The sequence below is a fragment of the Enterococcus sp. AMC1086 genome, from assembly GCF_058216575.1.
This window is the reverse complement of record NZ_CM177100.1, coordinates 1,959,730-2,075,072: the sequence shown is the minus strand read 5'-3', so window position 1 is coordinate 2,075,072 and position 115,343 is coordinate 1,959,730. Positions and strand designations below refer to the sequence as shown.

General features: G+C 35.6%; 111 protein-coding genes, 1 tRNA gene and 2 riboswitches (2 of these 114 only partly in view). Of the genes, 87 read left to right on the top strand and 25 right to left on the bottom strand.

Annotated elements, in window-relative coordinates; all coding sequences use genetic code 11:
• The 7 genes from AC4BC4_RS09815 to AC4BC4_RS09785 all read left to right on the top strand — a co-directional run.
• A protein-coding gene (locus AC4BC4_RS09815; RefSeq protein WP_490475565.1) for an aspartate-semialdehyde dehydrogenase crosses the window boundary here: on the top strand, positions 1-933 show its 3' portion. Its footprint begins 123 nt before the window's first position; the window shows 933 of its 1,056 coding nt (coding positions 124-1,056); its start codon lies beyond the left edge, outside the window; it ends in the stop codon at positions 931-933.
• A gap of 233 nt (positions 934-1,166) precedes the next feature.
• Entirely contained in the window at positions 1,167-2,039 is an 873-nt protein-coding gene (gene dapA, locus AC4BC4_RS09810; protein WP_490475564.1) for a 4-hydroxy-tetrahydrodipicolinate synthase, read from the top strand.
• A 31-nt stretch (positions 2,040-2,070) separates the two neighbouring features.
• Positions 2,071-3,759: a ribonuclease J gene (locus AC4BC4_RS09805; protein ID WP_490475563.1), complete on the top strand. Its 1,689-nt coding sequence runs from the start codon at positions 2,071-2,073 to the stop codon at positions 3,757-3,759.
• A gap of 246 nt (positions 3,760-4,005) precedes the next feature.
• Positions 4,006-5,187 carry an AI-2E family transporter gene (locus tag AC4BC4_RS09800; protein ID WP_438756610.1) on the top strand — a complete coding sequence of 394 codons (1,182 nt, stop codon included), beginning with the start codon at positions 4,006-4,008 and terminating at the stop codon, positions 5,185-5,187.
• Between the two features lie 195 nt (positions 5,188-5,382).
• Entirely contained in the window at positions 5,383-5,946 is a 564-nt protein-coding gene (gene amaP / locus AC4BC4_RS09795; protein ID WP_490475562.1) for an alkaline shock response membrane anchor protein AmaP, read from the top strand.
• Between the two features lie 12 nt (positions 5,947-5,958).
• The gene (locus tag AC4BC4_RS09790; RefSeq protein ID WP_438756608.1) at positions 5,959-6,192 is read left to right on the top strand and encodes a DUF2273 domain-containing protein; all 234 of its coding nucleotides are present in this window, start codon (positions 5,959-5,961) and stop codon (positions 6,190-6,192) included.
• A gap of 25 nt (positions 6,193-6,217) precedes the next feature.
• Positions 6,218-6,637: an Asp23/Gls24 family envelope stress response protein gene (locus tag AC4BC4_RS09785; RefSeq protein ID WP_438756607.1), complete on the top strand. Its 420-nt coding sequence runs from the start codon at positions 6,218-6,220 to the stop codon at positions 6,635-6,637.
• 111 nt (positions 6,638-6,748) lie between these two features.
• Here AC4BC4_RS09785 and AC4BC4_RS09780 read toward each other — a convergent pair whose 3' ends face one another.
• Positions 6,749-7,216 (bottom strand): methylated-DNA--[protein]-cysteine S-methyltransferase, encoded by a 468-nt coding sequence (locus AC4BC4_RS09780; protein WP_438756606.1) that lies wholly within the window; start codon positions 7,214-7,216, stop codon positions 6,749-6,751.
• Positions 7,217-7,602: 386 nt separating this feature from the next.
• Here AC4BC4_RS09780 and AC4BC4_RS09775 point away from each other — a divergent pair, with 386 nt between their 5' ends.
• The 7 genes from AC4BC4_RS09775 to AC4BC4_RS09745 all read left to right on the top strand — a co-directional run bounded on the left by AC4BC4_RS09775 (position 7,603) and on the right by AC4BC4_RS09745 (position 13,474).
• Entirely contained in the window at positions 7,603-8,982 is a 1,380-nt protein-coding gene (locus tag AC4BC4_RS09775; protein ID WP_490475561.1) for a bifunctional metallophosphatase/5'-nucleotidase, read from the top strand.
• Positions 8,983-9,016: 34 nt separating this feature from the next.
• A complete protein-coding gene (locus tag AC4BC4_RS09770) occupies positions 9,017-9,682 on the top strand; it encodes a YutD family protein (protein WP_490475560.1) in 666 nt (221 codons plus the stop codon).
• 6 nt (positions 9,683-9,688) lie between these two features.
• Positions 9,689-10,459 carry a TIGR01457 family HAD-type hydrolase gene (locus AC4BC4_RS09765; RefSeq protein ID WP_490475559.1) on the top strand — a complete coding sequence of 257 codons (771 nt, stop codon included), beginning with the start codon at positions 9,689-9,691 and terminating at the stop codon, positions 10,457-10,459.
• Position 10,460: 1 nt separating this feature from the next.
• On the top strand, positions 10,461-11,105 hold the full coding sequence (locus AC4BC4_RS09760) for a TIGR01906 family membrane protein (RefSeq protein ID WP_490477368.1): 645 nt from the start codon (positions 10,461-10,463) through the stop codon (positions 11,103-11,105).
• Positions 11,106-11,275: 170 nt separating this feature from the next.
• Positions 11,276-11,908 (top strand): MarR family winged helix-turn-helix transcriptional regulator, encoded by a 633-nt coding sequence (locus AC4BC4_RS09755; RefSeq protein WP_490475558.1) that lies wholly within the window; start codon positions 11,276-11,278, stop codon positions 11,906-11,908.
• Between the two features lie 146 nt (positions 11,909-12,054).
• Complete coding sequence (locus tag AC4BC4_RS09750; RefSeq protein WP_490475557.1) at positions 12,055-12,624, top strand: DUF1836 domain-containing protein; 570 nt, start codon at positions 12,055-12,057, stop codon at positions 12,622-12,624.
• Positions 12,617-13,474 (top strand): DegV family protein, encoded by an 858-nt coding sequence (locus AC4BC4_RS09745; RefSeq protein WP_490475556.1) that lies wholly within the window; start codon positions 12,617-12,619, stop codon positions 13,472-13,474. The genes AC4BC4_RS09750 and AC4BC4_RS09745 overlap by 8 nt, the downstream gene beginning before the upstream one ends.
• Before the next feature lie 190 nt (positions 13,475-13,664).
• On the opposite strand, the gene AC4BC4_RS09740 is transcribed toward AC4BC4_RS09745, so the two are convergent.
• Positions 13,665-14,624, bottom strand: coding sequence for a S66 family peptidase (locus AC4BC4_RS09740; protein ID WP_490475555.1), 960 nt, complete (start codon positions 14,622-14,624; stop codon positions 13,665-13,667).
• 183 nt (positions 14,625-14,807) lie between these two features.
• Here AC4BC4_RS09740 and yycF point away from each other — a divergent pair, with 183 nt between their 5' ends.
• The 7 genes from yycF to AC4BC4_RS09705 all read left to right on the top strand — a co-directional run bounded on the left by yycF (position 14,808) and on the right by AC4BC4_RS09705 (position 22,393).
• On the top strand, positions 14,808-15,512 hold the full coding sequence (yycF, locus tag AC4BC4_RS09735) for a response regulator YycF (RefSeq protein WP_438756597.1): 705 nt from the start codon (positions 14,808-14,810) through the stop codon (positions 15,510-15,512).
• Between the two features lie 6 nt (positions 15,513-15,518).
• The gene (gene walK, locus AC4BC4_RS09730; protein ID WP_438756596.1) at positions 15,519-17,348 is read left to right on the top strand and encodes a cell wall metabolism sensor histidine kinase WalK; all 1,830 of its coding nucleotides are present in this window, start codon (positions 15,519-15,521) and stop codon (positions 17,346-17,348) included.
• A complete protein-coding gene (locus AC4BC4_RS09725; protein WP_490475554.1) occupies positions 17,345-18,652 on the top strand; it encodes a YycH family regulatory protein in 1,308 nt (435 codons plus the stop codon). Before walK ends, AC4BC4_RS09725 begins: the two co-directional genes overlap by 4 nt.
• Complete coding sequence (locus AC4BC4_RS09720) at positions 18,652-19,533, top strand: two-component system regulatory protein YycI (protein WP_438756594.1); 882 nt, start codon at positions 18,652-18,654, stop codon at positions 19,531-19,533. The genes AC4BC4_RS09725 and AC4BC4_RS09720 overlap by 1 nt, the downstream gene beginning before the upstream one ends.
• Before the next feature lie 53 nt (positions 19,534-19,586).
• Positions 19,587-20,393: an MBL fold metallo-hydrolase gene (locus tag AC4BC4_RS09715; RefSeq protein WP_490475553.1), complete on the top strand. Its 807-nt coding sequence runs from the start codon at positions 19,587-19,589 to the stop codon at positions 20,391-20,393.
• Positions 20,394-20,633: 240 nt separating this feature from the next.
• Entirely contained in the window at positions 20,634-21,539 is a 906-nt protein-coding gene (locus tag AC4BC4_RS09710; RefSeq protein ID WP_490475552.1) for a permease, read from the top strand.
• Between the two features lie 14 nt (positions 21,540-21,553).
• Entirely contained in the window at positions 21,554-22,393 is an 840-nt protein-coding gene (locus AC4BC4_RS09705; RefSeq protein ID WP_490475551.1) for a TIGR03943 family putative permease subunit, read from the top strand.
• Between the two features lie 77 nt (positions 22,394-22,470).
• Here the strand turns inward: AC4BC4_RS09705 and AC4BC4_RS09700 are convergent, their stop codons facing one another.
• The 3 genes from AC4BC4_RS09700 to AC4BC4_RS09690 all read right to left on the bottom strand — a co-directional run bounded on the left by AC4BC4_RS09700 (position 22,471) and on the right by AC4BC4_RS09690 (position 24,276).
• Positions 22,471-22,899, bottom strand: a complete 429-nt coding sequence (locus tag AC4BC4_RS09700) for a GNAT family N-acetyltransferase (RefSeq protein WP_490475550.1) — start codon at positions 22,897-22,899, stop codon at positions 22,471-22,473.
• Positions 22,900-22,979: 80 nt separating this feature from the next.
• A complete protein-coding gene (locus AC4BC4_RS09695; protein WP_490475549.1) occupies positions 22,980-23,462 on the bottom strand; it encodes a threonine/serine exporter family protein in 483 nt (160 codons plus the stop codon).
• Positions 23,463-23,523: 61 nt separating this feature from the next.
• Positions 23,524-24,276, bottom strand: a complete 753-nt coding sequence (locus AC4BC4_RS09690) for a threonine/serine exporter family protein (protein WP_490475548.1) — start codon at positions 24,274-24,276, stop codon at positions 23,524-23,526.
• A gap of 231 nt (positions 24,277-24,507) precedes the next feature.
• Here AC4BC4_RS09690 and AC4BC4_RS09685 point away from each other — a divergent pair, with 231 nt between their 5' ends.
• The 6 genes from AC4BC4_RS09685 to argF all read left to right on the top strand — a co-directional run bounded on the left by AC4BC4_RS09685 (position 24,508) and on the right by argF (position 29,962).
• Positions 24,508-25,206: a DUF554 domain-containing protein gene (locus AC4BC4_RS09685; RefSeq protein ID WP_438756586.1), complete on the top strand. Its 699-nt coding sequence runs from the start codon at positions 24,508-24,510 to the stop codon at positions 25,204-25,206.
• A gap of 88 nt (positions 25,207-25,294) precedes the next feature.
• Complete coding sequence (locus AC4BC4_RS09680) at positions 25,295-25,684, top strand: GyrI-like domain-containing protein (RefSeq protein ID WP_490475547.1); 390 nt, start codon at positions 25,295-25,297, stop codon at positions 25,682-25,684.
• A gap of 310 nt (positions 25,685-25,994) precedes the next feature.
• Positions 25,995-27,026 carry an N-acetyl-gamma-glutamyl-phosphate reductase gene (gene argC, locus AC4BC4_RS09675; protein ID WP_490475546.1) on the top strand — a complete coding sequence of 344 codons (1,032 nt, stop codon included), beginning with the start codon at positions 25,995-25,997 and terminating at the stop codon, positions 27,024-27,026.
• Positions 27,027-27,078: 52 nt separating this feature from the next.
• Entirely contained in the window at positions 27,079-27,831 is a 753-nt protein-coding gene (argB, locus tag AC4BC4_RS09670; RefSeq protein ID WP_490475545.1) for an acetylglutamate kinase, read from the top strand.
• The gene (argD, locus tag AC4BC4_RS09665) at positions 27,828-28,979 is read left to right on the top strand and encodes an acetylornithine transaminase (RefSeq protein WP_490475544.1); all 1,152 of its coding nucleotides are present in this window, start codon (positions 27,828-27,830) and stop codon (positions 28,977-28,979) included. Before argB ends, argD begins: the two co-directional genes overlap by 4 nt.
• Positions 28,980-29,029: 50 nt before the next feature.
• Entirely contained in the window at positions 29,030-29,962 is a 933-nt protein-coding gene (gene argF / locus AC4BC4_RS09660) for an ornithine carbamoyltransferase (protein ID WP_490475543.1), read from the top strand.
• A 37-nt stretch (positions 29,963-29,999) separates the two neighbouring features.
• On the opposite strand, the gene AC4BC4_RS09655 is transcribed toward argF, so the two are convergent.
• The gene (locus AC4BC4_RS09655) at positions 30,000-30,518 is read right to left on the bottom strand and encodes a class I SAM-dependent methyltransferase (protein WP_490475542.1); all 519 of its coding nucleotides are present in this window, start codon (positions 30,516-30,518) and stop codon (positions 30,000-30,002) included.
• 360 nt (positions 30,519-30,878) lie between these two features.
• Here AC4BC4_RS09655 and AC4BC4_RS09650 point away from each other — a divergent pair, with 360 nt between their 5' ends.
• The 7 genes from AC4BC4_RS09650 (at position 30,879) to AC4BC4_RS09620 (ending at position 36,262) form a co-directional block, all read left to right on the top strand.
• Positions 30,879-31,148: an IreB family regulatory phosphoprotein gene (locus AC4BC4_RS09650; RefSeq protein ID WP_010760982.1), complete on the top strand. Its 270-nt coding sequence runs from the start codon at positions 30,879-30,881 to the stop codon at positions 31,146-31,148.
• A complete protein-coding gene (ruvX, locus tag AC4BC4_RS09645; protein WP_490475541.1) occupies positions 31,145-31,573 on the top strand; it encodes a Holliday junction resolvase RuvX in 429 nt (142 codons plus the stop codon). Before AC4BC4_RS09650 ends, ruvX begins: the two co-directional genes overlap by 4 nt.
• Before the next feature lie 43 nt (positions 31,574-31,616).
• Positions 31,617-31,925, top strand: coding sequence for a DUF1292 domain-containing protein (locus tag AC4BC4_RS09640; RefSeq protein WP_438756578.1), 309 nt, complete (start codon positions 31,617-31,619; stop codon positions 31,923-31,925).
• A 160-nt stretch (positions 31,926-32,085) separates the two neighbouring features.
• Positions 32,086-33,333 (top strand): IS256 family transposase, encoded by a 1,248-nt coding sequence (locus AC4BC4_RS09635; RefSeq protein ID WP_438755885.1) that lies wholly within the window; start codon positions 32,086-32,088, stop codon positions 33,331-33,333.
• A 1,008-nt stretch (positions 33,334-34,341) separates the two neighbouring features.
• A complete protein-coding gene (locus tag AC4BC4_RS09630; RefSeq protein ID WP_490475540.1) occupies positions 34,342-34,674 on the top strand; it encodes a hypothetical protein in 333 nt (110 codons plus the stop codon).
• A gap of 554 nt (positions 34,675-35,228) precedes the next feature.
• Positions 35,229-35,882 (top strand): hypothetical protein, encoded by a 654-nt coding sequence (locus AC4BC4_RS09625; protein ID WP_490475539.1) that lies wholly within the window; start codon positions 35,229-35,231, stop codon positions 35,880-35,882.
• 2 nt (positions 35,883-35,884) lie between these two features.
• Positions 35,885-36,262, top strand: coding sequence for a hypothetical protein (locus tag AC4BC4_RS09620; protein ID WP_490475538.1), 378 nt, complete (start codon positions 35,885-35,887; stop codon positions 36,260-36,262).
• A gap of 119 nt (positions 36,263-36,381) precedes the next feature.
• Here AC4BC4_RS09620 and AC4BC4_RS09615 read toward each other — a convergent pair whose 3' ends face one another.
• From AC4BC4_RS09615 to AC4BC4_RS09605, 3 genes are read right to left on the bottom strand one after another with little or no spacing between them, the layout of a single operon-like run.
• Positions 36,382-37,626, bottom strand: a complete 1,245-nt coding sequence (locus AC4BC4_RS09615) for a PTS sugar transporter subunit IIC (protein WP_490475537.1) — start codon at positions 37,624-37,626, stop codon at positions 36,382-36,384.
• Positions 37,627-37,640: 14 nt separating this feature from the next.
• Positions 37,641-38,369 carry a glucosamine-6-phosphate deaminase gene (locus AC4BC4_RS09610; protein WP_490475536.1) on the bottom strand — a complete coding sequence of 243 codons (729 nt, stop codon included), beginning with the start codon at positions 38,367-38,369 and terminating at the stop codon, positions 37,641-37,643.
• Positions 38,366-39,697 carry a 6-phospho-beta-glucosidase gene (locus tag AC4BC4_RS09605; RefSeq protein ID WP_490475535.1) on the bottom strand — a complete coding sequence of 444 codons (1,332 nt, stop codon included), beginning with the start codon at positions 39,695-39,697 and terminating at the stop codon, positions 38,366-38,368. Before AC4BC4_RS09605 ends, AC4BC4_RS09610 begins: the two co-directional genes overlap by 4 nt.
• 184 nt (positions 39,698-39,881) lie before the next feature.
• On the opposite strand from AC4BC4_RS09605, the gene AC4BC4_RS09600 reads away from it, so the two are divergent.
• Positions 39,882-40,652 (top strand): MurR/RpiR family transcriptional regulator, encoded by a 771-nt coding sequence (locus AC4BC4_RS09600; protein ID WP_490475534.1) that lies wholly within the window; start codon positions 39,882-39,884, stop codon positions 40,650-40,652.
• A 292-nt stretch (positions 40,653-40,944) separates the two neighbouring features.
• Complete coding sequence (locus AC4BC4_RS09595; RefSeq protein ID WP_490475533.1) at positions 40,945-41,205, top strand: hypothetical protein; 261 nt, start codon at positions 40,945-40,947, stop codon at positions 41,203-41,205.
• A gap of 175 nt (positions 41,206-41,380) precedes the next feature.
• On the opposite strand, the gene AC4BC4_RS09590 is transcribed toward AC4BC4_RS09595, so the two are convergent.
• From AC4BC4_RS09590 to AC4BC4_RS09580, 3 genes are read right to left on the bottom strand one after another with little or no spacing between them, the layout of a single operon-like run.
• Entirely contained in the window at positions 41,381-42,550 is a 1,170-nt protein-coding gene (locus AC4BC4_RS09590; RefSeq protein ID WP_490475532.1) for an FtsW/RodA/SpoVE family cell cycle protein, read from the bottom strand.
• On the bottom strand, positions 42,547-43,728 hold the full coding sequence (locus tag AC4BC4_RS09585; protein WP_490475531.1) for an FtsW/RodA/SpoVE family cell cycle protein: 1,182 nt from the start codon (positions 43,726-43,728) through the stop codon (positions 42,547-42,549). Before AC4BC4_RS09585 ends, AC4BC4_RS09590 begins: the two co-directional genes overlap by 4 nt.
• Positions 43,725-44,651 (bottom strand): LCP family protein, encoded by a 927-nt coding sequence (locus AC4BC4_RS09580; RefSeq protein WP_490475530.1) that lies wholly within the window; start codon positions 44,649-44,651, stop codon positions 43,725-43,727. Before AC4BC4_RS09580 ends, AC4BC4_RS09585 begins: the two co-directional genes overlap by 4 nt.
• A gap of 295 nt (positions 44,652-44,946) precedes the next feature.
• Positions 44,947-45,116, bottom strand: a riboswitch (M-box (ykoK) riboswitch).
• A gap of 690 nt (positions 45,117-45,806) precedes the next feature.
• Here AC4BC4_RS09580 and budA point away from each other — a divergent pair.
• Entirely contained in the window at positions 45,807-46,520 is a 714-nt protein-coding gene (budA, locus tag AC4BC4_RS09575; protein WP_490475529.1) for an acetolactate decarboxylase, read from the top strand.
• Positions 46,521-46,650: 130 nt separating this feature from the next.
• Here budA and rnhC read toward each other — a convergent pair whose 3' ends face one another.
• Positions 46,651-47,580: a ribonuclease HIII gene (gene rnhC / locus AC4BC4_RS09570; RefSeq protein WP_490475528.1), complete on the bottom strand. Its 930-nt coding sequence runs from the start codon at positions 47,578-47,580 to the stop codon at positions 46,651-46,653.
• Between the two features lie 330 nt (positions 47,581-47,910).
• Here rnhC and rimP point away from each other — a divergent pair, with 330 nt between their 5' ends.
• The 10 genes from rimP (at position 47,911) to AC4BC4_RS09520 (ending at position 58,901) form a co-directional block, all read left to right on the top strand.
• A complete protein-coding gene (gene rimP / locus AC4BC4_RS09565; protein ID WP_438756564.1) occupies positions 47,911-48,384 on the top strand; it encodes a ribosome maturation factor RimP in 474 nt (157 codons plus the stop codon).
• Between the two features lie 113 nt (positions 48,385-48,497).
• Positions 48,498-49,676: a transcription termination factor NusA gene (nusA, locus tag AC4BC4_RS09560; protein ID WP_438756563.1), complete on the top strand. Its 1,179-nt coding sequence runs from the start codon at positions 48,498-48,500 to the stop codon at positions 49,674-49,676.
• 18 nt (positions 49,677-49,694) lie between these two features.
• Entirely contained in the window at positions 49,695-49,991 is a 297-nt protein-coding gene (gene rnpM / locus AC4BC4_RS09555; RefSeq protein ID WP_490475527.1) for an RNase P modulator RnpM, read from the top strand.
• Positions 49,984-50,286, top strand: coding sequence for a YlxQ-related RNA-binding protein (locus AC4BC4_RS09550; protein ID WP_438758806.1), 303 nt, complete (start codon positions 49,984-49,986; stop codon positions 50,284-50,286). The genes rnpM and AC4BC4_RS09550 overlap by 8 nt, the downstream gene beginning before the upstream one ends.
• A gap of 12 nt (positions 50,287-50,298) precedes the next feature.
• Positions 50,299-52,860, top strand: a complete 2,562-nt coding sequence (gene infB / locus AC4BC4_RS09545; RefSeq protein ID WP_490475526.1) for a translation initiation factor IF-2 — start codon at positions 50,299-50,301, stop codon at positions 52,858-52,860.
• A 33-nt stretch (positions 52,861-52,893) separates the two neighbouring features.
• The gene (rbfA, locus tag AC4BC4_RS09540; protein ID WP_438756560.1) at positions 52,894-53,244 is read left to right on the top strand and encodes a 30S ribosome-binding factor RbfA; all 351 of its coding nucleotides are present in this window, start codon (positions 52,894-52,896) and stop codon (positions 53,242-53,244) included.
• 294 nt (positions 53,245-53,538) lie between these two features.
• Complete coding sequence (locus AC4BC4_RS09535) at positions 53,539-54,792, top strand: coiled-coil domain-containing protein (protein ID WP_490475525.1); 1,254 nt, start codon at positions 53,539-53,541, stop codon at positions 54,790-54,792.
• A 227-nt stretch (positions 54,793-55,019) separates the two neighbouring features.
• Positions 55,020-55,940, top strand: coding sequence for a tRNA pseudouridine(55) synthase TruB (gene truB / locus AC4BC4_RS09530; protein WP_490475524.1), 921 nt, complete (start codon positions 55,020-55,022; stop codon positions 55,938-55,940).
• A gap of 17 nt (positions 55,941-55,957) precedes the next feature.
• Positions 55,958-56,905, top strand: coding sequence for a riboflavin biosynthesis protein RibF (ribF, locus tag AC4BC4_RS09525; protein WP_490477367.1), 948 nt, complete (start codon positions 55,958-55,960; stop codon positions 56,903-56,905).
• A gap of 202 nt (positions 56,906-57,107) precedes the next feature.
• Positions 57,108-58,901: a glycerophosphodiester phosphodiesterase family protein gene (locus AC4BC4_RS09520; RefSeq protein ID WP_490475523.1), complete on the top strand. Its 1,794-nt coding sequence runs from the start codon at positions 57,108-57,110 to the stop codon at positions 58,899-58,901.
• Between the two features lie 168 nt (positions 58,902-59,069).
• Here AC4BC4_RS09520 and AC4BC4_RS09515 read toward each other — a convergent pair whose 3' ends face one another.
• Both AC4BC4_RS09515 and AC4BC4_RS09510 read right to left on the bottom strand, forming a co-directional pair.
• On the bottom strand, positions 59,070-59,960 hold the full coding sequence (locus AC4BC4_RS09515) for a LysR family transcriptional regulator (RefSeq protein WP_490475522.1): 891 nt from the start codon (positions 59,958-59,960) through the stop codon (positions 59,070-59,072).
• Between the two features lie 27 nt (positions 59,961-59,987).
• Positions 59,988-60,869: a LysR family transcriptional regulator gene (locus tag AC4BC4_RS09510; protein ID WP_490475521.1), complete on the bottom strand. Its 882-nt coding sequence runs from the start codon at positions 60,867-60,869 to the stop codon at positions 59,988-59,990.
• A gap of 575 nt (positions 60,870-61,444) precedes the next feature.
• Positions 61,445-61,615: riboswitch (M-box (ykoK) riboswitch) on the top strand.
• Positions 61,616-61,732: 117 nt separating this feature from the next.
• Here AC4BC4_RS09510 and mgtA point away from each other — a divergent pair.
• The 6 genes from mgtA to dnaJ all read left to right on the top strand — a co-directional run bounded on the left by mgtA (position 61,733) and on the right by dnaJ (position 70,789).
• Positions 61,733-64,393 (top strand): magnesium-translocating P-type ATPase, encoded by a 2,661-nt coding sequence (mgtA, locus tag AC4BC4_RS09505; RefSeq protein WP_490475520.1) that lies wholly within the window; start codon positions 61,733-61,735, stop codon positions 64,391-64,393.
• Between the two features lie 183 nt (positions 64,394-64,576).
• Positions 64,577-65,734 (top strand): radical SAM family heme chaperone HemW, encoded by a 1,158-nt coding sequence (gene hemW / locus AC4BC4_RS09500; protein ID WP_490475519.1) that lies wholly within the window; start codon positions 64,577-64,579, stop codon positions 65,732-65,734.
• A gap of 186 nt (positions 65,735-65,920) precedes the next feature.
• Positions 65,921-66,964 carry a heat-inducible transcriptional repressor HrcA gene (gene hrcA / locus AC4BC4_RS09495; RefSeq protein ID WP_438756551.1) on the top strand — a complete coding sequence of 348 codons (1,044 nt, stop codon included), beginning with the start codon at positions 65,921-65,923 and terminating at the stop codon, positions 66,962-66,964.
• 41 nt (positions 66,965-67,005) lie between these two features.
• A complete protein-coding gene (gene grpE, locus AC4BC4_RS09490) occupies positions 67,006-67,569 on the top strand; it encodes a nucleotide exchange factor GrpE (RefSeq protein WP_490475518.1) in 564 nt (187 codons plus the stop codon).
• Positions 67,570-67,636: 67 nt separating this feature from the next.
• Positions 67,637-69,466: a molecular chaperone DnaK gene (gene dnaK / locus AC4BC4_RS09485; protein ID WP_490475517.1), complete on the top strand. Its 1,830-nt coding sequence runs from the start codon at positions 67,637-67,639 to the stop codon at positions 69,464-69,466.
• Between the two features lie 156 nt (positions 69,467-69,622).
• Positions 69,623-70,789, top strand: a complete 1,167-nt coding sequence (gene dnaJ, locus AC4BC4_RS09480; protein ID WP_490475516.1) for a molecular chaperone DnaJ — start codon at positions 69,623-69,625, stop codon at positions 70,787-70,789.
• A gap of 58 nt (positions 70,790-70,847) precedes the next feature.
• Here the strand turns inward: dnaJ and AC4BC4_RS09475 are convergent, their stop codons facing one another.
• Positions 70,848-71,783, bottom strand: a complete 936-nt coding sequence (locus AC4BC4_RS09475) for a helix-turn-helix transcriptional regulator (protein ID WP_490475515.1) — start codon at positions 71,781-71,783, stop codon at positions 70,848-70,850.
• Between the two features lie 254 nt (positions 71,784-72,037).
• Between AC4BC4_RS09475 and AC4BC4_RS09470 the strand changes: the two genes are divergently transcribed.
• The 6 genes from AC4BC4_RS09470 to AC4BC4_RS09445 all read left to right on the top strand — a co-directional run bounded on the left by AC4BC4_RS09470 (position 72,038) and on the right by AC4BC4_RS09445 (position 76,613).
• Positions 72,038-72,925, top strand: coding sequence for an energy-coupling factor transporter transmembrane component T (locus AC4BC4_RS09470; RefSeq protein WP_490475514.1), 888 nt, complete (start codon positions 72,038-72,040; stop codon positions 72,923-72,925).
• Complete coding sequence (locus AC4BC4_RS09465; protein WP_490475513.1) at positions 72,898-74,574, top strand: ABC transporter ATP-binding protein; 1,677 nt, start codon at positions 72,898-72,900, stop codon at positions 74,572-74,574. Before AC4BC4_RS09470 ends, AC4BC4_RS09465 begins: the two co-directional genes overlap by 28 nt.
• Positions 74,567-75,256 carry an ECF transporter S component gene (locus AC4BC4_RS09460; RefSeq protein ID WP_490475512.1) on the top strand — a complete coding sequence of 230 codons (690 nt, stop codon included), beginning with the start codon at positions 74,567-74,569 and terminating at the stop codon, positions 75,254-75,256. The genes AC4BC4_RS09465 and AC4BC4_RS09460 overlap by 8 nt, the downstream gene beginning before the upstream one ends.
• A gap of 23 nt (positions 75,257-75,279) precedes the next feature.
• A complete protein-coding gene (locus tag AC4BC4_RS09455) occupies positions 75,280-75,663 on the top strand; it encodes a DUF4430 domain-containing protein (protein ID WP_490475511.1) in 384 nt (127 codons plus the stop codon).
• A gap of 98 nt (positions 75,664-75,761) precedes the next feature.
• Positions 75,762-76,181 carry a pyridoxamine 5'-phosphate oxidase family protein gene (locus tag AC4BC4_RS09450; RefSeq protein ID WP_490475510.1) on the top strand — a complete coding sequence of 140 codons (420 nt, stop codon included), beginning with the start codon at positions 75,762-75,764 and terminating at the stop codon, positions 76,179-76,181.
• 21 nt (positions 76,182-76,202) lie between these two features.
• The gene (locus AC4BC4_RS09445) at positions 76,203-76,613 is read left to right on the top strand and encodes an EVE domain-containing protein (RefSeq protein WP_490475509.1); all 411 of its coding nucleotides are present in this window, start codon (positions 76,203-76,205) and stop codon (positions 76,611-76,613) included.
• 58 nt (positions 76,614-76,671) lie between these two features.
• Here AC4BC4_RS09445 and AC4BC4_RS09440 read toward each other — a convergent pair whose 3' ends face one another.
• From AC4BC4_RS09440 to AC4BC4_RS09430, 3 genes are read right to left on the bottom strand one after another with little or no spacing between them, the layout of a single operon-like run.
• The gene (locus tag AC4BC4_RS09440; protein ID WP_490475508.1) at positions 76,672-77,895 is read right to left on the bottom strand and encodes an ABC transporter permease; all 1,224 of its coding nucleotides are present in this window, start codon (positions 77,893-77,895) and stop codon (positions 76,672-76,674) included.
• Between the two features lie 15 nt (positions 77,896-77,910).
• On the bottom strand, positions 77,911-78,603 hold the full coding sequence (locus AC4BC4_RS09435) for an ABC transporter ATP-binding protein (RefSeq protein ID WP_438756539.1): 693 nt from the start codon (positions 78,601-78,603) through the stop codon (positions 77,911-77,913).
• Positions 78,604-78,615: 12 nt separating this feature from the next.
• A complete protein-coding gene (locus AC4BC4_RS09430; protein ID WP_490475507.1) occupies positions 78,616-79,476 on the bottom strand; it encodes an efflux RND transporter periplasmic adaptor subunit in 861 nt (286 codons plus the stop codon).
• Positions 79,477-79,686: 210 nt separating this feature from the next.
• Here AC4BC4_RS09430 and AC4BC4_RS09425 point away from each other — a divergent pair, with 210 nt between their 5' ends.
• From AC4BC4_RS09425 to AC4BC4_RS09380, 10 genes are all read left to right on the top strand, one after another.
• Positions 79,687-80,421 (top strand): metallophosphoesterase, encoded by a 735-nt coding sequence (locus tag AC4BC4_RS09425; protein ID WP_490475506.1) that lies wholly within the window; start codon positions 79,687-79,689, stop codon positions 80,419-80,421.
• A 243-nt stretch (positions 80,422-80,664) separates the two neighbouring features.
• On the top strand, positions 80,665-82,857 hold the full coding sequence (locus AC4BC4_RS09420; protein WP_490475505.1) for a Tex family protein: 2,193 nt from the start codon (positions 80,665-80,667) through the stop codon (positions 82,855-82,857).
• A 2-nt stretch (positions 82,858-82,859) separates the two neighbouring features.
• The gene (locus AC4BC4_RS09415; protein ID WP_438756535.1) at positions 82,860-83,345 is read left to right on the top strand and encodes a SprT family protein; all 486 of its coding nucleotides are present in this window, start codon (positions 82,860-82,862) and stop codon (positions 83,343-83,345) included.
• Between the two features lie 80 nt (positions 83,346-83,425).
• Positions 83,426-84,151, top strand: coding sequence for a YdcF family protein (locus AC4BC4_RS09410; RefSeq protein ID WP_490475504.1), 726 nt, complete (start codon positions 83,426-83,428; stop codon positions 84,149-84,151).
• Between the two features lie 106 nt (positions 84,152-84,257).
• Positions 84,258-84,340, top strand: a tRNA-Leu gene (locus tag AC4BC4_RS09405).
• 148 nt (positions 84,341-84,488) lie between these two features.
• Positions 84,489-86,147, top strand: coding sequence for an IS1182 family transposase (locus AC4BC4_RS09400; protein WP_490475503.1), 1,659 nt, complete (start codon positions 84,489-84,491; stop codon positions 86,145-86,147).
• Positions 86,148-86,359: 212 nt separating this feature from the next.
• Complete coding sequence (locus AC4BC4_RS09395) at positions 86,360-86,656, top strand: TIGR04197 family type VII secretion effector (protein ID WP_490475502.1); 297 nt, start codon at positions 86,360-86,362, stop codon at positions 86,654-86,656.
• Positions 86,656-86,994 carry a DUF3958 family protein gene (locus AC4BC4_RS09390; protein ID WP_438755749.1) on the top strand — a complete coding sequence of 113 codons (339 nt, stop codon included), beginning with the start codon at positions 86,656-86,658 and terminating at the stop codon, positions 86,992-86,994. Before AC4BC4_RS09395 ends, AC4BC4_RS09390 begins: the two co-directional genes overlap by 1 nt.
• Before the next feature lies 1 nt (position 86,995).
• A complete protein-coding gene (locus AC4BC4_RS09385) occupies positions 86,996-88,387 on the top strand; it encodes a T7SS effector LXG polymorphic toxin (protein WP_490475501.1) in 1,392 nt (463 codons plus the stop codon).
• Positions 88,374-88,913: a hypothetical protein gene (locus AC4BC4_RS09380; RefSeq protein WP_490475500.1), complete on the top strand. Its 540-nt coding sequence runs from the start codon at positions 88,374-88,376 to the stop codon at positions 88,911-88,913. The genes AC4BC4_RS09385 and AC4BC4_RS09380 overlap by 14 nt, the downstream gene beginning before the upstream one ends.
• A 669-nt stretch (positions 88,914-89,582) precedes the next feature.
• Here the strand turns inward: AC4BC4_RS09380 and AC4BC4_RS09375 are convergent.
• Positions 89,583-89,984, bottom strand: a complete 402-nt coding sequence (locus AC4BC4_RS09375; RefSeq protein WP_438755753.1) for a DUF2871 domain-containing protein — start codon at positions 89,982-89,984, stop codon at positions 89,583-89,585.
• A 170-nt stretch (positions 89,985-90,154) separates the two neighbouring features.
• Between AC4BC4_RS09375 and AC4BC4_RS09370 the strand changes: the two genes are divergently transcribed.
• Both AC4BC4_RS09370 and AC4BC4_RS09365 read left to right on the top strand, forming a co-directional pair.
• The gene (locus tag AC4BC4_RS09370) at positions 90,155-91,804 is read left to right on the top strand and encodes a glycoside hydrolase family 13 protein (RefSeq protein ID WP_490475499.1); all 1,650 of its coding nucleotides are present in this window, start codon (positions 90,155-90,157) and stop codon (positions 91,802-91,804) included.
• Between the two features lie 285 nt (positions 91,805-92,089).
• Positions 92,090-93,307 carry a pyridoxal phosphate-dependent aminotransferase gene (locus AC4BC4_RS09365; protein ID WP_438755755.1) on the top strand — a complete coding sequence of 406 codons (1,218 nt, stop codon included), beginning with the start codon at positions 92,090-92,092 and terminating at the stop codon, positions 93,305-93,307.
• Positions 93,308-93,425: 118 nt separating this feature from the next.
• Here the strand turns inward: AC4BC4_RS09365 and AC4BC4_RS09360 are convergent, their stop codons facing one another.
• Positions 93,426-93,602, bottom strand: a complete 177-nt coding sequence (locus tag AC4BC4_RS09360; protein ID WP_438755756.1) for a hypothetical protein — start codon at positions 93,600-93,602, stop codon at positions 93,426-93,428.
• A gap of 194 nt (positions 93,603-93,796) precedes the next feature.
• Here AC4BC4_RS09360 and AC4BC4_RS09355 point away from each other — a divergent pair, with 194 nt between their 5' ends.
• From AC4BC4_RS09355 to AC4BC4_RS09345, 3 genes are all read left to right on the top strand, one after another.
• A complete protein-coding gene (locus tag AC4BC4_RS09355; protein ID WP_490475498.1) occupies positions 93,797-94,624 on the top strand; it encodes a helix-turn-helix domain-containing protein in 828 nt (275 codons plus the stop codon).
• A 103-nt stretch (positions 94,625-94,727) separates the two neighbouring features.
• Positions 94,728-95,876 (top strand): N-acetylglucosamine-6-phosphate deacetylase, encoded by a 1,149-nt coding sequence (gene nagA, locus AC4BC4_RS09350; RefSeq protein WP_438755758.1) that lies wholly within the window; start codon positions 94,728-94,730, stop codon positions 95,874-95,876.
• A gap of 137 nt (positions 95,877-96,013) precedes the next feature.
• Entirely contained in the window at positions 96,014-96,508 is a 495-nt protein-coding gene (locus tag AC4BC4_RS09345) for a type II toxin-antitoxin system Phd/YefM family antitoxin (protein ID WP_490475497.1), read from the top strand.
• Positions 96,509-96,572: 64 nt separating this feature from the next.
• Here the strand turns inward: AC4BC4_RS09345 and AC4BC4_RS09340 are convergent, their stop codons facing one another.
• The 3 genes from AC4BC4_RS09340 to AC4BC4_RS09330 form a co-directional block, all read right to left on the bottom strand.
• Positions 96,573-97,322 (bottom strand): TIGR03915 family putative DNA repair protein, encoded by a 750-nt coding sequence (locus AC4BC4_RS09340; protein WP_490475496.1) that lies wholly within the window; start codon positions 97,320-97,322, stop codon positions 96,573-96,575.
• A complete protein-coding gene (locus AC4BC4_RS09335) occupies positions 97,312-98,625 on the bottom strand; it encodes a putative DNA modification/repair radical SAM protein (RefSeq protein ID WP_490475495.1) in 1,314 nt (437 codons plus the stop codon). Before AC4BC4_RS09335 ends, AC4BC4_RS09340 begins: the two co-directional genes overlap by 11 nt.
• Positions 98,626-98,743: 118 nt before the next feature.
• Positions 98,744-99,556 carry a Cof-type HAD-IIB family hydrolase gene (locus AC4BC4_RS09330; RefSeq protein WP_490475494.1) on the bottom strand — a complete coding sequence of 271 codons (813 nt, stop codon included), beginning with the start codon at positions 99,554-99,556 and terminating at the stop codon, positions 98,744-98,746.
• 184 nt (positions 99,557-99,740) lie between these two features.
• Here AC4BC4_RS09330 and AC4BC4_RS09325 point away from each other — a divergent pair, with 184 nt between their 5' ends.
• From AC4BC4_RS09325 to AC4BC4_RS09295, 7 genes are all read left to right on the top strand, one after another.
• Positions 99,741-100,346, top strand: a complete 606-nt coding sequence (locus tag AC4BC4_RS09325; protein ID WP_438758786.1) for a DUF1361 domain-containing protein — start codon at positions 99,741-99,743, stop codon at positions 100,344-100,346.
• A 68-nt stretch (positions 100,347-100,414) separates the two neighbouring features.
• On the top strand, positions 100,415-102,709 hold the full coding sequence (locus tag AC4BC4_RS09320) for a 5'-nucleotidase C-terminal domain-containing protein (protein WP_490475493.1): 2,295 nt from the start codon (positions 100,415-100,417) through the stop codon (positions 102,707-102,709).
• A gap of 262 nt (positions 102,710-102,971) precedes the next feature.
• Positions 102,972-103,097 (top strand): hypothetical protein, encoded by a 126-nt coding sequence (locus tag AC4BC4_RS09315; RefSeq protein ID WP_490475492.1) that lies wholly within the window; start codon positions 102,972-102,974, stop codon positions 103,095-103,097.
• Between the two features lie 54 nt (positions 103,098-103,151).
• Entirely contained in the window at positions 103,152-103,352 is a 201-nt protein-coding gene (locus AC4BC4_RS09310) for a hypothetical protein (RefSeq protein ID WP_490475491.1), read from the top strand.
• A 40-nt stretch (positions 103,353-103,392) separates the two neighbouring features.
• Positions 103,393-103,668, top strand: coding sequence for a hypothetical protein (locus tag AC4BC4_RS09305; RefSeq protein WP_490475490.1), 276 nt, complete (start codon positions 103,393-103,395; stop codon positions 103,666-103,668).
• Between the two features lie 215 nt (positions 103,669-103,883).
• On the top strand, positions 103,884-105,290 hold the full coding sequence (locus AC4BC4_RS09300) for an NCS2 family permease (protein ID WP_490475489.1): 1,407 nt from the start codon (positions 103,884-103,886) through the stop codon (positions 105,288-105,290).
• Between the two features lie 213 nt (positions 105,291-105,503).
• Positions 105,504-106,700 (top strand): multidrug efflux MFS transporter, encoded by a 1,197-nt coding sequence (locus tag AC4BC4_RS09295; RefSeq protein WP_490475488.1) that lies wholly within the window; start codon positions 105,504-105,506, stop codon positions 106,698-106,700.
• 132 nt (positions 106,701-106,832) lie between these two features.
• On the opposite strand, the gene AC4BC4_RS09290 is transcribed toward AC4BC4_RS09295, so the two are convergent.
• Positions 106,833-107,024 carry a YjzD family protein gene (locus AC4BC4_RS09290; RefSeq protein ID WP_206841920.1) on the bottom strand — a complete coding sequence of 64 codons (192 nt, stop codon included), beginning with the start codon at positions 107,022-107,024 and terminating at the stop codon, positions 106,833-106,835.
• A gap of 109 nt (positions 107,025-107,133) precedes the next feature.
• Here AC4BC4_RS09290 and dnaE point away from each other — a divergent pair, with 109 nt between their 5' ends.
• The 6 genes from dnaE to AC4BC4_RS09260 all read left to right on the top strand — a co-directional run.
• Complete coding sequence (dnaE, locus tag AC4BC4_RS09285) at positions 107,134-110,466, top strand: DNA polymerase III subunit alpha (protein ID WP_490475487.1); 3,333 nt, start codon at positions 107,134-107,136, stop codon at positions 110,464-110,466.
• Between the two features lie 171 nt (positions 110,467-110,637).
• The gene (pfkA, locus tag AC4BC4_RS09280; RefSeq protein WP_438755769.1) at positions 110,638-111,600 is read left to right on the top strand and encodes a 6-phosphofructokinase; all 963 of its coding nucleotides are present in this window, start codon (positions 110,638-110,640) and stop codon (positions 111,598-111,600) included.
• Between the two features lie 83 nt (positions 111,601-111,683).
• Positions 111,684-113,441, top strand: a complete 1,758-nt coding sequence (pyk, locus tag AC4BC4_RS09275) for a pyruvate kinase (RefSeq protein WP_490475486.1) — start codon at positions 111,684-111,686, stop codon at positions 113,439-113,441.
• A gap of 358 nt (positions 113,442-113,799) precedes the next feature.
• Positions 113,800-113,955 (top strand): hypothetical protein, encoded by a 156-nt coding sequence (locus AC4BC4_RS09270; protein WP_490475485.1) that lies wholly within the window; start codon positions 113,800-113,802, stop codon positions 113,953-113,955.
• 227 nt (positions 113,956-114,182) lie between these two features.
• Positions 114,183-114,485: an Fpa/YlaN family protein gene (locus tag AC4BC4_RS09265; protein ID WP_438755772.1), complete on the top strand. Its 303-nt coding sequence runs from the start codon at positions 114,183-114,185 to the stop codon at positions 114,483-114,485.
• A 3-nt stretch (positions 114,486-114,488) separates the two neighbouring features.
• On the top strand, positions 114,489-115,343 hold the 5' portion of the coding sequence (locus AC4BC4_RS09260; RefSeq protein WP_438755773.1) for an FtsW/RodA/SpoVE family cell cycle protein. Its footprint extends 339 nt past the window's final position; only the first 855 of its 1,194 coding nucleotides appear in the window; the start codon lies at positions 114,489-114,491; the stop codon falls past the right edge of the window.

The window sequence follows — 115,343 nt, the reverse complement described above, 5'->3', positions numbered from 1 at the left end:
TCTGCGGGGAAAAAATTAGCTTTTAAGGGGCAAACGCTTGTTGTTGAAGAGTTAGTACCCGAATCATTCACAGATATCGATATCGCTTTATTCAGTGCTGGCGGAGGTATTTCAAAACAATATGCACCGGAGGCGGTCAAGCGAGGCGCTGTAGTTGTAGATAATACAAGTCATTACAGAATGGACCCGGACGTCCCTTTAGTCGTACCGGAAGTTAATCCACAAGCGTTGAAACGTCACAAAGGAATCATTGCCAATCCAAACTGTTCGACTATTCAAATGATGGTGGCACTTGAACCAATTCGCCAAGCGTATGGTTTGGACCGTTTGATCGTTTCCACCTATCAAGCAGTTAGTGGAGCTGGGATCAATGCGATGAATGAGCTGAAATCGCAAGCGCTGGCGTATATCGATGGGACGCCTGCTGAAAAATTGGAAGCAGCTATTCTACCAGCTGGTGGTGATAAAAAACACTACCCAATAGCATTCAACGCGTTACCGCAAATTGATGTCTTTTCAGATGCTGATTATACGTATGAAGAATGGAAAATGATCAATGAGACAAAGAAAATCATGGAAGATGACACCATCAAAGTCGTTGCGACATGTGTCCGAATTCCTGTATTGTCCGGTCATTCTGAATCAATTTATATTGAGGTCAAAGAAGAGGGTTCTGACGTGAATAAAATCAAACAATTAATTGCTGAGGCTCCTGGTGCGGTCTTGCAAGATGATCCAAGCCAGCAAATTTATCCGCAAGCCTTAACTAGTATTGATCGCAAAGAAACCTTTGTAGGAAGGATTCGTCAAGATATCGATATTGATAATGGCTATCATATGTGGGTGGTTTCTGATAACTTATTAAAAGGGGCTGCTTGGAATTCAGTTCAAATTGCAGAGACATTGCATGAGATGGATTTAGTGAGAGTCTAAATATCTAGCTTTTTTTGAAAGATAAAATGTGAATGCAGGAGAAATCCTTAGTTCCATTTCCCTATCAATTCTGGATGAGCTGTTGTGCTTTAATGTTATCCAGCTTCGCAGGCTAGCTCTTCGGGAAAAAGATAAAATAGGAATGAGGCAAAAAGCTCCTCAATCCTATTTTCCTATTTACCATTCAGAGCTGAATGAGCCTGCTACGCTTTTAAATTTAGGAGGTAGTAAGTATGAATTTAGAAAATGCAACGATAATTACAGCAATGGTCACACCTTTTGATGAAAGTGGCGCAATCGATTTTGCACAACTACCACAATTAGTTGAGCATTTGCTGAATCATCATACAGAAGCACTTATTTTAGCCGGAACGACAGGGGAATCACCAACATTGACTCATGACGAAGAAATTGAGTTATTCAATGAAGTGATTCGATTAGTTGACGGAAGAGTACCGATTATTTGTGGTGTGGGAACCAATGATACTCGTGATTCTGTTGAATTTGTAAAAGAACTTTCTGCAATCAGAGGAATCGATGCAGGTTTGGCGGTCGTACCTTATTATAATAAACCAAATCAAGAGGGATTGTATCAACATTTTAAAGCAATTGCTGAAGCGAGTGATTTACCGATCATTTTATATAATGTTCCAGGAAGAACGGTAGCAAGCCTTGATGTAGCAACAACTTTACGCCTTGCTGAATTGGAAAATATCATTGCGATCAAAGAGTGTTTTGGTTTAGATGCAATGACAGAGTTGGTAGAAAAGGCGCCAAAAGACTTTTTAGTGTATACTGGAGAAGACTCCTTAGCTTTTTCAATAAAAGCTATAGGTGGACAAGGGGTGATTTCAGTTGCTAGCCATGTGTTTGGCTCTGAAATGTACGAGATGTTCCAAGCACTAGACAACGGAGAAATAAAAAAAGCTGCAAGCATTCAGCGTCAATTATTACCGAAAATGAATGCATTATTCTCAGTTCCTTCTCCGGCTCCAGTAAAAGCGGTGTTGAATCAACTCGGCATTTCTGTTGGTGAGTTACGTTTGCCTCTTGTATCATGTACTTCAGAAGAAAAAGCGAAAATTTTAAGCATACTGGATCTTTGATTTGGTATGAGAACATAGAGAGGTGAAATGAGTGAGTACAATAAAAATCGTTCCCTTAGGTGGCGTTCGTGAAAATGGTAAAAATATGTACATCGCAGAAGTGGAAGATGAGATTTTTGTACTGGATTGTGGATTAAAATATCCAGAAAATGAGCTATTAGGAATTGATGTGGTCATTCCCGATTTTACGTATTTGGTGGAAAATATTGACCGTGTTGCAGGAATTTTCTTGACACATGGTCATGCCGATGCGATTGGAGCGTTACCTTATCTTTTATCTAAAGTTCATGTACCAGTATTCGGTACGGAATTAACGATCGAATTAGCAAAATTAAACGTCGAAGATCATGCAGATTCAAAAGATTTTAATGATTTCCATGTAGTCGATGCGCATACAGAAATCGATTTTGCACATGCTACAATCAGTTTTTTCCGCACAACACATACGATTCCGGATTCTATCGGAATCAATTTAAAAACTAAAGAAGGCAATATTGTTTACACAGGAGATTTCAAGTTTGATCAAAGTGCGATTCCAATGTATCAAACAGATTTTGGCCGTTTAGCTGAAATCGGTAACGAAGGAGTATTAGCATTATTGAGCGATTCTTCTAATGCTGAAAATCCAACTCAGGTGGTTTCCGAGCTTCAGATCGCGGATGAAGTCTTTGATACGATCCGTTATTGGGAAGGGCGAATCATCGTCGCTTGTGTTGCGAGTAACTTGCAACGCGTGCAGCAAGTATTGGACGCCGCACATCGTTCTGACCGCAAAATTGTTTTAACAGGTCAAGATTTCCAAAGAATCATTAATACAGCTATCAAACTGGATAAATTAAAATTACCAAGTGAAGAGTTGATCGTTAGTGTAAAAGATATGAAAAAATATCAAGCCGATCAACTAGTTATTTTAGAAACAGGAACAATGGGTGAACCAATCAAGTCATTACAAAAAATGGCTAACGGCACACATCGTGTCATCAAAATCAAAGAAGGCGATTTGGTCTATATTACAACAACGCCGACAACTGCGATGGAGACGGCTGTGGCAAAAACAGAGGATATCGTGTACCGCGCAGGTGGTGTGGTAAAACAAATCTCTGATAATATGCGTGTTTCTGGACATGCAACGCCTAACGATTTGCAGTTGATGTTGAACTTGATGAAACCAAAACATTTTATTCCAATTCAAGGTGAATATCGTCAATTAGCAGCACATGCTGACTTAGCGCATGAATTAGGTATTCCTTACAAAAATATTTTTATTACTGGTCGAGGAGATATTCTCGAGTATAGCAAACAAAAAATGAACGTTGCCGGCAGTACGACAGCTGACAATATCATGATTGATGGAATTGGTGTAGGCGATATTGGCAATATCGTACTTCGTGATCGTCGCATTCTTTCAGAAGATGGCATTTTTGTCGCTGTGGTGACAATCAATCGTCGTGAAAAACGTATTGTTTCACCTGCTAAAATTACATCAAGAGGATTTGTTTATGTCAAAACTAGCAAAGACTTAATGAAAGAAAGCAGCAATATTGTGACAGAGATTGTTGAAAAACATCTTGAAAGCAGCGATTTTGAGTGGAGTAAATTAAAGCAAGATATTCGTGAGCAATTGAGTCGTTACTTGTTTGAACAGACAAAACGACGTCCAGTGATCCTTCCTGTTATTATGGAAGCAACACAAAGAAAAGGACGTAAAGCCGCGAATTAACAAATAAAATCACTCAGTCTGTTATCTAACGGCTGAGTGATTTTCTATTTGATTGAAGAAGGATAATTTTTTTACAGAAAACGATTTTTTAGCTACAATAAAGAAGTGATGTTATCTAGTTCCTTGGGCTAGCTTCTCGAAAAAAGATAAAATCAGAATAGGGCAAAAAGCACCATTTTCTGATTTTCCTATTTTTATTCGACGCTAAACGAGCCTATTACATTATAAAATTAAGGAGGGAAGAAAATGGAGAAGAAACAAGAAACACGTTGGATCAAATTTCTTGGTGGAAAAAATTTACTATTCACTCTAGTTGCCTTATTGTTAATTGGAGCAGTGATTTTTATTTTTAACCAAGTTGGTTTTATTTTTGGACCAATCGGTGTTGTTTTCAAAACGATTATTGGTCCAACAATTTTAGCATTAATCTTATATTATTTGTTTAACCCATTAGTCAATTGGTTGGAGAAGCACAAAGTGAAACGAGTATATGGAGTCTCAGCGATTTTTATCGTTTTGATCTCGTTGATTATTTTAGGGATTGTTTTGGTTGTTCCAATACTACAAAAGCAGGTTGATGGATTGATCAAGAGTTTTCCACAATATATGGATGATTTGAACAAAATGGTCACTGATTTTTTCCATAATTCCGCTTTGGAAAAACCGTTAGCAGATGCGTTAGATGGCATTCAGCGATGGTTTGATGGTGTATCCGATAGAATCGGTAGTTATTTTAGTAAAGCTGTTGAAGGCGCTTCTACGGTCTTTTCTACGTTGACAGGGTTCGCGTTGGTGATGGTAACAGCTCCAATCATTACTTTTTTCCTATTAAAAGATGATCAGAAATTTTTCTCTTTTGTTTTAAAGATCATCCCACCACGCTTTAGAAATGATGCCAAAGAAATCGGTGCAACAATGAGTAGTCAAGTTGGTGCCTATCTAAAAGGTCAAATTTTAGTATCGATTGCGATTGGTATATTGACATTTATTGGTTTTTGGCTGATTAAACTACCTTATTCAGGTACGTTGTCGATCATTGTAGGGATCACAGCCGTTATTCCATATATCGGTCCTGTAATTGCCTTTATACCCGCTTTGATTGTAGCATTGATGGTTTCATTCGGTATGTTTCTCAAGATGAGCATAGTTTGGATGCTGGTTCAAATGTTAAATGGTCATTTGATTGCACCTCAAGTGATGGGAAAACGACTCGTTGTCCATCCATTGACAATCGTCATTGTATTGTTGGTAATGGGCGATTTGCTCGGCATGTTTGGGTTGATTTTTGGAATCCCTATCTATGCAATCACCAAAGTCCTAGTTACCTACATTTTCCGCAAATTTAAACAACGCTACAATTATTTCTATGGAGACAGTGGTAAGTATGAGGATACAGAATTTTCTAAGGAAGAGTATTTGGATGAATAAAATCACAGAACGATGGACACAATAACCCCATTGAATGATAAACTCAGACAGAACTATTTACTCGTTTTTTATACTATAAATAAACTTAAATTTTTTATCTTGTAAAAAAGAGAATTCGTATCTTTTGTAATAGTTTTTTATAGAGGGTACAATTTAATTAATAACAAAACAACTAATTCAAAAGGAGGGAAGTATATGAAACGATTGTTGAAAATTATTTTTGCATTACTCATACTCCTATTGTTTGTCGGAACAGCAGGCTTACTTAGTCAGTTGATCGACATACCTTGGTTGTCTTATGAAGTAGACGAACTTCTATACAATTATCCATGGTTATTTACCTTTTTTGAATGGATTTTACTCATTTTAGGAGGACTTTTATTCCTTAGTTTAATTGTCGTTCTTTCTGTTTCAGGGCGAAGAAAACGTCTGATCGTTAAAAATGGCAAGAATCGGATCGAAATACCTAAAAGTACTGTAGAACAACTTGTTGAAGATGCTTACAGCACGATTATTCATCCAGATAAAACCAAAATGATCGTCAAAATCAAGGGCAAAGAGAAAGTAGCAGTTAAGTTAAAAGTGGATGTTCGAAGCAAAGAACGTTTTCAACCTTTAGCAGAAGAGATCAAACAAACAATACAAAGTGCGTTAGATACAGCCTTAGAATCGATTGATAGTCATGTAACGGTTCAATTAAGAGAAAAAGAACCAACAGAATCTACAGTTTTAGGTAAAAAACAATCGCGGGTGATTTAGGAGGGGGACGTCATGGAACAAGAAAAGAAAGAACGCTTTATCAAACAGCTTGCACCTTATCGTTTTCGAATTATTTGGACAACGTTGTTTTTCCTACTAGCGCTCCTGTTATTACTGATCGGTTTTGGAAAAACATTGGTTTTATTGATTTTTGCAACGATAGGATATGTGATAGGAAAAATGCGAGATGAAGATTTGGATATTTATTCCTTAATAGATTCAATAAGATCTATGATAGGAATTTAAAATTATATTAAAGGAGTGAAGGCAAATGGCAGAAGTAGAAAATAATACAGGTGGATTAAAAACAAAATTAACATTTGATGATGTCGTGATCAAAAAAATCGTAGGTGTGGTTATTTCAGATGTTGAGGGAATCTTAGGCTTGAGCGGTAATCTTTTTACAGATTTTGCAGACCGTTTTAGAGACAATGAAGATGTCACAAAAGGTGTTGGCGTTGAAGTCGGTACCAAGCAAGTGGCTGTTGATGTATCAGTGATCTGCAAATACGATGTTGATATTTCAGCTGTTTTTGATCAAACTGTTGAAAAAGTAAAAGAATCAATTGCTTATATGACCGGGTTAGAGCTTGTTGAATTTAATATGAGCGTCGGTGATGTGATGACAAAAGAACAATATTTAGAAAAATACCGTGGTAAAGATAGTGATGATAAAAACAATAACGAGTAGTTAGTCGTTTTATTTTTCTTTCTTTTATATGACAACAATAAATAACGGGAAACAAGACGAATGCTGTTTTGTTTTCCGTTATTTTTTATTATTTTTGACAGTTAGGCGAAATCAATTTTTATCAATTGACACATTTTCTATGTTTAACAAGTGTTCTTTGATCGTAAGCCCATCAAGTTCTGAGCTACCTAAGTAACCTGTTAATTTCCCATTTTTACCGATCACTCGATGACATGGAACAATAATTGGAATTGGATTTTTGCTATTCGCCTGACCAATTGCACGAACGGCTTTTGGCGAATCCACTGCTTTGGCAATGTCTAAATAACTACAGGTTTCACCGTAAGGAATTTGAGATAAAGCGCTCCAGACTCTTCTTTGAAAGTCAGTTCCACTATTGATAGATAAAGGGACTGTAAAATGTGTCCGTTCACCAGAAAAATATTCTGTGAGTTCCTTAGCCGCAAGTTCAGTAAAATGATTGGTTTTATGATTAGTGATCTCAAAAAAAGAAACGGCGGTCAGACCTTTGTTATCTGCGTCCAACCAAATGGAGCCGAAAGGTGCATTGATTTTCATATTTTTCTCCTTTATTCGTAAAATTAGTTGTCACTCGTCATTTATAATAACGGTGTATAAAACCCAGCGAACGTTGATGGAACAAGAATTTATTTGATAGAAATACATCGTTCATTGCAAAAAAAGTTTTTAAAACATCTTTTCTTTATAAACCCATATCAAATACTTTTTAATAATTGTATCATTATTAGGAGATAAATAATAGATAGACTAAGACTACTAAGGATCGGCTAGATGATAGTATTGATTAGAAACAAAAAACGTATGATATTCAACGATAAGTTGCTCTCCTTACTGATAAAGAGCAGACAAGACGTTAATTTATACTAAACATTCTAAAGAAGTATGGTACTATATTTTTATATACTGAAATCGGGGGCGATGTAATGGAAGAGATCGTCATCTTTCATACGAATGATATACATTCACACTTAGAAAATTGGCCCAAGATCAGAAGATACTTGCTAGGTCAAAAGGAAAAATATAAGCAGTTAGGTAAAACGGTTCTAACAGTTGATTTAGGCGATTTTATCGATCGCTGGCATCCTTTGACAGAAGCCACTGATGGACATGCTAATATCGAATTGTTGAACGAAATCAACTATGATGCAGTAACGATCGGTAATAATGAAGGTGTAGGAAATTCTAAAGAGCAGTTGAATCATTTGTATGATCATCGGAATTTTGATGTTATATTAGGAAATTTATTTGATATAGAGACTGGACAAGCACCTGATTGGGCGAGTTCTTATAAAATTATAGAAACAAAAGAAAAAACGAAAATCGGTTTGGTGGCATTAACTGCACCGTTCCCTTTGACTTATAACCCAAACGGCTGGGATAGTCGGTCAACAAATGAGATACTCCCGCAATTGATTAGAGAAGTTCAGCCGAAATGTGATATTTTAGTTTTAATGAGCCATTTAGGGATCGATGAAGATATCAAAATTGCCAATGAATTTCCCGAAATTAATGTCTTGTTGGGTTCTCATACGCATCATTTATTCAAATATGGTGAAAAAATCAATGCGACACAACTCTCTGCTGCTGGCAAATTTGGTTATTATATTGGAGAAGTTCATTTAACGATCGACAAAGGTGAAATCATCCATAGCGAAGCTAAAGCAGTCTCAACAACTGAGCTACCAGCATTACCCGCGGATCAAAACGAAATCAATAACTATATTTCTTTAGGGCACCAGTTGTTGCAAGCAAAAAAAATTGCTAAAATTCCTCAACCTTTATTTGTTGATTTAAACGATAGAGAACCGTTGATCGTGACTACTTTAAAAGCTTTAAGGGAAAAAGGTCAGACTGAAGCTGCAATTTTAAACAATGGCTTATTTTTGTCAGATATACCAAATGGCCTTGTTGATGCTGATCAACTGCATCAAACTTTACCTCATCCAATGCATTTGATCCGCGTTACTTTGCCTGGTTCTGAGCTGATTCGCATGCTTAAAGAGATGGAAAAGAATCGTCACTATTTGCGCAAGTTTCCGATAACAGGAATGGGCTTTCGTGGTAAAGTATTTGGAGAACTTTATTATGATGGTATAGCGTATGATAAAAAGAAAAAACACGTTTTATGGCAAGATCAGCCAATCAATCTAACACGTAACTATACATTTACTACAGTAGATCATTTTATGTTTATTCCCTTTTTTCCGACAATTGAACTTGCAGGAAAGGTTGAATTTATCTTTCCAGAATTTATCCGAACAGTTTTAGGGAACTACTTAAGCGAGCACTACCCAATCCTATAAAAACAAGGTATAATAAAATCTAGGCGGTGAAAAAATGACAGATAAAGTAAAAAAACCATATAAATCAACTAAACCAGCTAAACAAACGAAACAAAAGGTAGAACCGACAGCGACCCTAACTGAAGAGATGACGGCTGTTCTTGAAGAGATAAAAGAAGAACCGGTCAAAGAAAAGAAAAAAGGTGAAATCGTAACACTCGTGGATGATATCCACGTTTCGATCGGTTCACGGGAATACCTTTTAGTGAAAAATCACCGAGAAGCCTTCGATGCAGAAAGATTAGGAGAACGTTTTAGTGATGTTCTTTCAAGGTATGATTATATTGTGGGTGACTGGGGCTATGACCAACTCCGTTTGAAAGGCTTTTTCAACGATTCCAATCGTAAAGCGGCTCCTGAACAGAGGATCGATACACTGGAAGATTATTTATATGAGTACTGCAATTTTGGTTGTGCTTATTTTGTGATTGAACAAGTTGGTGGGAAACGTGAAAAACAACAAACACGTCGCAAAAAGCCAAACAAAAAGCCAGTAAATCAAAATCAAGCGCACACACAAGAAAAGCGTGTACCTGTGACTAATAAAGCAAAACCAGTGATCAAAAATCGCAAAGAAAGTGAACCGGAAAAAGCAGTCATTGGGAAGAAAGAGAATGATGCCAAAGGCCGCTCATTTACTATTCGTCAACGTGAGGAGTAATTATTTGTGAAAAAACAATATCGAGGATATTTAATTGATTTAGATGGCACGATTTATTTAGGCAAAGAAGTCATTCCAGCAGGAAAACGATTTATTGAACGCTTGCAAGAATTGAAGCTACCCTTTCTTTTTGTGACCAATAATACAACAAAAACACCAGAAGCCGTAGCCCTGCGACTGGCACAAGAATTTGATATCCATGTTTCTGCTGAAACTGTTTATACAGCAAGCCTAGCTACGATTGATTACATGAAAGAACAAGGGAAAGGCAATCGTGTCTACGTGATTGGAGAAGCAGGATTGGTTGATTTGATTTTGTCATCTGGTTTTGAGTGGGATGAGGAACAACCAGATTATGTTGTTGTCGGTCTGGATACCAATATTAACTATGAAAAATTGGCGACAGCTGCTCTTTGTATCAGAAATGGTGCGACGTTTATTGGCACGAATCCAGACAAAAGTATTCCAACCGAACGTGGATTGTTACCAGGAGCAGGTTCATTCATTTCTCTAGTGCAAACGGCAACGCAGACAAAACCAGTTATGATCGGAAAACCAAATGCAATCATCATGAATGAAGCACTAAAAGTCATGAAAATGACGAAAGAAGATGTCATAATGGTTGGCGACAATTATGAAACCGATATTCAGTCAGGTCTTCAAAATAATATTGATAGTTTACTGGTTTTATCAGGCTTTACACCAAAATCTGCTATTTCTAGCTTACCTGAACAGCCCACATATGTTGTTGATAGTCTAGATGAGTGGACGTTTTGATATGAAAGACAGAAACTGGGTTTGGCGTGAGCGAGCTGGGATCGTGTGTTTGATTTTGACCATTATTTCTTTAAGTATTACGATCACTATTAATTTCCGTTTGTTATATGTTTTTGATATTGATTCGTTGAAAATTTTAAATTATGTAGATATGGATAAACCAACAGTGTTGAAAAATTTTGATGAATTAATGGCCTATTTAAACAATCCGTTTAATCATACCTTGAAATTATCTGATTTTCCTGTATCCAAAAGTGGTGCCTTTCATTTTTACGAAGTAAAACGACTGTTTTTACTCTGCTATGGCGTATTACTCGTGACAGTGATTCCAAGTGCGTTCTTTGTTTTCCGCTTGATCAAGACAAAGCGAGTCTGGCGATTGATTCGTCCGTTTCAGTGGGGAATGATCATTCCAGTATTTTTGGGTGTATTGATGGCTATTGGATTTGATCAATTTTTTGTGGCTTTTCATGGCGTGTTTTTTAATAATGATGATTGGTTGTTTGATCCAATGACTGATCCGATCATCAATGTCTTGCCAGAAGAATATTTTATGCATAGTTTTATTTTATTTTTTGTTCTATTGGAACTATTCTTCTTTATTGGGATTTTATTCGGAAAAAGACAATTGAAAAAAGTATTTTAAGTTACTGGAAGCATACTCGAGGAGTTGCTTCTGGTGCTTTTTTTATGGGATCAACTTTATCAAGCGATTGAAAATAAAGTATAAAATTGTATGTTGACATTTTAAACAGGTACCTTTATAATAAAAGACAGGTACCTGATTTATAGTGATATTTTATGGAGGAATCGATTATGGAAGAACAAACATTGATGGAACAGTTTCTAAGTCTACAAGTAATGATGCAAAGATATTTTATGAAGCGCCGCAGAGAAAATGGACCTTTTGGTAATCCACATAGAGGACAAGGAAGAGTGTTGAATTTATTAAAACTTCAACCTGAAACAACCCAAAAAGAACTATCTTATTTGTTAGATATGCGTCCGCAATCCCTAGGTGAGTTATTAGGAAAACTGGAAAAAAATGGTTATATCAGCCGAGAACCATTGGAAAGTGATCGTCGTGTGATGGTGATTCGGTTAACCGAATCAGGAATGGCAGCAGCTGATGATAGTAAGCAAGAAGAAGAGACGATTTTTGATGTTTTATCAGAATCAGAACAAGAATCTTTCAAAATCATCATGAGTAAATTACTCGAAGCACTAGAGGCAGAAATCCCAGAAGGAGAACGTGATTTTAGAGGCCATAATATGCATTGTAGACGTGGTGGTCATGGTCGCGGTTTTGGCAGAACTGCTGGTAAAATGAATTCAGGGTTTGATCCTCGTGATCTGTTTGATTCACATGATATGCCAAAAAGAAGCAAATTTTGGTTTGATTCATACAAACGTCATACTGAAGCTGATGATGGGTTTAGTGATTTTTAAGAAATATGGATCAAATACGATAGAGCAAGCTTTCTAAAAATAGAAAGCTTGTTTTTTATTATAATTTTCAATCTAGTTTCAGATACTAGATTGAATGTTTTTAAAAATAATGTTAAACTGTTTTAGTAAGCAGAAGGAGGGAGCATATGAGTGAGATAAAATCCTCTTTAGAAGTTTGGGGAAAAGAATTAGTAGATGTCCACTTACCAAGATGGCATGAACTACCCGAAATAGAGTTATACATGGATCAAGTGATCACGCTTGTTGAACGATATTTATCACCAGTTATTTTAAAGGAAAAACACACATTATTAACGTCATCGATGGTCAATAATTATGTTAAGTTGGGTTTGATCCCAGCTCCTAATAAAAAACGATACAATCAAAAACATTTAGCTTTTTTAATCGCCATTACGCTATTAAAACAAGTTTTGACTATACCAGAAATCAAGCAAGGTATTCTGTATCAAGGTTCGGCCGTTGGTATTCGTGAAGCGTATAATTTATTTTGCGACGAGCAAGAGGCAGCTATAGCAGTAGTGGTTGCTCAGGCATTAGACATTGAACCAGTTGCAGCGTTTGATCGACCAATACCAGTAGAATATTTAATTGTAAAAGGCGCGACTTTATCGTTTGCTACCAAATTATTTACTGAAAAGGTTATTGAGTTAGCACAAAAAAACTTAAAAGAAGATGGAGAACAAGTGAATGAATAAAGAAAAAATTGCTCTATTAGTAGATTCTGGGACAGATGTGCCACAAGAATTAGTTGAACAATATGGAATGTACATGATTCCATTACAAATTATTTATAAAGATCGTACATATACAGACAAAGTAGATATCTCACCTGAAGAAGTTTATGAGCGTTTACCTATAGAAATCCCAAGTACATCCTTACCTGATGGTCAAACAATTACAAACATATTCGAAAAAATGAAGGCAGATGGCTATGAAAAAGTACTAGCTGTTACAATTTCGAGCGGATTGAGTGGGACATTTAATGTGGTTCGTTTGATTGCAGAAGAATTTGAAGGATTGGACACATTTGTTTTGGATACAAAAATTATCGGAATCGGGAGTGGTTTACAAGCGATTGAGGCTGCTAAGTTGATTGAATCTGATTTTCAATGGAATGAAATCAAAACACGATTAACGAATGATGTCACGAAAGCAAAAGTATTTTTTAATGTTGCAACATTGGAGTATTTACAAAAGGGTGGACGAATTGGTTTGGTTGCTTCGATTTTAGGAAATGCACTAAAATTAAACCCGATTATCTCTTGTAATGCTGAAGGTGTCTATCATACTGTAGCTAAAGCGCGTGGTAGAAAGAAAAGTTTGGACAAAACATTTGAATTAGTAAAAACGTTTATTGGGGATCATAAGAAATTTGTGCTAGCCGTTGCCCAAGGACAAGCGGTAGAAGAAGCAGAAAGTTTTTACAAAAGGCTGAATGAAGAGTTTCCTCAAGCAGAAAAAATTTATTTTGGAACAATCAGTCCGGCATTAGTTGTTCACACTGGACCAGGTCTTTTAGGAATTGGAATCCAGCTTTTAGACTAATTTTAAGTGATCACCGAAGAAGTCTTTAGTAAACAATCTTTAGAGTAGATTCTAATGCAAAAAAATAGATAAAACCAGTGGATTTACAAAAAATGCTATCTGTAACTATAAGAAGAAATAGAAAATGAATATAAAAAATAAACACATGAATCGTTGCTTTTCTGAAGAGAAACGATTCATGTGTTTATTTTTAAAAAAAGGTGATTTTTTTCTGAAAAGTATCGACCGTTGCTTGATCGCCGATCGGGATCGTAAAAATTGGTTGGGTGTGACCAAAATTCATATCGTAAATCACAGGAATTTCTCTTAATAAAGGATATTTTGATAAAATAGCTAAAAGCCGTTCTTCCGTCATCAATGTCTCCTTTGGAAATCGCCCGATCAATAAGGCTTGAGGATGTTTGACGACTTGAAGTAAAGCGGCCAAACCACGAGCAAAATCATGGTAATCATTCTCTTCGGCATTTTCAACAAACAGAATAGCTCTGTCAAGATTTGGTAAAAAACGAGTACCGAAAAGCAATTGAAATGTCCCTAGATTTCCGCCGTAGCAAGTTCCAGTAACAGTGTCACAGCGGCTGTAAACTTTCCAGTCATTAGCAAATAAGGTCCGTTTCGGGTTAGGTAAATACCATTCATCTTGGCTCCATGATTCAGAGGCAGATACGTCAAATGCTTTCTCATCTGTCGTGGCCTGTAAAAAGGTTTTGGTTTGATAGTCTTGCAGTTCATCCATTTGAAAACTGGAAAAATGAGGACCTACGTACGTAAGTAATTTTGTTTTAGCGGTAATGGCATTGCATAAAGCTGTGATATCACTGTACCCGCAAAAAACTTTTGGATGACGCTTAATCAACTCAAAATCAAGATAAGGCAGTAGTTCATTACTATTGAAACCACCAATAGCCGTTAAAATCCCTTTAACATTGTCATCTGAAAATGCTGCGTGCAAATCTTTGACTCGGCTCATGATGGAAGAAGATCCAATTACATCTTCTTCATTTATATGTTCAGAAAATGTAACCTTAAATCCTAGATCAGTTATTTTTTTCTGAGCGGTTTCAATACCTAAATCTGTTAAAAGTGAAAAATTGCTAGATGGTGCAATGACTCGAATTTCATCACCTGCTTGCAGTCGTGGTGCTTTCATTTAATCGCTTCCTTCTAATAAAACTTATCCCTAATTATAGCCAGAAAGACTTTGTTTTTGCAAGATATAGATAAGAAAGGGTAAGGATTTTTTCTCAAAGATGAAACAGTGGACAAAATAAGGTATAATAAGAGAGAATATGGATAAACCATGAAAAGACAAAATAAAAAAGAGGTGCCTCTTATGAAGAAAATATTAGTTGTAGATGATGAAAAGCCGATTTCGGAAATTGTGAAATACAACCTTACTAAAGAAGGATACGAGGTTTTCACAGCTTATGATGGCGAAGAAGCTGTTGAAAAAGTCAAAGAAGTAGAACCAGATTTAATTATTCTTGATTTAATGTTACCAAAAATGGATGGGCTTGAAGTAGCCAGAGAAGTCCGCAAAACATATGATATGCCAATCATTATGGTTACAGCCAAAGATTCTGAAATTGACAAAGTTTTAGGGTTAGAATTAGGAGCCGATGATTATGTAACGAAACCATTCTCTAATCGCGAACTCGTAGCCCGTGTCAAAGCGAACTTGCGCCGTGGCGCAAGTAGTGCCAAAGAAACAGAATCAGCAACACCATCAGAACTGACTATTGGAGATTTGACAATCCATCCAGAAGCTTACATGGTCTCAAAAAGAGGAGGCAAAATCGAACTGACACATCGTGAATTTGAATTGCTTTATTATTTAGCAAAACATATCGGACAAGTGATGACGCGGGAACATTTATTGCAAACTGTTTGGGGATACGATTATTTTGGTGATGTTCGGACGGTTGACGTGACTGTGCGTCGTTTAAGAGAGAAAATCGAAGATAGTCCAAGTCATCCAACCTATTTAGTTACTCGACGTGGTGTTGGTTATTATCTTCGAAACCCTGAACAGGAGTAGTGATTTATGAAGAAAAAAGTTCACTTTTTTCAATCGGTAAATTTTAAGATTGCCTTATCATTTATTTTGTTATTATTGATTGCCATTCAAATTATTGGCGGATACTTCATCCGTGAGTTGGAATCGACAACAATCAATGACTACAAACAAAATGTTGATCGACAAGTCAACCAATTATCAAGTACTCTTAGCGCAAAGCTGGGCGAAAAAGAGCGTGATCGAACAGAGATCGATGCTAATTTAAAAAAGGCATTAAACGATTTTTCAGGAGCTGAAACAATCGAAGCCCGTGTGGTTGATGATAAAGGCATCGTAAGAGCGACGAGTGACTTAAATCAGCAAGGGATCGTTGGTAAAAAGAATGATTATCGTGATTTGAATGATTTCAGTGCTAAGAAATATTCAGCGATTGATAATGATAAACGTGTATACATCAATGTTCAGCCTATCCAATCCCCGACTGGCGATACAGTCATCGGGGTTCTTTATGTTAAGAGTAATACGGAAGGCAAATACCAGGAAATCACAGATACCGCTCGAATCTTTTTCACAGCGTCACTCATTTCTGGGGCGATTTCGATCATTGTGACTATTTTGATTGCACGATCAATCACTCAGCCGATTGGGGAAATGCGAGAACAAGCGCTAAGAATTGCCAAAGGTGATTACACTGGAAAAGTCAAAGTCTATGGGAAAGATGAATTAGGTCAGTTAGCAGAAACGTTCAATCAACTTTCTGAACGAATCGAAGAAGCACAAGAAACCATGGAAGCCGAACGAAATCGTTTAGACAGTGTACTGGCTCATATGACAGATGGCGTTATTGCCACAGACAGGCGAGGTAAGGTCATTACAATCAATGAAATGGCGCTCTCTTTATTGAATGTCAAAGACGAAGATGTAATCGGATCTTCCTTATTGGAGCTTTTAGATATAGAAACAGATTATACATTGCGAAAATTATTAGAAGAGCCAGAAGAAATTTTGATTGATCGTTCGCTATCTTCAATGGAAGAAGATCAAATGATCATTCGTGTTGATTTTGCAATGATCCGTCGGGAGTCTGGCTTTATTACGGGTCTCGTATGTGTACTTCATGATGTAACAGAACAAGAGAAGAATGAACGGGAACGTCGAGAGTTTGTTTCTAATGTTTCTCATGAGTTGCGAACACCTTTAACCAGTATGCGAAGTTATATCGAAGCATTGAGTGAAGGAGCTTGGGAAAATCCTGAGGTTGCCCCTAATTTCCTGAAAGTTACACTAGAAGAAACAGATCGTATGATTCGCATGATCAATGATCTATTGAACCTTTCAAGAATGGATTCTGGCAACGGTGAATTACAACTAGAATATGTTAATTTTAATGAATTGATCAATTTTGTTTTAGACCGTTTCGATATGATGATCGAAACAAATGATAAAAATTATACGATCCACAGAGAATTCACTAAACGTGATTTATGGGTGGAATTAGATACAGACAAAGTAATTCAAGTCTTGGACAATATTTTAAATAATGCAATTAAATATTCTCCAGATGGCGGAGAAATCACATGTCGTCTACTTGAAACACATAACAATGTTGTTTTTAGTGTGACAGATCAAGGATTAGGCATTCCTAAAAAAGATGTCAACAAGGTTTTTGAGCGCTTCTACCGTGTAGATAAAGCCCGCGCCAGAGAACAAGGCGGAACGGGTCTAGGTCTTGCTATTTCAAGAGAAGTAGTAAAGGCCCACAATGGTGCAATATGGGTAGAAAGTCAGGAAGGTCAAGGTTCTACCTTTTATATATCCTTGCCTTATGAACCGTATGAGGAGGATTGGTGGGAATGAAAACAACTGAAAAAATCGTACGGATCGGTTTGATCTTTTTAGTGATGCTCAGCTTGTATTTTTCAGTCAGCATTTGGCTCAGTTCCTCAAAAAAAGAACAGCCACTCAAAAATGATCCCCAACTTGCGACAACTGTTGTGAACGAAAGAATTGATACAGATGTCTTTTTACCATTACAATTGATTCGTATGCAAGATGGAAAAGCAGAAATGAATACGAGTGAGAATTTAATCACAAATATTCAAAATGAAATCAAACGTAGCTCATTTGGAAAATTGACTCAAACTGTCGCAGGTGATTCAGAACAGTTTGAAAAATATTTATCGATGGGCCAAGGCTTTGAACTGCTCTATGAAGGGCCATTCTTGCTAAAAGAATATGTTTCTGTCTATCAATTAGATCTCAAGTTGACGGATATTGATGTAGATCCAATTTACTTTACCTGTATTCAAGTTGACTTAACTCAAAATAAGATTCGCTTCTTGGATTTTGATCGTAAAGATATCTATGAAGCATCCATTACTATGGATAACGAAAAAGTCTTGAATTTAATGAACAAAGTCGGAGTACAATATAACCCAATTTCAGAACAACAAACAGTTACTAGCAAACATTATTATTTGTCAGAGAATCAAAAAATGAAAAAATATAGTTATATTTTAGCTTCTCAACCTGTAACGAAGTTTCGCAATGCTTTTTTCTCTAACACAGAAAACATTCAAACCAATGAGGATAGTAAGGATTTATCCTATACGAGTGGAAGTGAACGCTTGACGGCAGATGAAAAACTCGGAACGATTCATTTTGATGGTGAATTAGATTCCAGAAAAGCTGAGGATAATATCTATTCTGACAGTTTTAACTATATAAAAAAATTAGGAACAAATATGGGGAATATTCGTTACTTTGATCGTACTGAAAATGAGATTAATTATCGTACGTTTGTGGAAGGATTTCCAGTCTTTAGTGAAAATGATAAAGGACAAGTTAGAATCACGATCGGTAATGATAAGGCTGAAAAGTCGAGTGTGGTAATTGAAACGAGTGTTGATACGATTCAAGTCCCAATTCCTTCAGAGGATGAAGTTGTTTTGAAAAGTACTGAAAACTTATTAGACCAACTGATTGCTGCTGGTGCGGATTCAGAAAAAATCAATTCGGTCATGATTGGTTATACTTGGCACAAAATCGAAGAAATTACGCAAGTTGTCGATCTCACTCCAGAATGGTACATTCGCTATGAAAACAAATGGTATCCAGAACGTGAATTGCTGGAACAACTGGCGAATTTGGAGGTGGAATAATGGACTTCAAACGAATCGAATGGATTTTTTTCGTCGCTTTTTTGGGCTTGAATATGTTTTTATTTGGTATTTACCAAGCAGGAGTAAAAGAAGAAAATAATGTTTCTTTTTCTGATCAGACAGACAGCATTGAAAAACGTTTAAACAAAGATGGCATCTCGTATAAAGGAACCCTTTCTGGAGAAAAAAAAGAAGGATACTATTTAAGTGGTGAGCAGACGAATTTTTATGATGCTATTCAATCTGAACAGGACACACGAGACCGAAACTTCTTTAAAAACGGGATTGAAATTGTCGATAATTTGTTGACAGTCTATCCCCAAATGAATTATGCTCAAACGAGCTACTTTATTGATGAAAAAAATGTTGAAAAATCACTTGAAGCTTTTTTAAATGATAAAAATAGCGTTCTCTTTGGAGGTCAATACCATTACCTAGCTGATTTTTCTAATTTGGACGGAGAGTTTCCAGAACTTATTGTTTCTCAAAACTATAAAAGTATCCCATTTAAAGATGATACAGCACAAATCTCATTAAAATTGGAAAATTCTGATGAGTCGGATGGTTTATATAAAATCTATAAATATACTCAAATGCATATTCAAGGGATTGAAGAGCTGCGTGATAAGACGGATTTATCATCTGAACGAGATGCGATTGAAACGTTATACATCAATAATAAAATTCCAAGTAATGCTAAAATCTCTTTCAGGAAGCTAGCATATACAAGAATTTATAAAATTCGCGAGAAGAATGTATATGTCCCTGTATGGTTTGTTGGCGTCAAATCCAGCGGGAGTAATCTACAGATAGAACAGGTCAACGCTATGAGCAATACAATCATTACAAATAATAGTGTACCAAAGGTGGAAAATCAGTAGTGATAGTTGTATAATAAGTAGCTGTAGAACAAAGAAGGGAAGCGAAAAACAAAATGAGTCAAGAGAAAGCTTTCAACATCAGCATTCTTGCTAGTGGCAGTACAGGTAATTCCCTTTTTATCGAAACAGAGAACAAAAAGCTGCTTATTGATGCAGGACTAAGTGGAAAGAAAATCACATCATTGCTAGCGGAAGTCGACCGCAAACCAGAAGATTTGGATGCTATTTTAGTCACACACGAGCATCGGGATCACATTCATGGCGTGGGTGTTCTTGCTAGAAAATATAAATTAGATGTCTATGCGAATGAAAAGACTTGGGCAGCGATGGATCCTTTGATTGGAAATGTTGCTGTGGAACAAAAACATATCTTTGATATGGGAAAAGTTTTAACATTTGGTGACATGGATATTGAGAGTTTTGGTGTTTCTCATGATGCAGCGGATCCACAGTTTTACCGTTTCTTTAAAAACAATCGTTCGTTTGTGATGCTGACGGATACAGGATATTGCAATGATCATTTACGTGGAACGATCAAAGATGCAGATGCATACTTGATCGAAAGTAATCATGAGCTTGAGATTTTACGTATGGGACCCTATCCTTGGAGTTTAAAACAACGAATTTTGGGCGATAAAGGACATTTGTCGAATGATGATGGTGCCTTGACGATGGCTGATGTGATCGGGAATCACACGAAACGAATTTATCTAGGTCATTTGAGTAAAGAGAATAATACTAAAGAGCATGCTAGAATGGCGATGGAGTCAATTTTAGCTGAAAAAGGTTTAGGTGTTAATTTTGATTTTAATGTTTATGACACAGATCCTGAATCAGCATCAGAGTTATTTGCCATCTGATAGATAAAGTTGAGCGTTTGAAAAAGTTGATTAGGGCAAGAGACAAAACAGATAGGTTTTGTCTCTTGCCCTATATTTTTTTGTTATCCAATGAATAGATTATAGATTTTTTAATAAGTTCTAGTGTGTCTTGTTTTTTTTAGATAGGTGCAGTATAGTTAGTTATATTTTGGAGTGTTAAAAAAAGCATCCGTAAAATGATTGATTACTGGTGTTGTTTTTAGCAGTGGGAGGAATTTTATGTTTCAATTTTTACCTCATTCAGTTTTGCAAATGGGTACTATTTTTCTATCGATCGTAATCGAGGCCTTACCGTTCGTCATGCTTGGTTGTGTGATTTCAGGTGCTTTACATGTCTTTTTAACGCCAGAACGGGTCAAAAAAATATTGCCTAAAAATAAATTTTTGTCGATTGTCGTGGGAAGTTTCTTAGGATTCTTTTTCCCTTCATGTGAATGTGGGATCGTACCGATCGTGCATCAGTTTGTTAAAAAAGATGTGCCGACATATACGGCTTTCGCTTTTATGATAACGGCACCGATCATTAATCCCATTGTGCTTTTTTCAACCTATATTGCCTTTGGAAATTCTGCTAAATTTGTTATCTGGCGTGTTCTAGGCAGCATGTTGGTTGCCCTAGTTGTGGGCGTTTGGTTGGCGTATGTCAACAAAGAGCCTATTTTACAGGAATCTGCGATTGAGAATACTTGTGTTATAGAGACAAAAGAACATCATCATGAAAAAGAAACATTCTGGCGTAAGAGCTGGTCAGTACTGACACATGGGATTGATGAATTTTTTGATACAGGACGTTACTTAATTTTTGGTTCATTATTAGCTGCTGCTATGCAGACATATTTACCGACAGGTGCAATGTTACAGTTAGGGCATACTAAATTGTTAGCGATACTTGTGATGCTTGTTTTAGCAGCTACTTTATCTTTATGTTCTGAAGCAGATGCGTTTATCGGCTCATCGTTATTGAGTTTATTCGGTAATGGACCGGTTGTGGGATTTCTAGTCTTTGGCCCAATGGTGGATATCAAAAATTTACTGATGATGAAGCGTTATTTTAAAACATCTTTTATGTTAAAATTCGTCGGCATTGTAACAGTGGTCGTCAGTTTGTACGCATTGGCAATTTAAGGAGGGAATAGTAGATGATTCGATTTTTGATTTTAATTGGCTATACGACATTGATGATGTTTTTACAAGTATCGGGTAGATTGAATCAGTATATAAATGTACATTATCGCTACTTAGCTACTTTATCGATGGTTCTTTCGTTTGTCTTAGCGATGGTACAGCTGATCCTTTGGAATAAAGAAGAGAAACCTGAAGCTCACCATCATCATGACGATGAGCACGATCATGGCTTAAATAAGCCTTACCAAAGAGGAATTGCTTATATTTTACTGGCATTACCTTTAGTTGTTGGGTTTATGTTTCCTACAGTTAGTTTAGATACATCGATTGTGGAAGCAAAGGGATTTAATTTCCCTTTAAGTAAAGAATCTGTTGGTGATCCAGATGTAGAGACGCAATATTTAAAGCCGGATACCAGCATTTATTTTGACAAAACAGATTATGATAAGCAAATGGAGCAAGCACTGACGAGGTATATTAAAGATAACAGCGTAATAGTCACCGAAGAAAATTATTTAGAGGTCATGGAATTGATCTATAATTATCCAAGTGAGTTTATTGGAAAGACGATCACGTACAAAGGATTCATATTTAATTCTTCTCAAAATGAGGAAGCGAATTTGTTTGTTTTCCGTTTTGGAATTATTCATTGTGTAGCGGATTCTGGGGTATTTGGCCTATTAACGCATATGCCAGAAGGACAGACGTTTAAAAATAACGATTGGGTAGAGTTGACCGGGACGATCCATTCTGGTTATTATGCCCCATTTAAACGAGACATTCCGATGGTGGATGTTACAAAAGTGAAGAAAGTAGAAGAGCCGAAAAATCAGTATGTCTACCGTTCGTTTTAAAAGCTGCTGTGGCTGTTTATTTTAATTTTAGGTTGTGAAACAAAAGTAGCAGTTACTTTTGTTTCACAACCTTTTGTCTATTTTTCCCAAACAAGATGGTATTCTAGTTCACCGGTGTTATCTAGTTGTTCATTAAGTTTTTTAAAACCTTGATTCATATAAAATTTGACTGCTTTTTGATTTTTCGCATAAACTGAAAGTGTCAACCTTTCATGATTGTTCTTCACTGTATTGAGCAACTTTTGACCGATGCCTTGACTTCGGTAAGGACGCTTTACGAAAATTCCCGAAATATGTTGTTCATTCATTCCTAAAAATGCAATGATTTTGTTCTTTTCATGATAAACATAAAGAGTAGCTTGAGGTAATTGTTCTCTTACAAAATCAAGATTATCTCGCCAATAAGATGCTGGAATAAAAGGGTGTGCTTCACCATTAGCTGTCAGCCAAATCTGTATTATTTCTTCTAATTCATTAGGGGATAAGTTATTGATTTTTTTGATCATAGATTTTTATCCTTTCTACTTATTTTTCATGAAAGTAGTTATATAACACTCATCGATTCACCCCATTTTAGTAATTAATGCTAGTGTTTTTTATCTTCTTTTTTTCTAATTAAACTCACGATATCTCGTTTTTCTCTAAAGTTGCGAATATTATGATTCAACACTTCAGATAAAACTAAACCTAATGCTATTGCGCCTGCGATCATGATTGCTTGTACGGCTGAATAAATCGCTGTTTCATAGTTTCCTATAACGACATTTCGTACCGCCTGATAAGCAAGACCACCAGGGACTAAAGGGACCATTCCCGGGATGTTGAAAATCGTTACAGGTAATTTCAATTTTCGTGAACAGACAAAACTGACAGCTGCAACACTCAAGGCACCCAAGAGAGAGCCTAGTGCAGCATTAGCACCTAATTGAGTTGAAAGCCAATACAACATCCAGCCAATTGCACCAGATAAGCCACAAGCAACTAGAGAGCGTCTAGGCACATTTGTAAGGATGGCATATGCTGCTGAAGCGAAAAAGCTAAAGGAGAATTGAATCAGTAAATTGAGCATTTGAAAACCTCCAAATTCTTATATCTAATAAATAAGTTTGCTAAAACAACAAAGGTTTTTTCTAATAAAATAATTGAAAAACGAATGCAATAGCAAAACCGATCATGCAAGATGTCATCATGGCCTCTGTTCCTCTAGACACACCGGATAGATAATGTCCAGCTAGTAAATCGCGCAATGCATTTGTGATCTGGACGCCTGGGACAAGAGGCATTACACAGCCGATAATAATCATATCTTGATTAACTCCTAACCCGATTTTGCTGCTTAAAAGAGCCGCGCACCCAATAAAGAAGGCAGCTAAAAATTCTGATAGGAATTTAATACGTAACACTCTTAAACTGGAGTAATAAAGAATATAACCCAAACCGCCAATTAAGCAAGTTAAAAGCAAATCAGCCCAGACGCCACCAAACAAAATCATGATCGTTCCACTGACGATAGCGGCACTGGCAAATCTCAACCATAACGGGAAAAACTTACGTTCTTGTTCCAGTGTTTTGAGCTGTTCTAAAAGCTCATCTAATGTAAGACGTCCAACAACATATTCTCTAGAAAGCTGATTGATTGTGGAAACTTTTTCCAAATTGATCGAACGATTTAAAATTTGAACCATCCGAATTGTTGATGTTCCATCCAGCCCCACGAAAAGACCTGTTTGTGTGACGTAGCTTACAAGGCGATAATTTCCAGATGCTAAAGCAATTCGACTCATAGTATCTTCGACTCGATACATTTCTGCATCACTTTCTAACATGATCTTACCTGCCAGTAAACAGGTCTCCAAGACTTTTTCTATATCAATGGTAGTCATTTATTTTCCTCACTTTTAAGTTGTATCATTTTATCTAAGATTAGTATAGTTGATTATTGAGAGAAAAAATAGCACGGAACAATAAAAATAAAAATATCTCTCAATCATTGTGCACAAATAGCAAAACGATTTCCTGATTTTAAAAATAGTTAAACATTGGAATATCCCTTCAACACTTCTTATCGTATAATAAGAAAAAGTGTGAAAATATAGAAAGAGTGGGATGGAAAAATGATTTTATTGGGTTCTTTGGTTAATGGAGTGGCAATTGCTCTTGGAAGTCTACTTGGAGCGGTTTTACGAAATATTTCAGAACAAATGAAAGACACTGTGACGAAAGCTATTGGGCTTGGGGTTTTAGTATTAGGTATTCAGATGGCGTTTAAAACATCATCTTTTATTGTGATCCTGATTAGTTTGTGTTTAGGTGCAATGCTTGGTGAAGTACTGGGAATCGAAGATAAGATGAATGCACTTGGATTGAAGCTAGAAAAACGATATGCAAAACCGGGTAGCAACTTTGCTGAAGGGTTTGTGACAGCGTCACTGATTTTTCTGATTGGATCTATGGGAATCATTGGTGCAATTGAAAGTGGTGTTGCGCACAATCATCAAACGCTATTGACCAAAGCTGTGATGGATGGCTTTATGTCGATTATGTTGACTGCGACTTTAGGTGTGGGGGTACTTTTTTCTGCGGTTCCTGTTTTTCTTTATCAAGGTATTATCGCTGTTTTTGCTAGTGTTTTGATGCGTTATATTCCTAAAGAATTATTGGATTTACTGATGGGTGAAATAAGTGCAATCGGTGGATTGATGATTTTAGGAATTGGTTTGAATATTATGGGGATTACTAAAATCAGAGTGTCAAATTATCTACCAGGTATTTTTATTTTAGTCGGAATTGTGATGGTGCAATTTTATCTATAAAAATTTAAAAATTGACTGAAATACTGACAGATAGTTGTCAGTATTTTTGTGTTATGCTCAACTCATAAATGTAAAAGGAGTGAATAAAATGGCCATTCAATTAACAGAAAAAAGGATTAAAGGAAAAAAAATCCGAACGAATAATCATCGTTTAGACGAAATTATTGCTTTATGGAATAAAGTTCCTGAGATGCGACTAGAGGGAGGATTTTTCGCTGTCTATTCAAACTATGAAAGCAATTTTAAAGGGGACTATGATTTGTTGATAGGGAATGAGCAAGCTGATTTTTCTGACAGCTCAATCATTCATGCCGGTGAGTATGTAGAAATTGTAGTGACAGAGGCGACTCCTAAAGGCGTAGGAGAAGCGTGGCAAAAAATATGGGGAGACGAAGTGCTAGAAAAAAGACGTAGTTATTTAAGTGATGTTGAACAATACAATGCAGATGGAACAATCACGATTTATCTTTCTGTATAAAGGATTAAAATGAAACTAGAACTAAAAAATAAGTAGAAGAGGTTGAGACAGAAGCGCTTATTTCCGAAGGATCTGCTTTTGCTGCCACCGTTTATTCGGATTCCTTAAGGCCAGGATAGAACTCGTAGAGTTCTACCCTAGCCTATTTATTTTTATTCAAATAAAAATGAATGTTTTCGTTATTTTTGCATATTTATTTAATTAATTTAGGAAAAATAAATAAATAACCATTGACTTGTCTAATCAAAAAACTTATAATATGAAAAACAACACGTGTTTTAAAAAAATAAAATGAAAAGAAGTGAAAAAGATGAAGGTCTCAATTGTTGGTGTGACAGGATATAGTGGGTTGGAACTTTTACGCTACCTAAAGCAACATCCATTTGTTGAAGTGGCTTCGATTCACAGTCATTCAATGAATAAAAAATCATTAGAAGATGTTAATCCACATTTGAAACAACTAGTTTCTTTGCCTCTAGAAACAATTAATCCAGAAAAAATCATGGAAACAAGTGACTTAGTCCTATTAGCAACGCCATCCGGTATTTCAAAAGAATTAGCTCTCCCGTTTATTGCAGCCAATTTCCCTGTAATCGATTTATCAGGAGACTTTCGCTTAAAAGAAGTGGGTGAATATGAAATATGGTACGGATCGAGTCCAGCATCTTTGAATGTAATTCAAAATTTTGATTACGGCTTAGCAGAATATCGAGAAAATAGACAATCAAAATGGATCGCCAATCCAGGCTGCTATGCGACCGCTACAGAATTATCCTTAGCACCCTTACTAATAGACAACAAAATTGATTTAGATTCTATCGTTATCGATGCCAAATCAGGAATTTCGGGTGCGGGAAAAGGACTATCCCAAACGACTCATTTTTCTGAAACTCACGATAATATGACACTATACAAAATGAATAGTCACCAGCATATTCCAGAAATCGTCCAGCAGTTAAAAAAATGGGCGCCAGAGCTTTCAGCAATTCAATTTTCAACTTCGTTGATTCCTGTGACCAGAGGGATTTTTTTAACCGCTTATGCAAAATTAAAACAACCAATTTCTGACGAGGAATTAGTTCAGCTTTACCAAGCCCATTTTGAAAAAAGTCCGTTTATTCGGATTCAAGACGTCGGACAATATCCAGTACTTAAACAAGTAATAGGTTCGAATTATTGCGATATTGGACTTGCCTACAATCCAAAAACGAATATGATCACAATTGTAACAGTCATCGATAATCTAGGTAAAGGAGCGGCTGGACAAGCAATCCAAAATTTGAATATTTTTGCAGGATTTGATGAAAGATGTGGCTTGGATCACTTACCGATTTATCCATAAAAATTAAACAGTAAATAAAATGAGGAAGTCAAACTTAGAAGGAGTGGCAAGTATGAAGAAGGTCATCGTTATAAAAATGGGCGGAGTAGCTAGTGATAACTTAACAAAATCATTTTTCAAGCAAGTCGATCAATGGCAAAAAGAAGGGAAAAAAGTCGTGATCGTTCACGGCGGAGGGCATTATATATCTGAAATGATGCAACGTTTGAATATACCTGTAGCGATTCAAGATGGACTCCGTGTAACGACAGAAGAGACCTTGAAAATAACGCAAATGGTTTTGATTGGTCAAGTCCAACCGATGATCACCACTCATTTTCAACAAGAAGGATTTTCAGTTGTTGGTTTAAATGCTTCTTGCGGTCAAATCATTACTGGCGTATATCTTGATAAGAATACATTAGGTGCAGTTGGACAAGTCAAACAAGTAGACACAGAATTGTTGGAGCATTTGCTTGAAACCAAACATATTCCGATCATTGCACCATTAGGTTTAACAAAAAATGGCGAATGGCTTAATATCAATGCTGATCATGTGGCTTGTAAAGTAGCAGAAGAATTACAAGCTGAAAAATTATATTTATTGACAGATGTTCCAGGAGTGAAAAGGGACGATCAATGGTTGAAAGAACTTTCTACAAGCGAAGTACCCAAATTGAAAACAGCTAAAATAATCAAAGGCGGTATGCTACCAAAATTAGAAAGTGCTGTAACGGCGATTAAAGGTGGCGTAAAAGAAGTTCACATCACAAATAAAATCCAACATGCTGGTACGATCATCAAATCAAAGGAGGTCTTTGCATGAGTTATTTATTTCCGAATTATAAAAGAAAAGAACTAGAATTGATCAAAGGAGCTAAACAGACTCTGACCGATCAAAAGGGGCAAGACTATCTGGATTTTACTAGTGGTATCGGAGTGATGAACTTAGGTTATAATGATCCGGAATTGAATCAAGAATTGCTGAAACAATCGAATCTTTTATGGCATACGCCTAATTTATATGAAAATCATTTACAGGAACAAACAGCTGAGAAATTGGCGAATGGAAAAGACTATATCAGCTATTTTTGCAATAGTGGTGCGGAAGCAAATGAGGCGGCGATAAAATTAGCACGCAAAGCAACGGGGAAAAGCAAAATCATCACGTTTGTGAATTCTTTTCACGGTAGAACATATGGCGCAATGAGTGCGACAGGTCAAGATAGTATCCATGGAGGGTTCGCACCTTTAGTTCCTGATTTTGTCTATTTGCCTTTTAATGAGATCGAACCATTAAAAGCCACTATCGATCACCATACAGCGGCTGTTATGCTGGAAGTGATCCAAGGGGAAGGTGGTGTATCTCCAGCAGATGAACAATGGATTCAAGCGGTTCAGTCACTTTGTCACAAATTTGGAGCTTTACTGATCGTTGACGAAATTCAAACGGGAATGGGACGAACAGGTACTTTATATGCCTATGAACACTATAAAATCGATCCAGACATTTTCACACTGGCAAAAGGTTTGGGAAACGGGATCCCAGTTGGGGCAATGGTTGGCAAGGCTAGTTTAGCAGCAGCATTTGGGCCAGGCAGCCACGGTTCGACTTTTGGAGGGAATAAATTGGCGATGAGTGTTGCTTATAAAGTTGTTGAGCGTATCAATCAACCAAATTTTTTGCATGATGTCGAAAAAAAAGGGCAGCAGTTATTTAATGGTTTAACCCAAATTGCAGAAAATAATCCGATAATCAAAGAGGTTCGAGGGAAAGGGCTGATGATCGGTGTTGAAGTATCTGACCAAGAGACACTAAACGCTATATTGGAACAATTAGAAGCAGAAGGGTTACTCACATTAAAAGCTGGTCAAAACGTTTTACGACTGCTACCGCCATTGACGATCACTGAGGAAGAAATTACGAAAGGATTAGTGATACTAGATAAAGTTTTAAATAATCTCGTTTCATAGGTGAGTCAGGATGAGTTGACATAAATTTTCTAGTAAAAGGAGTAATATAGATGAATTCAATGTATGGAAAAAGTATTTTAAATTTAACCGAATTAACAAAAGAGGATTATCTATCGATCATTGAACTTGCTGTAGCAATTAAAGCCGATCCAGAAGCTTATCGTGGTGTTTTAGCTGGAAAAATACTAGCCATGATTTTTGAAAAGAACAGCACACGAACCCGCGTTTCATTTGAAGCAGGAATTATTCAGCTTGGGGGTCAAGCAATTGTCTTAGATTCAAAAAGTACTCAAATGGGACGAGGCGAACCTGTCAAAGATACAGCGAACGTTATGTCTAGTTATGTCGATGCAATTATGATCCGGACCTATTCAGATAAAATGGTCGCAGAATTAGCGGAAGAAGCATCGATCCCAGTAATCAACGGACTAACGGATGATCACCATCCTTGCCAGATACTAGCAGATTTCCAAACGATTTATGAGGAAAAAGGAAAACTAGAAGGAATCAAATTAACTTATATTGGTGATGGCAATAATATGGCTCATTCATTTCTGATTGGTGGTAGCTTAGTTGGGATGGATGTCACGATCGCAACACCTAAAGGCTATGAACCAAAGCCTGAATTTATTGAGCTTGCTAAAAAAAATGCAAAAGCAAGCGGTAGTAAAATCGAGATAGTAAATGACCCAGATCAAGCGGCTAAAAATGCAGATGTCTTAATAACAGATGTTTGGGCAAGTATGGGAGACGAATCAGAACAAAAAAAGCGGGAAGAAGTATTCAAGACATTTCAAATCAATAATCGATTAGCTGTTCAAGCAAAAAAAGATTACTTATTCTTGCATTGTTTACCTGCGCACAGAGGCGAAGAAGTGACCGCTGACATTATAGATGGACCCCACTCTGTAATTTACCAAGAGGCAGCCAACCGTCTTCATGCTCAAAAAGCGTTGATGGTCAAACTCATGTCAAACGTATAGATAAACGGATGATATTAAACGATTTTCTCGTTTGGTATCATTTTATTTTTTTAAAAATAAACAGGCTCCATTTAGCTGTCCCATAGTGATCTACCAATACAAAGCCATGGCCGGACATTTTAGCTTGAAAATCAGCTGTCCTTTTTAATTCTGGTAAAAAATAATTGATTTTTGCTGTCTCGCAAGCAAAAACAGCAATACCGTTAGGTTTAAGAACGCGATGAATTTCATGTATAGCTTGATGTAGATCCGTCCAATGAAAATGTGTTTGAAAAGCCGTAACGAAATCGAAGCGTTCAGAATCAAATGTAAGAAAATGAACATCCATTAGTTCAAACTGAATCTGTTTGTTAGCGTATTTCTTTTTGGCTTGTGTGATCGCAGCTTCCGAAAAGTCGATACCTATTAAAGATAATGAATGAGCTTGCTGCAAAAGAAAATCACTTGAAGCGCCATTGCCGACACCAATATCTAAAATAGTAGTGCCATCATTTATTTTAATCTTACTCATGGACCATTTAACTAAGGGAAGATAAACAGGGTTCCACAAATTCATCATTAGTACTCCAATGATTCCAGACGGTTTTTTTGACTGACTTAGAAAAAAACGAAATAAGATAATGAATAACACACTAAACACAAAGATGATCCAAATAAACATAAAATACTCCTTTATTTTGTATTCAAGATTTTAGTATAGTATACAATAAAAAAACATGTTATATAAAAAATTCTCAGTTTCTTTCAATCAAAACAAAGACCAAAAGCAGTTTAGCCATCGAATAATCAGCTTATTTTGTTAAATTTAAAGAAAATCTTTAATATATAGAAGAAAATATTAAGTTTTGTTTGTAGTTTCGCTTTGTTTTTAGTAGAATGAGACTGTATGAATAGAATAAAAGTGAGGTGTAGATAAATGGGTTTTACAGATGAAACTGTACGTTTTGATTTTGATGACAGCCGTAAGAAGGAAGTAAGTGAGACTCTAGCTACTGTATACAAGGCTTTAGAAGAAAAAGGATATAATCCGATCAATCAGATTGTGGGCTATTTGCTTTCTGGAGACCCCGCCTACATTCCTCGTTATCAAGACGCTCGAAATTTGATTCGTCGTCACGAACGAGATGAGATCATGGAAGAGCTGGTTAAGTATTACTTATCTGATCATGGAATCACTATTCGATGAGAGTAATGGGACTTGATATTGGCTCAAAAACTGTAGGGATCGCTGTCAGTGATCCATTTGGCTGGACAGCACAAGGTGTGGAAATCATTCGGATCAATGAAGAGCAGGAAGAATTTGGTTTTGAACGTTTGACAGAATTAGTTAAAGAATACGAAGTGACTCGTTTTGTTGTGGGTTTACCGAAGAATATGAATAACTCGATCGGACCTAGAGCTGAAGCATCAATGGCATATGGTAAGAAAATCGAAGAGCTGTTTCAAATTCCTGTTACGTATCAAGACGAGCGTTTGACCACCGTTCAGGCAGAACGCATGTTAGTAGAACAAGCTAATACATCCAGAGCGAAACGAAAGAAAGTAATCGATAAAGTAGCTGCTGTCATGATTTTACAAAATTATTTAGACGGTGCTAGCAATAAAATTTAATCGACTTGTAAATACAAGTGTAAGATAAAAGGAGAGCAAGACAATGACAGAAGAGCACAACCATGATCACGATCATGAAGGACATGAGCATATCACATTAGTTGATGAACAAGGAAATGAAACATTATACGAAATCCTTTTAACCGTTGACGGACAAGAAGAATTCGGTAAAAATTACGTACTTCTATATCCCGCGGGTGTTCCAGAAGAAGAAGATGTTGAGTTGCAAGCATATGCTTACATCGAAAACAATGAAGGAACAGAAGGCGAATTACAACAAATCGAAACAGATGCTGAATGGGATATGATTGAAGAAGTATTCAATACATTCATGGCAGAAGAAGAAGAATAGAGTTTAAAAGATAGCTGAACCCTTGATATATAAGGATTCAGCTTTTTCGAGAGTGTAAAATAAACTGTGTAAGTAGCTAATTCTAGATAAGTTACTTATACAGTTTTTCTTTTCGTGTAAAGAAAATTCAGATAAAATAAAAATGAAAGGATGCGAGAATATGGCAAGACAGAAAAGAGATTCTAAAACCGTCGAACTAGCGAAAACTATTCTAGAAAACTACAATCCTGAAAATGTCGATGACATGCAAGAAGCGCTAAAAGATATTTTTGGTCCCTTATTTGAACAAATGCTTCAAGGCGAAATGACCCATCATTTAGGCTACGATATTCACTCAAAACAGGAGAAAGAAACGAACAATCGAAGAAATGGATTCGGCTCTAAGAAAGTAAAAACAAGCTTTGGAGAAGTCCCTATTGATGTACCTAGAGACAGAGAAGCCACGTTTGAACCAGAACTTATTAAGAAACGTGAACGGGATGTTTCAGCTATCGAATCAAAGGTTTTGTCCATGTATGCCAGAGGCATGTCTCAAAGAGACATCGCTCATACCATTGATGATATTTATGGGTTCTCCATTTCTCACGAAATGATTTCTACAATCACCGATTCTGTTCTTCCAGAACTGGAGGAATGGCAAAATCGCCCTTTGGCGAAGTGTTATGCCTTTGTTTTTGTGGATTGTATGTATGTGACGTTAAGAGAAAATTATGAAGTCAAAGAATACGCTGTTTATACAATTCTTGGCTATGATTTAAAAGGAAAAAAAGATATTTTAGGGTTGTGGTTGAATGAAACCGAGAGTAAAAACCGCTGGATGCAGATTTTTGATGAATTGAAATCTCGCGGTGTACAGGACATTTTCTTTATGTCTATGGATGGTGTTTCTGGTCTTGAAGATGGAGCAAAATCTATTTTTCCAAAGGTGATCGTTCAACGCTGTATCGTCCATTTAGTGCGTAATGCGCTTCGGTATGTTCCTTATAAAGACTACAAGGAATTTTCTCGGGAAATGAAAAAGTTTTATGGTGCTCCTTCGTTAAAAGCTTGTCAGAGTGCTTTTGATGCCTTTCAAAAACGGTGGTCACACTACTCAGGTGCTGTAGAGGTTTGGAAACGTAATTTTTCTCATGTGGAACAACTTTATGATTATGGTAGCGCAGTGCGTAAAATTATGTACACAACAAATGCCATTGAAAGTATTCATTCTAGCTTTAGAAAAGTAACTAAAAAAGGCGCATTTCCAAATGAAACCGCCCTTTTAAAGCTTCTTTATCTACGAGTAAAAGAATTAGAAAAGAAATGGAAAGCTGGTTTTATTCCCAATTGGCCAATGGTCTTAAATCAATTAATGGCGAATGAACAGTTTTCTGAGCGCATCAACACTTATAGCTTATATATTTCCTAGTCACTGTTGCATCAAAAAAGAACATCAAATTTTCCTTTTTTGGTAAGGTTTCTTTCTTATACCCTTTTAACCGAAGGTTATTTAGGAATGGTTTAATGTTCTTTTTCGTTCTTAAATTTGTCAGTTACACACTTTAGTTGACAAACCCTTTAAGTATGGTAAACTTTTCATGAAATCAGCATCTGAAGCGGAATATCTTTTTTGAGTTCCAGTTTTTTCCAGATATGAATAATCTCCCTCATAACATGTCAAAGCATTTATAATATTAGCATGGCAACCATCAATAAAGATTTCCTTGTTTAAGTATCTTCTCATACCATCAATCATTCCCCATATGATTCACCTCATAAATAATTATATACTCTTACCGCACAACTCTGCAAATCCTATCCTCAATATCCGTACTTAGCACTAGCATCCTATACAATTGTGTAGCATCCTCTAAACTCTTAAACTCCTATAGTGCCGCTCCAGTATCGCTAACAATCCTACCACATTACAATCTAATATAACTATCTGGTTCATATAAAAACTCCCTTACGATAATATATGCAAATACTGATAGTAACAAAGTTAAGTTTAATCGGTGGAAGATTTTGCTTATTAGAAACGACGACCTAACGAATCGCTAGGTCATATATTAGATAAGTGCAAATATGCGTTGATTGTATGAAGTAACTTAGTTAGAATGGCGGAAAAAATCAAATACTAAAAAGTTTCATACGTCACTATATGAATTTTTATTCATAATATTGGTATGGTTAAATAGAGTGTTTTAGTTGAAAAAAAGTACATATAATAATAGACTATCGAAAGAAGAAAAGCGGAAAAATTAGAAATTACATATTGAGAAATAAGGATATTATCGCTATAATAATTTCTATTTGTTCTTTACTGACGACAGTATCTATTGCTTTTTTGGTATCATTTAAGCAACTAGAAATATCTAAAGAACAAGCGAAATTATCCGATCAAAGTTAAGCTTTTCTAAACAGATCGCTAAAAAAATTGCAAAATTCTAGTTTAGCTTTTCATTTTAATATAGATAATAGTAAATTAACGAAGGAAACTTATGTAATCAAGGTTGATAAGGGAGAAGATATAGAAATTGAGTCTCCAGTAGTAAATATTATTGTTGATCAGGGGGCTATAAATAAAATAACTGGAATTAAAATGGATGTTGAAGGAATCGTATCTGCAACAGTAGTACTCACTGCTAAAGATTTTATTGACAAAGATTCAAAGAAATGGCAACCTTCTATGGAGAGAGAAATTACAGGCACATCAATTAAAAATTTAACAAAGATAAATTTATGGTGTAGGACTACTATTTTATTTTAGCAGAGGATTTTAATTCAAACAAAGAACTGATTTTAATATTTTATGATATTGATATGAATCAAAAAAATGTATTGTTAAACAATGTTACTATTAAGAAACTATAATATTACATAGTGAAAAGTGGGTAGGAGATTCGGAAAATGCTCCAAGAGTTGAACAATTTTCAAAATTTTAAGAAATTGCAAAAACTGTTGATTAATAATGAATTATAATTTTATCAATAAACTATGTATAGCGTTCCACGCTAATGAGAATTTTAGTGAATGACAAAATGAATGCCATTAGCAAAGTAGTTAAAGATATTAAGTGACATGTTTGTTGGTTATTCTTCTTATAGATAGACAAAATGATAGTTAATAATCAACTATGAAATGTGATTCTCATTCATTGCAGAAGAAGAGTAACATAAAAAAGTGAGCTAAGCTCTGGATAGTCGGGTTTAGTTTTTTTATTTTTAGTAATAAATCGTAAAATCACAATTACTTTTTTTTAGGTTTATTTTATATATATTATAGTAATTTAAATAAGATAAAATAATATAAAGGAGGAATAAAATGGCTATTAATAGTAATTCAAGTTACCGGTGGTATTTCGGCTTTTGTCAATTAGATGGGTATGAAATCGTTAAAAATGAATTGGGTCATTGCTACCTAATGAAGAATGGCAAAATTGTTTCTCCGGATAAGTATCCAGAACTATATGCCCAATTAGAAATATGTAAGGACTCCTTAAGTAAAAATCAGTATAGATTTGAAAAAATAAAAGTTGTGAAAAATGAAATGCCCCTTGCTCCTGGATTTGGCGGTATATTAGGAAATCTCGGAAAAATAGCGGATGTTATTAAAAAAGGTACAGGGGTACTCAAAGCCAGACAGTCCATTTCGGATATAATAAATAATGCACCTACTATCAATGCAGTAGATGAGACTGCGGAATTAGATAAAAATCGTGAAGAAGGTGTTTCAGCAAAAAAACATAAAGAATTTGAGAATAAGAAAAAAAGTTTAGATGGAAAAGGGGAACCAAATTCTTCAGCTGACTTATTAAATCCTGATGGATCTGTAAAACAAAGAAGATATTACGGTCCAAATGGTAAACTAATAGAGGATATTGACTTTAATCATACTGATGACAGAACCCATGAATTTCCACATAGACATCAGTGGGATTGGAATAAAAAACCACCTAGACAAGAAGGAGAATGGTAGATATGAATAATGTGCATGATTATATAATAAAAAGTTACACTGTAAACTTTGAGGAAAAAAAGATAACTTTAGAAGTAACTGATGAAACAAAGGAAAAACAAGTAGTATTTCATAATATTTTTACTTATAAATTTTACGATGAAATGCCATATAGTGTGATTTTAGACTTAGAGGAACGACCACTAGATGATCTTTTCTCTGAAAATGAAGAGTTGCTAGAGCAAGGAGAAAAAAGAGCCTGGCCCATAATGTATGATTCCTTTGAGGAACTTGAAAATGAAATTAGAAATGCCAATGTAGCTTATCAAGTTTTATATTCTTCGTATGGAATGAATGGTTGGGTTTTAGCTGAGCGAGTGGAAATCATTGATGTTAAATAATTTTTATTAATAGTTCTGCCACTAAAAATAGAATGAACTTTAAATAGCAAAACCCAGAAATCTAAAGATAACAAGATTTCTGGTTTTTACTTAGATCGCTTTAATAGAAAACTACATAACTAAATCAATTCAGAGGATACTTTTTCAGATTCTGTTTCTTTTTTGATTTGTTGGCTTTCCATGATTTTAAAAAAGGGCATATAAATAAAATATGAAATAACAATTGATAAAGCTGACCAAATTGCGGCACCTATGCTTCCGTTAGTAGCTAGATAGGCTCCTATTATAGGGGGGATAGTCCAAGGAACTTGAATCACTATTTTTCCAATAATCCCGATACTCATCAAAATATAAGTTCCAATACATAAAATAACAGGTGTTCCAATAAAAGGAATAATCATTATAGGATTCATCACGATTGGTAATCCAAATATTACAGGTTCGTTAATGCAAAAAATTGCTGAGGGTAACGATAACTCTCCTATCGATTTATACATTTTATTTTTAGAGCGGATCATATTTAATACTAGCCCTAATGTTGCACCAGTTCCGCCTATGCACATGAAAACAATCCAGTATCCTTCAGTGATTATATTTTGAGCTTCAACTCCAGTTTGGAATGCATGTGTATTTTCAGCTAGATAGCCTAAAAAAACTGGCGTTGCAATTCCGGATAAGATGTTATCTCCGTGAATTCCACATATCCATAATAAGCATACGAGGATCGTATATATGATCATCCCAGGTAATGTTCCCATTCCTGAAACAAGTGGTTGAAATACATATGAAATTAGTTCATTTAAATCAATGCCTAATAAACAACGTACTATCCAAATAACGATCAACACAAATGCGCCAGGTATTAAAGTTGTAAAAGACATAGCGACAGTTGGAGGAACACCTTCTGGCATTTTGATAACAACATTTTTTCTGACAAAATAGCGAAATACATGTGTAGCGAAAATCCCTATAACGATAGCTGTAAACATTCCAGAAGCTCCTAGAGCATCAATATTTATACTCAAGTCATCGTTAGTCGTTGCTAATAGAAAGCCGATTGTTGTTAACAATGAATTTGAAATAGGGTCTGTCCCTAATTCTTTCCCTAAATGGTAGCCGATGCCGATTGCAGAAATAAGGCCTAATACACCGAAAGTAACATTTACAGGAGCATTCAGCAAATTACTCCATGGCTCGATTAAATCTGTCCAAGATTTAACGGGAAAATTTCCTATGATCAAAAAGAAACTGCCGATGATAGTAAAAGGGATAGTCATAGAAATTCCATTACGAATAGCGATCAGATGCTTATTATTTCCTATCTTTAAAAGAACTGGGAGTAATCTATTTTCAATAAAATTCACGAAAAGTCTCCTTTCTAACTTAGGACATCTTCATCAACAATAACAATTGGATTTTTATGATTCCATATCGCCGTCACCGGCCATTGAGTAGTGATTTTTCCTTCCAAAAGTTTTGAAATTGCGGTCTTTTTTCGTGTGCCGCTTGCTTGAACAATCAAACATTTTGAATCTAGCAATTGTTTGATTCCTAAGGTGATTCCTTTAGAACGATCGATAGTTTCTGCTGTACTAAAGTATTTTTTTCCCACCTCTTGCGTTGTTTGATCCAAGCTTATAACATGTGCTTTGTTTTCAAAAGAGACACCTGGTTCATTAAATCCTATGTGACCATTGACGCCAACACCTAAAAGAACTAATGATAAACCACCAAATTTAGAAATATATTGATTTGCTTTTTCACATTCTAGTTCGATATGCTCTGCAAGAGGATTAAATGTATGAATTTGCTCTTTTTTTATATTTGCAGGAATAAATAGATTTTTAGTGAGGTATGAGGCACAACTTCCTGAATCAGAAGGATCAAGCCCGACCCATTCGTCTAGCTCAATAAAATGAGCTTTACTTAGATCCAAATTACCTGATTTTACTTCTTCTGCAATCAATCGTAATGTTTCTACAGGAGTGTCGCCTCCAGCAAAACAATAAAGACCTTCGGGATTTTTTGAGATATATTGTATGATTATATCAGCCGTTTTTTTACTCAATTGTTCATAATCACTTGTCATATAATAATTTAGTTTCATTTTATCTCTCCTTTAAAAAAATTTGGTAAATACTCTTTATGTGCTTCTAATAATTCATCTAACATATGTTTTGCATCAATATCCGTTGATACTAAAGGATTGATCGTCATTGCTAATAGAGCAGTCTCGTAATCACCAGTAACCGCAGCCTCTGCAGCAATGCGTTCAAATGATTTGATTTGTTGCACTATACCTTTGATAGCTACAGGTAGCTCTCCAGTTACTAGTGGGATTGGTCCATGTTTAGTAATGACGCAATTAACTTCTACAGCTGACTTAGGATCAATATCTAAGATTGCACCATTATTTTGAGTGTTTATTGTTTGGATGTCACGTTTATCGTTATAAATAGAATTGATAAGGTTACATGCTGCTTCACTATAATAGGCACCACCGCGTTCTTCCAATTGAGGAGGTTTGATAGCGAGATCGTTGTCTTTGTATAATTCAAATAGATTAGATTCAACTGTTTTTACGACTTGAGCCCTAGTTCCTTCTTCTCTATACGCCCGTTTTTGATCGTCCAACATTTGTGAAGTTTTGTAGTAATAACGTAAATATCCAATCGGGATCATATTGAGTTTTTTGAAAAATTCTGGTTCATAATCAAAATCAGCTATATTTTTTAATGAAACAGTATTTTCTTCTTTTTCAGTCATAAGAGTAATGACTGCTTTCGTTACGTCAACGCCCTTATGAAAAATGCGTTTAGCAAAAACCATATGATTCAATCCGGTAAATTCTACGTAAATTTCCGTGCTAGGTACATTTAAAATCTCAGCAATTCCTCGTTCGATTCCAATCGGTCCATTGCATAACCCAACGACTTTTTTCATATTACTATGGCGTAATACAGCTTCTGTAACCATTCCGGCAGGATTAGTAAAATTAATCAGCCATGCATCTGGGCAAAGTTTTTCCATATCTCTTACGATATCTAAAATGATAGGGATTGTACGCAATCCTTTGAAAAGCCCACCAGGACCATTTGTTTCTTGTCCAATAACATTGTACTTTAATGGAATTATTTCATCTTTTTCTCGTGCATCAAGTAAACCTACGCGAAATTGTGTCGTTACAAAATCAGCATTTTTTAATGCTTCTTCTCTATCTAAAGTCAATTCAATTTTGATTGGTAAACCAGCTTTTTCTACCATACGTTTTGCTAAAGCGCCAACAATCTCTAATTTTTCCCGACCAGCTTCAATATCAACTAGCCAAAGTTCTGAAATAGGTAACTCATGATAACGTTTTATAAATCCTTCGATCAATTCTGGTGTATAGCTTGATCCGCCACCAATAGTGGCTATCTTAATACCATTTTTCACTATAATTCCTCTTTTCTTATTTTTTATTTATTATAGTTTCTTTTTTTACTAAAATATATACAAGGAAAGGAAACGGTTACATTGTAATTCTTTTGTCATTTGTAACAGTGTTGACACAAAATGTGACATGTGTTTATATAAGCTTATATATACTAAAACGTTGTTAAAATTCAAAGGAGATAATATGTTATTTTTAGAGGAAACCCCTGTATTGAATGATACAGATATAATTATTTACAAATATGTAATTTCACATCTCGATGAGTTGAACAAAATGTCTATACGGGAACTGGCAGATAATACGCATACAAGTACAGCAAGTATTTTAAGGTTTTGCAAAAAATTTAAAACCTCAGGCTACTCAGAATTTAAAATACGTTTACAAGCATACGTTCGTTCATCAAAAGAAGGGAGTGTACCTACGAATAATACGGAGTTAGAAGAAGAGTTGATAACCTTTATCACTCGTTCCAGTGATAATTTTTTTAAAAATAAAATAGATGAATCAGTAGAATTATTACTTGAAAAAGAATTGGTTATTTTTATTGGTATTGGTACATCTAATATAGTAGCCGAGTATGGTGCGTTGTATTTTTCTTCTTTATTCAATATGGCTATTCGCATAGAAGATCCCAATAATTATCCTATTAATTATTTGAGTAGTACACTTGCAAAAAAAATGTGTATTATTGCTTTATCTGTATCTGGCGAAACAAATGAAATAATTACGTACCTGAATCATTTAAATTTATCAGATAGTTCAATAATTTCCGTTACAAATAACAGTAAATCAACAATTGCTCGCTTAGCAGATATAAATATTCCTTATTATATTTCTATTGAAAAAATAGACCAATCTGATGTTACCACTCAAATCCCAGCGATATTTATCATTGAGAAATTGGCGAAAGAGGTCCGCAAGAAAAAGCTTAAATCTAAAGAATCAGATCATTGATCATTTTTCCTGATCCAGCATTTGTTTCGAATTTCTTAGTATTTATTTTTTCTTTATTGAAAAGATTGGGGAGATAAATAATGAAAGATTCTGGATTTGAAGAGCCCGAAACAAAACCACAGATCAGTTTTATTTCGGCTCTATATTAGGATATGTGGTAGAAAAAGTCTGTTCCTTGTTAGATAGTCTATATATGCTTGTCTCGGTCTAGTGTAGGCATCAAGTTTAGTGTTTTATAAAATCAATCGTCTTTTTTTATGCTAAATTTACTTTAAAAAATGGGGTGTTAGCAGTGTCAAAGTCGAAAGAAATCAGCTGGCTCTATGTTGGATTAATAACACAAGCTAGTTACTGTGTCTTGAATTACTTCTTTTCAGTAAAAACTCCTGCTATTTTATTTATTGCGCTGGCTATTTATAGTCTTCAATTAATTCGATTAATTTACACATCTATCGAGCAAACAAGACCAAATAAGAAAAGAGTTCTTTTGGCTGTAGTTTTGACAGCTTTACAATACGGGGACGTGCATTTTAATCATATATTTATTCTATAAAATTTTTTAATAACAAGCTCACTCTATAAATAATGTGAGTGGGACATAACTGTTTCAGTTACATCTCACTCACATGGATTTCAGATAAACGGTGGGAACAGAAGCGAAGTCCTAATAACTTTAACGGTTAAATACTTCTGTCCAAATCCGATCATAATATGAATAAAAGAATACTCTAGTCTTTTTCTTTCTGGTAATACATCGAAAGAATCAGCCCAACGCCAATAAAATTAGCTAAATAAGCTGTACCACCTTGACTGATAAAAGGCAAAGGAATGCCCGTCAATGGAAGCAATCCAATATTAGACCCTATATTTTCAAGGATATGAAACAAGAAATACATGATCACACCAGTCGTAATATAGGCATAAAATTCACGTTTTGCATTTAATGTACAAATCAACATTTGATAAATTAAGTAAAAAAACAAAAGAATCAATGCGCAGGTCCCGACAAAACCGAAAGCTTCACCAATTACAGTAAAAATCATATCTGACTCTCGAACAGGCACATAGACTTGTAGATTTGTCAGACCTTGTCCAACCATTTCACCAGAACCGATTGCGGTCAAACCTCTTGCTTGTTGAAACGAAATCGAATCTGCATATTCAAAAGGATTAAGCCAAGCATGGATGCGATTGAATTGGTAGGGTTGAAAATGAAGATAGGTAAGTATTTTTTGTCCTCGCTCTGTTAAAACCAATAAAATACCACTGACGCCAAGCACACCTAAAGTCCCGAAACCAACCGTCAAAATTTTCCAAGAACAGCCAGATACAAGTATTACCCCAAGGAAAATCGAAATAAAAACTAAACTTGTTCCAAAATCTTTTTGATAAAACATCAATCCGAAGACAGGAAGGCTGACAAGGGATAATTCACCCAATAAACGAAAATCTTCTTTTAAAGTTGATGGACTTTCAGAGCGTTGTCTTCTTCTTGTGACAATATAGGCCAACATCAAAATATAGCCAAGTTTCATAAATTCAGAGGGTTGAAATGAAAATGGTCCCAGCCGAATCCAACGTTTTGTTCCTGTAGCAGCCGCCATAACGGGATCGTGAAATTTTACCAGTAATCCCATCAAAAAAAGGGATAAACCATATAGCGTTGGCGTAAATTTCCATAAATATTTTATAGGAATAAACATCGTGGTGAACATTGTCGCTAATCCTAAAAGAGTCCATAAAAATTGTTTTTTCAATAAAGGCATAACGGATTCTACAGCAGGATCAGCATGAAAAGCACCATACTGTGCAACAAATCCTATAATTATCAAAAGAAAAACAGGTAAGAGGAGGGCATAGTTTACTGGTTCACTTTTTGCAGGTAATGCTTTTCTCATGAAATCCCTCCTTGCGGCTCATAAGTTTCTCTGATCTCAGTTGCGCGTGCATTAAGAGCGATGCCTAAAGTAATACTTAGTATTAACAAACTAGAACCTCCATAGCTGATGAAAGGGAAGGTAAGTCCAGTCATCGGAATGTAACCCAACAGGCTGCCCACATTTACAGATACTTGAAGTAAAAGCAACATACCACAACCGAGGTAGAGATAAGAGTAGTAAAGATTTTTTGATTTTATTGCAAGTAAGAATAAACGAGCAACAATAAAGAAAACGGCAAATAAGATACCGATAGAAAGAATCAATCCTAATTCTTCTATACAAATTGCAAAGATGAAATCTGTATCAGCGGCAGGAAGAAATCCTTTTTTCTGAATACTATTTCCTAATCCTAATCCCCAAAAACCGCCATTATGCATTGCATAGTAAGCATTTGATGTTTGGAATCCTTTCCCTGTTGGGTCGATGAAAGGATTTTGCATTACTTCGAATCTTGTCACCAAATAGCTGAATTTTTGAGGCATCCAATTAGTGGGAATCGACAATAAAAGAACAGTTCCTAACCGTTTCGCCGCAATGAAGCCAACTAAAGCCAGTGACGTAAATAATGGAGACAGACCGCTAAATAAAAATAAGGCTAGTACAAGTATGAAAATCATTGAAGCGCCTGCGATATTTGGTTGTAATGCGACAAAAAGGATAAAGCAAAGTGAGACTAATAGCGATCGCTTATGGTCTTTAAACGTAAAGGGAACCAAGGTATCATTTTTTGATAAGTTTGCAGCCAAGTATAAAATCATGACTAAAGGAACTAACTCAGAAGGTTGAAATAAAAGTACGCCTAAGTTGATCCAACGTTTTGCGCCACCAACTGTCGTTCCAATGAACGGCAAGGCAATGATGGAAAGGAAAGTAAGGGCCAATATAAAATACATGATTTTAGGTTTACGAAGAACAGACAAATTAATTCGATACACAATACTCATGCAAACTAAACTAAAAATAAAAGAGATCATTTGTTTGATTGCTTTACTAGAAGTTCCAAGATCACTGTCTAATAATTGGTAAGAGCTGGAACTATAGACCATTAATATGCCTACGATACATAAGATAAAATAAGGGATTAAAATATAAAAATCTAAGTAATGAAGTTTGGATAATCTCTTTACTTGTTTCATTGACTTTCTCCATCATTCAAGAATTTATGAATCGCTTCTTCATTCAGTTTCTCATCGACTTCCAATACACTTCCAGCATCAGTGTAGTCATTAAATGCCCAGCTCCCTTTAACTGGTACAGATAATGTTTCAAGATTTTTTACATTCCCTTTAAGAAAATCTTTTGCTAAGTCTATAAGCACATTAGTGGGTATATTTGTATCCAAATAGCCAACAGCTTCACCAGCAATTTTTGGCAGCTGTGTGAGAGGTAAAGCATCTTTGGACTGTTTAGCCAAAGCATCCATGACTTGTTGCTGTCTTCTTACGCGACCAAAATCGCCCTCTTCGTCCATTCGAAAACGAGCATATTGTAACAATGTGTTGCCATCCATGATTTGCTTGCCTTTTTTTATATCGACATTGTCTAAATTGATCTCTTTTTCTGCATCGATTTCAACGCCTTTTGGATACAGTTCATTGATCAGTTGGATAAAATTATTAAAATCAGCTGAAATATAATAATTGATTGGTAATCCAAACGAGTCATTAAGCACTTTTCTCGTTAATTCTGCTCCACCATATGCATAGGCTGCATTGATTTTTTCTAAACCATGTCCCGGTATTGAAACATAAGAATCTCTCATAATTGATATTAATTTGGGTTGCTTTGTTTCACTGTTATAGTGGGCGACCATTAAGGTATCAGCGCGTCCCCCATCTTCATCATCTTCTCGACCGTCATCACCTATGATCATAATCGTGATTTCTTTCATATTCGTCTGCTGATCACCAGAAAAATCATTATTCTTGTTCTTGTTTACCTGTGATTGAGCCATTTTTTTCCCATTATGAAAGCTGATTGCTGTATAACTGCCGACTCCTATAATAATCAAGAGAACCAAAAGAAGTATACAAACTAAAAATTTCATTCCTGTTTTCATTTTTATTCCTCGCTAATCATTTTAATTGATCATCAAATAAAGCTTGGCATTAGGAATTGATTTAGATGGGGGATAAAAAGGGTATTTTGACTAAAAAATAATGGATAACAACATGCACCAAATAAAAGAAGAATCTTCACGATCGATAAAATAAAATGAAGAAAACAGTCCTTCTTTGATTTGTCTCTCCGCCTTTAAAGAGTAAAAATCCTGTCAACATTATTTACAAAAACAAAAACCCTCCGCTTAGAATAACTCAGCGAAGGGGATTGATTTCAGCACAAAAAAGAGCCTTTTATCATTCTCATCGTTGAGTTTTAGCACTATGAAACGTAAAAAGCAGAGCTTTTAGCTACTTTGTGAAAAGCCTTAATTCGACAATTCCTGTCCTACCCATTCCTGTCTTTCGACATTTTTGAGCAGTAGCCTGTGTTTCCATAGGAGCCTCACCTAACAAGTTATTCAGATCGTCTTAAATATAGTAAATATCTCTAGTGAAGTCAATGAGATAAATATTAATTTTTTTATAATATGCTTTTTTTATAATGATTTTTTTTATTTTAAACTAGAAATCCCATCGTCTAGAGGTTTCACGCTACAAAAAGGGAATATGCCAAAAAAATACATCTATCTATATTCTTTACTCTTTCTTAAATATAAAGAAAAAAGTTAATAGAAATGAAGAATAGTGGGACGATTGTTTCAACTAAATCTTCGCTTATGGCTGTCAGACAAATGAGTAAACAAAAAAATAGTAGGCGTGCTATAATAAAAAATAATACAGATTTGAAAACTGTATCAAAAAGATAGAATTTTTATTTAAATTTTTTACGAATATTCTATTTTTGTGGGTGATGAAACGTATTGTAATCTGTTTTCAAAATGAATGTGACACAACGTGGAAAAAAGCAGAAAAGGTGCTGGAATTATGGTGAAAAAAGTTGATAAATGGTCAATCTAGTTACATTTTTGAAGCGAATAGAGATAAATTTACTAAGTACTGAAGCATCGTATTTCTGATATGAATTTTTGCCAGCCGATTTTGTGAGATATGCAGAAATTTTAACTATGATTGTAATCTCAATCGATTAAAAAGAGAGTGAAATGCTTATAAAACGATTTTACAAGATCAGTTTTACTAGAAAGGGGATAACAATGACAGAAGAAGCAGTCTTATATCAGCATGGAACGTTGGGTGCATTAATGGCAGGTTTGATGGATGGGACTGAGACAATCGCTAACATTTTAAAAAAAGGGGATTTTGGGATTGGTACTTTATCAGATTTAGATGGAGAATTGATCATTTTAAATGGAAAAGCCTATCAAGGAAGAGAAGATGGGGCTTTGATCGATCTAGATGAGAAACAAAAGACCCCATATGCCGCAGTGACAATGTTTAGACCATCTTTTTCTATACCTGTGACTAGTGAAGCAAATAGCGCACAAATCATTAAGCTGATTCGTAAACACTTGAAAAGTGAAAATCTTTTTCACGCAATCAAAATACACGGGCTGTTTAAAAACGTCTGTATTCGAGCAATGGCTAAACAAGAAAAACCATATAAAAGATTAGTTGAAGCATCTAAGGAACAACCTGAATTTAGTAAAAAAAATAGTACAGGAACTATCGTTGGTTTTTTCACGCCAGAGTTGTTTCAAGGCGTTGCAGCAGCAGATTTTCATCTGCACTTTATAGACGATGAGCAAACATTCGGGGGTCATTTGATAGCATTTGAATTAGAAAAAGGAACGATCGAAATCGAGCCGATGGACACATTGATGCAACATTTTCCTGAAAACGATGACACGTTTATTCATGCAGCAATCGATTATACTGATTTAGCTAAAGAAATTCAAGAAGCTGAATAATAAAAAACAGGTAGACAAAAAAGTGCTTAGCTCTCAAAAATAAGAAAGAACTAAGCACTTTTATATCGTCTTTTAATTTGAAATTCGAAGCTGGAAAAAATCAAAGCGTCTCGTAACATCTTCTTTTTTATTATTTTGCAGCAATTTTTTTCGCTTTTTCTGTATTGGCAAAATGAAGTTTTACATATTTGCTTAGTAAGTCCAATCCACCTTTAGCGATTACTTTAGCGGCTACCATGTCAGAAGTCGCTCCTGCACCAGACGGTACTTTCATGCCCAATTCTGCAGATTCTTTATCTAATTCTTCTAAAAAGGCTGCCCGGCTGATGATTGAAGCTGCTGCGACTGCAACATGATATTGTTCGCCTTTCGTAATAAAGAATAACGTTTCGCTGACCTGATTTTTTTCACTTCGTACATATTTTTTATAATTCGTTTCTGGTGTAAATTGGTCGATCAGGATTGCCTCTGGTTTGATTGGTTCGATGTCACGTAATAATAAGTGGATCGCTTGATTATGTAAGGCGACTTTCATATGGACAGCGTTGTATTTAGGTTGGATCTGATTGTATTTTTCTGGTTCGACAATTAGTAGTTTATAAGGAATCAATTCTTTGATCACTTTAGAAAGCTGGATGATTTGAGGATCGGTCAATTCCTTAGAATCTCTTACGCCAAGAGCTTTCAACTTTTCGACCATGCTTTTATCGACATATGCTGCACAAACAGTAACGGGGCCAAAATAACTACCATTGCCCACTTCATCACTGCCTAAGACCGAAAGCTTACTGAAATTAGCAGGTAAAGTTGTTGTTTTTTTTGAGGATGAACTAGTTTTTTTATTCGTATTAAGTGAACTGCCCCAGTTTGCTGCTATTTTTTCAGCATCCGAACCTTGAAAAACCACTTTTCCAGAGGTATAAGCTGTAATTGTCGTATTTCCAATTCTGGCAACAAATTCAGAGTAAGGAACTGTTTTGTTTAAACGATTTTTTTCATAAAAGGTCTGCATTTTTTTCATCGTTTCTTTTGTTACTTTGATTACTTGTATTTGAGACATAACGATGCTCCTTTCAACTTTTCTTATCAATAGTAAAACAAATAGGTAAAAAAGTGAAGCATGTTTCTTTGGATAAAGATAATTGCTGATAAATGGCTTTCTAATGACGTAAAGTTGAGTTTTCAGAAAATATGTGTTAGAATACATTATAAGTAATGATACTAGTTTGAGTGAGCGGATTTCTGCTCACTCTTTTTAATGGAGTAACATAGGAAGAAAATAGAAAAAAACGTTGATTTTTCTCGTTTTTCTATGGTCTAGCTGGTTGAGCCAGCGTTTCGCTTTTCTATGATCTAGTACGTTACATAAATCTCGAAGGAGGCGAAAATTTTGAGTAGTGTTGTGGAAACTGTTACCGAGTTAGTCACACCAATCTTAGAAAAACAAAATTTTGAACTTGTAGAAGTAGAGTTTGTCAAGGAAGGAAGAGACTGGTTTCTCCGCGTTTTTATTGATAAAGAAGGCGGTATCGATATTTTAGACTGTGCACTTGTTAGTGAACAGCTAGACGAAAAACTTGATTCTATGGATCCTGATCCGATTCCTCAAGCGTACTTTTTGGAAGTATCCTCTCCGGGAGCTGAACGTCCGTTGAAGAAAGAAAGCGACTATGAAAAAGCAGTTGGAGAATACATTCATGTTTCACTTTATCAAATGTTCGATGGTGAAAAACAATTTGAAGGTATCTTAAAAACAATCGATAAAGATCAGTTGACCTTGACAGTCAAAATCAAAACAAGAGTAAAAGATTATACATTCGAACGAAATAACATTGCAAAAGCTCGTTTAGCAATTCAGTTTTAAACGAAGTAAAACGATCAAGCAAAAGCTTATCGCGAGTTGTAAGAATCGACCGACAAAAGGTTGACCAGCTCCGTTCACCTTTCATTTAGACAGTAGGAGGAAATGATAAAAAAATGAGCAAAGAAATGTTAAATGCACTAGATGCATTAGAAGCTGAAAAAGGTATTTCTAAAGAGATTGTGATTGACGCATTGGAAGCAGCTTTAGTTTCCGCATATAAAAGACATTATGGGCAAGCCCAAAACGTTGAAGTAGAATTTGATGGTAAAAAAGGCAACATCCATGTTTATGCTGTAAAAGAAGTGACAGAAGAAGTCTTTGATTCACAACTTGAAGTGTCCTTAAAAGAAGCGATGGAAGTCAACAAAGCTTATGAGATGGGCGATAAAATTCGTTTTGAGGTCACACCAAAAGATTTCGGTCGAATCGCAGCGCAAACGGCAAAGCAAGTTATTTTGCAACGTGTTCGTGAAGCTGAAAGAAACATTATCTATAACGAGTTCAGTGCTTATGAGAATGATATCATGCAAGGAATTGTTGAAAGACAAGACCGCCGCTACATCTATGTAAACTTAGGAAAGATCGAAGCTGTTTTATCTAAGCAAGATCAAATGCCAAATGAATTTTATCAACCTCATGACCGTATTAAAGTCTACGTTTCAAAAGTTGAGAACACTTCAAAAGGGCCGCAAGTTTTTGTTAGCCGTAGCCATCCAGACTTATTGAAGCGATTATTTGAACAAGAAATCCCAGAAGTGTATGATGGAATTGTGGAGATTGTGAGCATTGCCCGTGAAGCTGGTGATCGTTCGAAAGTCTCTGTTCGTTCATCAGATCCGAATATCGATCCTGTCGGAACATGTGTAGGGCCAAAAGGTCAACGTGTACAAGCGATCGTGAACGAATTAAAAGGCGAAAACATGGATATCGTTGAGTGGAGTGAAGACCCAGCAGTATTCATCAGCAACGCATTGAATCCTGCCCAAGTCGTGGACGTTATTTTTGATCCAAACAACAACAAAGCTTGTACTGTAGTCGTTCCAGATTATCAGTTATCTCTAGCTATTGGCAAAAGAGGTCAAAACGCACGTCTAGCTGCTAAATTGACTGGTTTTAAAATCGACATCAAACCAGAATCTGAAATGGAAGCTTACTATGCAGAAGCTGCAGAAAATCAAGAGACACTTGAAGAGGCGCACGATGAAGCAATCGTTTTATCTGACATGACAGCTGATGATTACGAAAACGTTGAGTTTGAAGAAGAGACAGTAGAAGACGAAGAACAAGTCTAACGATTTGGAGGGAATAAAATGAAAAAAAGAAAAATCCCGATGCGCAAATCTGTTGTTTCTGGTGAAATGAAACCTAAAAAAGAACTAGTTCGGATCACGCGTTCTAAAGAAGGCGAAGTGGCGATCGACCCAACAGGGAAAATGCCGGGACGCGGAGCGTATGTTTCACTTGAGCCAAAAGAAGTAAAGGAAGCTTGGAATAAACATATTTTAGACCGTGTGTTGGAAACGAAATTGACAGATGTTTTTTACCAAGAATTATTAGACTATGTTGAACATCAAAAAGCACGTAAAGAGTTGTTTGGCAATGAATAAAGAAAAAATATTAAATTTACTAGGTTTGGCTATGAGAGCTGGAAAACTAGTGACCGGTGAAGAATTGACCATCGGTGATATCCGGAGCAATAAAGCAAAATTCGTTTTTGTCGCTTCCGATGCTAGTGAGAATACAAGAAAAAAAATTAGGGACAAATGTTCCTATTACAACGTTTCTTGCAATGAGTCGTTTTTACATTCAGAGTTAAGTCAAGCGATCGGCAGAACACGTATGGTGATCGGAATCAATGATCAGGGCTTTGCGACGAAGTTCAAGGAACTAATCAAAGGTTAGGAAGGTGATTGCATGGGGAAAAAAAGAATTTACGAACTAGCAAAAGAAATCAATCAATCAAGTAAAGATGTTGTCGAAAAAGCACATGCTTTAGGTATGGATGTGAAAAATCACATGGGCGCAATTTCCTCTGAGGACGAATCCAAACTTCGTAACTCATTTGGAGGCAATAAACCTGTAAATGCACAACAAAAAACTGCCGCAAAACCACAAGCACCGAGTGGTCACGGGCAAACAAAACCAGCAAATCCAAAACCAGCTAACCAAAATGGAAATAGACCAAACCAAAACCAAAATCGACCACAGCAACAAAACAATCAAAATCGTCCAGCACAAGGACAACAAAATAATCAAAACCGTAACAACCAAAATCGAAACATGCAAGGAAGCAGCCAAAATATGACTCAAAACCGTTCAAATCAAGGACAGCAAAACCGTCCGCAACAAAACAATCAAAATCAAAACCGTCCAGCACAAGCAGGACAACAAAACAATCAAAATCGCAATACACAAGGTGGTACTCAAAGTACCAACCAAAACCGCAACACACAAAATACCAACCAAAATCGTCCAGCTGCGCAATCTGGACAGCAAAACCGTCCGCAACAAGGACAAAATACTAATAATACCCAAGGAAATCAAAATCGTAACAATACGAATACTGGGAATCGTAACAATAGTTTCGGTGGAGGCGGTCAAAATCGTAACCGCAATGGTTATAATAACCAAAACCGCAACAGATTCAACAAAAAAGGTAAAAAAGGTAAATACCAAGAATCAACAAAACCAGCAGTTCCAGCACGTAAATTCCGTGAATTGCCAGATGTATTAGAATATACAGAAGGAATGAACGTAGCAGATATCGCGAAGAAAATTCACCGTGAGCCAGCTGAAATCATCAAAAAATTATTTATGATGGGTGTTATGGTCAACCAAAACCAATCATTAGATAAAGAAACAATTGAATTACTGGCAGTAGATTACGGTATGGAACCGCAAGAGAAAGTCCAAATCGATGTTGCTGATATCGATAAATTCTTCGAACCAGAAGCATTAGTTGAAGAAAACCTTGTAACACGTCCACCCGTTGTAACGATCATGGGACACGTTGACCATGGTAAAACAACATTGCTTGATACGTTACGTAATTCACGCGTAACGTCTGGTGAAGCTGGTGGTATTACTCAGCATATCGGTGCATATCAAATCGATATCGATGGTAAACCAATTACATTCTTAGATACACCAGGACATGCTGCTTTTACAAGTATGCGTGCTCGTGGAGCTGGTATCACAGATATCACTATTTTAGTCGTTGCAGCAGATGATGGTGTTATGCCGCAAACGGTTGAAGCAATCAATCATGCCAAGGCTGCTGAAGTGCCAATTATTGTAGCGGTCAATAAAGTAGATAAACCAGGAGCGAATCCTGACCACGTAAAACAAGAATTAAGTGAACATGGCTTGATCCCAGAAGAATGGGGCGGAGATACAATCTTTGTAAATATTTCAGCTAAGTTTAACCAAAACATTGAAGAATTATTAGAAAATATTCTTCTAATTGCAGAAGTAGAAGATTTGAAAGCTGATCCAACTCAACGTGCAATTGGTACAGTGATCGAAGCCCGTTTAGACAAAGGGAAAGGTCCTGTTGCAACTTTACTTGTACAACAAGGTTCTCTAAAAGTTGGAGATCCGATCGTTGTTGGGAACACATTTGGACGTGTTCGTGTTATGACAAATGATATCGGGCGCCGTGATAAAGCGGTTGGTCCAGCAACACCAGTTGAGATTACTGGATTAAATGATGTACCACAAGCAGGCGATCGTTTCGTTGTCTTTGAAGATGAAAAAACAGCTCGTCAAGCAGGTGAAGAACGTGGCAAACGTGCGCAGCTTGAACAACGTTCATCAAATAATCGCGTAACATTAGACAACTTATTCGAAAGCCTAAAAGAAGGCGAATTGAAAGATGTCAATGTAATCATCAAAGCAGATGTACAAGGAACGGCGGAAGCTCTTGCTGCAAGCTTGCAAAAAATCGAAGTTGCTGGCGTTCGTGTGAAAATCGTTCATTCGGCTGTTGGGGCAATCAACGAAAGTGATGTGACACTTGCCGCAGCAAGTAATGCGATCATCATTGGGTTTAATGTTCGTCCTACACCTCAAGCGAAACAACAAGCAGATCAAGAAGAAGTTGATATTCGTCTACACCGTATCATCTACAAAGCAATCGAAGAAATCGAAACAGCGATGAAAGGGATGCTTGATCCTGAATTTGAGGAAAAAATTACGGGTCAAATGACGGTTCGTGAACTTTATAAAGTATCTAAAGTTGGAACAATCGCAGGGTGTTACGTAACAGAAGGTTCTATTCGTCGTGATAGTGGCGTTCGTGTGATTCGTGACGGAATCGTTATCTTTGAAGGCAAACTATCTAGCTTGAAACGCTTCAAAGACGATGCTAAAGAAGTTAAACTTGGCTTTGAATGTGGTGCGATGGTTGAAAACTTCAATGACCTTAAAGTTGACGACGTAATTGAAGGTTTTGTTATGGAAGAAATCAAACAATAATATTAAATAAAGTAAGAAAGAAGGAGAAACAGTATGGCAAATTATCGTGACCGCCGAGTAGGTCAAGAAGTTATGCGTGAAATCAATGATATATTGAGAAAACGTGTAAGAGACCCACGTGTGCAAGATATTACAATTACAGATGTTCGAGTAACTGGAGATTTGCAGCAAGCGACTATTTACTATAGTTTGTTATCTGATCTAGCTTCTGATCAACAAAAAGCGCAACAAGGATTGGATAAAGCAAAAGGGTTGATTCGTAAAGAATTAGGGCAACGTTTGACGCTTTACAAAACGCCAGAACTGATTTTTGAAAAAGATGAATCTGTTCAATATGGAAACCATATTGATGACTTGATCCGCAAATTAAATCAGGGTGAATAGAAAACTTGATTAACTAAAACATACTAAGATTAGAGGGTAAGCTCATCGACAGACGAGTTTACCCTCTATTTTCCTATTTTAAGGTTTATAGTGAAATACGTTGGGACTTCGAGGTTGGGACAGAAGTGTTTAAGTATTGGCCTCTTTTTCACTTATTTTTTGTAATAAAATTATTTTTGTAACTATATTGAAATGAACTGTAACACTTTTATCGATCTAATAAATGAAATGTATGGTATTATTTAGAGTATAAGATTTATCAAAGATACTGTTGAAGAAAGTGGAGGGTTAATAGTGAAGAAAAAGAGTTTGTCATTATTAATAGTTAGTATGATCACAGTTACAGGAACAATAGTACCAATGAGTTCATTAGCTGAAACAACTGATAAAAAAATAGAACAACAAGACAAAGAAATTACAGCATTAAAAGAAAAACAAAAAGGAGTAGCAGCGCAAATTACTTCGTTGGAGGAAGAAATTTCGTCTATTTTTGATGATGGAATTGCTCTAAACAAACAAAAGACAGCCTTAGTACAAAAATCTGAGCAATTAAAAAAAGACATCGCAGCGTTAGATGTGCGAATTAATAAAAGAACTGAAGCAATTCAAAAACAAGGAAGAAATGTTCAAGTCAATGGACAAGGAACTCAAATTCTGGATATGATTTTAAATTCAGAATCTATTACGGATGCAGTCGGAAGAGTACAAGCAATTTCCTCAATTATGACAGCAAATAATGATTTAGTTAAACAACAAAAAGAAGACAAAGCTCTTGTTGAAAGTAAAAAGACAGATATCCAAACGAATTTAGCTAATGTAGAAAAGGCCGAGGTTCAGCTTGAAAAAGAAAAAGAAAATCTGGTTGCCAAACAAGCAGATTTGAATGTTTTAAAAGCAGAAGTTGATTCTGAAACATCAGGTGCTGAAAGTTCAAAAAATAAACTATTAAAAGAACAGCAAGAAGCATTAAAAGTTCAGCTTGCAAATGAAGCAAAGAAAAAAGAAGTAAAAAAAGCCGAGACGGCTAAGACAGATACTGCAAATGAGCAAAAAACAACTGCTCAAAGCGAAAATACTACGGAGGATACTGCGGCACCTTCTAATACTAATGAAACAAATCAATCGACGAATGAACCTGACACGGGAAAGAATGGAAATAATCAAGGAAGCACTGGTCCGTCAGAAAAACCTGATGATCCAGTAACTCCACCGGTTACTTCTGGTGATGCAACGTTTCAAGCGCTAAATTCTTTACGAGCAGCTCATGGCTTGAATCCAGTGAGTTGGGATGCAGGACTTGCAGCTGCAGCAAGTGGTCGTGCGTCGATCATGCAAGATTACCAAGTACCAGCAGATCATTGGAATAGAGGAGATGAAGTGATTGCCTTCTTGTTTGCTCCAGGTAATTCTGTCATCATGGCTTGGTATAATGAGACGAACATGGACTCACCATCTGGTACAGGTCACCGAGATTGGGAGTTGAATCCTGGCATGACACGTGTTGGATTTGGATATGCTGGCGGTGTAATTGTGGGTCACTCTGCATAAAATAATACTTAATGGCATCCAATTTACATTAACGATACTAGTGTGAAACAAAACTTTTTACTCGTTTTGTTTCACACTTTTTATCTGTGGTTGTAATCGTTCATTCCTAGTAGCTATTTTTTTGTTTAATTTATTATCGATCAAAATGAGTTTTAAAAAAATGAATTCCTATCTGCTTCTATGCTATAATAAATCAGTTGATATTTAAATTTTGGAGGAACGAATAAATGGACGGTATTTTACCTTTATGGAAAGAAGCGGGCATGACCAGCCATGACTGTGTTTTCAAACTAAGGAAAATTTTACATACGAAAAAAGTTGGTCACGGCGGTACTTTAGATCCTGATGTATCTGGGGTTTTACCTATTTGTATCGGTAAAGGGACGAAAGTCATTGAATATATGGTTGATTCTGGTAAGACATACGAAGGAGAAATCACACTTGGCTTTTCTACGACAACAGAAGATGTTAGTGGAGAAATAGTAGAGAAAGTAGTTCTGTCTAAAGCTTTTTCAAATAAAGAAATCGATGATGCTATGCAGACGATGACAGGTGTTATCACACAAATTCCACCAATGTTTTCAGCGGTTAAAGTTAATGGCAAACGTCTTTATGAATATGCCAGAAACGGTGAAGAAGTTGACCGCCCAGAGAGACAGGCGACGATTTATTCTTTTGAACGCACGAGTGATTCTGTTTTTGATGAAGCAAAGGGAACACAACGGTGGCGTTTTAAAGTTATTTGCGGTAAAGGAACTTACGTTAGAACGTTATCTGTAGACACAGGCCTTGCTTTAGGAGTGCCGGCTCATATGTCTGACTTAACACGTACGGCAAGCGGTGGCTTAACAGCTGAACAATGCTTGACGTTAGAACAAGTTGCAGAAAAAATGGCGCAAAATGAAATCAACGAAACGCTATTACCAATCGAAACAGCTATCGAACAATTTCAGCGCATTGATTTAGCAGATGAGCTTTATCAAAAAGTCAAAAATGGTGTTCGCTTAAGTCCAGCTGAATTGACTTTAAAGGAGATGCCGCAAGACTTAGTCGCATTATTCTATCAAGATCAAGTTGTGAGCTTATATATGGCTCATCCAACTAAACCTAATGTATTAAAACCCAGTAAAGTATTACGAAATAATTAATAGAAAGAAGTTTTATGATGCAAATTATTCCAATTCGACATCCTTATAATTCGGAGCAGATCCCAGAAGATGATGTTGTGATGGTATTAGGCTTTTTTGATGGTGTTCATCGTGGACATCAAAAAGTGATTGAAACAGGTAAAAAAATTGCAATAGAAAAAGGCTTGAAACTAGCAGTAATGACATTTAATCAGCATCCGTCCATTGTTTTTCAAAAAGTTTTACCTGAAAATATGAAATATTTGAACAGTTTGGAACAAAAAGAACGGTTGATGGCTAACTTAGGTGTAGATATTTTGTATGTGATCGAATTTACTTCTGCTTTTGCTCACTTAGCGCCACAAGAATTTGTGGATCAATATATTGTCGGACTTCATGCAGCGGTTGCAGTTTCTGGTTTTGATTATACTTATGGTCCTAAAGAAATTGCAGATGTTGCTCATTTACCTGAGTATGCCAACGATCGATTTGAAGTCGTAACGGTAAGTAAAGAAGAATTAGCTGGCGCAAAAATCAGTTCTACAAGAATTCGTGATTTGATGGAACAAGGAAGAATGGAAGAAGTTACTGAATTACTCGGTTATGTCTATGAAACTGACGGAACAGTTGTACATGGTGATGCCAGAGGACGTTTATTAGGATTTCCTACTGCTAATATTAAAGTGAAGAGTACTGTTCGTCTGCCTAGAGTAGGAGTTTACGCTGTCAAAATCCAAGTAGGAGAAAAATGGCATGTTGGTATGGGCTCGATCGGTCACAATGATACTTTTGGTGAGGGTCGCGAGTTGACAGTGGAAGTCTACATCTTAGATTTCCATCAAGATATTTACGGTGAACAAGTAACCGTATCTTGGAATCATTATTTGCGCGACCAAATCAAGTTTGATGGAGCAGAAAATTTGATCGTTCAGCTAAAACAAGACGAACAAGATACAGCCGATTATTTTTTGAAAAAGACTCGTTAAACTGGTTTTCAGATTCCAGTGAAACTAAGTAATCGTTAATGAATCGTATAAACAGATGGATTTTCGTCTACTGTTTATACGATTTTTACTTTCAATCTTAAAATAAAGGTAAAAGGTAGACTTTTCCACATTAAATAAAAATAAATTGTTATACTATAAATAGGATAGTTAAGAAAAAGTAATTTAGCTTAAGGGGAAATCTATGGAGAAAAAGGAAAACCAGAAAAGAAAAACAAAGCTATTTCGTTTTTTGATTTTGTTTATAGTAGTTATTTTAGGTGGAATTTCTTCCTTTATTTGGTTTTCTATCCACATTGATTATCAGGATAATACGAACTCTTCCTATGATGGTTATCATTTTTTATCGGTAAAATTAGACTTAGTTACAATCGATTTTCAAAAAAAACATAAAACGTTAATGGATGGAAGTCAAGTGAAAGGGGAATTTTCAGAACATATGATTGATTCTGTAGTGCAAAATATGGGGATCAAATATCCTGTACCTCGTCCAGTTTTTCATTTAATAAATAAAGACAATAAACAGACTGTTTATCGAGTAAAGGCAAATCTATCTAGCGTGAAACATATAAAAAAAGTTGAATTTGCAACCTTTGGTGAATTAAACGGGCAAAACGATATAAAGCTTTATCAAGGTGTTTATCAGCCTGAAAGTGATACTTGGGAATCGGATATTATCGTAAAAAATCATCAAGAAGTTGGACGGTATCAAATTAAACTTTTGATCACAAAAGAAAATGGAAAAACGGAGCTTGTTGAGTTTGGTGAATTCATCGTGGAACAGCCAACTATAGAAGCTGAAATTGATCGTTCTAAAGTGGGGAAAGGTCAATTTGATGTAAACATCAAAACGAAAAGTGTGGCAACGATTGAAAAAGTCCAAGTCTCTGTTTGGCTCAAAGAGGATCAAAGCGATAAAAAAATATATGAAGGAATTCGACAAATGGATAACACCTATAACGTTCATATTGATTACGAAGATTTTGATTTTAATAATGGTGTTTATCATGTGAATTCAGAATTAACTGCAACGAACGGATTAATAGCCAAAGGAGAAGAGAGCACAGTAGCAATTGATCTTAGTCGTCCTGTTCGGATTCGTATCATGCAAGAAACAACCCTTTTTCAGGATAGAACCTTGTCAAAAGTTACTAAGCAATTACCAGCGAATAGTATAGCTTACGTAAAGGGTATCGCTTTTAATTCAGAAAACAAAATCTACCGTACAACTGAAGGATACATTTCTGCGGATAATAGTGAAATTAATGAAATGATGGATGATATAAGCTATGTCGCACATCGTGGCAATCACAAAGTTGCACCTGAAAACTCTATCCCTGCCTTTCAACAATCCGATAGCTGGGGAATTGAAACCGATATTTGGCTGACGAAAGATAAGCAATGGGTCATTATGCATGATAAAACGATTGATCGAATGACCAATGGTAAAGGAAAAATAAAGGATCTGACATTAGCTCAAATAAACTCATTTCACATCGATCAAGGAGCTAATAAGCAAAATTATTCAGAAGATCAATTAGTGATTCCTACGTTAGAAGACTTTCTAACGATTATAAATAATAAAAAAAGTATCCCTTTTATTGAGATCAAAGCCAAAAACCTTGAATCAAGTGATTACGATAGTCTAGCAAATTTAATTAGTGCATATGGTATGGCGAATACGGCAGTAATAATCTCATTTGATTATCCCAATTTGATTGAAATGAAAAAACGTCTTCCAGATACTCAAGTTCAGTTTTTAGCGACTACTTTAGATGAGCAAATGATTGATCAAGTAAGCACTTTAGGTGAAAATGCTGGTTTAGATATCAAATATGATCGTGTTGTTGATCGAGCAGATCTGATAGCTAAAGCGCAAAGTAAAGGATTGTCTGTTAATTTATGGGGTGTTCCACAAAGCGAGTTTAAGAAGATGGAGGCTTTAGGAATAAACAATCTAACTACAGATTATAATTAAGCAACACAAATTCGTTTTTTAAAATAATAATCCCTTAAATTTCTGACTAATTAGTTGAAAACAGTGTTTAGCTTTGAGGAGTATGCGGAAATTTATAAAAACTATTATCTAGATTTTTATGAATTTCCGTCTATATTTAGAGTTTTTTTGATTTGTTTGTAGTAGTCATTAAAATGAAGTATTGGTAAATGAAGACAACACTTGTTTTAGCTGAGGGTTCATGTATTTATTTTTAAGATAATAAATAGACATCGCTCTAATTGGGAGGGTTTCATGGTTGATGGATGTAAGATTGAAATCATCTAAATGAGATTCCAAATATTGTGGAACGATAGAAAATGTGTCCGTATTGTTTACAATGTAAAGAATCAATTCAGTCGTATCAACTTGAATATCATATTCTTGAGATCTTTTCGGAAGATTTATTGCCATCCAATCATAAATAGTTTTTGTTTCAAGAAAATTTTCTTTGAAAAAAACAAAAGGATAGTTGTCGAATAAGTCCAAAGTAAGTGTTTTATTGTTTAAGACTGGATGTCCTTTTCGCACAATAATATTGTATTCATTTGAATAAATAATTAGTTCATTTATTTCAGAGGGAACTTTTTTTACAGAAGGACCAATTCCAATATCGCATTCCATTGTTTCCAGTGACTTGAAGATGTTATCTGAAATTATGGTATTTACTTTCAACTCTTCATACTCACGAAATAAAGAAGAAAGAATATCCATTAATTTAAATTCTAGATCATTTAAAAAAAGAGCAACATTTAAGGTTGGCGTTGCAGTTTTTTTTGTGGTAGAAAGATCATTAATTTCTTCACAAATATAAGATATTTCTTGTTTGATACGCCAACAATGCGCTTCTAATATTTTTCCAGCAGGTGTAAGTTGACATTCTCCACTGTTTCTAAAAAATAAAGCTGTTCCAATTTCGTCTTCAAGATTTTTTATTTGCTTACTTAGAGCAGCTTGCGAAATATTCAACTTATTACTAGCTCTCGTGAATTGTTTTTCTTCGCAGAGAGATAAAAAATAGTTCAGATGCGTTAATTCCATGACCATTGACTCCTTTCAAAAGGCAAATTAAAAGATATATTGAAGCTGTTCAATTAGATGTTTGTGTGTCTTTGACAGTGATGTATTTCTAGAATAGCCGATAGAAATATTTCTAAAGGGTGCTTCAAGCATTTCAACAGAAGCAACATTCAAATAACGAGGAAGCGATTCTGTTAGCGAGTATGGGAGGAATGTTACCCCAAAATCCTGATCGACTAAGTTTAATATTGAAATTGTCGAAGGGAGTTCATAATATCGATTATCCTTAAGTTGTGGATAGTTCGTTTCAATCCATGAACTGATTATTTTTTTTTCGTAAATCTGTTTCGAATAGTTTATCAAAGGAATTTGCTTCAAATGATCGGCTGATATTTCATTCAAATGGGCCAGTGGATTGTTATTACTCGTAAAGACGACATAGGATTCAGAGAATATCAAATCACTTATTATTTTCGTGTTTGTTTCAGATAGAATACCAATTGCGATATCTATTTCGTTTTTTTCAAGCGCATCTTCTAAATTTTCGTAATAGCTGTACTCAAGTGAAACAGTCGGGTAATAGTTCCGGAATTCTGTTAGTAATTTAGCAATCAAATAATCAGTGTCAGCTAAATTAGTCCCAATTTTAATCTTTGCAGTCTCTCCAGTATGAACCAGTAAGTTTATTTCTTTAATAGCCATTTCAAATTCCTGAAAAATCGTTTCTCCTCTTGTTTTTAAAACAAGTCCTTCTGGCGTTAATTCATTGGTATTGTGGCCTCTTGTTATCAATCGAGCGTTTAGTTCTAATTCTAATTCACGAATATGAGTACTCAAATAAGGTTGAGAAATACCTAATTCCTCTGAGGTTCTTGTGAAATTTTTGTATTTACATAATGCTAAAAAATAATCTAGATGTTTTAATTTCATTCGTTCATCTCCTTCACTTGAGTGAAAAAAACTCTAATCATATACAAGATAAAATAATTTTAGTTAAAATAGTTCTTTTTTAGAAAAAATATATAAAAAATTAATAGTATATTATTGAACTTTCCAAACAGGTATAAATTATTATAGATTAATCAGGAAAAGAGCCTCTTTAATTGGTAGCAGACCAATTGAAGAGGCTTCTATCAGAATATTACCTTCTGATAAAATGACGAACGATCGCTTATATGTTGAGGTTGGCATATAAGCGTTTATTCATATTTATTATAATCTTGAAGATGAACCTAAGCCATTCCGATTTACTTATAATGCTATTCCTTTTTGTGAATTTCAACTTATTTTCGAAGGAGTTACTTCTGCTTCTATCGTTTATTCGGATTCTTTAAGGCTAAGTTTTTTGTAAAAAGAAGGTTGGATTTTCTACAAACGAAGTTTAAATCTTCGTTCGTAAAGTCATCATAAAAAAAGATGAGTCAATAGGCTATCTGTTTATTCTTATACCGTTATTCCTTTTTTTGTCTATCAAAAAAAATAATAATTCATTAAACTGATGATGTAATTCTTCTTGTTAGGTGAGGCTCCTATACAAACATAGGCTACTGCCCAAAAATGTCGAGAGACGCCAATGGGTAGAACAGGAACTGTCGAATTAAGGCTTTTCTTAAGGTAGCTAAAAGCTTAGGCTTTTTACGTTGTATAGTGCCAAAACTCAACGAATGTGAAGACTCATGGCGAAGTGCGCTGAGTTTTCAGTGCGCTCTTTTTGTGTGGAAAGGATGTGGTTATCATATCGGAAGATAGTTCGATAAAGCGAAACTCAACTAAAAGAAAAGAGGATAATCTAGATGCAAAAAGAAATGAAGAACATGATTCATGAAAAAGCGTATCAGAAATTAGCTAATCTATCGATTGATAAAGTACTGGAAAATTTTTCATCCTCGTGGGAAGGTTTAAAAGCTAGAGAAATAAAACGCTCAAAGGAGCAATTTGGTGTAAACAAAATCACTGATGATAAAAAGAAATCATTGGTTTATACGGTGATAAAATCTTATGTCACTCCGTTCACTGTAGTATTGATGATACTTGCAACTATCTCGTTTTTTACTGAATATGTTTACGCGGAACCAAGTGAAAAAGATCTTGTGGGTGTCTTTATCATGTTGATCATGGTGTTATTAAGTGGCACGATGACATTAGTCCAATCAGTAAAATCGAGTAATGCGGTCAGCAAACTGCAAAATATGATTCAGATTACTGCAACTGTTACTAGAGAAAACAAAGAAATGGAAATCCCGATGGATGAAGTTGTTTGTGGTGATTTAGTGAAGCTCTCAGCTGGCGACATGATTCCAGCAGACCTCCGTTTGATCCATGCCAAGGATTTGTTTGTTTCTCAATCTGCAATGACAGGAGAAAGTTTTCCAGTTGAAAAGAAAGTTAAAAATGTCGTGTCCACAAGGAACAGTCAAACGGATTTTGAAAACCTACTATTTTTAGGGAGCAATGTTGTGAGTGGTAGCGGGATTGGTGTAGTTGTTCGTGTGGGCGATGATACATTATTTGGAAAAATAGCACAAGATGTAGCAGATGATGATAAAAAAACGAGTTTTGAAATAGGCGTAAATAAAACCACCTGGTTATTGATCCGCTTTATGATGGTCATCACGCCAGCAGTATTTTTGATAAACGGAATAACCAAAGGCAATTGGAGTGAAGCACTGATGTTTGCGATCGCAACTGCTGTAGGGCTTACTCCAGAAATGCTGCCGATGATCGTTACCACAAATTTAGTCAAAGGCTCTAGAGATATGGCCAAAGAAGGAACGATCATGAAAAACGTCAATGCGATTCAAAACTTTGGCGCTATGGATATTCTGTGTACGGATAAGACGGGCACACTAACGCAAGATAAGGTCATTCTTGAGTACCATTACAACACTTCATGTCAAGAAGATCATGAAATATTGCATTCTGCGTTTTTGAATAGTTTCTTTCAGACAGGTTTACGAAATTTGATTGATAAAGCGATTATTGAAGCAGCATCGAAAGAATTATCCATTGACGAAGAAGATTATTTTAAAATAGACGAAATTCCTTTTGATTTTAATCGTAGAAGAATGAGTGTGGTTGTTAAAGATAGAAGATCCAATCGAAGCCTATTAATCACCAAAGGAGCAGTAGAAGAGATGCTGCAAGCATGCTCTTACATTAACCAGCAGGGAAATATTATTCCACTCACGCAAGAGATAAAAAAACAAGTACTAAAAACAGTCAAAGAATTAAATGAAGATGGCTTACGAGTATTGGCCATTGCTGATAAAAAAGTCAATAATCAACTAGATGATTATTCTGTAGAAGACGAGAAAGAGTTGGTTTTACAAGGATATTTAGCATTCTTAGACCCTCCAAAAGAAACAGCGGCAGCGGCAATCAAGGCATTGAAAAACAATGGTGTTTCTGTAAAAATTTTAACTGGAGATAATGAATTAGTCACACGTTCAGTCTGTAAAGAGGTTGGTCTGGAAACTGAAAAAATGATCAGTGGTTCAGCAATAGGTAAGTTATCTGAAGTTGAATTAGAAAAAATCGTTAATGAATACAATATCTTTACGAAAGTAACGCCAGACCAAAAAACAAAAATCGTAAAAGCGTTGAAAAAAAATGATCAAACAGTTGGATTTATGGGAGATGGTATTAATGATGCTGGAGCCATGAAAGTATCAGATGTAGGCATTTCTGTAGATACGGCCGTTGATATTGCAAAAGAATCGGCAGATGTTATTTTATTACAAAAGGATTTGATGGTTTTAGAGCAAGGAATTATATCAGGTCGTAGAGTATTTAGAAATACCATGAAATATATCAAAATGACTGCAAGCTCCAATTTTGGTAATGTATTTTCTGTTATTCCAGCAAGCATCTTCTTACCTTTTTTACCAGTTGCGCCGATTCAATCTCTTTTCTTAAACTTAATTTATGATACATCATGTATGTCTGTACCTTGGGATAATGTCGATGCAGAATATGTGGAAAAACCAAAAAAATGGGAAGCAAAATCAATTGGTTCTTTCATGAGATGGTTTGGACCGACCAGTTCTATTTTTGATATTGTCACTTATCTATTTATGTATTTCATAATTTGTCCAACAATTTTGGGTGGCAGCTTTTTCTCATTAACAGCAGATAAGCAATTATTGTTTATTGCGATTTTCCATGCAGGTTGGTTCATTGAATCTTTATGGTCACAAATGTTGGTGCTTCACGTTTTAAGAACACCAAAGATCCCGTTCCTTCAAAGTAGAGCATCAGGTATATTGACACTGGTCACTTCAATTGGAATTTTAGGCGGTACAATTTTACCATTTACCAATTTAGGCGCAACGATTGGATTTGCACCTTTACCAGGAAATTACTTTTTCTATTTAATACCAACGATCATTGCGTATTTACTTTTAGTAACGGTAATCAAAAAAATATATATGAAAAAATATCAAGAGTTACTTTAATCGGAAATTTTAGGACACTTTGGATTCTAGGAATGAACCAAGGTGTCTTTTTTTTGTACATTAAATAGTGAATTTATTGAATCAAATTAGAACATTATATGATTGAATATGGTAAGATGAAGTGGGTCTTTTATATACAGATATAATAGAGTAGAGGACTTTCAAATTGGAGGAATAAAAACAGTGAAAAATGATACAACGAGCATTTCAGCATATATACATATCCCTTTTTGTGAACACATCTGTTATTATTGTGATTTCAATAAAGTTTTTTTAGAAGGTCAGCCAGTAGATGAGTATATCCAAAGTCTTTTGACCGAAATTCGTTTGACAAAAGAGCAATATCCAAGCAAAGATACCAAAACAATCTATATAGGTGGTGGAACCCCAACGTCTTTATCGGCTAATCAATTGGCTGTGTTGTTAAAAGGCGTACGTGAACTTTTGCCGATAGAAGCTGGAAATGAATTCACAGTGGAAGCAAACCCGGGTGACTTAACACAAGATAAATTACAGGTGATGAAAGAGTATGGAGTCAACCGTTTATCAATGGGCGTTCAAACATTTGATGATCAGCTTTTGAAAAAAATTGGTCGCAAACATACGGCTAAAGATGTCTATGATACAATGAAATTTTTAGAGAAGGAAGACTTCTTGAATGTAAGCATTGATTTGATTTATGCATTACCTGGCCAAACATTAGAAGGATTTAGAGACACTTTAAGACGAGCAATCGAGCTTGATTTACCTCATTATTCATTGTATTCACTGATTTTAGAAAATAAAACAATGTTTATGAATTGGGTACGTCAAGGTCGCTTACAATTACCTGATCAGGAAGTTGAAGCGCAAATGTTTGAAGAAACGATCCTTGCGATGGAAAAAGCAGGACGTCATCAATATGAAGTAAGTAACTTTGCTTTAAAAGGTCAAGAAAGCCAGCACAATTTGGTCTATTGGAATAATGACCATTACTATGGTTTTGGAGCTGGAGCCAGTGGCTATCTAGGCCATACTCGTTATCGTAATCATGGTCCCATACAACACTATTTAAAACCATTAAGGGAAAATCAATTGCCTACTGTTGAAACAGAATTATTGACATTAAATAATCAAATGGAAGAAGAACTTTTTCTAGGTTTGAGAAAAATGAGAGGCGTATCAAAATCGCGTTTCCAAGAGAAATTTGGTTTACCATTGGATCATGTATACAAAGAAACGATTCCAGAGTTGGTCCAAAAAGGGTTGCTATTGGAGAATGAGGATCATATTCAACTCACTGAACAAGGACTTTTCGTAGGAAATGATGTGTTTGAAGCATTTCTCATAGATAAAGAATAGGAAAATAAAAAGGAATGAAACTAGAGTTTAAATGGCTCTGATTTCTTTCTTTTTTATTTTTTTAGCACTCGATGATAAAGAGTGCTAAAAAAGTTTGTTTTTCTCTTGACAATTTTGTGAGAACTTGCTATATTAATAATTGTATTAGCACTTGAACAACATGAGTGCTAATGAAGGGTGGTAACTATGATAACGGAAAGACAAAAGAATATTTTGCGACTTATCATCCAAGAATACACAAATACAGGAAATCCTGTAGGTTCCAAAAAATTAATGGAAGAAGGCATTCAATCGAGTTCTGCGACAATTCGTAACGATATGAAAGCTTTAGAAGAACACGGATTGCTAGCGAAGACACATTCGTCTTCTGGTAGAATTCCTTCAATGGATGGTTATCGCTATTATGTGGACCATTTGTTAAGTCCAGCGGAAGTTGAACATGATGAATTAGAAGCGATTCGCCATTCCTTTGGTAAAGAGTTTCATGAAATCAATGATATCATTGAACAATCTGCTGAGATCCTTTCTGACCTAACAAGCTATACTGCTTTTTCGTTAGGACCTGAAGTGAAAGAACGAAGATTGACTGGTTTCCGAATCGTTCCATTAAATGAGCGTCAAATCATCGCGATTATCGTAACAGATAAAGGCAACGTAGAAAACCAAGTATTTGCGATTCCGTCATCTGTATCAAGTCAGGATTTGGAAAAGATGACCCAAATAATCAATGACAAATTGGTAGGACAACCGTTACTGACAGTTTATCATCGTCTACGTACGGAAATCCCAATGATTTTACATCGTTATTTTCAAACACCAGATGGCATGATGAATCTATTTGATGCAATGTTAGGACACGCGTTTGAAGAAAAAGTTTTCGTCAGTGGTCGTATGAATCTATTAGACTTCGGTGTAGAAAAGAACATCGAACAACTAAAATCTGTTTATTCTTTTATGAAAAATACGAATGAAATTACTCATTTACTGACAGCTGATGAAGAAGCCGATACACAAATAGCGATTCGAATCGGTTCAGAAATAGGAAATGATTTACTTGATCATATGAGCATGATTACAGCAACCTATGAAGTCTCGGGTCATGGCAAAGGGACTATCGCCTTGTTAGGCCCCACAAGTATGCCTTATTCAAAAATGTTTGGTTTGGTGGATGTTTTCCGCCATGAATTAGCTTCAAAACTTGGTGCTTATTATCGGTTTTTGGATCAATAAGTACAAAGTTGAAAATATAGAATTCTACTAATTCTACGGAAATGAGAAGGGAAGTTGCTAGAGTGAGTAATAAAGAAGAAACAAATGAAGAATTAAAAGAAGAACACATGGAAGCTATCGATGATTCAGGTGTTTCTGAAACAGAAATAGAAATGACAGAATTAGAAAGTGCGAACGCTGAATTGTCAGAAATGGAAGATAAGTTTCTAAGAGCACGCGCTGAGATTGCCAACATGAGCAATCGGTTTAAAAACGAGCGTGAATTACTTGTTCGTTATCGTTCACAAGATTTAGGTAAAAAATTATTGCCGTCTATCGATAATTTAGAACGTGCGATGGCGATAGAAGTTGACGATGAGCAAGGTACGAGCTTGAAAAAAGGAATCTCAATGGTTCTTGAAAGTTTACAAGCTGCTTTGAAAGAAGAAGGCATCGAAGAGATCCCGACAATGGGTGAAGTGTTCGATCCTAATTTACATCAGGCAGTTCAAACGATTCCAGCAAGTGACGAAGTACCTGCGGATACAATCGTTGAAGTGTTACAAAAAGGCTATAAATTACATGACCGCGTTTTACGAGCAAGCATGGTTGTTGTTGCACAGTAACAGCAAAAAAATGTTTGTATAATATAAATTGAAAAAAATTAAAATAGAAGATAGGAGATCATTAATTATGAGTAAAATTATTGGTATTGACTTAGGAACAACAAACTCAGCAGTTGCAGTATTAGAAGGTGGAGAAGCAAAAATCATTGCAAATCCAGAAGGTAACCGTACAACACCTTCAGTCGTATCATTCAAAAATGGAGAAATTCAAGTTGGTGAAGTTGCAAAACGTCAAGCTGTAACGAACCCACATACAATTGCCTCAATCAAACGTCACATGGGTGAAGCGGGCTATAAAGTAGAAGCAGATGGCAAATCTTATACACCACAAGAAGTTTCTGCAATGATCTTACAATATTTAAAAGGCTTCGCAGAAGATTATCTAGGTGAAAAAGTTGATAAAGCAGTTATTACAGTACCAGCTTACTTCAACGATGCACAACGTCAAGCAACAAAAGACGCAGGTAAAATCGCTGGTTTAGAAGTGGAACGTATCGTGAACGAACCAACTGCTGCGGCATTAGCTTATGGTTTAGACAAAACAGATAAAGACGAAAAAGTTTTAGTATTTGACCTTGGTGGTGGTACATTTGACGTATCGATCCTTGAATTAGGTGATGGCGTATTCGACGTATTATCAACAGCCGGTGACAATGAACTTGGTGGAGATGACTTTGATAACAAAATCATCGATTACATGGTAGGAGAATTCAAAAAAGAAAATGGTGTTGATTTATCTAAAGATAAAATGGCCGTTCAACGTTTGAAAGATGCTGCTGAAAAAGCGAAAAAAGATTTATCAGGCGTTACTTCAACTCAAATCAGCTTACCGTTTATCACAGCAGGAGATGCTGGTCCATTGCACTTAGAAATGAACTTAACTCGTGCGAAATTTGATGAATTAACGAGTGACTTAGTTGAACGTACAAAAACACCTGTACGTCAAGCGTTGAAAGATGCTGGCTTGAACCCATCTGAAATCGATGAAGTTATTTTAGTAGGTGGATCTACTCGTATTCCAGCGGTTGTAGAAGCTGTTCGTAAAGAAACAAACAAAGAACCAAACAAATCAGTTAACCCTGATGAAGTAGTCGCAATGGGTGCTGCGATCCAAGGTGGGGTTATCACAGGTGATGTGAAAGACGTTGTATTATTAGACGTAACACCATTATCATTAGGGATTGAAACAATGGGTGGCGTATTTACTAAGTTGATCGATCGTAATACTACGATTCCAACAAGTAAATCTCAAACATTCTCAACAGCTGCTGATAATCAACCAGCCGTAGATATTCACGTATTACAAGGTGAACGTCCAATGGCAGCGGATAACAAAACATTAGGTCGTTTCCAATTAACAGATATTCCAGCTGCTCCTCGTGGTGTGCCTCAAATCGAAGTAAGTTTTGATATTGATAAAAATGGTATTGTAAACGTACGTGCGAAAGATTTAGGAACACAAAAAGAGCAAACAATCACAATCAAATCTTCATCAGGTTTGTCAGATGATGAAATCGAACGTATGGTTAAAGATGCTGAATCAAATGCGGAAGCAGATAAAGCACGTAAAGAAGAAGTTGACTTACGTAACGACGTTGACGCTTTGTTATTCACTGTTGATAAAACATTGAAAGAATTAGAAGGCAAAGTAGACGCTGACGAAGTGAAAAAAGCCGAAGATGCTCGTGATGAGTTAAAAGCTGCTGTTGAAGCAAACGATATCGAACAAATGAAAGAAAAACGTGATTCATTAAACGAAATCGTTCAAAACTTAACAGTAAAACTTTATGAACAAGCAGCGCAACAACAAGCACAAGAAAATCCAGAAGCTGCACAAGGTGGAGCAGATGATGTTGTAGATGCTGACTTTGAAGAAGTAGACGGCGACGACAAATAATCGCTAATAAGCTGGCAAAGACCAAAGTCATCGCTTTGGTCTTTGCCTATCTTTATTTGTAGGATAATTTGTGGTATGATTACAACGATGTTTTTATATAAATAAATTGGCGTCGATCCTTTTTTAATAAATGGAATAATAGTTGGAGGGGAACTAATGGCTACGAAAAGAGATTATTATGAAGTCCTAGGCTTATCAAAAGGTGCTTCAGATGACGAAATAAAAAAAGCTTACCGAAAGCTTTCTAAGCAATATCATCCAGATATCAATAAAGAAGCGGGTGCAGAAGAAAAATTCAAAGAAGTTTCTGAAGCATACGAAGTTTTAAGTGATTCACAGAAAAAAGCGGCTTATGATCAATATGGTCATGCAGGTACTGATCCAAATTACGGCGGAGGCGCTGGTGGTTTCAGCGGCTTTGGCGGAGGCGGGTTTTCAAGTAGCGGCTTTGGTGGATTTGAAGACATTTTTGATTCATTCTTTGGTGGTGGGTCGCGTAGTGTAGATCCAACTGCTCCAAGACAAGGGTCAGATTTGCAATATACAGTCAACCTTAAGTTTGAAGAAGCTATTTTTGGTGTAGAAAAAGAAATTAAATATAACCGAGAAGATAACTGTGAAACCTGTGGTGGGAACGGGGCTAAACCTGGTACTCATCCTGAAACGTGTCACAAGTGTCATGGCTCTGGTTCGATCAATGTTGAACGTCAAACACCACTTGGTCGTGTAATGAGCCGCCAAACCTGTGATGTTTGTCACGGTACAGGTAAAGAAATCAAAGACCCTTGTCCAACTTGTCACGGAACTGGACATGAGAAAAAAGCACATACAGTAAAAGTCAATGTTCCAGCTGGCGTAGAAGATGGACAACAAATGCGTTTGGCAAATCAAGGAGAAGCTGGTATGAATGGTGGACCATACGGTGATCTATATGTTGTATTCAGCGTAGAAGATAGTACTATTTTTGACCGTGAAGGTTCAGAAATCTACTATGATTTACCATTGAGCTTTGTACAAGCAGCACTTGGAGATGAGGTCAAAGTACCGACTGTTCATGGAGATGTAAAATTAAAAATTCCTGCAGGTACTCAAACAGAAACAAACTTCCGCTTACGTGGTAAAGGCGCACCGCGCTTACGTGGTGGAGCTAATGGAGATCAGCATGTGAAAGTTAAAATCATTACACCGAAAAACTTGAACGACGAACAAAAAGAAGCTTTACGCGCATTTGCGAAAGCCGGCGGTCAAACGGTAAGTGAACAACAAGAAGAAGGCTTCTTTGATAAAATGAAAGATGCTTTTGGCGGTAAGAAAAAGAAATAAAAGTAAAGAGCCTATCCATTGATGCTTTCTAAGCGCCAACGGAAAGGCTCTTTCATTTTCAATTGTTTTGATAGAGTTCGAGTAAATTTTCGATACGACTTTTTAATTCAGCTCTAACGTGAGGTGGTTCGAGACATTCACATTGATTGCCGAAACTTAAAAGTAAATTATAGCCAAAGTCATCTTCCATAAAAGGAAATGAAACTATCAATTTTTCAGTATCCTTATAAGGAGAATAGTGTAATGGCCCAAATTTATCAACCAGTTGTTCTCTGATTTTATTGGTTACTTTGAGTGTAGTGAGCGTAAACTTTTTACCATAGAACGGTTCATGTCCTAATGGCTGTGCTTTAAATTCTCGGGGAACAAAAGTAGAAGAAAAGGCTAAATTCTGTATTCTTGAGATTTTAAAGGTTCTAAAATCTTCTTTTTCTAGGCAATAAGCCTGTAAATACCAACTGATTTCTTTTAAAACTAGCCGATGAGGTTCGACGATCCGTTTTGTTTTTCTTCCATGGTTATCTTCATAGTCAAAGCATAATGAGCGGCTTTGATCCATAGCAGTTTTGATAATTTCTAAAAACGGCTGTAGTGTATGATTGCTTGTCCATGGTGTCAAGTCGATGGCGATTTGGTTTGATTTGAATTCAATTTCTTCTAAAAAATTTGCTGGAATAAGTGTTTTTATCTTCTCGAATGTTTGGTTGATTTGAATCGGAGAGACATTTTGAGACAAACTTTCTAAAGCAATCAGTAAAGATGTAATGTCAGAAGAGGTGAAAAAATTTTTATCTATTTTGTAATTATCCATAATTTGTATCCCACCATTTATGCCAGGTAAAGTGGTAACTGGTATTCCTGCTTCACTAAGAGAGTGAATATCCCTGTAAATCGTCCGAACAGAAACTTCCAATGTTTTAGCTAATTGAGAAGCACTGATTTGTTTTTTATCTAATAGAATCATCGTGATTGCGAGTAAGCGTTCTGTTTTCATTGGAGTGCTTCCTTTCTTTGTATAGTGTCAGCGAATCATTCATCTTATTATAGCGATAAAGTATCTCTTGTGGTAAAAATAAATGAATAAATCGGTATGGATTAGCGGATAGTCAAGAAATGTTGACATTCGTTATTTAGATTTATATAATGTGAATGTTGTTTAAGGATACTCATGGTATTTTTTTAAAGGATAACAGTCACATTTTTTTTATTGTTCAATAACGAATAACTAGTAGAGAGAGGAAGTCTGATATGAACAAAGTCCTTTTTAAAGAATATCATCCATTAGTCCTTTTTAGCTATTATTTCGTAATGCTTTTGATAGTAATGAGTACGACAAATCCAGTGATTCTAAGTATTTGCTTCTTTGGGAGTTTGTTCCTTCAGTTAGTTCATTTGAAAGAAAAGAAAAAGAAATCGGTGTTTTATCCTTTATTTTTTTTAGCAATTATAACGATAACTAATCCTTTATTTGTTCACCGAGGAGCAACGATTTTGTTCTTTTTATTTAACAAACCGATTACGAAGGAAGCATTTATCTACGGTTTTTTTATGGGAATGATGATTGCAACGGTGATTTATTGTTTCCAAAATTTACAAGCAGCAATTGATTCCGAACATTTTTTTTATCTTTTTGGTAAACGATTCCCTAAAGCTACATTGATTTTAGCACTAGTTTTTCGCTTTATACCATTGCTTCAAAACTATTATCAAGAGTTAAATCAAGTACAAACAACCGTTCAGCAGATGCCAAAACAACGCGTTAGCGATCGAGCATTTTATGGACTGGATTTGTTTGGGCAATTATTTTCTTGGTCACTAGAAAATGCAATGGATACTGCTGATTCAATGAAAGCACGAGGTTATGGAATTATGACTAGAAGCAGTCGACTAAGTTATCGCTTGAGTAAAACAGATATGTTGCTTTTGATTCTATTTCTTCTCTCCGGTATTTTTTTTATAGTTGGTATGGTGAATGGTCGTTATCAGTTTAATTATTATCCGTATTATGATCATTCCTATTTATTAGTAAAGCAATACTGGCTAAATTATTTAGTTGTTTTCATTCTAGCATTTTTACCGTTATTCAATCGAGTCAGAGAGGTGATCGCATGGACTATCTTAAAATCGAGAATTTGAGTTTTCAATATGCTGGAAGTAATCGAATAGTTTTGAAGGAAGTGACATTATCAATTGATCAAGGTGAGTTTATTTTGATTTGTGGTGCTTCTGGCAGCGGAAAATCAACATTGTTAAAAATGTTGAAGCCGCAATTGACACCAGCAGGTAGTCAGACAGGAAAAATCTATTTGAAAAATGAACTAATAACTGATCTTCCAGATTTTTTTTCAACAAGTAAAATTGGTTATGTCATGCAAAATCCAGAAAATCAAATTGTGACAGACAGAGTTTGGCATGAATTGGCTTTTGGACTGGAAAATATTGGCATTTCTGCTTCTGAAATTAAGAGTCGAATTGCTGAAATGGCCAATTTTTTAGGTATTCAAGAATTACTTGAATATAAAACAAGTGAATTATCAGGTGGGCAAAAGCAACTGATCAATCTTGCTTCTGTCTTAATTATGAGGCCAGATATTTTGATATTAGATGAGCCGACAACTCAGCTTGATCCGATTGCTTCACAAACATTTCTAGATATACTTGTACGATTAAATAAAGAGATGGGTTTAACAATTTTATTAGCAGAGCATGGCTTAGAATCTGTTTTTTCTCAGTCAGATAAAGTCGTTCTTCTTAATGAAGGCCAAATAATCTTTGCTGATAATCCAAGAAATATTTCAAATAAAATCAAAAAAAATGGGACCGATCATAGTCGCTTTGTTGTCAGCCTGCCTAGTGCGACGCAAATTTATCTCGCAAGTGGATTATCTGAGCAATGTCCAATCACTGTCGTTCAAGGCAAGCAGTTTATGGCCAGGCATGTTCCTTCTAAAAAGGTGACAAAAGAAGAAAAGCACTCCTTCGTTGATCAACAATCAAAGAATAAAAGTATTCAATTGAAAAACGCTTGGTTCCGTTATGAAAAAAATAGTCGCGATATTTTATCCGGTGTAGATTTTGACGTATACGAGGGAGAAATTTTTTCTTTAGTCGGAGGAAATGGAACTGGAAAAACCACATTATTGAAAGTGATTGCTGGAATCTATGATTGTTATCGCGGGAAAATCTCTGTTTTAAATCAACCAATAAAAAAAATGCGGAAAGTGATAGGCTATTTACCGCAAGAACCACAAATGCTTTTTATCAAAGATTCTGTATTTGAGGATTATGAGTATTATTTACACAGTCAAAAAATGAACGAGCAAGAACAATTAAAACGGATAAAAAATGTTGCTGATAGACTTGATTTAAACGAAATCCTAGGACAACATCCTCTAGATTTAAGTAATGGAGAATGTCAACGTGCGGCACTTGGTAAATTACTTTTAGTTGATGCGAAAATTTTATTATTGGATGAACCGACAAAGGGAATCGATAGTTACGGAAAAAAACAGTTGATTTTATTACTGAAGGGACTAGCAAAACAAGGAAAAACAATGTTAGTTGTAACGCATGATTTAGATTTTGCTGCAGAATTGTCTGATCGTTGTGGTCTCTTTTTTCAAAATAATTTATTGACAACAGCGACACCAAAAGAATTTTTTAGCCAGCATACATTTTATACGACTGCAGCTAGTCGAATCTCTCGTGACTTCTTTGACGATTTAGTTACAACGGAACAAGTTATTGACGCTTATAAAGTAGCAAAAGAGGTTTCTGATGAATAGAGAAGAGACGAAAAAGATCGTAATAAAATTATTATTTCTCCTTATTTTAAGCATTTTGAGTGTTTTACTATTTCAAACTAGTCAATATCAGATTATCTCTATGTTTTTAGCAATCAGTGCTTGTGTCCCAATCTATTACCGTTATGAAAAAAAGCAGATCAATAGCAAAGAATTAGTCCTGATTGCATTATTGACGGCTATTGCAGTTTTGGGCAGATTTTTGTTTTATATGATACCAGCGATTACACCGATGACAGCTATCATCATTATTTCAGGAATTTGTTTAGGCTCTGAGGTAGGATTTTTAGTTGGTTCATTGTCTGCAATTACGTCGAATATATTATTTGGTCAAGGACCATGGACACCATTTCAAATGTTTTCTTGGGGATTAATTGGTTGTGTTGCTGGCTTGCCTTTGGTACAGAAAATTCTTAAGAAAAGTTACTGGTTTTTAGCCCTTTATGGAATCTTTGCAGGCCTGTTCTTTTCCTTCTTTATGGACGTGTGGACTGTTTTCTCAATAGATCGCTATTTTTCTTGGCAGCGATATCTGGCGTTACTATTGACTGCTGTACCCTATACAATTTCATATTGTTTTGCAAATGCTTTTTTCTTGTGTTTACTTTTTAAATCAATTCAAACAAAACTTCAACGAATTTTAATCAAATATAATATAAAATAATTTAACTAAAGGTGGAACTAAAAATGAAAAAAATTATAAAAACAGCCATGATCGTTATGGTACTCTTCTTATTGGGAGCATGTGGCAAAACAACAGACGAAAAGGATCAAACCAAAACAAACGAAGATCAGCTTAAAGTCACAATTATCTTGAAGGAAGACGATAAAGAGTTTGATAAAAAAGAAGTGAAAGTCAAAAAAGATGAATCATTACAAACTGCTATGGAGACAAACTATAAAATTGAAATGGCAAAAGATTTTATCAGTGGGATCGATGGGCACCTGCAAGATGCAAAAGCGAGTAAATATTGGATGTATGATGTGAACGGTAAACAACCTGATGTAGGAGCTGTTGAATACTTTCTAAAAGATGGTGATACCGTTACTTGGACGTTAAATAAATTATAAATAAAAAATTTAACAAACCCTGACAATCAGTTGTCAGGGTTTGTTTGTTAGACTGAACTTGTCAGTCAGACAAATGAAAAATGAGGAGTAAAAAGATTATGAAAACAACAGAAACTTTTAAAAAAATAATGAGTGAGCAAACAGAGATCGCCCTAGCAACAAGTGTTGAGGAAATACCTAATGTAAGAATCGTCAGCTTTTTTTATGATGAGGATAAGAAATGTCTCTTCTTTTCGACTTTCAAAGGAAATGAAAAAATTACCGAGTTTCAAAAAAATTCGAATGTTGCCTTTACAACGATTCCAACTTCAAATACCAATCATATTCGAGTGCATTATGCTCAAGTGAAAAAAAGTCATTTAACCGTTTTTGATGTCGCAGACCAATGGATTCAAAAGATTCCAAGTTATGAAGAAAATATCAAACAAGCCGGAGCTATGCTAGAATTATATGAAATTCATTTCACTCAGGCAATTATGATCTTAGGTATGGGCAGTAGAAAAACCATTAATCTATAAAAATGAAAAGGGGTGAATAGTATGAATTATTGGATCGGCGTTGCCTCTAAAGATCATGTAGAACTTGGTGTGGCTGGTGGCTTTTGCCAATTATGTCACGGAAAATCAGCTCCTTTAAATCGGATGAAGGAGGGTGATTGGCTGATTTATTATGCACCCAAACAAAGTTTGAAAACCAAAGAATCTTGCCAAGAGTTCATTGCATTGGGACAGATTTTGCCAGGAGAAGCCTATCCGTTTGAAATGGCTCCAGGCTTTATTCCAGATAGAAAAGATATTGATTTTTTGAAAAACATTCAATCCGTGCCACTACAGGCAGTTGCAGATTTTCCTTTGTGGCAGGAGTATCGATCACGCTTGAGATTTGGCCATTTTCAAATTCCTGAGGAGTTATTTAACTTCATCACAGCAGGGATGAAAAAAGAAGTGTAACTAAAAAAGATCAGGACAGAGAATTGAATCTCGTCCTGATCTTTTCACTATTGAACAATTATTCGTATCGTAATGCTTCGATCGGATCAAGTTTTGCTGCTTTTCTAGCTGGATAAACACCAAAGAAAATGCCAATAGCACTTGAAAATATAAGGACAGCAATAATCGAGCTTAAAGTAAACTGAGCAGTAATATCTAAAGCGCTAGCGACAGTCACCGCCAAAATTGCGCCTAAAGTTAATCCAATCAGTCCACCAATCAAGCATAAAATAACTGATTCTGTTAAAAACTGGAATAAGATGTTACTATCTGTTGCACCTAATGCTTTTCTTGTTCCAATTTCTCTGGTTCGTTCAGTGACTGAAACCAGCATGATATTCATCACACCGATACCGCCGACAAGTAAAGCAATCGCAGCAACAGCTGCAATAAAGTTGATAAACAAACCTAAAACATTATTTACTTGATCGAGTGCTTGTAAAAAGTTTGTTGCAGTATAGACTTTTTCACCAACTGTATTGTGACGTACAGAGAGGATATTTACGATTTGTTTAGAAACGGCATCGATATCGTCTTTAGACTTGGCAATTACAGTTAAACTCGTGATTTTCGTTGCATCTGGATTTAGAGTATTTGCAGTTGTCAGTGGAATTGAAATGTAGCCCATCATTTCTTTTTCATCAAAGGAACCCACCATTTTTTCTACGGTACTTTTAGTCACACCGATGATTCGAGCACTGATTTGTCCTTTTTGCCCGCGTAAGTTGATTTTCTCACCGATGACATTTTCTCGTCCGTTGAAAAAGTAACGAGCCGTATCAGCACTTATTACAGCTACTTTACTTGCTTCTGAGTATTCCGTTGTATTGAAATAACGACCATAGATAATATCTTTATCCATTGCTTGATTCGTGTATTGCAAATCAGGTGTTCCTGCCATGACTAAGGTTGCTTTTGATTTGTCATTTGCGGCTCCGACTGCTTGAATCGAAACAACCGGAGAGAGATGATCGATTTGTGGAATACCCTCTTTTAATGCCCTGATATCCTTACTCGTGATTTTTTGACTATCGGTTGCATCTCGGCTAGTGGAAACAGATATCGTAGAAGCACCTAAATCACTAAATGTACCAGTGATCTGACTGGTTGCCCCATTGCCGACAGCTAATATCGCGATAACGGCTGCAATTCCGATAATGATTCCAAGCATAGTCAAAAACGACCGCATTTTATTCGCTAAAATACTATCGATCGCCATTTTAAAACTTTCAATAATTCCCATGAGAACGGCTCCTTTCTATAGTGTTTTACGCTCGGATACGGGCTGATCATCAATGATTTCTCCATCTCTAAAAGACACGATCCGTTTGGTATATTGCGCTACATCGGGCTCATGTGTAACCATGACCACGGTTGTACCAGCATTATTTAAATCTTGGAAAATTTTCATGATTTCTAAAGTTGTTTTTGAATCTAAATTTCCTGTAGGCTCATCGGCCATCAAAACAGCTGGATCATTTACGATAGCGCGGGCTATGGCAACACGCTGTTTTTGACCACCGGAAATAGCATTTGGTCTATGTGCGACACGATCCGCTAAACCGACTTTTCTCAATGCTTCCAATGCTCGGTCTTTTCGCTCTTTTGCTGAAATTCCTGAATAAACCATGGGGAGTGCAACATTGTCTAGTAAAGACATTCGTGGCATTAAATTAAACGATTGAAAAACAAAACCGATTTCTTTGTTTCTGACGCGAGCACTTTCGTTGCTTGTTAAATTCGTTACATCTTGGCCGTTTAAGTGATAAGTACCTTCATCAAAACGATCTAATAGACCAAGAATATTCATCATGGTTGATTTACCAGAACCGCTAGGACCCATAATAGAAGTGAATTCGCCTTCTGCAATATGCAAGGAGACATGCTTTAAAGCTTCCAATTCTTCGCCACCAGTACGGTAGATTTTTACTACATCTTTTAAATCGATCAATCATTTCACCTTCTATTCTTTGGTTACTTCAGTATTGTTTTTGACATCAGAATTTGGAGAAAGAATGACTATTTCGCCTTCTTTTAGTCCACTTTTCACTTCGATCAATTTGTCTGATTGAATGCCTGTTTCAACTTTTGTTTCTTTCGCTTTACCCTCTTTGATCACATAAACGATCGGTTCATTATTGTCATTATATGTCAAGGCTTCGATTGGCAAAGCAAGAACGTTCTCAACTGTATTAGTTGTGATATCAACATCGACATCAAAGCCGGAAAATAGGTTTTCTGGTGCTTGATCAAAGCTTACGATAGCAGCTAAACTTGCTGTTGTACCTGTAGCCGATTGAGTACTTTGAGCAGAGGGGGCTTTTTCAGTGACTTTTCCTGAAAATGTTTGGCTGCCACTGATTATTTCAGCTTTTTGGTCAATTGCTACAGCTGAAGCTTCTGAATTTGTTAGTTGTAGTTGGACTTTTAATGTAGAAAGATCATCTAGTTGAATCGAAGGTCTTCCTTGTTGTGCATTTGTATCAGCTTGTTTTGCTTTAATATTGACTTGAGTGACTGTACCATCAAATCCAGCAATCAATTGTAACCCGTTGTCGTACGTTGCTAAAACTTTGTCTTTTTCTACTTTATCACCCGTTTTAACGAATACATCGACGACGTTACCTGTCCCCATAAGTGCTTGAGTTTGATTTGGGATCAAGGTGCCCGTTGTAGAAAGTTTTTCAACAATTGTTTCTTTTTTTATTTCTCCTGTTCGAACAGTGACAGCATTGGATTTTCCTGAATTTCCTTGAACGACCAAGAAAATAACAACCGCAACAACTAAAACTGCAAGAATACCGAAAATAGTTTTCTTCTTCATAAATTTCAGCTCTTTCCTACTAAATTTTATGACATATTGTCATTTGAATAATTTTACTCTCTTTTTCATGAAAAGTCTAAGATTAGTTTCAATTTTTACGATATTACTAAATAAATGACTATTCTTGCATTTTTTCGATTGTTAATCTGAATCATAAACTTCTTATTGCGATATAATAAAAGAAAAGAATGTTGTAAAGGGGCTGGATTTATGAAAAAACTTGTTTATGCAATCAGTGATATCCACGGAGAATATGAGTTATTTAATCAATTAATCCAATACTTTGATCCGATGATGCATCAGTTAGTATTGATCGGAGATTTAAATGATCGAGGTTCCAAGACTAAAGAGAGTTTTTTACTTGGAAAAGAATTGGTCGAAAATTATGGGGCAGTTTATCTTAGAGGGAATCATGAAGAATACTTTCTACAGTTTTTAAAAAGTCCAGAAGATTGGTTTACTAGTTATATTCGAAATGGCGGTAAAGAGACGATGGAAAGTTTACTCCATAAAGGAGCGACGGAAGAATATTCTCCAACAGAAATCAGTATGATGATTCGTAGCCGATATAAAGAATTGATTGCATTTTTGATTGAACGTCCATTGTATTTTGAATGGGAGAACTATCTATTTATCCATGCAGGTGTAGACTTGGCCAAAAAAGATTGGCGTGAAACGAGCCCACATGATTTTATTTGGATCAGAGAAGCGTTTCATCAAAGTAAAAATAATACAGGAAAAACCATTGTATTTGGTCATACGATCACACCGATGCTTCATGGTGATATGGAGACAACCGATTTATGGTTATCAGATAATAAAATTGGGATTGATGGCGGAGCTGTTTTTGGAGGTTCTGTTCATGGTGTGATTTTTGACAAAAATGGAATCGTACAAGATATTGAATACCAAAATGTCAAGGGACCTTGGCAACCTGATTTTTAATCATCGATTTTGGGACAGAAGTGCTTAACTCCAAAAATAAGTGGGAGTTCACGAAAATGGCTCTTAAAATTTTTGTGCATGCCAACTTATCTAAGAAGGTGTTGCTTTTGCATCATTTTAAGGCTAGGATACAACTCATAGAGTTATGTCATAGCCTCTTTTAAGCTTTATGCTCGTCCTATATTTCATCCGAGAAATATGCTAGAATGAAATAGTATGTTGAATGAAAAGAGGTAGTTAAATATGGCAGAAGCGTATAACCAAGAAGTAGTTGATTTACTTCAAAGAGAATTGACAGAGTATCGTCCGAAACAACTAACTACAGTACTGACCTTATTGAACGAAGGCAATACTGTTCCTTTTATTGCACGTTATCGTAAAGAAATGACAGGTAGTTTGGATGAAGTTCAAATTCGTGAAATCGAAGAGCGTTATACTTATCTAGGCAATTTAGAAAAACGCAAAGAAGAAGTGTTACGTCTGATCGAAGAACAAGGTAAATTGACAGATGAATTAGCGAAATCCATTCAAAAAGCGATAAAAATGCAGCAAGTAGAAGATTTGTATCGTCCTTATAAGCAAAAACGTCGTACCAAAGCGACAATTGCTAAAGAAAAAGGATTAGAACCTTTAGCAGACTGGCTAATGAGTTTTCCAGAGCAAGGAAATGTCATCACTGAAGCAGAAAAATACATTGATGCAGAAAAAGAAGTTGATTCAGCGGATATGTCACTACAAGGTGCGCATGAAATCATTGCTGAACGTGTATCTGACGAACCTAAATTCCGTTCTTGGATTCGAGACTTTACCTTTAAGCATGGTCAATATATTAGTTTAGTCAAAGATGAAGAAAAAGATGAAAAATCGGTTTATGAAATGTATTATGATTTTTCAGAACCTGTTAGCAAAATGGTTTCTCATAGAGTTTTAGCTACAAATCGTGGCGAAAAAGAAGAGATATTGAAAGTAACCATTTTGGTAGAAGAAGAAAAAATCAGTTCTTACCTAGAACGACAATTAATTGGAAGCAACAAGCAGTCACCAACTGCAGCTTACATTGAGACTGCTTATTTAGATAGCTACAAACGATTTATTGGTCCAGCGATCGAACGAGAGATTCGTAATGAATTAACTGAAAAAGCAGACGAACAAGCAATCAGTATATTTGGCGAAAACTTACGGAATCTATTACTCCAACCGCCGCTTAAAGGGAAAGTTGTTTTAGGGTTCGATCCTGCTTATCGAACTGGATGTAAAATGGCGATCGTTGATGCAACTGGTAAAGTATTAGCCATCCAAGTAATCTATCCTCACAAACCAGCTTCAGGAGAAAAACGTGCAGCAGCTGGTCCTGCTTTTAATAAATTGATCGAAAAATATCAGGTTGAAATGGTCGCAATCGGTAATGGAACAGCCAGTCGTGAATCAGAACTTTTTGTTGCAGAACAGTTAAAACAAATCAAACGAGATGTTTTTTATGTGATTGTTAATGAGGCCGGAGCTTCAGTTTATTCAGCAAGTGATGTGGCAAGAACTGAATTTCCAGATTTGCAGGTTGAAGAAAGAAGTGCGGTCAGTATTGCTAGACGCCTGCAAGATCCATTAGCTGAACTTGTAAAAATCGATCCAAAAGCAGTCGGTGTGGGTCAATATCAACATGATGTATCACAAAAACGGTTAGCAGAACAATTGGATTTTGTTGTAGAGACCGCTGTAAACCAAGTGGGTGTAAACGTTAATACTGCTAGCCCACAGCTATTACAACATATTTCAGGTTTAAATAAAACAACTGCTCAAAATTTAATGGTCTATCGTGATGAGAATGGGGCATTCACTGCTCGTAATCAAGTTAAAAAAGTTCCGCGTCTGGGACCAAAAGCGTATGAACAAGCGATTGGATTTTTGCGTATTCCAAATGGAAAAAATATTTTGGACAATACAGGAATTCATCCAGAAAGTTATGATGTTGCTAAAGCCATTTTAGAAAAAGCTGACGTGAAATTAGCAGACCTTGGAACACCAGATGCTGCACAACGCATTAAGGGGTTATCTTTAACGGCATTAGAGACTGAATTGGCTGTCGGTAGTGAGACCTTAAAAGATATAGTAGCTGCTTTAGTTCAACCGGGAAGAGACATGCGTGATGAAATGCCGGCTCCTCTTTTAAGAAAAGATGTCTTATCTATGGAAGATCTTAAATCTGGAATGGAGCTACAAGGGACGGTTCGTAATGTAATTGATTTTGGCGCTTTTGTTGATATTGGTGTGAAGCAAGATGGCTTAGTGCATATTTCAAAACTGAGCACAAAATTTGTTAAACACCCTACCGATATTGTTGCAGTTGGAGACGTAGTGACTGTATGGGTGGAAGATGTAGACACGAAGAAAGGGCGCATCAGCTTAACGATGTTGCCACAAGCTGAAAGGAAAGAATAGCCTTGAGTCGTTTTTCTAAAGAAAGGCAATCAACAAAGCAAGAATTGACAGATGATCAATTGCAAACAATGGTCGAAGAGATTTCTTTGGCTTCATTTGGTAAAAAGTTTCAGCATAAGGCCTTTTTTAATCGTCGTTTGAGAACAACTGGAGGCCGTTATCATTTAAGCTCACATGAGATTGATTTTAATCCAAAAGTATTTGAATTTTATGGGGAATCAGAATTAATCAATGTAATCAAACATGAATTATGCCATTATCATCTTCATTTAGAAGGCAAAGGCTATCAACACAAAGATCCTGAATTTAAATCGTTACTGAAGCAAACCGGTGGAAGTCGCTATGTTCGTCCATTAGTGGAGCAAAAGCCACAGTCCTACCATCAATACCAGTGCGAAAAATGCCAAACATTGATTTTACGAAAACGAAGAGTCAATACGCAACGCTATGTTTGCGGAAAGTGCCATGGAAAACTAATAGAATTATAGCTATAAAGTAACATTATGCCGTCTTTTCAAAAAATAGAAAAGACGGTATTATAATAAGATTAGCAGAACGGAGAGTAGAGATGATTCAACATTGGAACACCGTCATTAACTATTTATCTGCAAAAGAACCAATAGCTGGAGAATATGATCTTGCGATCCTAGCTGGCAATAGTCTTCCATATCTAGCTGATGAACTAGTTCAATTATTTGAAAATAAAACAGCACCTTTATTTATGCTAGTTGGCGGTATTGGGCATGCAACACCATTTTTACAGAAAAATTTTAAAAATATGGGTATCAAGGTTAATGATGTAAGTGAAACGGAAATGTATTTAGAGTATTTCAAGCAAAAGTATAACTTAGATGAGACTTTCTTTTTAACCGAGAGTACCTCCACTAATTCTGGTGAAAATGCACTGTTTTCATTAAATAAAGTGAAATCTATAGGCTTAAATCCAAAAAAAGTTTTATTACTGGAAGATCCTATTTTACAAAGAAGAATCAAAGCAACTTTTGAAAAAGAATGGCAACAAACAACTGCTGTTTTTACAAATTATGTTCCGATTGTTCCATATGTCAAAGCTGTTAATGAAGAAATCATTTTTGAAGAAGATAGACTTAATGGATTGTGGAGCAGAGATTATTTTCTTTCGTTAGTTTTAGGTGAAATTCCACGGCTTAGAAATGATGAGAACGGTTATGGACCTGAGGGAAGCAATTATATTGGCGCAATTGAAATACCTGAAAAAGTGGATCGATCGTATGAAGCGCTGTGTCAGGTATATGATTATAGGCAAAAAAGATGATATTCGTTTATGGTAAAAGTAAAATATTGAATTTTTCTTGAAAGATTGACAAAAACTTGAGCGTATTTTATCATAGATTTAGAAAGTAGATACTTAGTTATAAAATGCGGTCATGGCGGAATGGCAGACGCGCCAGCTTGAGGGGCTGGTGGGGGCAACCCCGTGGAAGTTCGAGTCTTCTTGGCCGCATAGTTCAGTGAGCTTGGGACATAAGTCCTAACGAAAAATCCAGATACCAATCAACTTAATTGGCATCTGGATTATTTTTTTGTACAAAAATAAGAACACCTTTGCTAAAATAAAAGTAACTACTCAAATAAATTAGTGAGGTGTTCTTATGTTTAAAAATTATACCACAAATCAAGTCATTCTTCCTCTAGATTTTAGTTTTCAGTTAGAAAAAAATGATATCGCATTTGTTATTGATCAATTAGTGGAAAGTATCCCCGAGGCACGTTTTCTTCCTTTTCATCATCAAATGGGCCCTTCTTCTTATCATCCAAAAATGATGATGAAGATGATTTTATGTGCCTATACACAATCCGTGTTTTCTGGTCGAAAGATTGAAGCTCTAACGAAAGATAGTATCCGGATGATGTGGCTCACTCAAAGTTATCAGCCTAGCTATCGAACGATCAATCGTTTCCGTGTGAATCCCTTAGTGAACGCACTCCTTCGGGAGTGCTTCGTCCAATTCCGTAGTCAATTAGTCAAGGAACAATTAATCGATGAAGAAGCTATTTTTATCGATGGCACAAAGATTGAAGCCAACGCAAATAAATATACCTTTGTTTGGAGAAAATCCATTGATAACTTTGACAAAAAACTCACCGAAAAATCAACCTTTCTTTATGATGAACTATTGAAAAATACAATTATTCCTGAAATTGAGCGCGAGTCCGAAAAAGAATTATCTGTCACTGAATTAGGCAAGATTGAAGAAAATCTCGCGCATGTTGTCGAAAAGTTTACAGATAAAATCGAACAAGCAAAGGATGGAATTACGCGCAAATCAATTCGTTCTAAACGAAAAGTTCCAAAAAAATTAAGGAAACTTTTCAAAGACTTTAAAGAGCGAAAACTCGCTTATCAAAAACATAGACAGATTTTAGGACAACGAAACAGCTATTCTAGAACAGATCCAGATGCCACTTTTATGCGCATGAAAGATGATCATATGAAAAATGGTCAGTTGAAAGCAGGTTATAATCTTCAAATCGCCACGAACAGTCAGTATATTTTAGGCTATGATCTTTTCTCAAATCCAACAGATACACGAACATTGCGCCCTTTTTTAACCACTTTAAAAGAGTGTTTCTTTGATCTGCCAAACTATATTGTCGCAGATGCCGGCTATGGAGGAGAAGAAAACTATCAAGCGGTTTTAGAGGATCACGAGCGAACACCACTCATCACTTATGCCATGTACCATAAAGAACAGAAGAAAAAGTTTAAACAAAATCCGTTCCTTCCAGCAAACTGGCCGTACCAAGAATTAGAGGATACGTTTCTTTGTCCAAACGGACGAAAAATGAATTTTCGAAACTATTCTATTCGTACAGATAAATATGGCTTTAAACGTTATTTAAAACGGTATGAATGTGAAGACTGCTCGAATTGTCCTCTTCGAAGCCAGTGTACAAAAGCGAAGAGTGACAAGAATCGTGAGATTCAAAAGAACATGAATTGGGAATACTTTAAAGCAAGAATTCAACAGCTGCTTTCAGAAGAAGAAACAGGTAAACTCTATCGTCAACGAAAAATTGACGTCGAACCTGCTTTCGGACATTTGAAGGCTTGTTTAGGGTTCACTCGGTTCTCTGTTCGAGGGAAACAACAGGCACACAATGAAATTGGGCTTGCGCTAATGGCTGTAAATTTGAGAAAATATAGGCTAAGTAAGCTATCAAACAAGAATAATTCTCCCAAGAAACTAAAAAACAGAAGACTAAAAATCATTTTTATGATTTTCGGTCTTCTGTTTTATTTGTCTTAAGACTTATGTCCCAAGGTCACTCTTTTTTTATGTCTTTATAAAAGTTCTGTTGCACCTAGTGATGCAGTTTTTGTTAAAACTTTATTTTTTAGATAACAGATAGTGGTAGGTTCAATGATAAAAAAATAGAACATAAAAATAGAAAATTTGGTATAATTAGATATTAAATAAGATAATAAGTTGTATTTATAAAACTAAGGAGGAGTTAAAGAATGGGTGTTAAAAGTAGTATAACTGTTGCAGGCAGTGTATCCGCTTCCTTCAGCAAATCTGCTAGTGCCTTAAATAGTATCAATGCTTTTACGAGTGTAGCAGGAAGAACGAATGTTAGTGGAAATGAGATAGCAAAAAGTTCCACAATTAATTACGGAAAAGGATTAAAACAATTATCTACAAGTATTGTTTCAGCAGGTGATGCTATTCATTCAGTCGCAAAAGACTTTGCTACTATAGACCAACAAGCTTCTCAACAATTTCAATCCAATTCATTAGGGAGCTGGTTTAAATAATGGAGGTAGATTATCAGACAAAAATCCGTCAAGTTCAAGATGAACAAGATTCAATAAGACAAGAAATTCGTTCTGTTGAACAACAACAAGAAGAATTTTTCTCTCTACAACAAGAGGAACAACGTCTTTACTCAGAAATAGTAGAAACAAGTCCTCCAGAAGAACGTCAGTACTTTAAAAGCAGAGGAGAAGATAGTTTCTCTTTAGCCAAAAAAGCACAACGGCAATTGGAAGAACAAGAAGATGAACTGAAAAATACTAGAAGACAACTGATTGATAAAGAGGAAGAATTATATATTGAACAAAGAAAAAAGCAAGTGAAAGAAAAGGAGCAGTAGGATGGGGTTAAAATTTTATGTAGGAGAGATACAGCAACAAAAAAATGAAGCTTCTCGTATGAATAATCAAGCGAATCAAGCAATTTCCTCATTGCAAAGCAGTATTTCACAATTTTTATCTGCACCGCTTTCTGGTAAAGCCTATGATTCAGCAAAAAGTTATTTTAGTACTGTGTATACACCACTCTGTCGGTCTGCTATTTTAACTGGAGAGGCTCTTGAGAGTGCACATAAACGATTGTTAAGTGAATATCAAGGAATGGTCAGCAGTATCGATACCGATGAAGACCAAATCCAAAGCCAAATTCAGCGGTTTGAACAATTAAAACGAGAATTAGAAAGACAAATGCATGTGGCTAAAACTATGCGTCCAGACTTAGAACGACGATACATGAATGCTTGTGATGTTATTTCCAAGAAGAGAGAACAGTTGGAGAAATTCCATGCGTATAATGCCCGTTCTGCTAGTATTTTTGCAGAATATGAAGCCTGTCAGCAAGAATTTAATAATGGTTTAGCACAGGTTAAAGATTGCAAAGCATGGAATTCAGCCTCAGGAACTTTTGACATTGGTCGGTTAAATATGACATGGGCAAGCCCTATTAATGCACGATGGCAACAACGAGAGAAAATGAAACAAGAAGTGAAGAATCGAGAAATGAAACAAACAATTGCAAGTTTAAATGGTTATACTATTATTTGTAGTACCTTAGGAACTAAAAAAAATTGGTATTTAATGAAAGATGGAAAAATTGTATCACCAAATGCTCATCCTAATCTCTATAATCAACTAGAAAAATGCAAAAATTATCTAGGAAAAGACCAATATAAAGTTGAAGAAGTAAAAGTAATGAGAAATGAAATGCCATTATCACCCGCTTTTGGAGGAATATTAGGAAACATTGGTAAAATAGGTAAAGGTATTGATATAATACGAAAAGGTATCGGAACAGTAAAAGTCGGTAAATCTGCGGTAGAAGCAATAAATTCTGCTAGAAGTGTTGAAGCAAGTAAACGAGTAAAAGCCGTTAATCCCAAAGACTTATTACCACAGCAAGGATTAGTAACAGGTGAAGTCGAAGGTGCCCCTCCAGTGGATGCTGGTAAACAAGGGAAACATCAAGAAGGTCATAAAAATAATGAACAGTCAACAGAAGATAAATCAACTTGGATTGATGGAGAAAATGGTGTATTAGATACGCAGGAGGCTTGGCAAAAAGGGAATTGGCAAAAAGGGAAAGAAGGAACTGTCAAAGAATATGATTCTGGTAGAGTAGTTGGTAGTGATGGGGTAACAACTGAAATTGTAGTCCATATCGACGGAAAAGGAAACATCCATGGATATCCTAATATACCTAAAGAAGTACGGAGGAAATTTAATGAACTCAAATGAGAGAGCAATTAATTTTGTAAATAGAAGTTTGAAAGAAGGGGACTATGGATATGTCCTTAGAAAATATGTATACAGCGATGAATGGGATGAACATTTACTAAAAAACATGGAAGGAATAGTGTTTAAGCCATCAGGTGGTTTTGATTATACTCGGTGTTTTTCTTATTATTTTATGGAAGATATTCAGCTATCAAAACCATTTTTTTCACAAGAAGCAACAAAAGAAGTAATGGAGCGTGGTTATATAGAGTTCATCAATTTACAAATCTCAGCAATAAGTCCATTTTTTATAATTGAAAAGGCACAATATCAAAAACCTGAAGAAGGTATAACTCTTGATATAATCGATTTAATAGAATTTAAAAATAAGAAGTTAGAAAAAAAATATACAGAACTAATAGAAGTATTAACTGAACAAAAGCTAATTTTGGTTGACAGGGAAGAATTAAAAAAAGTACCTTTAAATATTCCATTGGAAAATTATGAACCAGAAGAAGTAAATTGTTTAAGTTATCTGTTTGAATAATAATAACTTAAAGTAGGAAGTGTAGAAACTTCCTACCTCTTTTTTTATGTTTCCCATTAACCCCAGAGAGGCTTTCTAAGGTCTTTTAAAGGGTTAGGGTATTATATCAAATCATATTTAAAATAACGCGATTAAGAAATTTAAATCATATTGAAAAATAAAATAAATCGAATAATATTTCAAAAATAAAGGAGAAGATAGCTTCTCTTTAGCCAAAAAAGCACAATGGCAATTAGAAGAACAAGAAGATGAACTGAAAAATACTAGAAAACAACTGATTGATAAAGAGGAAGAATTATACATTCAACAGAGAAAAGAGCAAATCGAAGAAAAGAAGAAATAGGATGGGATTAAAATTTTATGTAGGGGAGATACAGCAACAAGGAAATGAAGCTTCTCGAATGAACAATCAAGCGAGTCAAGCTATTTCTTCGTTGCAAAGTAGTATTTCACAATTTTTATCTGCACCACTTAAGGTATTTTTGATAAGGCATGTATAGGACATCTTGATTTCCTCCTTTTGATTGGTTTTCGTCGACTTAATTCTAAAGGATATCAGGGTGTCTTTTCTATTTTTTTACATTAAAAAAAGATGCCGGTGATAGCTCACCAACATCAGAAGATACAGAGTTATCCTCTTCAAAAGAGTTGATTTTCCGTATACGAAAATCACTCTTTAACAGCTTTGAATAGCACTTGGAAAAAGTAAGCTAATCCTATTGTAATAATGATATGCCCTAATCCAGCAATACCTGAAATGGCCGCTGATTCTGGATAGTCTAAGACTTGCAAAATACCTCGAACAATCATCATCGTCAATGTGACACCTAGCCCGATATTATAGATGATATAGAATTTTTTATAATTTTTCTCTTTGGTTAATTGAAAATTCTTTTCTAAAAGTAAAACAATCAAGAAAAAGAACATGCCTAAAATCAACACGTGTGTGTGTAAAACACTAAGTTGGGTATCACCGGTAAAATTATTCCATTTTGTAAATTCTCGATAAAAAATACCCGCTAATAATCCAAAAATCATATAAGACATACTGACTCTAACTAATTTTTTCATTGTCCACCTCAAATTTTTATTATTCAAACACTTTAACTATAGCAAACCTAAATTCTATTTTCTATAAATTTTTACATTAAATTAAAATTCATGAAACACTATGCATTTTAGACACACTTTTTCACCATATCTTATATAATGAAAAGAAACATCACTTAGGAGGGATATAGATGACGATCAAGCGAACGTGGTGGAAAGAAGCAGTTGGTTATCAGATTTATCCAGCTAGTTTTATGGATGCAAACAACGACGGTATTGGTGATTTAAACGGTATCCGATCGAAACTGGACTATCTTAAGGATTTAGGAATTGGCTTTATCTGGATTACGCCGATTTATGAATCGCCCAATGTTGATAACGGCTATGATATTAGTGATTATCAACAAATTCTCAAGACATTTGGCACAATGGAAGAATTTGACTTGTTATTAGAGGAAGCACATAATCTTGGCATTAGAGTAATCATGGATTTGGTCATCAATCATACATCGAATCAACATCCGTGGTTTATAGAATCAAGATCTTCTTTAAAGGATGATTATCGTGATTACTATATTTGGGCAGATGGAACAATCAATGGGCCGCCGAATGATTGGGTTTCAATTTTTGGTGGATCAGCCTGGGAATATGATGAAACAACGAATCAGTATTACCTTCATGTTTTCGCTAAAGAACAACCAGACTTGAATTGGGAAAATCCGCGAGTCAAAAGAGAGTTGTTTTCAATGGTGGATTGGTGGTTAGATAAAGGAATCGATGGATTTCGTGTAGATGCAATTTCTCATATAAAAAAAGCACCGATAGAAACCTCTTCGACAAATGATCCGTTTGAGTCATTTAAAAATGTTCCTGGAATTGAAACTCATCTAGAAGAGTTAAGAGAAATTTTTAAAAAGCGAGATATTTTAACCGTAGGAGAAGCAAATGGGGTTAGTGCTGATCAAGCACACCAATGGGTTGGCGAAACAACAGGCTATTTCAATATGCTGTTTGAATTTGATCATATATCTCTTTGGAATAAAGAAGAACGTGAAATTTTAGATGTTATTCATTTCAAAAAAATGCTCACTAAGTGGCAAAATGCTTTAGCAGATGGAAAAGGTTGGAACGCCTTATATATGGAAAACCATGATATTCCTCGTTCAGTCTCAAGCTTTGGTAGTGAAGAAACCGTGTTTTGGCAAGCTTCTGCAAAAGCTTTGGCATTGACATTTCTCTTGTTACAAGGAACTCCTTTTATTTATCAAGGTCAAGAAATCGGTATGACCAACATGCCATTTGCTTCAATCGATGACATCGATGCAGTGGATACTAAAAATTTTTACTATGAAATGATCCATTCAGGAGTGGCTCCTACAAAAGCGATGAATGTAATACGTAGAACAGCGCGTGACAATGCACGAACGCCAATGCAATGGACAGCAGAAGAATATGCTGGTTTTTCAAAAAGAAAACCTTGGATGGTGATCAATCCAAATAAACAAAAAATCAATGTACTAGATGAGTTATCTGAACCAGATTCTGTCTTAAATTTTTATAAACAGGTCATTCATTTAAGAAATCGAAATGAGGCATTGATTTACGGTAGTTATAAACTTTATTTAGCTGAACATCCTCAATTATTTGTTTATGGGCGTCGCTTAGGGGAAGAACGATTTGTGATTATTATCAATTTGTCTAAAGATTTTGCTTCTGCTGATTTACCAGAAAATGTTCAGATTGAAGAGTGGAATCTAGAATTATCGAATCTAAATGATCAAGTGATTCACCAACATACAATTTTTGCTCCTTATGAAGCAAGAGTTTACAAACATAAATAAAAAAACGAGCAATTTTTCTTTACTATAAAGAACGTTGCTCGTTTTTTTATGCAGTTGTTAGAATAAATTTGTTTATAGAGAAAAAAACAACTCCAAAGAAAAGTAAATCTCCTATCCATACTAATTACTAAAAATACCATTATCGTAACTTAAATAGTTAAGTAGAAAGCAGATCGAGTGAAATCAAGAAGAATATTTTTTTAGAAAATTTTCAATTTTCCATTGCTTTTTTTTTCTAGGTGGCGTAACTTTAAAGATATAAATTTTGAAAATGAGGGATACAGTATGAGAAATTTTGAAAAATCTAACAAACTTGATGGTGTAAGTTATGATGTTCGTGGTCCGGTTTTAGAAGAAGCAGACAGAATGCATGAAGAGGGCATTCGCATTTTAAAACTTAATACTGGTAATCCCGCCCCGTTTGGTTTTGATGCACCAAATGAAGTTGTACGTGATATGATCATGAATGTTCGTAATTCTGAAGGTTATTCCGATTCAAAAGGAATCTTTTCAGCTCGAAAAGCAATTGAACAATATTGCCAAGTCAAAGGATTTCCCAATGTGACGATCAATGATATTTATACAGGTAATGGTGTTAGTGAGCTTATTTCAATGTGCATGCAAGGACTTTTGAATAACGGAGATGAGGTTTTAGTACCAATGCCGGATTATCCTTTGTGGACAGCTTCAGTTTCTTTAGCTGGCGGTAATCCTGTTCACTATATTTGTGATGAACAAGCGGAATGGTATCCTGATATCGAGGACATTAAATCCAAAGTCACAACGAATACAAAAGCAATCGTTTTGATCAATCCTAATAATCCAACGGGTGCATTGTATCCTAAAGAAATCCTTGAACAGATCGTTGAAATCGCAAGGCAAAATGATTTGATTATTTTTTCAGATGAAATCTATGATCGCTTAGTTATGGATGGATTAACACATATTCCGATTGCAACACTAGCCCCTGATTTGTTTGTCGTCACTTTAAATGGACTCTCTAAATCACATAGAGTAGCTGGTTTCCGTTGTGGCTGGATGGTTCTTAGTGGAAATAAAAAACATGTTAAAGGTTATATAGAAGGCTTAAATATGTTGGCGTCAATGCGTTTGTGCTCAAATGTATTGTCTCAGCAAATTATTCAAACGGCTTTAGGTGGTTATCAAAGTGTAGATGACTTGTTATTGCCAGGTGGGAGAATCTATGAACAACGAGAATACATTTACAACGCAATCAATGATATTCCAGGACTTTCTGCTGTAAAACCGAAAGCTGCTTTCTATATATTTCCTAAAATCGATACCGCTCGTTTTAATATTTATGATGATGAGAAATTTGTACTGGACTTTCTACATGAACATCATATCTTACTTGTACATGGCGGAGGCTTCAACTGGACTCAGCCAGACCATTTTAGAATTGTATACCTACCGAAGATGGAAGACTTAAAATTTACGACTGAAAAAATGCGTGAGTTTTTAAACACCTATAAGCAAAAATAACGAGAGTGTAAAATAAACTACGTTATCATGAAACCAAAAAGAGTGACTCAAAACTGAAAAAGTTTTGAGTCACTCTCATTTTAAGAACTTGTCTTACAAAGAGATTAAAAAATAGTAGTTAATCTGTAGCTTGACAATCTTTTTTACTAATTACCATGCGATTTGTATACTTTTCTTCCATATCCGGACTTGGATCCGAAACAACAACCAAATAAGCATTTTCATATTCTTTTTCTACATAGCCATTATAACTACTTTTATCCCAACTAAAACTAATTTGTTTCTCTTGTGTCATGAGTAACACCCCTTATTTGCAAAGCAAAATTATTTTAAATCGTAGCAGTTTAGCGTTAGGTAATGTTCTTGCAGTATATTATGCAATAAAGTACAATAAATGCATAATGCGAATTCGCATATTTTGGTTCATTTAGTCTAATAAAATTTTTTTGAAATCAAAATAGATAATTGAAATTGCTTAGGAGTGAGCGCGTGGATTCATTTGGAGAGGTCATTAAAGAAATTCGTAAAAATAGAAAATTAACACAAAAAATGTTATCAGAAGATATTTGTTCACAAAGTGTGCTAAGCAGGATTGAAAATAATGAAGAATTACCCAATGTTGTGGTGATGCAGCAAATTTGCCAACGCTTAGGTGTGACTATGGATCAAATCATGCAGTTTAAATCAGATGAAGTTCGTTTGATTACTCAAATGTTTGAAAAAATAGCCGATTATTTTCGACATAAAAAGTATGAAAAAATAATGGATTATATGAGAGATACCCAAATCGAAGAACGGCTCCATTTAGATACGGATTGGCAGCGGTATTATTACTACTTAGGTAGTTGTAAATTTTATCTTTGTAATGATTTTGAACAGGCGATACTTGATTTGAAAAAAGGCTTGTCCTTTACTTACCAAGCAAATAAAGTCAATCTGTCTGATTTTGAAATTCAAGTGATCAGCTGTATTGGGAGTACGTACAGCCGTATTGGAAAATTTAAAGAGGCTGAAAAATATTTAAAGTTGAGTATTCATTATTTTCATAAATTACCAAATGAGCGGGTAACAGCAGAACTGACAAAGATATTTTATAATTATTCTAAATTTTTAACGGATCAAAACCGTCTGGAAGAAGCGCAAATATACATCGATCAAGGCATTGTGTGGTCACGACATAGAAATAGTTACTATTATTTAAGCGAATTATTTCAGTTGAAAAGTCAATTGATGGTTGTAAAAGGGATTCAAGATAAAGCAGATGAATATCAAGTTTTATCTGAACAAATATGTCGAATTGAAACAATTAAAATCTAACGAAAGTTAAGTAAATTTTTTTAGAAAAGGTCTACACCATTCTTGACTTTAACTGATTTTAAGAGTACGTTTAAAGTAGAAAATTATAGAAAGAAGGATGAAGATGAGAACGTTTATCTTTGCTGAAAAGTTCTTTTTAAAAAGCGATGTAAAAGGACCTGGATATTTAGAAATCACAGATGGTCTGTTTGGAGAATTTTATAAGGAAGTACCTGTTAGTGATGCAAAAGTAATCAAAGAAGAAGGAAAATGGATTGCACCTGGATTAGTGGATACACACATTCATGGCTATATGAATCATGATGTGATGGATAGCAATGCGGAAGGCTTAAAAGTAATGTCAGAAGGCTTGTTATCTTGTGGTGTTACATCATTTTTACCAACAACATTAACATCAAGTAAAGAACGCTTAAAAGATGTTGCTAAAACAATTGGTGAAGTATACCAAGAAGTTCCTGGTGCAAAAGTCCAAGGAATTTATTTTGAAGGACCATTCTTCACGGAGGAACATAAAGGAGCTCAAAATCCAAGTTATTTTAGTGATCCGGATTTAGCAACATTTAACGAATGGCAAGAAGCTTCTGGTGGGTTGATCAAAAAAATAGCATTAGCACCAGAACGTAAAGGTGTCAAAGAATTTGTAAAAGCTGTAACGGATGAAGGTGTTGTCGTGGCTTTAGGTCACAGTGATGCTACATTAGAACAAGCAACAGATGCAGTTGAATCTGGTGCTAGCGTCTTTGTACATGCCTATAACGGCATGCGTGGCTTAAATCATCGTGAACCTGGAATGGTCGGCGCATTGATGTCATTGAATCATGTCTTTTCTGAATTGATCTGTGATGGACACCATGTGCATCCGAATGCAGCAGATATTTTAATGGAAAAAGCAGGACATGATCATGTGGCATTGATTACTGACTGTATGATGGCAGGTGGTATGCCAGATGGTAATTATAATTTGGGCGAATTTCCAGTTGTTGTTAAAGAAGGAACAGCACGTTTAGAGTCTGGAAATTTAGCAGGTAGTATCTTGAAATTAAAAGAAGCAATCAAAAACGTTGTTGACTGGGAAATTGCTACACCAGAACAGGCCATTATGATGGCGACATTAGTCCCGGCAGTTAGTTGTAAAATTGACGATAAATGCGGTATGATTGCTAAAGGTAGAGATGCTGACTTTATCGTATTGAAACCAACTATGGAATTAGAAGCAACGTATTTAGATGGAGTAGAACGCTATCGCGGATAACAAAAGAGATGAACTTTTAAAGAGTGAAATTATCGACAGATGATTTCCTCTTTTTTTATTAACAAGATTCAAATGATCAAATAGCCCTTCACACCAAAAAACTGTATGATATAATCAGTTGGAAGGGAAGTTGACTAATGAGAAATAATGAAAAACAAGACATATCATTTTCAGTGTCAGATGTAAAAAAATCACCTATGACAATATTTGAAACAGCTCAAAAAATGAATACAGGTGTTTATATTTACAATAGAAAAAAAGTTGCCGGTGTTATGTTGACCGCAGAGCAATATGAAGCGTTGATCAAGAAAAAAACGATGGAGCAAAGTCAAGATGTAAGGATGACACAATTAAACCAGGAGATTCGCCAGAAAATTGCTTTCGGTTCTTTAATATCTACTAAAAATTTAGATGATCAACTAGTTTCATTCGGCTTTATTACTAGAAAAATTGAACTAGATGATTACAGTGAAATGATGAACGAGTTAAATGAAACTGGCAAGATCGAATATCATTTACAAAAAAAAGAAGATCGAACCAATATTTTTGCTGAAGTGATCGGAGAACAAAGTAACCAATCACATTTATCAGACAAATTGATCGTGAAAAAAATCCACCTTAGAGTGGATTAAATTTAAATTGATATGTACAATTCTTGTGAAAGGTTGTATGTATCTTTTTTTTAAACGCATAAATTTAGTCAAAATCGATCATATGACTACGGTATCGTTTAGGTAAATGAGAAAGTTGTGCACGTTCATTTTTTCGTTCTTGAATAGTAACAGCTTGAAGGAAAGTTCGCCAATTGTCTTGGACTTTTTGCTCTGTTTCTTTAGTATTAAAGGTTGGTAGGTCACTATTTTCAATGAAACGAGTGTGTCCCTGTTCTATAATGCCAAGCAATCGATGTGTCTCATCATAGATTATGATCAGCTCTTGCGGATATCTTTTTGCAAAATGAGGACATAGATAAGGTAACGAAAAATGTTTTGGTTTAATAGAGCTGTAAAGTAATTTTCCAACATATTCAAAGCGAATAAATCCTGTAAAAGAGTGAACTTCACTATACAAAGCTTTTACGGATTTTTGCAAAGCTAAAATGGAAGAATGTCCAAGGTGATTTGTTAGCAAATCACCTGACTCCAATGAAATTTGAATCGCATCTAACAAATATCGTTCCTTTTCTTTAAGCGAGCAATAGAAGCTATCTATAATAAACTGACTATTTTCTTTTCTCACTCGTTTGGTCAACCGTTCATAGATTCTTATTGCCAGTGTTTCATCTGTATCAATATAATAAGGTTGAAATAGGCTTTCTAGAGCGGTAGTTGGCGTTAAGATGATTTCCGGGAATTTTTTTTTAGAGAATGCGTGATAGACAATTGTTAAAAAGCCATAAAAACTACCGTCATATTCCCAAATTTCGTTTGTCTTTTCAATATGCATGACCGGATTCCTTTCGTTTGGTTGTTTCAAAACGTTCTACATCAAATAAAGACAGCTGTTCTTGTTGTGATTGGCTGTTTGCTTTTTTTAAGGTTTCATATTGACGTGATGAAATTAGAGAGGAAATGACCCATTCAGGATCATGTATCAATCCAAACTGTCGGATACCATTACAGCTAACAAAATATTGGGCGCGCTTAATAACGACACCAAGTTTTTTCAAATCAGATAAATGTAATTGATAGTATTTACGTGCTTTTAAAATAGTAAGTGCACTTTTAGGGCCGATCCCAGGAATACGTAACAATTGCTCATAAGTAGCAGTTTGGACATCGATTGGGAACTGGTCATAATTTTGAACAGCCCAATTAGCTTTAGGATCTAAATATAAATTAAAATTAGGCTTGTCTTCAGACAAAATTTCGTCAGCAGAAAAACGATAAAATCGTAGTAACCAATCTGCTTGATATAAGCGATGCTCTCTTAATAAAGGCGGATCAGTCGTGATTGCTGGTAATAGAGAATCTTTATTTACAGGGATGTACGCAGAGTAATAGACTCTTTTTAATTCATACTTTTGATAAAGGTTTTCAGCAATTTTGATTATAGAATGATCGCTTTCAGGAGACGCGCCGATGATCATTTGTGTGGATTGACCAGCTGGGACAAAGGAAGTGGTTTTTTGTGTCGCAGGAACTTGAGAGAGTTCTTTTTTCTTATGTGTGATTTGCTTCATAGGTCGATATAAAGCAAATGGATCTTTGTCAGGAGCTAATAGATTAAGGCTTTCTCGTGAAGGTAACTCGACATTGACACTCATTCGATCAGCTAAAAAACCTAATTCCTCGATCAATTTCGCGTCTGCTCCGGGAATTGCTTTAACGTGAATATAGCCTTTGAACCCTTTTTCATAACGTAAAATCTTTAATGTTTTGATCAATAATTCACTAGTATAGTCAACATTTTTGATAATGGCCGAACTTAGAAAAAGACCTTCTATATAATTTCGCATATAAAAATCCATCGTCAAATCAGCAACTTCTTGCGGGGTGAATGTCGCTCGAGGAATCGAATTTGATTTTCTGTTGATACAATAATGGCAATCGAATATACAAGCATTTGTAAATAACAACTTTAAAAGCGAAACACATCGCCCATCACTTGTGAAAGAATGGCAAATTCCAGCTGTGGAGGTGTTTCCTACGGTTCCTTTGCGAGTGTTGTCAGTCACACCGCTGCTGGAGCACGACACGTCATATTTTGCTGATTCGGCAAGAATTTCTATTTTTCTGGATAAATCCATCATAACTCTCCTTTTCTGAAAGAAATCGAACGTATGTTCTTATTTTAGCAAGAGTTAATGATTTTGTCAAAAAAAGACTAGAACGAAAAGCCACAAGCTTTGTTCTAGTCTTTAAAGTTTATTGATCTTTTAAATTTAAATACCGCTCTAGATAATCAGCCAAACCATCCTCGTCATTGCTTTTTTCAGTAATATCGTTTGCTACAGATTTGATTTTATCCGTCGCATTTTTCATAGCAACGCCCCAACCAACATAGTCCAACATTTCTTCGTCATTATGTTCATCACCAAATGCAATGATATCTGAACGCTTGATGTCTAGATAATTCGCGACTTGTTCCACACCTTTGGCTTTTTGAATTCCTTTAGAAACGATTTCTAAAATAGGTGTTGGCCCACCCCAAGTTCTAACATCCACATAATCACCATATTGCTTCATCAAAGTATCCGAAACAAGAGCTGCTTGATCTTTAGAGGTTCGAACCATCATCGATGTTGGATCTGTAATCAAATTTTTAGCAGTCAAAAGATTGTCCGGAGTAACTTCTGAGGCAAAGAAAGCTGAATCAAAATAATCTAAACTGTCTATATAAAAAGTTTCTTTATTCTCTGCTGCAACAAAATCAAGATTCAATGCTTTTTTTTGGGCTAAAATGTCAAAAACTAAATCTCGTTTTATTCCTGTTTCTTTTTCATCTGCCCATTGTTTCTCAGGCATATGAACAAGCGCGCCATTAAAATTGACCATTGGAGTAGCTAAGCCTAATTGGCGATAAAACTGACCGCTCATCCGATAGGGACGACCTGTGACAATACTGACATAATGACCTTGTTTCATCGCTTTTTTCAACGCTTTTTCAGTTGTTTCACTAATCAGTGATTGTGCATTTAAAGTTGTACCATCTAAGTCGATTGCAATTAATTTTTTCAAAATCGTTCCTCCCAAAGATTTTTCTTAAACTTAGTCTAGCACAAATTAGCAGAATGACAAGTTTTCAAGAAAATTTTAGAAAAATTTTTCTTTATGATACACTAGATAAAAAAGGATGGTGAAATAGTTGATTCAAATCTCTCGTTGGTCAATACGAATAGCAACTTTGATTTATTGTACGTACATGTTATTTTTTTCTGAAATGTATTCTTTTATGGCATTGAATGTTTTATTGGGGTATATTCCGCTGGAAATTAGTTTCCATTTTAAAAAACTAAGAAACCAGCTTTTTCTTATAGTAGGATTTTTTTGGTTATTATTTTATCCCAATGCTCCGTATTTATTTACAGATTTTTTTCACTTAGAAAATTTGCCTATCAATCAAGGAATGGATCAGATATTCAGTCAGTCGTTGTCTGCCTGGTTCTCATTTAGCCTATTGACAGTTGGGATCTGTGTGTATGGTTTTTTAGGAATGGCGACAGTATTTACGGTACTTAATGAAAGTTTTAGTAGAAATATTTTGCAAAAGAAATGGCAAGGAGCAATCTTTGTTTTGTGTGTAAATATATTGTCCAGTTTGGCAATTTTTGTTGGGCGATTTGATCGTTTACATAGTGTCTATTTATTTACGAAACCGATTGAAACACTGCAAATTATATTTTTGACATGGTCAATAGAAAAAGTATTATTTATTCTTTTATTTACGGTGATGCAGTTGATTTTACTAGCGGCGATTGTTATGGAAAAAGGCTTGGAATTGGTAGATAAAAACGAAAAACTGCATTGACAGAGTGTGAGGAATTTGTTACTCTTTAATTATGTGTTTTTGGAAATAATTGCAGAGGAGTTACAAATATGAAAAAGTGGCAAAGTTCTTTGTTGACTATTTTATTTACTATTGGAGGCATCACTAGCGGCGTCGTGGGGACGACTAAGATCGGTGAGGCACAAACAAATAACGGATCGGATAAGAATAATCTGCCAGTTGTACAACAATCGCAAGCAGAAAACATTCCTTTTCAAATTTTAGGAATCAATGATTTTCATGGTGCTTTGAATACAACGGGTTCCTTCTTTGACGATCAAGGCAATAAAGTAGCGAATGCTGGAAAAGCTCCACTTCTTGCAGGTTACTTGAATCGTGCACAAGAACAATTTAAAGCAGCAAATACGGGTGCTCAAACATTACGTGTACAAGCTGGTGATATGGTTGGAGCAAGTCCAGCCAGTTCAGGGTTGCTTCAGGATGAGCCGACGATCAAAGTATTGAATCAAATGGATTTTTCTGTAGGGACTTTAGGGAATCATGAATTTGATGAAGGACTTCAAGAATTCAATCGAATCATGCTCGGTGAAAAACCAGAAAATGATCCATATGGTATCTTGATGTCTTACCCAAGAGAAGCATCGAAAACTCAGATCGTGATCGGAAACGTCGTAAAAAAAGGAACAGAAGAAATTCCTTTTGGTTGGAAACCCTATACAATCAAAGAAGTAGGAACAGCCAATAATAAGATAAAAGTTGGATTTATCGGCGTTGTGACAACTGAGATCCCAAATTTAGTTTTAAAAGAACATTATGAAGCATATGACTTTTTAGATGAAGCTGAAACGATAGCCTACTATTCTAGCCAACTTAAAAATCAAGGTGTGAATGCAATTGTCGTGTTGGCTCATATTCCCGCTACGAGTAAAGCGAATAAAGTAAATGGCGAAGCAGCTGAAATTATGACGAAAGTTGATGAAATTTATCCTGATAATAGTGTAGATGTATTTTTCGCAGCGCATAACCATCAATATACGAATGGGGTTGTCAACAAAACAAGAGTGGTCCAGTCAACTTCACAAGGAAAAGGTTATATTGATGTACAAGGAACTCTGGATCCAAAGACCAATGATTTTGTTGATACGCCTAAAGCAAGTGTCCTGCCAGTCGACCCAGCAGCAAAAGATACACCTGAGATTGATGAAAAGGTCGAAGCAACGGTGAAAGATGCTGAAGAACGTGTCGCCAAAGTTACGAATAAAAAAATCGGAACAGCGAAAGAAGCTGGCGCGATCACTCGTGAAGTGAACGAGTCAAAAGAATCACCACTAGGTAATTTGATCACAGATGGTCAAATTGCGATGGCAAAAGCGCAAGGTATTGAAGCAGACTTTGCTATGACGAATAATGGTGGGATTCGTGCGGATTTGACTGTTGGAGAAAATCGTGCCATTACGTGGGGAGCAGCTCAAGCAGTACAACCTTTTGGAAATATTATGCAAGTAGTTGAAATGACAGGTGCACAAGTGGAACAAGTATTGAACGAGCAGTATGATGAAGAAGAACGTTACTTCTTACAAATTTCTGGTTTGTCGTATACTTATGTTGCGACTGAAGATAAAAATCAACCGTTCAAAGTCCAAGATATGCAGACAAAAGACGGGACACCTATTCAAGCAGATAAAACCTATCTAGTTGTGGTCAACGACTTTTTATTTGGTGGGGGAGATGGTTTTTCTGGATTTACGAATGCTAGTTTTGTTAATGCAATCAAGCCTGATACAGAGACGTTCATTGAATATATTGAAAGCAAAGAAGCAGCTGGTGAGACGATTGGTGCAACTGTTGAGAACCGTAAAAAACAAGTAGCGCCAACAAAGCCTCTAGAGCCAATAGAACCAGAAGTGCCTGATACAAAAGAAGCTGAAGAGAAAATCAAAAAAGCAACAATTTTCGATCCCTTATATGAAGACGATGAACTTTTAAGAGGGGTTACGTTAGCAAATGCGACAATTTTACTTTATGATGGAAAAATTCCTCAGACGAGCGTAAGAACAATAGAACCACCAAAAGCGGATTTGATTGGACATGCTGATTCAGACGGTCGTATTAAAATCAACGTTACTTCATTAAACATAAAAGGTAAAAAGAAGTTGACGGCTTTAGTGTTAGATGAAGAGAAAAATAACGTTATGTTTCCAATAGAGATTTTACCGAAGAAAGAAGCTATCATTGAGTCATCAAATACAAAAGAGCTTTCAGAAAAAGGAGCTAAAAAGAATTTACCTAAAACAGGTGAAAGGCAATCTTCTCTTTCTGTTTTATTTGGAGCAATAACGATCAGTACCAGTTTTATTGTTATATTAAAACGCAAAGTTTTATAAAAAAGAAGCTCTACAGTTGTGGATTTCACATAATAACTGTAGAGCTTTCTTTGGCAATAATTAGATAAAATCAAGGAGTTGGATGAAAGTATTTATTTGAAAAAACAAAGAACGGCGCTTTATTTTTCATCATTTATCCTGATTTAGAGTTATAAAAAAAACGAATTTTTCGTTTTGTCTCGGACTCATTCTTAATGTTATACTATACTTAATGTTATGAATGAAAAAGACAAACTAGCTATAAAATAAGGGAGGTTAATGTATGAAAAAAGATAAATACCACGTTATTTTGATAGTTTCTCTAGTTCTTTTATTTGTTTTTTCAAATTTTTTTCTTTTTATTTTAGGAGAAACATCTCAAAATGTAACAATCAACCTACTATATTGATCTTCCTTTGTTCCGTTTGAGGTTTATGTAACAGTTTTCTTGTTGGAAAATTTTATGGGAACTACCTCTAATGTAGAATCGAATTTCGAGTTATTGTATCAAAAAAGAAAACAGATTTTGACTGTTGATTTGTGGCAAAAAAATTTGCTTAAAGAACATTTGCTGATTTCCTCAAAGAAATATATGATCAATGAGGATCAACTTGAAGAAAAAGAGTTGACAGCCCTAGAACTTTCTACAGAACTTGGGGAGTAAGTATATTACAAACGAAATAACTGAATTTTACTCTATTTATTTGAAATTTATTCCTTTAGATATTTTCAAAGAACTTCATGGTATCTATAAAGCGTTGGAGCTAAGTATCATTTTTAGTGATAATCCCTATGTTTTCAAAACGAAACACCAGTTGATCAATCAACAAAAAGCAGGAGAACTAAAATTGAAAGATTGCGAAGAGTTGTCTAGAATTTCACAACACTTGATTGAATCCATTTATCAACATTTAAATGAAATCGATTCCATGACAGAAAAACACTTTGCTGAGTTTTCAAAAACAGAAGATAATAAATAATCTGAAAAACACGAACATTAACGACTTGAATTGATTATAAAGTTAATAATTTGTTGAAATAGACTTTGCTCTACCTTATACTTTAAAAGTATTCATCAGAAAAAAGGAACATGCACTTGTTCTGTAGAAATCGTTGGCTGTCTAAAATAGTTACTTAAACGAGCGAAACGAATCATTCTGATAAACTTAGAGTAAAAAGGGAGAGAGACAATTTCATGGAAAAGTTTTTCAAATTAAAGGAAAACAAAACGACTATCTCAACGGAAATGGTTGCAGGGATAACGACATTTTTTGCAATGAGCTACATTTTATTCGTAAATCCGTCAATTTTATCTCAAACAGGAATGCCGTTTCAAGCAGTATTTTTAGCAACAATTATCGCATCAATCATTGGAACCTTGATCATGGGACTATTTGCAAATGTTCCTTATGCTCAAGCGCCAGGCATGGGTCTAAATGCCTTTTTCACGTTTACAGTTGTTTTCGGTTTAGGCTATACATGGCAGCAGGCCTTAGCAATGGTATTTATCTGCGGGTTGATCAATGTTTTGATTACGGTAACGAAAATTCGTAAATTGATCATCAAGGCGATTCCAGAGAGCATGCAACACGCAATTGGCGGTGGTATCGGTATCTTTGTTGCTTATGTGGGACTTAAGAATGCAAAATTATTAGATTTTACGATTCAAGCAGAACCTGATAAAGGCATCGTTAATGGAAACAGTATCGTTCCAGCATTAGGAAACTTTAATAATCCTGAAATTATATTAGCAGTTATTGGGTTGGTTTTAACTACAGTTTTAGTTGTTTTGAATGTTCGTGGTGCTATTTTGATTGGTATTGTAGCTACGACGATTATTGGGATTCCACTTGGTGTCGTTGATCCGTCAAGTATAAACTGGCAAGAGAATTCTTTGGGAAATTCTATTAGTGAATTAGGAACAACTTTTGGTGCGGCATTTGGCGCAGATGGTATGCAGTCGTTATTTAGTGATGCATCAAAAATTCCTCAAGTAGTGATGACCGTCATTGCTTTTAGCTTATCTGATACATTTGATACGATTGGTACATTTATCGGAACAGGACGTCGGACAGGAATATTCTCTAAAGAAGATGAGCTTGCGCTGGAAGACAGTAAAGGTTTTTCAACAAAAATGGACAAAGCCTTGTTTGCGGATGCGATTGCAACTTCGATCGGTGCCGTGTTTGGAACATCTAATACTACGACTTATGTGGAAAGTGCTACAGGAATTGGTGCTGGGGGCCGAACAGGATTGACGTCAGTAGTGGTTGCTGTTTTATTCGCATTAAGTAGCTTATTTTCTCCACTGATTGCGATTGTTCCAGCACAAGCAACTGCTCCTGCATTGATTTTAGTTGGGGTCATGATGCTTGCGTCATTCAAAGATATTGAATGGACAAATTTAGAAGAAGCAATTCCAGCATTTTTTGCATCGATCTTTATGGGGCTATGTTACAGTATTTCTTACGGGATTGCAGTAGGATTTATCTTTTATGCAGTAGTTAAAGTTGCAAAAGGAAAAATTAAAGAAATTTCTCCAATTCTTTGGGTAGTAAATGCTCTGTTTGTTTTAAACTTCATTATTTTGGCAATTTTATAACGTATGATCGTGTTAAAAAGAAGTCAAAATGGCAATTAATTTTTTTGGTGGTTATTTCTTCTTTTGTCATGTATTGCTATTTAGGTTGTGAAACGAAAGTGAATTTTCACTTTTGTTTCACAACCTTTTTACTTGTTTACGTAAAATTTTTTTGAGAGATTGGAGAATTTGGAGTATAGTTAATAGTGAAGAACTTGTGAGGTGTATTTTAAGATGAAAATTGAATGGAAAAAGAATTTAATGGTTGCCTGGTTGGGCTGTTTTTTTACGGGTGCAAGTATTAGTTTAGTAATGCCTTTTATTCCTGTATATGTTGAGCAGTTGGGGACTCCGAAGAATCAGGTAGAGTTATTTTCTGGTCTTGCCATATCTGTTACGGCTTTTGCAGCAGCAATCGTTGCACCGATTTGGGGGAATTTAGCGGATAGAAAAGGTCGGAAACTGATGATGATCAGAGCAGCGGCTGGAATGACGATCACGATGGGTTCGTTGGCTTTTGTTCCAAATGTTTATTGGCTTTTGATCATGCGTTTTTTTAATGGGATACTCTCTGGATATATTCCTAACGCAACTGCGATGATTGCTTCACAAGCACCAAAAGAAAAAAGTGGATGGGCACTAGGAACTCTTTCGACAGGAGCAATTGCTGGAAACTTGATTGGACCATCGATTGGCGGGGCACTTGCTCAATGGTTTGGGATGGAAAATGTTTTTATTATCACTGGAGTGGTGTTATTGATCACAACTTTACTAACGATTTTCATGGTCAAAGAAGACTTCCAACCAATTGAGAAGAAAGATTTATTGAGTACAAAAGAGATTTTTTCAAAGATGGACCATGTATCCATTTTGATTGGATTATTCATTACAACATTGATTTTACAAATTGGTGTTACAAGTATTAGCCCGATATTGACACTATATATTCGCTCATTGAGCCATGATACTGGCAATATTTTGTTTATTAGTGGTCTAATCGTTTCAGTTGCTGGTGTATCTGCTGTGATCTCTTCACCGGTATTGGGGAAACTAGGAGACAAGATTGGTAATCATAAGGTTTTATTAGCTGGATTGATTTTATCAATGATTTGTTATATTCCAATGGCCTTTGTCAAAACGCCTTTTCAATTAGGATTACTACGTTTCTTTCTTGGGTTCTCAACAGGGGCGTTGATGCCGTCAATCAATACGCTGATCAGTAAAATCACGCCATCAGAGGGTGTAAGCCGGGTTTACAGTTACAATCAGATGTTTAGTAATTTCGGGCAAGTTTTGGGACCCATGGTTGGATCAACTGTTGCTCATGGTATGGGCTATAGTGCAGTATTTATTGTAACAGCGTGTTTTGTATTAGGAAATATTTGCCTGTCATTGTTTAATTTTCGAAAAATTTTAAATAAAAGTCTTTAAACGGTTGAAAACATAAAAAAACCAGTTACAATGTTTGTAATAACTGGTTTTTTTATAATCATCACTTTCACGGAACAAAAGGCGATTGAAAAGCTATTTTTGGAAAGTCAGCTTAAGGCGACGATCTGAAAGTTATTGAGCACTTTTAGTGGTTTCTTTTTTTGGTAATGCAAATTGACCAATCAATAAGATAATCACGCCGGTAATCAATGACATAATCGTTGTCAGCATAAAATCGTAAGTTCCGCCGTTTAAAGCACCACCGATATAACCGACTACTTGTCCTAGCAAGAAGGACCACAACAATACAAGAATGTAACGCATGGAATGCACCTCTTTTCTAGCTATAGTTTAGCACAATTTTTGCAAATGTAAAGAAATTGAAAGTTACATTTTTTGATTTAAAACCATCATATATAGAAGGAGATGCCCTATGCCCTTTCCACAATTATATACAATTACTTCCTATTCCTTACTCTCCAGTACTATTCGGATTCAAGAATTAGTGCAACAAGCCAAAAAACTAGGCTATACGACCCTAGGAATTACCGATATCAATGTGCTTCATGGGGCAATCGAATTTTTTGAAGCCTGCAAAAAAGAAGCAATCAAACCGATCATTGGTTTGACAGTAGAATATACGCCACAAAAGTCTGAAGGATCTGCTCAGTTATTATTATATGCAAAAAATTTAGAAGGATATAAAAACTTGATGCGGATCTCCACTGCCAAGATGAATAGTGAAAGACATTTTTATTTGGACGATATTAAAGAGTATTTAACGCATTTATTTGCCGTGATGCCGTCTGAGAGAGGAGAAGTGGCTTTTGCTTTAAAACAAAGTGAGGTAGAGGCAGCAGAAAGTTTAGATCGGTTAGTGCAATTATTTGAGCCAAACTCCTTTTTTGCGGGTGCCTCATTTACATGCAATCCAGAAACTGATCCGGCACTTTTTAAGTTTTACGAAGCAAAAGATCAACCACTTCTTGCTTTACAGGAAACACGTTATTTAAATCGAGAAGATGGCTTTGCATTAAAAGTATTAACGCACATCGAAAAAGGACAACAAATGATGCTTAATGCGGAAGAAACAGAAATTGAAGGCCCTTTTTATCTCAGAAATCAGACAGATGCAACTGAGCAGTTACGTACAATTGTGAATGAACAAGCTATTCACAATGCGGAAAAACTTGCCGAGCACTGTACGGTGGAGATTCCTCTACATCAGCGCTTATTGCCGCATTACCCGATTCCAGAAGGGAAACAGGCAGGGGAATTTTTGAAAGAGTTATGTTTGAAGAAACTTCCTGAACGCATTTCAATTGTTTCACCCGAATATGAAGAGCGCTTAGAAAAAGAGCTTGGTATCATCCATACAATGGGGTTTGATGACTATTTTTTGATCGTCTGGGACGTAATGGCTTTTGCTCATGATAAAAAAATCGTGACAGGTGCAGGTCGTGGTTCTGCTGCGGGTTCTCTGGTGTCATATGTTTTATCAATCACGGACGTAGATCCAATCAAATATGATCTGCTTTTTGAACGATTCTTAAATCCTGAAAGACACTCGATGCCAGATATTGATTTAGACATCCCAGATAATCGCCGTGAAGAAGTGCTGCAATATGTACGTGAAAAATATGGACACTATCATATGGCACAGATTGCTACATTTGGAACGATGGCAGCAAAAATGGTTTTGAGAGACGTTGCTCGAGTCTTTGGTTTGTCTCAAAGTGAGTCAAACCGTTGGTCAAATGCTGTGCCTAGTGCATTGAAAATGACGTTGAAAACAGCTTATACTGATTCAAAAAATCTTGTGGAATTAGTGAATTCTTCTGAAACGAACCGTCTATTATACGATACGGCTATGCGCTTAGAAGGCTTACCACGTCATGTTTCCACCCACGCAGCTGGTGTGGTGATCAGTGATTTGAACCTTTTAGATATTGTCCCATTACAACCAGGTTCAAACGATATTTTTCTGACGCAATTCACGATGAATGATGTTGAAAAAATAGGTTTGCTAAAGATGGATTTCTTAGGACTTAGAAATCTATCAATCATCGATGATACGATTAAATCGATCAAACGCGTGTACAAAAAAGAAGTGATCTTAAATCAAATTCCTTTAGATGATGAATTGACATTGTCCTTATTTAGACGCGGAGAAACGAGTGGTGTTTTTCAGTTTGAGTCAGCAGGTATCAGAAATGTTTTACGAAAACTTGGACCAACAAGTATTGAAGATATTGCAGCTGTAAATGCCTTGTATCGTCCAGGACCAATGCAGAATATTGATTTGTTTATTCGTCGAAAAAAAGGGCAAGAACCAATCAATTACCCTGACGCTGTTTTAGAACCGATTTTAAAGAATACGTATGGCGTTATTGTGTATCAGGAACAAATCATTCAAGTTGCCTCTACGATGGCAGGTTTTAGTCTAGGACAAGCAGATATTTTACGACGTGCAGTTAGTAAAAAGAAAAAAGATGTATTAGATGAAGAGCGCAAACACTTTGTTGAAGGTGCAATGAAACAAGGACACAGTGAAGACGTTGCAATGATGATTTACGATTATATCGAGCGTTTTGCTAACTACGGATTCAACCGATCTCATGCCTTCGCTTATTCATTTATTGGATTTCAAATGGCGTACTTAAAAGTACATTTTCCTGGCGCTTTTTATGCAGCAATTCTCCATTCGGTAAGACATAATCCTACTAAAATCAAGGAGTATATCGGAGAAGCACGAAAAAATAGAATGGTCATCGTGCAGCCATCGATCAATTCTAGTAACTATAGCTTTTACTTAAATAATGATGATCAAATCATGTTCGGTTTTAGTTCTTTAAAAGGAATCCGCAGAGATTTTATCCAAAATATTTTAGATGAACGAAAAGAGCGAGGTCCATTTAAAACATTTGATCAATTTTTATTACGTATTGATCGTAAGTGGTTGAAAGCTGAGAATATTCAACCATTGATTGCCATTGGTGCCTTTGACGATCTGCAAGCAAATCGTCGTCAATTAGCAGTTAGTCTAGAGAGTGAAATTCAAAACATCATTTATAGTGGCGGTAGCATGAATCTTTTAGAAGATACACTAAAACTAAAAGAGGTAGAAGTTGCAGATTACTCATTAGAAGAGAAGCTAGAACAAGAAGAACAATATTTAGGTGTATATTTGTCAGGTCATCCTACTGAAGAGTTCAAAAAAACGCGTTTAGCAAAACAAGTGATGTTAGTCAGTGATGTAGTAGAAAACCAATCAGCGCGCTTATTGATCTATGTCAAAGATATTCGCGTGATTCGTACAAAAAAAGGCGAACAAATGGCTTTTGTTGAAGGGGATGATTTAACTGGTTCCTTATCTTTGACGCTTTTCCCTACAGTTTTCAGAACGCTCCGTCAAACTGTTGAACAAAACCAAGTTTACTTTGTAGAAGGAAAAATAGAAAAAAGTAATTATAATCAAGAACTTCAATTACTGGTAAACCAGATTGAAAAAGCGAGTGATATTGAAAACAGCATCAGTGCAACAACGTGTTATTTAAAAATTATTGAAGCGAAAGACCAAAAAGAAATTTTGCAAAGTATTCAAGACGTCATTCAAAAGCACAGAGGGAATACACCAGTAATTATTTACTTTGAAAAAAATGGCAAAAAGTTAGTTCTGGGAGAAGAAAATTGGGTAGCTGATACAGTAGATGTAAAAGAACAACTAGAAGCGATTTTAGGTGATCAAAATGTTGTTTTCAAATGATTTACGGTAAAAAATACTAATTGTTTTCATCTTTTTTCAATTATTTCTTCTTTAATCAAGACTTTTTGCACTATTAATGGTAAAATGAATGACGTGATATTTTTGAGTAATGAATAACTGTGACAAAACTTGTTGCAGCTTAAAAGTATATTATATGAGGTGAAAGAACGAATGAAACGTATCGGTATTTTAACCAGTGGGGGAGACGCCCCAGGAATGAACGCTGCAATTCGTGCAGTGGTACGTAAAGGGATTTTTGATGGGATCGAAGTTTATGGGATCAACTACGGTTTTGCAGGCTTAGTCGCAGGAGATATCCGCCGTTTAGATATTGCGGATGTTGGTGACAAAATTCAACGTGGAGGAACATTTTTATATTCTGCACGTTACCCAGAATTCGCAACAGAAGAAGGACAATTAAAAGGGATCGAACAATTGAAAAAATTCGGCATCGAAGGATTAGTTGTTATTGGTGGTGATGGTTCTTATCATGGAGCAATGGCTTTAACAAAACGTGGATTTCCAGCTGTAGGAATTCCAGGGACGATCGATAATGATATTCCAGGGACTGATTTCACGATCGGGTTTGACACAGCAATCAACACAGTCCTAGAATCAATCGACCGTATTCGTGATACTGCCACTTCACATGTACGTACATTCGTCATTGAAGTAATGGGACGTGGTGCAGGCGATATCGCACTATGGTCAGGTGTTGCAGGTGGAGCGGATGAAATCATCATTCCAGAACATGATTTTGACATGGTTAATGTTGCAAAGCGTATTAGAGAAGGTCGTGATCGCGGCAAAAAACATTGCTTAATTATTTTAGCAGAAGGTGTGATGGGTGGTAACGAATTTGCCGATAAACTTTCTGAACATGGCGATTTCCACACACGTGTGTCTATTTTAGGACACGTTGTCCGTGGCGGTTCACCAAGTGCTCGTGATCGTGTCTTAGCAAGTAAATTTGGTTCTTACGCTGTTGAATTATTAAAAGCAGGTAAAGGTGGACAATGTATCGGCATGCTGAATAACGAAGTTGTTTCTGCAGATATCGTTGATACTTTGGAAAACAACAAACACAAACCAGATTTATCACTTTATGATTTAAATCAAGAGATTTCTTTTTAGATACAAGTTTCATAAAGTATCGCTTGAGGAAAATAGATAATCTTCATAATGTATAAACAAAAATGGAATAGGAGCGTTTGGTAATGAAAAAAACGAAAATCGTATGTACGATCGGACCAGCTAGTGAAACTGTTGATATGCTAGTAAACTTAATGAATGCAGGAATGAATGTTTGCCGTTTGAACTTCTCACATGGTGACTTTGAAGAACATGGAAACCGTATCAAAAATATTCGTGAGGCTGCAAAAATTACAGGGAAACGTGTAGCAATCTTACTTGATACAAAAGGACCTGAAATTCGTACGAACGAAATGGAAAATGGTGCTATTACATTAAAAACTGGCGATTCAGTACGTCTCTCTATGACAGAAATTTTAGGAACAAACGAAAAATTTTCAATTACTTATCCAGAATTGATCAACGACGTAAATGTTGGCTCTCATATTCTTTTAGATGATGGATTGATCGACTTAGAAGTGACTGATATCGATCGTACTGCGAACGAAATCGTTACACTTGTTAAAAACGAAGGCGTTCTTAAAAATAAAAAAGGTGTTAACGTACCTGGCGTTTCAGTAAACCTTCCTGGTATCACAGATAAAGATGCTGCTGATATCCGTTTTGGTATTGAACAAGGTGTTGACTTTATCGCAGCAAGCTTCGTTCGTCGTGCAACCGACGTTTTAGAAATTACTAAAATTTTAGAAGAAGAAAATGCTACACACATCCAAATCATTCCTAAAATCGAAAACCAAGAAGGGATCGACAATATTGACGAAATCCTAAAAGTTTCTGACGGTTTGATGGTTGCTCGTGGTGATATGGGTGTTGAAATTCCAACAGAAGATGTACCTGTTGTTCAAAAAGATTTAATCCAAAAATGTAATGCCTTAGGTAAACCAGTCATTACAGCGACGCAAATGCTAGATTCTATGCAACGCAACCCACGTCCAACACGTGCGGAAGCAAATGACGTTGCCAATGCAATTTATGATGGAACAGATGCAGTTATGCTATCTGGTGAAACTGCTGCTGGGGATTACCCATTAGAAGCCGTTCAAACAATGGCTCGTATCGCAGTTCGTACAGAAGAAGCATTGATCAACCAAGATTCATTTGCATTAAAATTATACAGCAAAACAGATATGGCAGAAGCGATTGGTCAATCAGTTGGACATACTGCCCGTAATTTAGGTATTCAAACAATCGTTGCGGCAACTGAGTCAGGACATACTGCCCGCATGATTTCTAAATATCGTCCAAAATCACATATCGTTGCGATTACATTTACAGAACAAAAAGCTCGTAGCTTATCATTATCTTGGGGTGTTTATGCAACAGTGGCAGACAAACCTGCAAGTACTGATGAAATGTTTAATTTAGCAACTCACACTTCTCAAGAAGAAGGTTTTGCAAGTGAAGGTGATTTGATCATCATCACGGCTGGTGTACCAGTAGGTGAAAGAGGTACAACAAACCTAATGAAGATTCAAATGATTGGATCAAAATTAGTTCAAGGTCAAGGAATCGGCGAAGCTTCAGTTATTGCCAAAGCAGTTGTAGCCAATACAGCTGAAGAAGCAGTAGCAAATGCAGTAGAAGGTTCTATTCTAGTTCTTAAAACAACTGACAAAGATTACATGCCTGCAATCGACAAAGCAATTGCTTTGGTAGTCGAAGAAGGTGGATTAACTTCTCATGCAGCAGTAGTTGCAATTGCAAAAGATATTCCTGTAATCGTTGGTGCTGCTGATGCAACAAGCTTGATTGAAAATGATGAATTAATCACTGTTGATCCTCGTCGTGGTATTGTATACCGTGGTGCAACAACAGCAATCTAGACCTTTTATTACAACGTTTAAAGAGCGCGAATGAATCATGCAATGTGATTCATTCGCGCTCTTTTTTATATTTTTTGAATCAAATTTCAATGATTTTAAATTTTTTTCTAAACGTTTTTTTAAACTATATAATACATTTAAATTAAAATTTAATTGGATAGCAAAGCTGCTTTGAATATAAGATTTAAATTTCTAACGTTCAAGAGACGATTTTTATATAAAAGAGCGTTCGATTTATGTTAGATAAATAATCATCATTCATAGGTACTTTAATAGCTTCTTAAAATAGATTCTGTTACTATAAATAATAGCATTTATATACAAGTTGAACCACACATTTTATAAAGGAGGAATCGTTATGAAAGAGAGTGCAAAAGCAGGAGTTTCGTTTGGTTGTGCATTAGCATTGGTCATCTCTTACGTGAACTGGCACAGTATTGTTTGGGCAGTATTTCATGGTGCTTTGAGTTGGTTTTATGTCATCTATTACGCAATTGTTTATGGCTTAAATTAAAATAAAATACTAGAAAAAATCAAAATAATACCGAGATTTTAGCAGCAACGGTGATTACTATATAAAGTTGAGCCAGATTTAATTTTAAAAGAATATTGAGACTGCCACTTATTTCTGTTTGTTAAGATAGTAAAAAAATTTTTAACAGAGGATTTTAAGAAAAGTTCTGTTAATGAACAGACAAATTATGCTATAATTACATAATTAAGATGGGAGGTTTAGTGCAAATGGAATCCATTTCAAAAGAATTTGCCGTTCAGCTGTTAAACGATGATGCAAACAGGATTATTATGTTGATCCGTAATCAAAAAAATAGCTTGTGTATTTCCCAGTGTAAGGCTTTTGAGGAAGTCGTAGATACACAAATGTATGGTTTTTCTCGTCAGGTGACGTATGCCATTCGAATTGGTATTTTAAGTTCAAAACAAGGACATCAATTACTAAGTGACTTAGAAAAAGAGCTTAATCAATTATATAGTGACGTTTATGAAGAGACACAAGAAAAAAAAGAGAGTGGCAAGGAGGGTTAAGCTTTGCCAAATAAGATAAAAAAGAGACATCTGTTAGACTATAGCATTTTGATCCCGTACTTAGTCCTTAGTGCAATCGGATTGATCATGGTCTATAGTTCGACATCTTCATTATTAGTATCAAAGGGATTATCACCAACAAGTATGGTCATCTCTCAATTACAATTTTGGGTTTTAAGTTTAGTTGCAATGTTTTTTATTTACAAGATGAAAACAACTGTTTTTCAAAATAAAGCCTTTATTATGTTTGCAATTAGTGTGATCTCTGTTTTGCTAATGGCCGTTAAATTTACACCATTGGGAAGAACGATCAATGGGGCTTCTGGCTGGCTATATTTGGGCGCGTTTTCGATGCAACCAGCCGAATATCTGAAAATTATGGTGATTTGGTATTTAGCTTTTATTTTGGGGCGTAGACAGAAATATATCGATAAAGAATTTAAAAAAGCTGTGTTTAGACCAATGCTTTTGGTTGGTTTTTTGATTTTTTTAGTGGCTATACAACCCGATTTTGGAAATGCAGCGATTCTAACACTAATAGTCATTATTATGTTATTGGCTAGTGGTGTAAACTATATGTATACTTATCTTGTTGGTGGCGCTGGAATTTTAGGTAGTATTGTTGTCATTCAGGCTTTGATACTAAGCAAAGGTAGTTTTATTCCTCAAAGGTATCAATATGTATATCAACGTTTTGCTATATTTTTAAACCCATTTAAAGATGAACGCAATGCCGGACATCAGTTAGCAAATTCATATTATGCGATCAACAATGGTAGTTGGTTTGGAAAAGGTTTGGGTAATAGCATTCAGAAAAAAGGTTTCTTACCAGAAGCACATTCGGATTTTATTTTTGCT

Coding starts and splice junctions, on each gene's coding strand:
- dapA (WP_490475564.1), top strand. CDS start 1,167: ATGAATTTAGAAAATGCAACGATAATTACAGCAATGGTCACACCTTTT.
- AC4BC4_RS09800 (WP_438756610.1), top strand. CDS start 4,006: ATGGAGAAGAAACAAGAAACACGTTGGATCAAATTTCTTGGTGGAAAA.
- amaP (WP_490475562.1), top strand. CDS start 5,383: ATGAAACGATTGTTGAAAATTATTTTTGCATTACTCATACTCCTATTG.
- AC4BC4_RS09790 (WP_438756608.1), top strand. CDS start 5,959: ATGGAACAAGAAAAGAAAGAACGCTTTATCAAACAGCTTGCACCTTAT.
- AC4BC4_RS09785 (WP_438756607.1), top strand. CDS start 6,218: ATGGCAGAAGTAGAAAATAATACAGGTGGATTAAAAACAAAATTAACA.
- AC4BC4_RS09780 (WP_438756606.1), bottom strand. CDS start 7,216: ATGAAAATCAATGCACCTTTCGGCTCCATTTGGTTGGACGCAGATAAC.
- AC4BC4_RS09775 (WP_490475561.1), top strand. CDS start 7,603: ATGGAAGAGATCGTCATCTTTCATACGAATGATATACATTCACACTTA.
- AC4BC4_RS09770 (WP_490475560.1), top strand. CDS start 9,017: ATGACAGATAAAGTAAAAAAACCATATAAATCAACTAAACCAGCTAAA.
- AC4BC4_RS09760 (WP_490477368.1), top strand. CDS start 10,461: ATGAAAGACAGAAACTGGGTTTGGCGTGAGCGAGCTGGGATCGTGTGT.
- AC4BC4_RS09755 (WP_490475558.1), top strand. CDS start 11,276: ATGGAAGAACAAACATTGATGGAACAGTTTCTAAGTCTACAAGTAATG.
- AC4BC4_RS09750 (WP_490475557.1), top strand. CDS start 12,055: ATGAGTGAGATAAAATCCTCTTTAGAAGTTTGGGGAAAAGAATTAGTA.
- AC4BC4_RS09745 (WP_490475556.1), top strand. CDS start 12,617: ATGAATAAAGAAAAAATTGCTCTATTAGTAGATTCTGGGACAGATGTG.
- AC4BC4_RS09740 (WP_490475555.1), bottom strand. CDS start 14,624: ATGAAAGCACCACGACTGCAAGCAGGTGATGAAATTCGAGTCATTGCA.
- yycF (WP_438756597.1), top strand. CDS start 14,808: ATGAAGAAAATATTAGTTGTAGATGATGAAAAGCCGATTTCGGAAATT.
- walK (WP_438756596.1), top strand. CDS start 15,519: ATGAAGAAAAAAGTTCACTTTTTTCAATCGGTAAATTTTAAGATTGCC.
- AC4BC4_RS09725 (WP_490475554.1), top strand. CDS start 17,345: ATGAAAACAACTGAAAAAATCGTACGGATCGGTTTGATCTTTTTAGTG.
- AC4BC4_RS09720 (WP_438756594.1), top strand. CDS start 18,652: ATGGACTTCAAACGAATCGAATGGATTTTTTTCGTCGCTTTTTTGGGC.
- AC4BC4_RS09715 (WP_490475553.1), top strand. CDS start 19,587: ATGAGTCAAGAGAAAGCTTTCAACATCAGCATTCTTGCTAGTGGCAGT.
- AC4BC4_RS09710 (WP_490475552.1), top strand. CDS start 20,634: ATGTTTCAATTTTTACCTCATTCAGTTTTGCAAATGGGTACTATTTTT.
- AC4BC4_RS09705 (WP_490475551.1), top strand. CDS start 21,554: ATGATTCGATTTTTGATTTTAATTGGCTATACGACATTGATGATGTTT.
- AC4BC4_RS09700 (WP_490475550.1), bottom strand. CDS start 22,899: ATGATCAAAAAAATCAATAACTTATCCCCTAATGAATTAGAAGAAATA.
- AC4BC4_RS09695 (WP_490475549.1), bottom strand. CDS start 23,462: ATGCTCAATTTACTGATTCAATTCTCCTTTAGCTTTTTCGCTTCAGCA.
- AC4BC4_RS09690 (WP_490475548.1), bottom strand. CDS start 24,276: ATGACTACCATTGATATAGAAAAAGTCTTGGAGACCTGTTTACTGGCA.
- AC4BC4_RS09685 (WP_438756586.1), top strand. CDS start 24,508: ATGATTTTATTGGGTTCTTTGGTTAATGGAGTGGCAATTGCTCTTGGA.
- AC4BC4_RS09680 (WP_490475547.1), top strand. CDS start 25,295: ATGGCCATTCAATTAACAGAAAAAAGGATTAAAGGAAAAAAAATCCGA.
- argC (WP_490475546.1), top strand. CDS start 25,995: ATGAAGGTCTCAATTGTTGGTGTGACAGGATATAGTGGGTTGGAACTT.
- argB (WP_490475545.1), top strand. CDS start 27,079: ATGAAGAAGGTCATCGTTATAAAAATGGGCGGAGTAGCTAGTGATAAC.
- argD (WP_490475544.1), top strand. CDS start 27,828: ATGAGTTATTTATTTCCGAATTATAAAAGAAAAGAACTAGAATTGATC.
- argF (WP_490475543.1), top strand. CDS start 29,030: ATGAATTCAATGTATGGAAAAAGTATTTTAAATTTAACCGAATTAACA.
- AC4BC4_RS09655 (WP_490475542.1), bottom strand. CDS start 30,518: ATGAATTTGTGGAACCCTGTTTATCTTCCCTTAGTTAAATGGTCCATG.
- AC4BC4_RS09650 (WP_010760982.1), top strand. CDS start 30,879: ATGGGTTTTACAGATGAAACTGTACGTTTTGATTTTGATGACAGCCGT.
- ruvX (WP_490475541.1), top strand. CDS start 31,145: ATGAGAGTAATGGGACTTGATATTGGCTCAAAAACTGTAGGGATCGCT.
- AC4BC4_RS09640 (WP_438756578.1), top strand. CDS start 31,617: ATGACAGAAGAGCACAACCATGATCACGATCATGAAGGACATGAGCAT.
- AC4BC4_RS09635 (WP_438755885.1), top strand. CDS start 32,086: ATGGCAAGACAGAAAAGAGATTCTAAAACCGTCGAACTAGCGAAAACT.
- AC4BC4_RS09625 (WP_490475539.1), top strand. CDS start 35,229: ATGGCTATTAATAGTAATTCAAGTTACCGGTGGTATTTCGGCTTTTGT.
- AC4BC4_RS09620 (WP_490475538.1), top strand. CDS start 35,885: ATGAATAATGTGCATGATTATATAATAAAAAGTTACACTGTAAACTTT.
- AC4BC4_RS09610 (WP_490475536.1), bottom strand. CDS start 38,369: ATGAAACTAAATTATTATATGACAAGTGATTATGAACAATTGAGTAAA.
- AC4BC4_RS09600 (WP_490475534.1), top strand. CDS start 39,882: ATGTTATTTTTAGAGGAAACCCCTGTATTGAATGATACAGATATAATT.
- AC4BC4_RS09590 (WP_490475532.1), bottom strand. CDS start 42,550: ATGAGAAAAGCATTACCTGCAAAAAGTGAACCAGTAAACTATGCCCTC.
- AC4BC4_RS09585 (WP_490475531.1), bottom strand. CDS start 43,728: ATGAAACAAGTAAAGAGATTATCCAAACTTCATTACTTAGATTTTTAT.
- AC4BC4_RS09580 (WP_490475530.1), bottom strand. CDS start 44,651: ATGAAAACAGGAATGAAATTTTTAGTTTGTATACTTCTTTTGGTTCTC.
- budA (WP_490475529.1), top strand. CDS start 45,807: ATGACAGAAGAAGCAGTCTTATATCAGCATGGAACGTTGGGTGCATTA.
- rnhC (WP_490475528.1), bottom strand. CDS start 47,580: ATGTCTCAAATACAAGTAATCAAAGTAACAAAAGAAACGATGAAAAAA.
- nusA (WP_438756563.1), top strand. CDS start 48,498: ATGAGCAAAGAAATGTTAAATGCACTAGATGCATTAGAAGCTGAAAAA.
- rnpM (WP_490475527.1), top strand. CDS start 49,695: ATGAAAAAAAGAAAAATCCCGATGCGCAAATCTGTTGTTTCTGGTGAA.
- AC4BC4_RS09550 (WP_438758806.1), top strand. CDS start 49,984: ATGAATAAAGAAAAAATATTAAATTTACTAGGTTTGGCTATGAGAGCT.
- infB (WP_490475526.1), top strand. CDS start 50,299: ATGGGGAAAAAAAGAATTTACGAACTAGCAAAAGAAATCAATCAATCA.
- rbfA (WP_438756560.1), top strand. CDS start 52,894: ATGGCAAATTATCGTGACCGCCGAGTAGGTCAAGAAGTTATGCGTGAA.
- truB (WP_490475524.1), top strand. CDS start 55,020: ATGGACGGTATTTTACCTTTATGGAAAGAAGCGGGCATGACCAGCCAT.
- ribF (WP_490477367.1), top strand. CDS start 55,958: ATGCAAATTATTCCAATTCGACATCCTTATAATTCGGAGCAGATCCCA.
- AC4BC4_RS09520 (WP_490475523.1), top strand. CDS start 57,108: ATGGAGAAAAAGGAAAACCAGAAAAGAAAAACAAAGCTATTTCGTTTT.
- AC4BC4_RS09515 (WP_490475522.1), bottom strand. CDS start 59,960: ATGGAATTAACGCATCTGAACTATTTTTTATCTCTCTGCGAAGAAAAA.
- AC4BC4_RS09510 (WP_490475521.1), bottom strand. CDS start 60,869: ATGAAATTAAAACATCTAGATTATTTTTTAGCATTATGTAAATACAAA.
- mgtA (WP_490475520.1), top strand. CDS start 61,733: ATGCAAAAAGAAATGAAGAACATGATTCATGAAAAAGCGTATCAGAAA.
- hrcA (WP_438756551.1), top strand. CDS start 65,921: ATGATAACGGAAAGACAAAAGAATATTTTGCGACTTATCATCCAAGAA.
- grpE (WP_490475518.1), top strand. CDS start 67,006: ATGAGAAGGGAAGTTGCTAGAGTGAGTAATAAAGAAGAAACAAATGAA.
- dnaK (WP_490475517.1), top strand. CDS start 67,637: ATGAGTAAAATTATTGGTATTGACTTAGGAACAACAAACTCAGCAGTT.
- dnaJ (WP_490475516.1), top strand. CDS start 69,623: ATGGCTACGAAAAGAGATTATTATGAAGTCCTAGGCTTATCAAAAGGT.
- AC4BC4_RS09475 (WP_490475515.1), bottom strand. CDS start 71,783: ATGAAAACAGAACGCTTACTCGCAATCACGATGATTCTATTAGATAAA.
- AC4BC4_RS09470 (WP_490475514.1), top strand. CDS start 72,038: ATGAACAAAGTCCTTTTTAAAGAATATCATCCATTAGTCCTTTTTAGC.
- AC4BC4_RS09465 (WP_490475513.1), top strand. CDS start 72,898: ATGGACTATCTTAAAATCGAGAATTTGAGTTTTCAATATGCTGGAAGT.
- AC4BC4_RS09460 (WP_490475512.1), top strand. CDS start 74,567: ATGAATAGAGAAGAGACGAAAAAGATCGTAATAAAATTATTATTTCTC.
- AC4BC4_RS09455 (WP_490475511.1), top strand. CDS start 75,280: ATGAAAAAAATTATAAAAACAGCCATGATCGTTATGGTACTCTTCTTA.
- AC4BC4_RS09450 (WP_490475510.1), top strand. CDS start 75,762: ATGAAAACAACAGAAACTTTTAAAAAAATAATGAGTGAGCAAACAGAG.
- AC4BC4_RS09445 (WP_490475509.1), top strand. CDS start 76,203: ATGAATTATTGGATCGGCGTTGCCTCTAAAGATCATGTAGAACTTGGT.
- AC4BC4_RS09440 (WP_490475508.1), bottom strand. CDS start 77,895: ATGGGAATTATTGAAAGTTTTAAAATGGCGATCGATAGTATTTTAGCG.
- AC4BC4_RS09430 (WP_490475507.1), bottom strand. CDS start 79,476: ATGAAGAAGAAAACTATTTTCGGTATTCTTGCAGTTTTAGTTGTTGCG.
- AC4BC4_RS09425 (WP_490475506.1), top strand. CDS start 79,687: ATGAAAAAACTTGTTTATGCAATCAGTGATATCCACGGAGAATATGAG.
- AC4BC4_RS09420 (WP_490475505.1), top strand. CDS start 80,665: ATGGCAGAAGCGTATAACCAAGAAGTAGTTGATTTACTTCAAAGAGAA.
- AC4BC4_RS09410 (WP_490475504.1), top strand. CDS start 83,426: ATGATTCAACATTGGAACACCGTCATTAACTATTTATCTGCAAAAGAA.
- AC4BC4_RS09400 (WP_490475503.1), top strand. CDS start 84,489: ATGTTTAAAAATTATACCACAAATCAAGTCATTCTTCCTCTAGATTTT.
- AC4BC4_RS09395 (WP_490475502.1), top strand. CDS start 86,360: ATGGGTGTTAAAAGTAGTATAACTGTTGCAGGCAGTGTATCCGCTTCC.
- AC4BC4_RS09390 (WP_438755749.1), top strand. CDS start 86,656: ATGGAGGTAGATTATCAGACAAAAATCCGTCAAGTTCAAGATGAACAA.
- AC4BC4_RS09385 (WP_490475501.1), top strand. CDS start 86,996: ATGGGGTTAAAATTTTATGTAGGAGAGATACAGCAACAAAAAAATGAA.
- AC4BC4_RS09380 (WP_490475500.1), top strand. CDS start 88,374: ATGAACTCAAATGAGAGAGCAATTAATTTTGTAAATAGAAGTTTGAAA.
- AC4BC4_RS09375 (WP_438755753.1), bottom strand. CDS start 89,984: ATGAAAAAATTAGTTAGAGTCAGTATGTCTTATATGATTTTTGGATTA.
- AC4BC4_RS09370 (WP_490475499.1), top strand. CDS start 90,155: ATGACGATCAAGCGAACGTGGTGGAAAGAAGCAGTTGGTTATCAGATT.
- AC4BC4_RS09365 (WP_438755755.1), top strand. CDS start 92,090: ATGAGAAATTTTGAAAAATCTAACAAACTTGATGGTGTAAGTTATGAT.
- AC4BC4_RS09360 (WP_438755756.1), bottom strand. CDS start 93,602: ATGACACAAGAGAAACAAATTAGTTTTAGTTGGGATAAAAGTAGTTAT.
- nagA (WP_438755758.1), top strand. CDS start 94,728: ATGAGAACGTTTATCTTTGCTGAAAAGTTCTTTTTAAAAAGCGATGTA.
- AC4BC4_RS09345 (WP_490475497.1), top strand. CDS start 96,014: ATGAGAAATAATGAAAAACAAGACATATCATTTTCAGTGTCAGATGTA.
- AC4BC4_RS09340 (WP_490475496.1), bottom strand. CDS start 97,322: ATGCATATTGAAAAGACAAACGAAATTTGGGAATATGACGGTAGTTTT.
- AC4BC4_RS09335 (WP_490475495.1), bottom strand. CDS start 98,625: ATGGATTTATCCAGAAAAATAGAAATTCTTGCCGAATCAGCAAAATAT.
- AC4BC4_RS09325 (WP_438758786.1), top strand. CDS start 99,741: ATGTTATTTTTTTCTGAAATGTATTCTTTTATGGCATTGAATGTTTTA.
- AC4BC4_RS09320 (WP_490475493.1), top strand. CDS start 100,415: ATGAAAAAGTGGCAAAGTTCTTTGTTGACTATTTTATTTACTATTGGA.
- AC4BC4_RS09315 (WP_490475492.1), top strand. CDS start 102,972: ATGAAAAAAGATAAATACCACGTTATTTTGATAGTTTCTCTAGTTCTT.
- AC4BC4_RS09310 (WP_490475491.1), top strand. CDS start 103,152: ATGGGAACTACCTCTAATGTAGAATCGAATTTCGAGTTATTGTATCAA.
- AC4BC4_RS09300 (WP_490475489.1), top strand. CDS start 103,884: ATGGAAAAGTTTTTCAAATTAAAGGAAAACAAAACGACTATCTCAACG.
- AC4BC4_RS09295 (WP_490475488.1), top strand. CDS start 105,504: ATGAAAATTGAATGGAAAAAGAATTTAATGGTTGCCTGGTTGGGCTGT.
- AC4BC4_RS09290 (WP_206841920.1), bottom strand. CDS start 107,024: ATGCGTTACATTCTTGTATTGTTGTGGTCCTTCTTGCTAGGACAAGTA.
- dnaE (WP_490475487.1), top strand. CDS start 107,134: ATGCCCTTTCCACAATTATATACAATTACTTCCTATTCCTTACTCTCC.
- pfkA (WP_438755769.1), top strand. CDS start 110,638: ATGAAACGTATCGGTATTTTAACCAGTGGGGGAGACGCCCCAGGAATG.
- pyk (WP_490475486.1), top strand. CDS start 111,684: ATGAAAAAAACGAAAATCGTATGTACGATCGGACCAGCTAGTGAAACT.
- AC4BC4_RS09270 (WP_490475485.1), top strand. CDS start 113,800: ATGAAAGAGAGTGCAAAAGCAGGAGTTTCGTTTGGTTGTGCATTAGCA.
- AC4BC4_RS09265 (WP_438755772.1), top strand. CDS start 114,183: ATGGAATCCATTTCAAAAGAATTTGCCGTTCAGCTGTTAAACGATGAT.